The sequence below is a fragment of the Flagellimonas pacifica genome (assembly GCF_900215465.1).
Classification (GTDB): domain Bacteria; phylum Bacteroidota; class Bacteroidia; order Flavobacteriales; family Flavobacteriaceae; genus Flagellimonas; species Flagellimonas pacifica.
This window is the reverse complement of sequence record NZ_OBEH01000002.1, coordinates 712,637-827,979: the sequence shown is the minus strand read 5'-3', so window position 1 is coordinate 827,979 and position 115,343 is coordinate 712,637. Positions and strand designations below refer to the sequence as shown.

105 protein-coding genes (2 of these 105 running past the window's edge) are annotated in these 115,343 nt (G+C 38.3%); 38 read left to right on the top strand and 67 right to left on the bottom strand.

Translation table 11 applies throughout. The features are described 5' to 3' along the window. From CRO15_RS09370 to CRO15_RS09350, 5 genes are all read right to left on the bottom strand, one after another. Window positions 1-656: the 5' portion of a GH92 family glycosyl hydrolase gene (locus CRO15_RS09370; protein ID WP_097045526.1), read on the bottom strand. It extends 1,621 nt beyond the left edge of the window; the window shows 656 of its 2,277 coding nt (coding positions 1-656); its start codon is at window positions 654-656; its stop codon lies off the left edge, out of view. 129 nt (window positions 657-785) lie between these two features. Next, complete coding sequence (locus CRO15_RS09365; protein ID WP_097045525.1) at window positions 786-1,559, bottom strand: OmpA family protein; 774 nt, start codon at window positions 1,557-1,559, stop codon at window positions 786-788. Window positions 1,560-1,596: 37 nt separating this feature from the next. Further along, window positions 1,597-3,171, bottom strand: coding sequence for an FMN-binding glutamate synthase family protein (locus tag CRO15_RS09360; protein WP_097045524.1), 1,575 nt, complete (start codon window positions 3,169-3,171; stop codon window positions 1,597-1,599). Window position 3,172: 1 nt separating this feature from the next. Continuing rightward, window positions 3,173-4,447 (bottom strand): amidohydrolase, encoded by a 1,275-nt coding sequence (locus CRO15_RS09355; RefSeq protein ID WP_097045523.1) that lies wholly within the window; start codon window positions 4,445-4,447, stop codon window positions 3,173-3,175. A gap of 11 nt (window positions 4,448-4,458) precedes the next feature. Next, a complete protein-coding gene (locus CRO15_RS09350; protein WP_097045522.1) occupies window positions 4,459-5,004 on the bottom strand; it encodes a DsrE family protein in 546 nt (181 codons plus the stop codon). Between the two features lie 131 nt (window positions 5,005-5,135). Here CRO15_RS09350 and CRO15_RS09345 point away from each other — a divergent pair, with 131 nt between their 5' ends. Both CRO15_RS09345 and CRO15_RS09340 read left to right on the top strand, forming a co-directional pair. Then, window positions 5,136-7,466 (top strand): ATP-dependent helicase, encoded by a 2,331-nt coding sequence (locus CRO15_RS09345; protein ID WP_097045521.1) that lies wholly within the window; start codon window positions 5,136-5,138, stop codon window positions 7,464-7,466. Between the two features lie 63 nt (window positions 7,467-7,529). Continuing rightward, window positions 7,530-8,150, top strand: a complete 621-nt coding sequence (locus tag CRO15_RS09340; protein ID WP_097045520.1) for an L-threonylcarbamoyladenylate synthase — start codon at window positions 7,530-7,532, stop codon at window positions 8,148-8,150. 51 nt (window positions 8,151-8,201) lie between these two features. Here the strand turns inward: CRO15_RS09340 and CRO15_RS09335 are convergent, their stop codons facing one another. The 3 genes from CRO15_RS09335 to CRO15_RS09325 form a co-directional block, all read right to left on the bottom strand. Then, the gene (locus tag CRO15_RS09335) at window positions 8,202-9,077 is read right to left on the bottom strand and encodes an OmpA/MotB family protein (RefSeq protein WP_097045519.1); all 876 of its coding nucleotides are present in this window, start codon (window positions 9,075-9,077) and stop codon (window positions 8,202-8,204) included. Between the two features lie 97 nt (window positions 9,078-9,174). Continuing rightward, window positions 9,175-10,176, bottom strand: a complete 1,002-nt coding sequence (locus CRO15_RS09330; protein ID WP_097045518.1) for a glycosyltransferase family 2 protein — start codon at window positions 10,174-10,176, stop codon at window positions 9,175-9,177. Between the two features lie 12 nt (window positions 10,177-10,188). Continuing rightward, a complete protein-coding gene (locus CRO15_RS09325) occupies window positions 10,189-10,635 on the bottom strand; it encodes a type I restriction enzyme HsdR N-terminal domain-containing protein (protein WP_097045517.1) in 447 nt (148 codons plus the stop codon). 26 nt (window positions 10,636-10,661) lie between these two features. On the opposite strand from CRO15_RS09325, the gene holA reads away from it, so the two are divergent. Next, window positions 10,662-11,663, top strand: coding sequence for a DNA polymerase III subunit delta (holA, locus tag CRO15_RS09320; RefSeq protein ID WP_097045516.1), 1,002 nt, complete (start codon window positions 10,662-10,664; stop codon window positions 11,661-11,663). Window positions 11,664-11,668: 5 nt separating this feature from the next. Here holA and CRO15_RS09315 read toward each other — a convergent pair whose 3' ends face one another. After that, a complete protein-coding gene (locus CRO15_RS09315) occupies window positions 11,669-12,046 on the bottom strand; it encodes a DoxX family protein (protein WP_097045515.1) in 378 nt (125 codons plus the stop codon). A 227-nt stretch (window positions 12,047-12,273) separates the two neighbouring features. Here CRO15_RS09315 and CRO15_RS09310 point away from each other — a divergent pair, with 227 nt between their 5' ends. Next, window positions 12,274-15,054, top strand: a complete 2,781-nt coding sequence (locus CRO15_RS09310; RefSeq protein ID WP_097045514.1) for a M16 family metallopeptidase — start codon at window positions 12,274-12,276, stop codon at window positions 15,052-15,054. 32 nt (window positions 15,055-15,086) lie between these two features. Here CRO15_RS09310 and CRO15_RS09305 read toward each other — a convergent pair whose 3' ends face one another. The 4 genes from CRO15_RS09305 to uvrA all read right to left on the bottom strand — a co-directional run bounded on the left by CRO15_RS09305 (window position 15,087) and on the right by uvrA (window position 24,068). Then, window positions 15,087-17,498 (bottom strand): alpha-ketoacid dehydrogenase subunit alpha/beta, encoded by a 2,412-nt coding sequence (locus CRO15_RS09305; protein WP_097045513.1) that lies wholly within the window; start codon window positions 17,496-17,498, stop codon window positions 15,087-15,089. A 158-nt stretch (window positions 17,499-17,656) separates the two neighbouring features. Further along, entirely contained in the window at window positions 17,657-20,494 is a 2,838-nt protein-coding gene (locus CRO15_RS09300; protein WP_313788463.1) for a gluzincin family metallopeptidase, read from the bottom strand. An 11-nt stretch (window positions 20,495-20,505) separates the two neighbouring features. After that, entirely contained in the window at window positions 20,506-21,192 is a 687-nt protein-coding gene (locus tag CRO15_RS09295) for an LOG family protein (protein WP_097045512.1), read from the bottom strand. A gap of 14 nt (window positions 21,193-21,206) precedes the next feature. After that, complete coding sequence (gene uvrA / locus CRO15_RS09290; RefSeq protein ID WP_097045511.1) at window positions 21,207-24,068, bottom strand: excinuclease ABC subunit UvrA; 2,862 nt, start codon at window positions 24,066-24,068, stop codon at window positions 21,207-21,209. 146 nt (window positions 24,069-24,214) lie between these two features. Between uvrA and CRO15_RS09285 the strand changes: the two genes are divergently transcribed. Continuing rightward, window positions 24,215-24,739 (top strand): hypothetical protein, encoded by a 525-nt coding sequence (locus CRO15_RS09285; RefSeq protein ID WP_097045510.1) that lies wholly within the window; start codon window positions 24,215-24,217, stop codon window positions 24,737-24,739. Window positions 24,740-24,769: 30 nt separating this feature from the next. Here the strand turns inward: CRO15_RS09285 and CRO15_RS09280 are convergent, their stop codons facing one another. Together CRO15_RS09280 and CRO15_RS09275 are read right to left on the bottom strand one after the other, a co-directional pair. Beyond that, window positions 24,770-25,546, bottom strand: coding sequence for a TIGR03915 family putative DNA repair protein (locus CRO15_RS09280; RefSeq protein ID WP_097045509.1), 777 nt, complete (start codon window positions 25,544-25,546; stop codon window positions 24,770-24,772). Between the two features lie 43 nt (window positions 25,547-25,589). After that, window positions 25,590-26,852, bottom strand: a complete 1,263-nt coding sequence (locus CRO15_RS09275; protein WP_097045508.1) for a putative DNA modification/repair radical SAM protein — start codon at window positions 26,850-26,852, stop codon at window positions 25,590-25,592. 100 nt (window positions 26,853-26,952) lie between these two features. On the opposite strand from CRO15_RS09275, the gene CRO15_RS09270 reads away from it, so the two are divergent. Continuing rightward, the gene (locus CRO15_RS09270; RefSeq protein ID WP_097045507.1) at window positions 26,953-27,720 is read left to right on the top strand and encodes an XRE family transcriptional regulator; all 768 of its coding nucleotides are present in this window, start codon (window positions 26,953-26,955) and stop codon (window positions 27,718-27,720) included. On the opposite strand, the gene CRO15_RS09265 is transcribed toward CRO15_RS09270, so the two are convergent. Beyond that, window positions 27,704-28,627 (bottom strand): DUF1338 domain-containing protein, encoded by a 924-nt coding sequence (locus CRO15_RS09265; RefSeq protein ID WP_097045506.1) that lies wholly within the window; start codon window positions 28,625-28,627, stop codon window positions 27,704-27,706. The genes CRO15_RS09270 and CRO15_RS09265 overlap by 17 nt on opposite strands. A 68-nt stretch (window positions 28,628-28,695) precedes the next feature. Between CRO15_RS09265 and CRO15_RS09260 the strand changes: the two genes are divergently transcribed. Next, entirely contained in the window at window positions 28,696-29,589 is an 894-nt protein-coding gene (locus tag CRO15_RS09260) for a LysR substrate-binding domain-containing protein (RefSeq protein ID WP_097045505.1), read from the top strand. Between the two features lie 33 nt (window positions 29,590-29,622). Here CRO15_RS09260 and CRO15_RS09255 read toward each other — a convergent pair whose 3' ends face one another. Genes CRO15_RS09255 through CRO15_RS09245 form a run of 3 tightly spaced genes read right to left on the bottom strand, consistent with a single transcriptional unit; the run spans window position 29,623 to window position 32,815 of the window. Beyond that, window positions 29,623-30,537, bottom strand: a complete 915-nt coding sequence (locus CRO15_RS09255; RefSeq protein WP_097045504.1) for an ATP-grasp domain-containing protein — start codon at window positions 30,535-30,537, stop codon at window positions 29,623-29,625. Window positions 30,538-30,548: 11 nt separating this feature from the next. Then, complete coding sequence (gene ggt, locus CRO15_RS09250; protein ID WP_097045503.1) at window positions 30,549-32,234, bottom strand: gamma-glutamyltransferase; 1,686 nt, start codon at window positions 32,232-32,234, stop codon at window positions 30,549-30,551. After that, window positions 32,222-32,815, bottom strand: coding sequence for an acyl carrier protein phosphodiesterase (locus tag CRO15_RS09245; RefSeq protein ID WP_097045502.1), 594 nt, complete (start codon window positions 32,813-32,815; stop codon window positions 32,222-32,224). Before CRO15_RS09245 ends, ggt begins: the two co-directional genes overlap by 13 nt. A 91-nt stretch (window positions 32,816-32,906) precedes the next feature. Between CRO15_RS09245 and glmM the strand changes: the two genes are divergently transcribed. Further along, window positions 32,907-34,298 (top strand): phosphoglucosamine mutase, encoded by a 1,392-nt coding sequence (gene glmM, locus CRO15_RS09240; RefSeq protein ID WP_097045501.1) that lies wholly within the window; start codon window positions 32,907-32,909, stop codon window positions 34,296-34,298. Here the strand turns inward: glmM and CRO15_RS09235 are convergent. The 13 genes from CRO15_RS09235 to CRO15_RS09175 all read right to left on the bottom strand — a co-directional run bounded on the left by CRO15_RS09235 (window position 34,295) and on the right by CRO15_RS09175 (window position 47,880). Next, complete coding sequence (locus CRO15_RS09235) at window positions 34,295-34,831, bottom strand: YybH family protein (RefSeq protein ID WP_097045500.1); 537 nt, start codon at window positions 34,829-34,831, stop codon at window positions 34,295-34,297. The genes glmM and CRO15_RS09235 overlap by 4 nt on opposite strands. A 68-nt stretch (window positions 34,832-34,899) precedes the next feature. After that, window positions 34,900-35,892 (bottom strand): sterol desaturase family protein, encoded by a 993-nt coding sequence (locus CRO15_RS09230; protein ID WP_097045499.1) that lies wholly within the window; start codon window positions 35,890-35,892, stop codon window positions 34,900-34,902. 134 nt (window positions 35,893-36,026) lie between these two features. After that, window positions 36,027-37,208: a Gfo/Idh/MocA family protein gene (locus tag CRO15_RS09225; protein WP_097045498.1), complete on the bottom strand. Its 1,182-nt coding sequence runs from the start codon at window positions 37,206-37,208 to the stop codon at window positions 36,027-36,029. 3 nt (window positions 37,209-37,211) lie between these two features. Continuing rightward, entirely contained in the window at window positions 37,212-38,543 is a 1,332-nt protein-coding gene (locus CRO15_RS09220; RefSeq protein WP_097045497.1) for a Gfo/Idh/MocA family protein, read from the bottom strand. A gap of 10 nt (window positions 38,544-38,553) precedes the next feature. Beyond that, window positions 38,554-39,873, bottom strand: a complete 1,320-nt coding sequence (locus tag CRO15_RS09215) for a 3-keto-disaccharide hydrolase (RefSeq protein WP_097045643.1) — start codon at window positions 39,871-39,873, stop codon at window positions 38,554-38,556. A 91-nt stretch (window positions 39,874-39,964) separates the two neighbouring features. Further along, a complete protein-coding gene (locus tag CRO15_RS09210) occupies window positions 39,965-41,269 on the bottom strand; it encodes a TRAP transporter large permease (RefSeq protein ID WP_097045496.1) in 1,305 nt (434 codons plus the stop codon). Further along, the gene (locus CRO15_RS09205) at window positions 41,269-41,733 is read right to left on the bottom strand and encodes a TRAP transporter small permease (RefSeq protein WP_097045495.1); all 465 of its coding nucleotides are present in this window, start codon (window positions 41,731-41,733) and stop codon (window positions 41,269-41,271) included. Before CRO15_RS09205 ends, CRO15_RS09210 begins: the two co-directional genes overlap by 1 nt. A gap of 1 nt (window position 41,734) precedes the next feature. Next, the gene (locus CRO15_RS09200; protein ID WP_313788462.1) at window positions 41,735-42,718 is read right to left on the bottom strand and encodes a TRAP transporter substrate-binding protein; all 984 of its coding nucleotides are present in this window, start codon (window positions 42,716-42,718) and stop codon (window positions 41,735-41,737) included. A gap of 1 nt (window position 42,719) precedes the next feature. Further along, window positions 42,720-43,388 (bottom strand): bifunctional 4-hydroxy-2-oxoglutarate aldolase/2-dehydro-3-deoxy-phosphogluconate aldolase, encoded by a 669-nt coding sequence (locus tag CRO15_RS09195; RefSeq protein ID WP_097045641.1) that lies wholly within the window; start codon window positions 43,386-43,388, stop codon window positions 42,720-42,722. 10 nt (window positions 43,389-43,398) lie between these two features. After that, on the bottom strand, window positions 43,399-44,439 hold the full coding sequence (locus tag CRO15_RS09190; protein WP_097045494.1) for a sugar kinase: 1,041 nt from the start codon (window positions 44,437-44,439) through the stop codon (window positions 43,399-43,401). An 8-nt stretch (window positions 44,440-44,447) separates the two neighbouring features. Then, window positions 44,448-45,860, bottom strand: a complete 1,413-nt coding sequence (gene uxaC, locus CRO15_RS09185) for a glucuronate isomerase (RefSeq protein ID WP_097045493.1) — start codon at window positions 45,858-45,860, stop codon at window positions 44,448-44,450. After that, on the bottom strand, window positions 45,854-47,050 hold the full coding sequence (gene uxuA / locus CRO15_RS09180; RefSeq protein WP_097045640.1) for a mannonate dehydratase: 1,197 nt from the start codon (window positions 47,048-47,050) through the stop codon (window positions 45,854-45,856). Before uxuA ends, uxaC begins: the two co-directional genes overlap by 7 nt. An 11-nt stretch (window positions 47,051-47,061) precedes the next feature. Beyond that, window positions 47,062-47,880 (bottom strand): SDR family oxidoreductase, encoded by an 819-nt coding sequence (locus CRO15_RS09175; protein WP_097045492.1) that lies wholly within the window; start codon window positions 47,878-47,880, stop codon window positions 47,062-47,064. Between the two features lie 127 nt (window positions 47,881-48,007). Between CRO15_RS09175 and CRO15_RS09170 the strand changes: the two genes are divergently transcribed. After that, window positions 48,008-49,075: a LacI family DNA-binding transcriptional regulator gene (locus tag CRO15_RS09170; RefSeq protein WP_097045491.1), complete on the top strand. Its 1,068-nt coding sequence runs from the start codon at window positions 48,008-48,010 to the stop codon at window positions 49,073-49,075. 48 nt (window positions 49,076-49,123) lie between these two features. On the opposite strand, the gene CRO15_RS09165 is transcribed toward CRO15_RS09170, so the two are convergent. After that, complete coding sequence (locus CRO15_RS09165) at window positions 49,124-50,020, bottom strand: lysophospholipid acyltransferase family protein (RefSeq protein ID WP_097045490.1); 897 nt, start codon at window positions 50,018-50,020, stop codon at window positions 49,124-49,126. A 53-nt stretch (window positions 50,021-50,073) separates the two neighbouring features. Between CRO15_RS09165 and CRO15_RS09160 the strand changes: the two genes are divergently transcribed. Next, the gene (locus CRO15_RS09160) at window positions 50,074-50,724 is read left to right on the top strand and encodes a rhomboid family intramembrane serine protease (RefSeq protein WP_097045489.1); all 651 of its coding nucleotides are present in this window, start codon (window positions 50,074-50,076) and stop codon (window positions 50,722-50,724) included. 66 nt (window positions 50,725-50,790) lie between these two features. On the opposite strand, the gene CRO15_RS09155 is transcribed toward CRO15_RS09160, so the two are convergent. Further along, window positions 50,791-51,900 (bottom strand): TlpA disulfide reductase family protein, encoded by a 1,110-nt coding sequence (locus CRO15_RS09155; protein WP_097045488.1) that lies wholly within the window; start codon window positions 51,898-51,900, stop codon window positions 50,791-50,793. A 105-nt stretch (window positions 51,901-52,005) separates the two neighbouring features. Beyond that, window positions 52,006-52,500, bottom strand: a complete 495-nt coding sequence (locus CRO15_RS09150; protein ID WP_097045487.1) for a hypothetical protein — start codon at window positions 52,498-52,500, stop codon at window positions 52,006-52,008. Between the two features lie 86 nt (window positions 52,501-52,586). Between CRO15_RS09150 and CRO15_RS09145 the strand changes: the two genes are divergently transcribed. Beyond that, on the top strand, window positions 52,587-55,499 hold the full coding sequence (locus tag CRO15_RS09145) for an FAD-binding and (Fe-S)-binding domain-containing protein (RefSeq protein ID WP_097045639.1): 2,913 nt from the start codon (window positions 52,587-52,589) through the stop codon (window positions 55,497-55,499). Here the strand turns inward: CRO15_RS09145 and CRO15_RS09140 are convergent. Beyond that, window positions 55,470-56,387 carry a UDP-2,3-diacylglucosamine diphosphatase gene (locus tag CRO15_RS09140; protein WP_097045486.1) on the bottom strand — a complete coding sequence of 306 codons (918 nt, stop codon included), beginning with the start codon at window positions 56,385-56,387 and terminating at the stop codon, window positions 55,470-55,472. The genes CRO15_RS09145 and CRO15_RS09140 overlap by 30 nt on opposite strands. 192 nt (window positions 56,388-56,579) lie before the next feature. Between CRO15_RS09140 and aroC the strand changes: the two genes are divergently transcribed. From aroC to CRO15_RS09115, 5 genes are read left to right on the top strand one after another with little or no spacing between them, the layout of a single operon-like run. Further along, on the top strand, window positions 56,580-57,644 hold the full coding sequence (gene aroC, locus CRO15_RS09135; protein ID WP_097045485.1) for a chorismate synthase: 1,065 nt from the start codon (window positions 56,580-56,582) through the stop codon (window positions 57,642-57,644). A gap of 58 nt (window positions 57,645-57,702) precedes the next feature. After that, window positions 57,703-59,028: a dicarboxylate/amino acid:cation symporter gene (locus CRO15_RS09130; RefSeq protein WP_097045484.1), complete on the top strand. Its 1,326-nt coding sequence runs from the start codon at window positions 57,703-57,705 to the stop codon at window positions 59,026-59,028. A gap of 20 nt (window positions 59,029-59,048) precedes the next feature. Further along, window positions 59,049-60,080, top strand: coding sequence for a glutathione synthase (gshB, locus tag CRO15_RS09125; RefSeq protein ID WP_097045483.1), 1,032 nt, complete (start codon window positions 59,049-59,051; stop codon window positions 60,078-60,080). Further along, window positions 60,073-60,900, top strand: coding sequence for an N-formylglutamate amidohydrolase (locus CRO15_RS09120; RefSeq protein ID WP_097045482.1), 828 nt, complete (start codon window positions 60,073-60,075; stop codon window positions 60,898-60,900). Before gshB ends, CRO15_RS09120 begins: the two co-directional genes overlap by 8 nt. Further along, window positions 60,900-62,069 (top strand): flavohemoglobin expression-modulating QEGLA motif protein, encoded by a 1,170-nt coding sequence (locus CRO15_RS09115; protein WP_417935205.1) that lies wholly within the window; start codon window positions 60,900-60,902, stop codon window positions 62,067-62,069. The genes CRO15_RS09120 and CRO15_RS09115 overlap by 1 nt, the downstream gene beginning before the upstream one ends. Before the next feature lie 81 nt (window positions 62,070-62,150). On the opposite strand, the gene CRO15_RS09110 is transcribed toward CRO15_RS09115, so the two are convergent. From CRO15_RS09110 to CRO15_RS09045, 14 genes are all read right to left on the bottom strand, one after another. After that, window positions 62,151-64,223 carry a DUF4139 domain-containing protein gene (locus tag CRO15_RS09110; protein ID WP_097045480.1) on the bottom strand — a complete coding sequence of 691 codons (2,073 nt, stop codon included), beginning with the start codon at window positions 64,221-64,223 and terminating at the stop codon, window positions 62,151-62,153. Between the two features lie 210 nt (window positions 64,224-64,433). Then, on the bottom strand, window positions 64,434-65,543 hold the full coding sequence (locus CRO15_RS09105) for a DNA alkylation repair protein (RefSeq protein ID WP_097045479.1): 1,110 nt from the start codon (window positions 65,541-65,543) through the stop codon (window positions 64,434-64,436). A gap of 196 nt (window positions 65,544-65,739) precedes the next feature. Then, complete coding sequence (locus tag CRO15_RS09100; protein WP_097045478.1) at window positions 65,740-66,984, bottom strand: mechanosensitive ion channel family protein; 1,245 nt, start codon at window positions 66,982-66,984, stop codon at window positions 65,740-65,742. 5 nt (window positions 66,985-66,989) lie between these two features. Continuing rightward, window positions 66,990-67,400, bottom strand: coding sequence for a thiol-disulfide oxidoreductase DCC family protein (locus CRO15_RS09095; protein ID WP_097045477.1), 411 nt, complete (start codon window positions 67,398-67,400; stop codon window positions 66,990-66,992). A gap of 102 nt (window positions 67,401-67,502) precedes the next feature. Next, complete coding sequence (locus tag CRO15_RS09090) at window positions 67,503-67,799, bottom strand: antibiotic biosynthesis monooxygenase family protein (protein WP_097045476.1); 297 nt, start codon at window positions 67,797-67,799, stop codon at window positions 67,503-67,505. Window positions 67,800-67,876: 77 nt separating this feature from the next. After that, window positions 67,877-69,076: a serine hydrolase domain-containing protein gene (locus tag CRO15_RS09085; protein ID WP_097045475.1), complete on the bottom strand. Its 1,200-nt coding sequence runs from the start codon at window positions 69,074-69,076 to the stop codon at window positions 67,877-67,879. A gap of 94 nt (window positions 69,077-69,170) precedes the next feature. Further along, complete coding sequence (locus tag CRO15_RS09080) at window positions 69,171-69,758, bottom strand: Crp/Fnr family transcriptional regulator (protein ID WP_097045474.1); 588 nt, start codon at window positions 69,756-69,758, stop codon at window positions 69,171-69,173. A gap of 53 nt (window positions 69,759-69,811) precedes the next feature. Continuing rightward, window positions 69,812-70,369, bottom strand: a complete 558-nt coding sequence (locus tag CRO15_RS09075; protein ID WP_097045473.1) for a DUF7010 family protein — start codon at window positions 70,367-70,369, stop codon at window positions 69,812-69,814. 124 nt (window positions 70,370-70,493) lie between these two features. After that, window positions 70,494-71,435 (bottom strand): MBL fold metallo-hydrolase, encoded by a 942-nt coding sequence (locus CRO15_RS09070; protein WP_097045472.1) that lies wholly within the window; start codon window positions 71,433-71,435, stop codon window positions 70,494-70,496. A gap of 119 nt (window positions 71,436-71,554) precedes the next feature. After that, window positions 71,555-72,664: an FAD-dependent oxidoreductase gene (locus CRO15_RS09065; protein WP_097045471.1), complete on the bottom strand. Its 1,110-nt coding sequence runs from the start codon at window positions 72,662-72,664 to the stop codon at window positions 71,555-71,557. Between the two features lie 126 nt (window positions 72,665-72,790). Beyond that, window positions 72,791-74,179: an ankyrin repeat domain-containing protein gene (locus CRO15_RS09060; RefSeq protein ID WP_097045470.1), complete on the bottom strand. Its 1,389-nt coding sequence runs from the start codon at window positions 74,177-74,179 to the stop codon at window positions 72,791-72,793. Window positions 74,180-74,206: 27 nt separating this feature from the next. Next, a complete protein-coding gene (locus tag CRO15_RS09055) occupies window positions 74,207-74,599 on the bottom strand; it encodes a hypothetical protein (protein ID WP_097045469.1) in 393 nt (130 codons plus the stop codon). A gap of 1 nt (window position 74,600) precedes the next feature. Then, the gene (locus tag CRO15_RS09050; RefSeq protein WP_133067240.1) at window positions 74,601-75,044 is read right to left on the bottom strand and encodes a hypothetical protein; all 444 of its coding nucleotides are present in this window, start codon (window positions 75,042-75,044) and stop codon (window positions 74,601-74,603) included. Between the two features lie 111 nt (window positions 75,045-75,155). Next, complete coding sequence (locus CRO15_RS09045; RefSeq protein ID WP_097045467.1) at window positions 75,156-77,078, bottom strand: hypothetical protein; 1,923 nt, start codon at window positions 77,076-77,078, stop codon at window positions 75,156-75,158. A gap of 194 nt (window positions 77,079-77,272) precedes the next feature. On the opposite strand from CRO15_RS09045, the gene CRO15_RS09040 reads away from it, so the two are divergent. Then, window positions 77,273-77,554 (top strand): hypothetical protein, encoded by a 282-nt coding sequence (locus tag CRO15_RS09040; RefSeq protein WP_097045466.1) that lies wholly within the window; start codon window positions 77,273-77,275, stop codon window positions 77,552-77,554. A gap of 331 nt (window positions 77,555-77,885) precedes the next feature. On the opposite strand, the gene CRO15_RS09030 is transcribed toward CRO15_RS09040, so the two are convergent. The 5 genes from CRO15_RS09030 to CRO15_RS09010 all read right to left on the bottom strand — a co-directional run bounded on the left by CRO15_RS09030 (window position 77,886) and on the right by CRO15_RS09010 (window position 83,847). Next, window positions 77,886-79,016 carry an FAD-dependent monooxygenase gene (locus CRO15_RS09030; RefSeq protein WP_097045464.1) on the bottom strand — a complete coding sequence of 377 codons (1,131 nt, stop codon included), beginning with the start codon at window positions 79,014-79,016 and terminating at the stop codon, window positions 77,886-77,888. 84 nt (window positions 79,017-79,100) lie between these two features. Continuing rightward, on the bottom strand, window positions 79,101-79,478 hold the full coding sequence (locus CRO15_RS09025; RefSeq protein ID WP_097045463.1) for a nuclear transport factor 2 family protein: 378 nt from the start codon (window positions 79,476-79,478) through the stop codon (window positions 79,101-79,103). 10 nt (window positions 79,479-79,488) lie between these two features. Next, the gene (locus tag CRO15_RS09020; protein ID WP_097045462.1) at window positions 79,489-80,397 is read right to left on the bottom strand and encodes an endonuclease/exonuclease/phosphatase family protein; all 909 of its coding nucleotides are present in this window, start codon (window positions 80,395-80,397) and stop codon (window positions 79,489-79,491) included. A gap of 23 nt (window positions 80,398-80,420) precedes the next feature. Then, entirely contained in the window at window positions 80,421-81,920 is a 1,500-nt protein-coding gene (locus CRO15_RS09015) for a S10 family peptidase (protein WP_097045461.1), read from the bottom strand. Between the two features lie 61 nt (window positions 81,921-81,981). Beyond that, on the bottom strand, window positions 81,982-83,847 hold the full coding sequence (locus tag CRO15_RS09010) for a tetratricopeptide repeat protein (protein WP_097045460.1): 1,866 nt from the start codon (window positions 83,845-83,847) through the stop codon (window positions 81,982-81,984). A 308-nt stretch (window positions 83,848-84,155) separates the two neighbouring features. On the opposite strand from CRO15_RS09010, the gene CRO15_RS09005 reads away from it, so the two are divergent. Beyond that, the gene (locus CRO15_RS09005) at window positions 84,156-85,769 is read left to right on the top strand and encodes a thiol-activated cytolysin family protein (RefSeq protein WP_097045459.1); all 1,614 of its coding nucleotides are present in this window, start codon (window positions 84,156-84,158) and stop codon (window positions 85,767-85,769) included. 139 nt (window positions 85,770-85,908) lie between these two features. Here the strand turns inward: CRO15_RS09005 and CRO15_RS09000 are convergent, their stop codons facing one another. From CRO15_RS09000 to CRO15_RS08990, 3 genes are all read right to left on the bottom strand, one after another. Further along, window positions 85,909-88,080 (bottom strand): endonuclease MutS2, encoded by a 2,172-nt coding sequence (locus CRO15_RS09000; protein ID WP_097045458.1) that lies wholly within the window; start codon window positions 88,078-88,080, stop codon window positions 85,909-85,911. 59 nt (window positions 88,081-88,139) lie between these two features. After that, the gene (locus CRO15_RS08995; RefSeq protein ID WP_097045457.1) at window positions 88,140-89,333 is read right to left on the bottom strand and encodes a cytochrome-c peroxidase; all 1,194 of its coding nucleotides are present in this window, start codon (window positions 89,331-89,333) and stop codon (window positions 88,140-88,142) included. Between the two features lie 67 nt (window positions 89,334-89,400). Further along, window positions 89,401-90,906 (bottom strand): YfcC family protein, encoded by a 1,506-nt coding sequence (locus tag CRO15_RS08990; protein WP_097045456.1) that lies wholly within the window; start codon window positions 90,904-90,906, stop codon window positions 89,401-89,403. A 73-nt stretch (window positions 90,907-90,979) separates the two neighbouring features. On the opposite strand from CRO15_RS08990, the gene ung reads away from it, so the two are divergent. Both ung and CRO15_RS08980 read left to right on the top strand, forming a co-directional pair. Beyond that, window positions 90,980-91,645, top strand: coding sequence for a uracil-DNA glycosylase (gene ung / locus CRO15_RS08985; RefSeq protein ID WP_097045455.1), 666 nt, complete (start codon window positions 90,980-90,982; stop codon window positions 91,643-91,645). Between the two features lie 86 nt (window positions 91,646-91,731). Further along, window positions 91,732-92,136, top strand: coding sequence for a response regulator (locus CRO15_RS08980; RefSeq protein WP_165769940.1), 405 nt, complete (start codon window positions 91,732-91,734; stop codon window positions 92,134-92,136). Here CRO15_RS08980 and CRO15_RS08975 read toward each other — a convergent pair. From CRO15_RS08975 to CRO15_RS08955, 5 genes are all read right to left on the bottom strand, one after another. Continuing rightward, window positions 92,133-92,987 carry a substrate-binding domain-containing protein gene (locus tag CRO15_RS08975; protein WP_097045453.1) on the bottom strand — a complete coding sequence of 285 codons (855 nt, stop codon included), beginning with the start codon at window positions 92,985-92,987 and terminating at the stop codon, window positions 92,133-92,135. The genes CRO15_RS08980 and CRO15_RS08975 overlap by 4 nt on opposite strands. An 87-nt stretch (window positions 92,988-93,074) precedes the next feature. Further along, complete coding sequence (locus tag CRO15_RS08970; RefSeq protein ID WP_097045452.1) at window positions 93,075-93,950, bottom strand: nucleoside phosphorylase; 876 nt, start codon at window positions 93,948-93,950, stop codon at window positions 93,075-93,077. A 1-nt stretch (window position 93,951) separates the two neighbouring features. Then, a complete protein-coding gene (locus CRO15_RS08965; protein ID WP_097045451.1) occupies window positions 93,952-94,884 on the bottom strand; it encodes a DUF1835 domain-containing protein in 933 nt (310 codons plus the stop codon). A 142-nt stretch (window positions 94,885-95,026) separates the two neighbouring features. Beyond that, window positions 95,027-95,356, bottom strand: a complete 330-nt coding sequence (locus CRO15_RS08960) for a translation initiation factor (RefSeq protein ID WP_097045450.1) — start codon at window positions 95,354-95,356, stop codon at window positions 95,027-95,029. Window positions 95,357-95,359: 3 nt separating this feature from the next. Continuing rightward, window positions 95,360-96,310 carry an isopenicillin N synthase family dioxygenase gene (locus CRO15_RS08955; protein ID WP_097045449.1) on the bottom strand — a complete coding sequence of 317 codons (951 nt, stop codon included), beginning with the start codon at window positions 96,308-96,310 and terminating at the stop codon, window positions 95,360-95,362. 112 nt (window positions 96,311-96,422) lie between these two features. Between CRO15_RS08955 and CRO15_RS08950 the strand changes: the two genes are divergently transcribed. The 11 genes from CRO15_RS08950 (at window position 96,423) to CRO15_RS08900 (ending at window position 106,375) form a co-directional block, all read left to right on the top strand. Further along, complete coding sequence (locus CRO15_RS08950) at window positions 96,423-98,399, top strand: alpha-ketoacid dehydrogenase subunit alpha/beta (RefSeq protein ID WP_097045638.1); 1,977 nt, start codon at window positions 96,423-96,425, stop codon at window positions 98,397-98,399. Between the two features lie 87 nt (window positions 98,400-98,486). After that, complete coding sequence (locus CRO15_RS08945) at window positions 98,487-98,972, top strand: lipocalin family protein (protein WP_097045448.1); 486 nt, start codon at window positions 98,487-98,489, stop codon at window positions 98,970-98,972. Window positions 98,973-98,978: 6 nt separating this feature from the next. After that, on the top strand, window positions 98,979-99,671 hold the full coding sequence (locus CRO15_RS08940) for a YiaD family glycine zipper/OmpA-like lipoprotein (protein ID WP_097045447.1): 693 nt from the start codon (window positions 98,979-98,981) through the stop codon (window positions 99,669-99,671). A gap of 80 nt (window positions 99,672-99,751) precedes the next feature. Further along, window positions 99,752-100,879: an NAD(P)/FAD-dependent oxidoreductase gene (locus tag CRO15_RS08935; RefSeq protein ID WP_097045446.1), complete on the top strand. Its 1,128-nt coding sequence runs from the start codon at window positions 99,752-99,754 to the stop codon at window positions 100,877-100,879. Beyond that, a complete protein-coding gene (locus CRO15_RS08930; RefSeq protein WP_243396937.1) occupies window positions 100,879-101,592 on the top strand; it encodes a methyltransferase domain-containing protein in 714 nt (237 codons plus the stop codon). The genes CRO15_RS08935 and CRO15_RS08930 overlap by 1 nt, the downstream gene beginning before the upstream one ends. Continuing rightward, on the top strand, window positions 101,592-102,647 hold the full coding sequence (locus CRO15_RS08925) for a type III polyketide synthase (RefSeq protein WP_097045637.1): 1,056 nt from the start codon (window positions 101,592-101,594) through the stop codon (window positions 102,645-102,647). The genes CRO15_RS08930 and CRO15_RS08925 overlap by 1 nt, the downstream gene beginning before the upstream one ends. Before the next feature lie 12 nt (window positions 102,648-102,659). Continuing rightward, entirely contained in the window at window positions 102,660-103,439 is a 780-nt protein-coding gene (locus tag CRO15_RS08920; RefSeq protein WP_097045444.1) for an SDR family oxidoreductase, read from the top strand. Window positions 103,440-103,509: 70 nt separating this feature from the next. Then, the gene (locus CRO15_RS08915) at window positions 103,510-104,262 is read left to right on the top strand and encodes a GIY-YIG nuclease family protein (protein WP_313788461.1); all 753 of its coding nucleotides are present in this window, start codon (window positions 103,510-103,512) and stop codon (window positions 104,260-104,262) included. Further along, the gene (locus tag CRO15_RS08910) at window positions 104,252-105,529 is read left to right on the top strand and encodes a beta-ketoacyl-[acyl-carrier-protein] synthase family protein (RefSeq protein ID WP_097045635.1); all 1,278 of its coding nucleotides are present in this window, start codon (window positions 104,252-104,254) and stop codon (window positions 105,527-105,529) included. The genes CRO15_RS08915 and CRO15_RS08910 overlap by 11 nt, the downstream gene beginning before the upstream one ends. Window positions 105,530-105,684: 155 nt before the next feature. Then, complete coding sequence (locus CRO15_RS08905; RefSeq protein WP_097045443.1) at window positions 105,685-105,942, top strand: acyl carrier protein; 258 nt, start codon at window positions 105,685-105,687, stop codon at window positions 105,940-105,942. Between the two features lie 4 nt (window positions 105,943-105,946). Next, the gene (locus CRO15_RS08900) at window positions 105,947-106,375 is read left to right on the top strand and encodes a hypothetical protein (protein ID WP_097045442.1); all 429 of its coding nucleotides are present in this window, start codon (window positions 105,947-105,949) and stop codon (window positions 106,373-106,375) included. 176 nt (window positions 106,376-106,551) lie between these two features. Here the strand turns inward: CRO15_RS08900 and CRO15_RS08895 are convergent, their stop codons facing one another. Together CRO15_RS08895 and CRO15_RS08890 are read right to left on the bottom strand one after the other, a co-directional pair. Continuing rightward, on the bottom strand, window positions 106,552-107,217 hold the full coding sequence (locus tag CRO15_RS08895) for a hypothetical protein (protein WP_097045441.1): 666 nt from the start codon (window positions 107,215-107,217) through the stop codon (window positions 106,552-106,554). A 147-nt stretch (window positions 107,218-107,364) separates the two neighbouring features. Continuing rightward, complete coding sequence (locus CRO15_RS08890; RefSeq protein ID WP_097045440.1) at window positions 107,365-107,880, bottom strand: YceI family protein; 516 nt, start codon at window positions 107,878-107,880, stop codon at window positions 107,365-107,367. 219 nt (window positions 107,881-108,099) lie between these two features. Between CRO15_RS08890 and CRO15_RS08885 the strand changes: the two genes are divergently transcribed. Then, window positions 108,100-108,429: a hypothetical protein gene (locus tag CRO15_RS08885; RefSeq protein ID WP_097045439.1), complete on the top strand. Its 330-nt coding sequence runs from the start codon at window positions 108,100-108,102 to the stop codon at window positions 108,427-108,429. Between the two features lie 63 nt (window positions 108,430-108,492). Here the strand turns inward: CRO15_RS08885 and CRO15_RS19915 are convergent, their stop codons facing one another. Further along, the gene (locus CRO15_RS19915; protein ID WP_243396943.1) at window positions 108,493-108,693 is read right to left on the bottom strand and encodes a hypothetical protein; all 201 of its coding nucleotides are present in this window, start codon (window positions 108,691-108,693) and stop codon (window positions 108,493-108,495) included. Here CRO15_RS19915 and CRO15_RS08880 point away from each other — a divergent pair. From CRO15_RS08880 to CRO15_RS08855, 5 genes are all read left to right on the top strand, one after another. Further along, on the top strand, window positions 108,602-109,462 hold the full coding sequence (locus CRO15_RS08880) for an EamA family transporter (protein WP_243396941.1): 861 nt from the start codon (window positions 108,602-108,604) through the stop codon (window positions 109,460-109,462). The two genes, CRO15_RS19915 and CRO15_RS08880, sit on opposite strands and share 92 nt — an antisense overlap. Window positions 109,463-109,628: 166 nt before the next feature. Continuing rightward, the gene (locus tag CRO15_RS08870; RefSeq protein WP_097045436.1) at window positions 109,629-111,077 is read left to right on the top strand and encodes a hypothetical protein; all 1,449 of its coding nucleotides are present in this window, start codon (window positions 109,629-109,631) and stop codon (window positions 111,075-111,077) included. Between the two features lie 104 nt (window positions 111,078-111,181). Continuing rightward, window positions 111,182-112,180 (top strand): sensor histidine kinase, encoded by a 999-nt coding sequence (locus CRO15_RS08865; protein WP_165769938.1) that lies wholly within the window; start codon window positions 111,182-111,184, stop codon window positions 112,178-112,180. Then, window positions 112,177-113,196 (top strand): histidine kinase, encoded by a 1,020-nt coding sequence (locus CRO15_RS08860; protein WP_097045434.1) that lies wholly within the window; start codon window positions 112,177-112,179, stop codon window positions 113,194-113,196. Before CRO15_RS08865 ends, CRO15_RS08860 begins: the two co-directional genes overlap by 4 nt. After that, a complete protein-coding gene (locus tag CRO15_RS08855) occupies window positions 113,193-113,954 on the top strand; it encodes a LytR/AlgR family response regulator transcription factor (protein WP_097045433.1) in 762 nt (253 codons plus the stop codon). The genes CRO15_RS08860 and CRO15_RS08855 overlap by 4 nt, the downstream gene beginning before the upstream one ends. Here the strand turns inward: CRO15_RS08855 and CRO15_RS08850 are convergent. Continuing rightward, window positions 113,951-114,526, bottom strand: coding sequence for a Crp/Fnr family transcriptional regulator (locus tag CRO15_RS08850; RefSeq protein WP_097045432.1), 576 nt, complete (start codon window positions 114,524-114,526; stop codon window positions 113,951-113,953). The genes CRO15_RS08855 and CRO15_RS08850 overlap by 4 nt on opposite strands. Before the next feature lie 73 nt (window positions 114,527-114,599). Between CRO15_RS08850 and CRO15_RS08845 the strand changes: the two genes are divergently transcribed. Beyond that, window positions 114,600-115,343, top strand: the 5' portion of a protein-coding gene (locus CRO15_RS08845; RefSeq protein WP_097045431.1) for an MFS transporter. The gene runs 459 nt beyond the window's last position; 744 of the gene's 1,203 nt are visible here — the first part of the coding sequence; it begins with the start codon at window positions 114,600-114,602; its stop codon lies beyond the right edge, outside the window.

The following is a 115,343-nucleotide window of genomic DNA, read 5'->3' as shown; positions in this document are numbered from 1 at the left end:
CTGGAAAACTTGGCATAGAAATAGACCTTATGATCATAGGCCCAACCTTGTGACTGTTTTAGACCTCTTATGGTGCTATCATTTACAATTTCAAGCTGGTTTAAGGTATTGCTATGCCCCCAAGTCTGTTGTAATATGTGGCCCAAATCCAACAATAACTTTTTTTTAGTGGACGGATCATAACTGTATTGGTGCATGCCCGCCCGTTTTGTTGCGGTCAATTTAGCTTCGACCTGATAATTATCAAACTTGACAGTATAAAGACCGACCTCAGCATGTTCGTTTGATTTTTTAAAAGTGGCAATTGGTTTGTTCTCTTTTTCTTCAGTGAAGGGTAATACCAGAATATCACCCATATCTCCAATACCCGTTCCGCTTAAATGGGTATGGGAAAAACCATAAATAGTACTATCGCTATAATGGTATCCACTGGAAGCATCCCAGCCATTTAGGCGTGTATCTGGGCCCAATTGTACCATTCCATGCGGTAAAACAGGACCAGGGAAGGTGTGGCCATGAAAACCTGTTCCAATAAAAGGGTCAACATAATTTAAGGGGTCAATTTGCTGTTTGGGACTTTTTTGCTCTTGCGAGCATGACAAAGCACAAATAATAATCGTCCCTGTAAAAAGGGATTTTTTAAATAAAGAGGCCATGAAGTCTTGATTTTCTTTTAGAAGAAATCAAGATAGCGCAATCAATTCCCTTTTTTCATTTAAATCGACCAACAACTTGGATGTAACAACCAACACACTTTCATTGCCTAGTCGTACTAAGGTGATTTTTTATTGCCCTTTGGTCAAACGCTCTTTGGCCCTGTCGTAAAATCCTTTATGGTCTGGTTGTAATCTAATTGCAACCCCTTCCTTAAAGTTTCCGTCTTTTACAGAAATCCCAATGGCATCAGCCGGAACTTGTAAGGCTCCTATCAGTTCTTTGGAAACAGATGCGGTTTGGTCCAGTGTTACGGCAAACTCTCCCGTGATGTTCAACCCCTCAATTTGAGTTTTGAGTGTGGGATTGGCAATAATCACTTTGGCCACATTAGCTAACCAAGTTTTACCTTCATCGGTTAAATCAGTTGAAGTATCGGAACCAAATAAATTGGTGATACTATTCGATATTACAATTGCTCCCTCATTAACATCGGCATTGGCACCTTCTCCCAAGGTTTGTTTAACCTTGGACAACAATACAATTGCAGTGGAATCATTGGATGCTATCATTTCGTTCAAAACACTCAACTGTTTTTCTTTGCGACTTAAGGCGGCCAAGGTTTTGTTTACATTTTCACTATTCTTTTTAGAAAGCTCAGAAAAACTGCTCAGATTCTTTAAAAGCGTAGCGTTGGCATCTCTTAAACTTACATTTTCAATTTCAAGGGTTTCCGCTTTGGCCTTACTAGATGAAACTTTACGTTTAGTTTCCGCCAGTTCCTGCTCTACACTTTTAATATTGGTCTTCAAATCATCGATTTGAGCGAATAGCTCACTTTTCTTCTGTGAAAACCCTACCGTTGTTAGAATCAAGCATAGGATTATTGGTAATTTTCTTTTCATAAGTAAGTAATATTTGGTCTATTATTTCAAATCAAAATTAGGGTGTTTTTTTGGAAGTTGTTTTACTACCCAAATAGACGCAATCGTAAAGTTCTTGCATTGAACTGAATGGGACTTCATTTTTGCAATAACCATATACTGATTCTAGGTCACTGCTAAGGTAGTCATCATCTACATTGACTTGTATATCATTCATGCTAAATTGACAAGGATGTTCGTAACCAGCAGCATGAGTAATTTCCAAAAATTCCTTTCTAAATGTTTTGAAATATTGAGCCAAACGGTCAGATTTTAAAGGAACACTGATACCTTTTTGTAACCACTTACTCTGCGTGGCCACTCCCGCAGGACATCTGTTGGTATGACAAACTTGGGCCTGAATACAACCAATACTCATCATGGCCTCGCGGGCTACATTGATACAGTCAACTCCCATGGCAAAAGCCATTGCAGCCTTTGCGGGAAATCCCAATTTTCCGCTCCCTATAAAAACAATACGCTCGGCAAGTGCCCTTTCTTTAAATATTTTGTATACCGATGAGAAACCGTAGACCCAAGGCAAAGAAACATGATCTGCAAAACTGGGCGGGGCCGCACCTGTACCACCTTCACCACCATCAATTGTAATGAAATCAGGACCCTTTCCAGATTTTTTCATCAAATCTGCGAGCTCTTCCCATTGCGTTAATTTCCCGATTGCTGCTTTAATTCCGACCGGTAGCCCTGTTTGATTGGCGATGTCTTCAATAAGGTGTAAGAGCTCAGGAATGGAATTGAAAGCTTTATGTGTAGCAGGGGAGAGAACATCCTTACCAACTTCAACTCCTCTTATTTTAGCTATTTCAGGAGAAATCTTGGCACCAGGAAGCACACCTCCCTTACCTGGTTTTGCTCCTTGTGAAAGTTTGATTTCAATAGCTTTGATACATGGATTCTCATCAACTAGAATCTTCATTTTCTCCATAGAAAAATTGCCCTCTCTGGATCGCACTCCAAAATATCCTGTTCCAAAATGAAAAATGACATCACCACCTTGTTTGTGATAGGGGGAAAGTCCTCCTTCTCCAGTATTGTGATAAGCATGGCTCTTTTCAACACCTTTATTCATGGATTTGACTGCCGCAGCAGAGAGCGAACCAAAACTCATGGCAGACACGTTGATCACAGAGGCAGGTCGATAAGGTTTTTTACGCTTGTTGTATGCCCCAATTACTTTGGCACAAGGCAAGAAATATGGATTTTGTTTGTTGGGGTGGTTTTCGGGTACCTGATATCCAATCATTGCATTCTTTACAAAGATGTGTTGGTGTGCATAAATATCTCGATCCGTACCAAATCCTTCGTAATTGTTTTCCTTTTTGGCCGAAGCATATATCCAACCTCTCTCAATTCGATTGAATGGAAGCTCTTCGCGATTATTGGCTACAAAATACTGTCGCATTTCCGGACCAATACTCTCCAACCAATACCTAAGGTGTCCAACAATTGGAAAGTTGTGACTAATGGTATGTGATTTTTGAAAGAATATATCACGAATAGCCACTAGAGCCAAAAAAACCAGAACCCAGACCCACCAAGAAATCGATCCTAGAAAATCCAATACTATTTCCATCTTACATATTCAAATAATCCAATGTCAACTCTGTCATTGCTTTCACACCCAAGAGCAGTCCGCTGTCATCAATTTTAAAGTCTGGGGTATGGTGTGGAAACGATTCTGTATTTCCGGGGGTCATTCCGCCTAAAAAGAAATACAGCCCAGGAACTTTTTCTTGAAAATAACTAAAATCTTCTGCGCCGGTAATGGCTTTGTGGACCACAACATTTTCCGTGCCAGCCACCCTTTGAAGGGTGGGAACCATTTTAGGAGTTAGTTCTAAATCATTGAAAGTAATGGAAGTAGAGCTCTTGATATCGATAGTGGCATCACCTCCATAAGCTTGGGCAATGGCAGGCACCATTTCTTCCATACGTTTGTTGATGTGTTTTTGCATATCGTAATCCAGAGTGCGGATGGTTCCTATCAATTCTGCACTTTCTGGAATAATGTTGAACCGTACACCACTGGTAATTTTACCCACAGTGATTACAGCTGCTTCATTAGTCAATTCTGTTTCTCTACTTATGATTGTCTGTAACCCATCAATGATTTTTGCACTGATCAAAATGGGGTCAACACCACCCCAAGGTTGAGAACCGTGCGTTTGTTTTCCTTTTACATTGATAACAAAGCGCTGCGCTGCGGCCATACTTCCCCCTGGTTTGTATTTGATGGTTCCCACTGGGGTCTGCGAATTAATATGAAGACCAAAGATGGCATCAACATCTGGATTGGAAAGGACACCTTCCTTTACCATTAGCAAAGCACCACCTTCTTCACCTGGAGGTGCGCCTTCCTCTGCAGGTTGGAAGATGAATTTTACCGTTCCTTTGATTTTATCCTTGTTTTTGGAAAGCACTTCGGCAACACCCATTAGAATTGCGGTATGCGTGTCATGTCCACAAGCGTGCATTACTCCAACCTCTTTACCCAAAAACGTAGATTTTAGTTCAGATTTAAAAGGAAGGTCGTTGCGCTCGGTTACCGGTAGCGCATCAATATCTGCTCGAAGAGCAACTACCTTACCGGGTTGATTACCTTTTAGCAGTCCTACGACACCTGTATGCGCCACTCCGGTTTGTACGTCAATTCCTAAGGATTTTAGATGTTTGGCAATTTTTTCGGCAGTTTTGAACTCCCGATTACTGAGTTCTGGGTTTTGATGGAAATCCCGTCGCCATTCTATTACCTTGTTTTCAACAGAGGAATAATCTTTTTTCAGGTTGTGGTCTTGAGCCCAAAATGACAGACTGATTAGGAGTAGCGTAAATGTTAGTGTTTTGCGCATGTGTTTTTAGTTTAGAATTTTATAAGTTGATAACCTTCGTTTTGCAATTGAATGAGTGCGGTCATAGCGGAAAGGGAAATTTTGACCCCGGGGATAAGTTCTTCTTTTGGAAAATCTCGTGATTTGGATGATTGACCACATAAAATAACCTCAACCCCGGCATTCATCAATTCTTTGACCATATTGTAATTGGGGTTTGGCACCCCGTACCTGTTTTGGTATACTTTATTTTGAATGATATCTTTTGAAGCTTTATTGTGTACGACCAAGGCAACTTTCAATTGTGATTCCGGAACACCGCTTTGTGCATGCATATTTAAAAAACGTGCTGCCGTTTCAATGGTTTTATTGATTTCTATGTGGGATTCTGGACTGTTCGTAATATCAAAAACCACTTTGAAATCTGAATTGACATTGGTTTTGAAATCTGGATTGTCTATTTTATGAACCTTGCCAAAATCTGCAATGACGGGGCCTGCTTTTGGATTTTGGGAAAATATAATATAGTTGAAACAAAGGGTGAAGAAAAACAGGAATAAATGTAAAGGTTTTGCCATATTTTTTTGATTTCCTAAATATATTCAATTCAGATTAAACTTGTTCTGTGTTTATAAGTATTAACAGGATCATTTTAGCATGATATCATTATTGGCTAATTTCACATCTACTTTTAAAAACACCTAAAGGTTTGAGTAGTTTTTTGGATGAATTGAACGACGCCCAACGGGCTCCTGTGCTGCATAAAGATGGCCCTTTGATGGTAATTGCTGGTGCAGGCTCTGGAAAAACCCGTGTGTTAACATATAGGATAGCCCATTTGATGGGGCAAGGGGTTGACTCTTTTAATATTCTGGCATTGACCTTTACCAATAAGGCTGCGCGCGAAATGAAAAAGCGTATTGCCACTATTGTTGGAAATTCTGAGGCCAAGAATCTGTGGATGGGAACTTTTCATTCAGTTTTTGCCAAGTTATTGCGTTTTGATGGTGATAAATTAGGTTACCCAAGCAATTTTACCATCTACGACACCCAGGATTCGCAACGTTTGATTGCTGCCATTATTAAGGAGATGGGGTTGGACAAGGACATTTATAAGTACAAACAGATTCAAAACAGAATATCATCTTACAAGAACAGTTTGATCACTGTAAAGGCTTATTTCCAGAACCCTGAACTTGTGGAAGCTGATGCCATGGCCAAAAGACCTCGACTTGGCGAGATTTATCAGAACTATGTGGATCGTTGTTTTAAGGCTGGGGCAATGGATTTTGATGATCTTTTGTTGCGTACCAATGAGTTATTGACCCGTTTTCCAGAGGTGTTGGCAAAATATCAGGATAGGTTCCGGTATATTTTGGTGGATGAGTATCAGGATACCAATCATTCACAATATCTGATTGTAAAAGCACTTTCGGACCGGTATCAAAATATTTGCGTAGTGGGAGATGATGCGCAAAGTATTTATTCATTTCGTGGAGCCAATATTAGCAATATCCTCAATTTTCAACGGGATTATGATAATGTAGGTATGTACCGATTGGAACAGAACTATCGCTCCACAAAGAATATAGTAAATGCGGCCAACTCTATCATCGCTAAGAATAAAAATCAGTTGGAAAAAGTGGTTTGGACCTCAAATGATGAGGGAAACAAGATAAAAATCCACCGCAGTATTACTGATGCTGAGGAGGGCAGATATGTTGCTAGTTCCATTTTTGAAAATAAGATGCAACAACAGTTGCAAAATGGCGAGTTTGCGGTGTTGTACAGAACTAACTCGCAATCCAGGGCAATTGAAGATGCATTGCGTAAAAGGGATATTCCGTATCGGATTTATGGCGGACTTTCTTTTTATCAGCGTAAAGAGATCAAAGATGTGTTGGCTTATTTACGGATGGTCATCAACCCAAAAGATGAGGAAGCTCTAAAGCGAATCATCAATTTTCCTGCAAGAGGTATTGGGCAGACCACGATTGACAAGTTGGTGGTTGCGGCCAATCATTATGGTCGTTCCATTTTTGAAGTAATGGAGCACTTGGAGAAACTCCAGTTGAAAATTAACGCAGGTACTACACGAAAACTTCAAGATTTTGTGACCATGGTCAAGAGTTTTCAGATTATGAATGAAGGGTCGGATGCTTTTGCACTCGCCGAACATGTTGCCAAGAAGACAGGGTTGCTTTTAGAGTTCAAAAAAGACGGTACGCCTGAAGGCATTGCCCGCATGGAGAATATTGAAGAACTTTTAAATGGTATCAAGGATTTTGTTGAGGGACAAAAGGAATTGGCTGATGCCACAGGTAGTCTTACAGAGTTTTTGGAAGATGTGGCCCTTGCAACGGATATGGACAAAGATACCGGTGATGATGACCGAGTGGCTTTAATGACTATTCACTTGGCAAAAGGATTGGAGTTTCCTCATGTGTATATAGTGGGTATGGAGGAAGATTTGTTTCCTTCGGCCATGAGTATGAACACCCGAAGTGAATTGGAAGAGGAGCGTAGATTGTTTTATGTGGCACTTACAAGGGCAGAAAAGCAAGCCTACCTCACTTATACCCAAAACAGGTATCGTTGGGGAAAACTTATAGATGCTGAACCAAGTCGCTTTTTGGAAGAGATAGAGGAACAATATGTTGAAAACCTTACCCCTGTAAATGATGGATATCGCTATAAATCTATGATTGATGCGGACATTTTTGGAGAGGTGGACAAAAGTAGACTTAGACAGGCAAAACCTAAGAATGGGACACCACCAAGTGTTCAAAAGCCCAATGAAAATCAGTTGAGAAAGCTTAGGAAGTTGAAACCTGAGATTTCTTCCCCCACCAATAACACAAATAAGGTAGACCCAAGTCTGGTAGAAGGTTCTTTGGTAAACCACACCCGATTTGGAAAAGGGAAAGTACTTAAAATTGAAGGGATAGGCAACGACAGGAAAGCTGAAATCCAGTTTGAAAGAGGAGATATAAAGAAACTACTGCTCCGATTTGCTAAGTTGGAGGTCTTGGAGGTCTAGTAGTTAAAGTTGTCTAAGGATTGGCTATAATCTTCGTTACTTTGTATTAAATGAAAATTGTTTATGGCCGAACTCATAAAACTTTTTGAGGAAAATCCAAACCCTAGGCAGATTGAGAAAATTGTGAATGTGTTAAGAGCGGGAGGGCTCGTCATTTATCCAACAGATACGGTTTATGGTTTGGGTTGTGATATTACCAATTCAAAAGCACTTCAAAGAATTGCACGAATCAAAGGAATAAAATTGGAAAAGTCCAATTGGTCATTTGTCTGTGCGGATTTGAGTAACCTTTCCGATTTTGTTCGTCAAATAGATACTTCTACTTTTAAAATATTAAAAAGGGCCTTACCGGGACCATATACTTTTATTCTTCCTGGAAATAATAACCTTCCAAAAGATTTCAAAAAAAAGAAAACAGTGGGGATACGGGTGCCGGACAATGCTATTGTACAAGCATTGGTCGCCGAATTGGGCAATCCTATTGTTTCTACCTCTATCCGTGATGAAGATGATGTTTTGGAGTATACCACAGACCCTGAGCTTATTTATGAGAAGTGGCAGAATTTAGTAGATGTGGTCATTGATGGAGGATATGGTGGAAACGTAGCTTCAACGGTTGTTGACTTATCTGAAGGATATCCTGAGGTTGTGAGAGAGGGTAAAGGAAGTTTGGATATTTTCTAAAACAAAGAACGGCCCATTTGGGCCGTTCTTGTTTCTTGAGAGCGGTAATTGTTAGTTACCTGACCCACCAATGGCAGGATCTTTCATACCTTCTTCAATCATGCTGTAGAATTGATCGATTTTTGGAAGAACAACAATTCTGGTCCTTCTGTTCCTAGCTCTATCAGCAGCGGTATCATTGGATGCCACAGGAATGTAATAACTTCTTCCAGCTGCTGTCATACGTTTAGGATCTACATTGAAATCGTTCTGTAATGTTCTAACAATAGATGTAGCACGTTTTGCACTTAAATCCCAGTTATCAACAAGAGCCCCACTACCTTTATAAGGAACATTATCAGTATGTCCTTCAACCAAGAATTCAAAATCTGGTTTGTTGTTTACCACTTTGGCAACTTTACCAAGAACGTTTCTGGCTGCGCTTGTAATGTTATAACTTCCACTTCGGAACAATAATTTATCAGAAATAGATACGTATACCACACCTTTTTCTACACTTACTTCAATGTCTTCGTCATCCAAGTTGCCAAGAACTCCTTTAAGACTTTGTACCAGCGCAAGGTTAACAGAATCTCTTCTAGTTACGGCATCTTGTAATTTTCTAATGGTAAGGTCTTTTTCACGTAAACTTTCCAAAGATTTCTCAAGGTTTTCAGCACCTTTGGTGGTTAGTGTAGTCAAATTACCCATGTTGTTGATCAATTCTTGATTGTTGGCTTTCAAGAAAGCGTTTTGATCTTCAAGGGTTTTTAATCTAGATGAAGCCGTAGCTTTTTCTTCCAAGCAGTCATTTAATTTAACCGTTGCTGAATTCAAAAGATCTTGGGTTTCTTGTTGTTTTGCTTCTAAATCAGCATATTTTTTTTGCGATACACAAGAGGACAATAAAATTGCCATTGATAATGTTCCTAGGAAAACTTTTTTCATGGTTTTGATTATATAATTTATAGATTTTCAGATATCTTGATGCACAAATTCTCTGCCAAAATTAGGTAAAAAGCAAAATTGGACTATTTAGGCATCGTTAATCTTTTACTAAAATGTTAAAATTCTTTACTTGATGTACGAAATGTGACCAAACAATGGATGTTGTTGAATAGTACTTTAATAAAAAATTAGCTTTTTCCCGCTTTTTGTACAGCTTTCTAAAGTTAACATAAAAACTCAGATGTGCACGCAGAATAGCTATGCAATGATTGAATTTAAATTGAAAAATAAAACGCATGGCTGCTATACCATCCAAAAGTAGACGTAAAAAGACAATTGTAAATGCTCTTTTGCCAGGTAGATTCTTGGTAATGGAGTAGAGAGAGTTCCTGAAATTAAGAAAGGTCTTTTTTGGGTCCATGTTTTTAAGTGTGGATCCTCCCATGTGGTAAATTTTGCTATTACCTACATAATAAACTTTATGACCGTTATTTTTTGCCCTCCAGCATAGATCAATCTCTTCTTGATGTGCAAAATAGTCCTCATCAAACCCGTTTAACAAGTTAAAAACATCTTTTTTGATGAACATACAGGCACCTGTGGCCCAAAACACTTCTTTGGTGTCATCATACTGCCCTTCATCTTTTTCCAATGCTTGGAATATCCTCCCTCTACAGAATGGATACCCTAGCTTATCAATGAATCCACCAGCCGCACCGGCATATTCAAAATATTCTTTACGATTAAGATCAAGAATTTTTGGTTGGATAATTGCTGCTTCCGAAATGTTGTTAAAAGTGCCCAAAATAGGATTCAACCAATTTGGTGTTACTTCAACATCCGAATTTAAAAGGCAGTAAATATCCGCATCTATGTGTTGTAATCCGTCGTTGTATCCTTTGGCGAAGCCACCGTTTGTTGTATTCTGAATCACACCTATCTGTGGATATTCGTTCTTTAAAAAATTTACCGAATCATCAGAACTTGCGTTGTCAACAACATAGATATTGGCTCCTTGCGAATATGCAATTACCGAAGGAAGGAACCTTTCCAATAAAGCTCTACCGTTCCAGTTCAATATGACTATGGCGACTTTCAAAACGGGAGCAAATTAACGGCTAAAATCAGGAATTTCCTTCAAAAACATATATTTTTCGTGCTCAAAGTCCATTTTACAGTAATAATGTTCCAATCCGTTGGTCACCATAAGATGGTCGGCCTTTAAATTGAGATTGTACTGGGATATTTGGTCAAAAGTTGATTGATTGATTTTTATTTCCGGTGCTTTGCATTCTGCCAAAACATCAATAGTTCCATTGGATTTGAAGACAACAACATCATAACGTTTTTTTAAGTTGTTCACATTCAGTTGTTTTTCTACGTTGATCAAGCTCTTTGGGTACTTTTTGGTAAAGATTAAAAAATGGACCACGTGTTGACGCACCCATTCCTCAGGTTGAAGCAACACAAACTTTTTACGGATTACATCAAAAATATAGAGCCTATTTTCGCTACTTTTGATTCTAAACTGATACTTGGGGAAGTTCAATGGTTGCATTGGACAAATTTGATGATTTTTTCTGAATGGACAGAGTAAAAGAAATAGTGGGCAACATAAAACAAGGGACTCCAAAGCCTATTTATTTTTTAATGGGAGATGAACCCTATTATATTGACAAGATTTCTAAGTATATAGCAGATAATGTGTTGACCGAGGATGAAAAAGGTTTCAATCAAATGGTTTTGTATGGAAAAGAAACTAGTGTTGATGATGTAATTGCTAATGCCAAAAGGTTTCCCATGATGGCAGAGCACCAAGTGGTCATAGTAAAAGAGGCGCAACATCTTTCCCGAAATATTGAGAGTTTCACTTCTTATGCAGAGAATCCTCAGCCATCCACCATATTGGTTATCTGTTATAAATATAAAAAACTGGACAAACGGAAAAAGCTATACAAGTCCATTCAAAAAACTGGGGAACTTTTTGAAAGTAAGAAGTTGTATGAAAATCAGGTATCGGAATGGATAAGAAGAACTTTGAGTGGGAAAAAATATAAGATTTCTCCCAAAGCTTGTATGTTACTGGTGGAATTTCTGGGTACAGATTTGAGTAAAATAAATAATGAGCTGGATAAGTTAAGGTTGATGGTGCCTTCAACTACGGAGATTACCCCGGACCATATAGAACAACATATAGGTATAAGTAAAGATTTCAACAATTTTGAACTGAAAAAGGCAATAGGGGAGCGAAATGTGCGAAAAACTACTCGTATCATCGATTATTTTTCTCAAAACCCAAAGGACAACCCTTTCGTGGTTACCATTACTCTTTTAAATACTTTTTTCACACAGTTACTCCAGTATCATGGACTTAAAGACCATTCGCCGGGCAACGTAGCAAAAGTCTTAGGAGTTAATCCATATTTTGTGAATGAATTTACCATTGCTGCCAAAAACTATCCTATGAAAAGAGTCAGCACCATAATTTCCAACTTACGCCAATTGGATTTGAAAAGTAAAGGTGTTGGAGCGAATAATATGCCTCAAGCAGACTTGCTTAAAGAGTTGCTTACAAAAGTACTCTAAGCACACTATTTTTTATCCACACTGTATTTACCGGGACCCAAAAGAAAGATTACAATAAATATTGTAGCGTAAAGCAAAGGCAACTCTTTTTTGCCAAACGGGTCTGCACCATGGAACAGTAAGGCTGCAACCAGCATTGTTATTGCTGTAGGAATAGCCGCCAAACGTGTTTTAAACCCAATGATTATTAGGATTGGGCAAAGAAATTCGCCAATTACTGCTAAGAAAAGAGATGGAGCTTGCCCTATTCCCAAAGGATTTGGAAATTCGGTATTGCCGCCTATTAACTTCTGAAATTTATGAAGCCCATGAGTTAGCATAAATGCAGACGGGATAATTCTGAGAAGGGCCAGTCCCAAATGGATTAGGGTATTATTTTTCATTAAGGGGAAATTTACTTTTTGTGAAAGTATAAATTATGTTGCTAATAACAGGAAAAATTGCCATTAAAATTAGTCTGGGGATAAACCTTTTTACTTGTAATATATTTCTTTTTAAATCTTTACTGTTCTCATAAACAGATAAATGCAAATGCTTGGGAAAACTAAAACTTATTATTACCTTGTTTCACACTTAATATTATCAATCAAATAATCCAAAAATTACAGTCATGAAAAGATTTTTCATTTTTATTAGTATGGCTCTTTTCTGTGTGCAAACTCAGAGGGCGCAGAATTTTCAATTTAAGGCAAGTGAAATAGAAATACCCTATAAACACTATAATTTGCCCAATGGACTTACATTATTGGTACATGAAGACCATAAAGCACCTATTGCAGCGGTAAATGTATGGTATCACGTGGGCTCAAAAAACGAAAAACCTGGAAAGAGTGGTTTTGCGCATTTGTTTGAACATTTAATGTTCAATGGAAGTGAAAACTACAACAAAGATTATTTTCAAGCCTTGGAGAGCATTGGTGGCACCGATTTGAATGGAACTACTAATTCAGACCGGACCAATTACTTTCAGAATGTGCCTATTTCTGCGCTTGACCAGGTACTCTTTCTGGAATCTGATCGAATGGGACATTTATTGGGAGCCATTGATCATGCCAAATTGGATGAACAACGAGGTGTTGTCCAAAACGAAAAAAGACAAGGAGAAAATCAGCCTTATGGTAACCAATGGAATTATTTAACAAAATCCATGTATCCAAAGGGACATCCATATTCTTGGACTGTAATAGGGGAAATGGAGGATTTAAATGCCGCCTCTTTGGAAGATGTTCATGAATGGTTCAAGTCTTATTATGGAGCTGCAAATGCTGTTGTAGCTGTAGCAGGTGATGTAAACCCAGATGAAGTTTATAAGAAAGTTTTGAAATATTTTGGGGACATTCCAGCGGGCCCTACCATTGAACGACAAGAAGTAAACATTCCTGAGCGCAACTTTGACACTTACCAAGTCTATGAGGATAGAGTACCGGAGACTAGGGTGTTGTTTTGTTGGAACACCCCACAATTTGGAGACAAAGAAGACATCCATTTTGATTTGATATCGGCCATATTGACTAGTGGAAAGAACTCTAGGCTGTATAAGAAATTTGTTTATGAAGATCAAACCGCAAGCGCAGCAGTTTCTTTTCAAGCCTCCAGTGAAATTGCCAGTAGGTTTATTACTTGGTTAAATGTAAAGCCAGGGCAAGACGCCGACAAACTTAGGAATCAATTTGAAGATGAAATCAGAAGGTTTTTGGCTGAGGGGCCAACTGAAGCCGAACTGACAAGGGTAAAGGCCGCCTATTTTTCTAACTTCATAAAAGGTTTGGAAAGAATTGGTGGATTTGGAGGGGTTTCTGATATACTTGCATCAAACCAAACCTATTTTGGAGATGCTTCATATTATAAAACGGTTTTGAAGTATGTTGAAGATGCTACAATTGATGACCTTAAGAAAACAGCTAACAAGTGGTTGTCCAAAGGCAAGCACGTGTTGGTTTGCAATCCTTTCCCCGAATATAGTGTTCAGAAAAGTACCGTTGACCGTTCCAAGCTTCCTGAATTGGGAACCCAAAAGAGCTCCAAGTTTCCAATTTTAGAAAAAGCACAGCTATCCAATGGATTGAATATTGTTTTGGCAAAGCGCACAGGGGTTCCAACTGTAGTTGTGAATCTTGTGGTAAATGCTGGTTATAAAACCGACTATTTAAGTAGTCCAGGAACGGCACAACTTGCCATGAATCTAATGGATGAGGGCACAAAGAATCTAAATTCGCTCCAGATCAGTGAAAAGTCTGAGCTATTAGGGGTTAGTTTAAATACGTTTTCAAACCAAGACCAGTCCAATGTTTTTATGACAACCTTAAAACAGAGCTTTGGTACTAGCTTAGAGTTGTTTTCTGATGTGGTACTTAATCCTATTTTCCCAGAGGCTGAGTTTAATCGCTTAAAGAATGAGCAAATCAACAATATAAAAAATGAAAAATCACAGCCGGTGTCAATGGCATTGCGTGTCATGAACAAGTATTTATACGGTGAAGACCATCCATATAGCAATCCATATACAGGAACAGGATATGAGGCCACAGTGGGGAAATTAACAAGAGACGATGTGGTTGGTTACTATAATACTTGGGTAAAACCTAACAATTCAACCATAATAGTGACAGGTGATATTGAGATGGATGATTTGAAATCCAAATTGCAAAAGACTCTTGGGAAATGGAAAAAAGGGGATGTGCCCACAATTGCGTTCAATGAGCCCAAATCAAATAGCAAAAACACTTTGTATTTGATGAATAGACCAGAGTCTCAGCAATCGGTTATCATTGCTGGTCACTTGACCGAGAAATATGGTGGTGTTTCCGAAGTTGCCTTGGAGCAAATGGTCAGTATACTTGGAGGAGATTTTACTTCTAGAATCAATATGAACTTGAGAGAAGATAAACATTGGTCGTATGGCGCTGGCGGATTTGTTTTGGGATCTAAAGAGGTTAGGCCGTTCATTGTTTATGCTCCAGTACAAACAGATAAAACTTCGGAGTCCGTTAGTGAAATCCGAAAGGAAATATCAGAATTCATATCTACACGACCTGCTACTCAACAGGAGCTGGACAAAGTGAAAACGAATCAAGTTTTGAGTTTACCTGGACAGTGGGAAACCAACAGTTCAGTCAATACTTCCATTAGAAACATGATCAGATACGATTTACCAGATGATTATTACCAAACTTATGATCAAGATGTACGTAACCTTTCCTTGGACGATGTACGCACTGTAAGTAAAAAAGTAGTAAAGCCAGAAGCTGTCAACTGGTTCATGGTTGGAGATAGGGCTAAAATAGCTTCCAAATTGGATGAACTTGGCTTTGATAATATTATTGAGATTGATGCAGATGGAAATCCGATAGTTCCAGCAGTTAAAGAACCAGAGATTGAATTAAAGAATTAAAAAAAAGAAGCCCGCTTTGGCGGGCTTCTTTTTTATTTGAGTGTTGGGTATTCTTCAGGATTGCTCTCGTGCATTATTTCATAGACCTTTTCAAAGATATCCTCGGCATTAGGCTTGGAAAAATAATCTCCATCCGATGCATAAGCCGGACGGTGAGCTTTTGCTGTTAGCGTTTGTGGGGCACTGTCCAAGAATTGATAACCACCTTGTTTTTCAATGATTTCTTGTAAAAGATAGGCTGAGCACCCTCCAGGAACATCTTCATCAATAATGAGAAGCCTATTGGTCTTTTTAAGACTCTTTACTACATCATGTTCAAGATCAAAGGGAAGAAGGGTTTGTGCATCCAATACTTCTGCATCAATTCCCACCTCAATTAACTCATTTGCCACCTTTTCTACTATTCGAAGAGTAGATCCATAAGAAAGTAGTGTAATATCACTTCCTTTTTTCATGACTTCTACTTTTCCAATTGGGGTACAAAACTCGCCTAAATTATCCGGTTTCTTTTCTTTGAGTCTATAGCCATTAAGGCTTTCAATTACCAATGCCGGTTCATCACTTTTCATTAGAGTGTTATAAAAACCCGCAGCTTGTGTCATATTTCGAGGAACAAGAATGTACATACCTCTTAACAAATGAATCAACCCACCCATAGGAGAGCCTGAATGCCAGATGCCTTCTAACCTATGTCCTCTGGTTCTTATAATGAGCGGCGCTTTTTGTTTTCCTACGGAACGATATAACAGTGTTGCCAAGTCATCACTTAAAGTTTGCAGTCCATAAAGGATATAATCCAAGTATTGTATTTCTGCAATAGGTCTTAACCCTCTATGGGCAAGTCCAATTCCCTGCCCAACAATAGTGGCTTCCCGTATTCCGGTATCGGCAATTCTAAGAGCACCATATTTCTTTTGTAATCCTTCCAATCCTTGGTTAACATCACCAATGTTTCCGGTATCTTCTCCAAAAATCATAGCCTGGGGATACTTATTGAAAAGTGCATCAAAATTATCCCGTAAAATAATTCTTCCGTCTACTTGCTCACCATTGTCACTGTATGAAGGCTTTAAAGCTTGAATTCCAGTAGCTTTATCGGAATGCTGACTATAAAGATGTGAACTAAACTTGGGTTGAGTGGTTGATACAAAATCCTTGATCCATTGCAGAAGCAATACTTTTTCATGCGTTGTTTCACCAATCAGATAGCGTAGAGCCTTTCTGGACTTCGAGGCCAAATCTTTTTTTAAGGGCTCTTCTATGGCAATAAGGTCATTTTTTATCTTAGAAATGAATGTGCGGTTTGGGCTTTTGCTGGCAACATTTTCCAGTAACTGCACAAGTTGCTTTTTAGCACTTAAATGAGGTTTTAGGAATTCTGACCAAGCTTCTTTCTTAGAAGCTCGCACATTTTGTTTTATCTCCCGTTCTATGCTCTTTAACTCCTGTTCTGTAACGATTTTGTTTTCAAGAACCCATTCTCGAAAGCGTTTGTTACAATCATTTTCTCTTTCCCACTCCAGACGCTCTTCAGACTTGTAACGCTCATGAGAACCAGAAGTTGAATGCCCCTGGGGCTGCGTTAGCTCTGTTACATGAATAAGTACGGGAACATGGTTTTCTCTAGCTATATCCGAGGCATTCTCAAAAGCATGGATAAGTGCAGTATAATCCCATCCTTTTACTTTTAAGATTTCAAAACCCTCTCCATTTTCATCTCTTTGCAATCCCTTTAAGACCTCTGAAATGTCTCCTTTTGTGGTATGAAATTCAGCAGGGACTGAAATTCCATAGGCATCATCCCAAACGCACATAACCATGGGTACTTGCATTACCCCAGCGGCATTTAATGTTTCAAAAAAATGCCCTTCACTGGTACTTGCATTGCCAATAGTGCCCCAAGCAACCTCGTTTCCATTGTTGGAAAAGTTTGTTTGATTTATATCCGTTAAATTCCTATATATTTTAGAAGCTTGTGCTAATCCAAGTAAGCGTGGCATTTGACCAGCTGTACATGAAATATCCGCACTGCTGTTTTTTTGTTTGGTCAAATCTTTCCATGTGCCATCCTCATTCAAACTATGGGTAACAAAATGCCCGCCCATTTGCCTCCCTGCGCTCATGGGTTCCTTTTTCAAGTCGGTAGTGGCATATAGTCCATGAAAAAACTCCTTGGGACTTAAATATCCAAGGGCCATCATAAAAGTCTGGTCCCTGTAGTAACCACTTCTAAAATCCCCATCTTGAAAAGCTCTGGCCATTGCCAATTGAGGAAGTTCCTTACCGTCTCCAAAAATTCCGAACTTGGCTTTTCCTGACAGTACTTCCCTTCTTCCCAATAAACTACATTCCCTGCTGGTAACCGCAATCTTGTAATCCTGAAGGATTTGAGATTGGAAATCATCAAAAGAAATATCGTTGCTAGTTCTTGAATCTGGCTTCATGGGCTATTGAAGATTTTTGCGAAATTACGAAAATGCATTCAAATTGGCAACAACAAAAATGATTGTAAAAGTGATAATTTGATAATAAAAGAGGTGTTTGAGGGGTTATTTTTTAAAATCGTTGCTTTTAAACACCTTTTTTTTAAGAATATATCAAACTAAAACCATTTTCTGGTAAAGAGCCCAATGAGTGTTCTAGGACTTATGGTCACTATAAAGCGTATGCGTTGTCCATAATCAGGTTGGGCAATTTCCCACCCTCTGTTGGAATATACGGGAAAATAAAGTTCGAAGTAATCGGTAACAAGATTTAATCTAATACCCGAATCATATACAAATCGTGGATCTTGTCTTTTACTTTTAATATAGCCTAAATCGCCATAGGCTTCTATCCATCTCCATATATTGGCACTGGCATTTGTTGTGGCAATCCAATCGTTTGCAAATGGATTTTCTAACCTGGATTTGAAACCTCCTTCAGCTATTATAATCTGTTGGCTATATATTCCTGAGTTTTCAGACCTTCCTAAGTAGTTTAGATCGAACATATAATCTGTAGGTCTGTCCAAGGCAAAACTGAAAAAATCAGATTCGGTTTTGTTCCTTAAAAACTTGCCTGCATAAAAGCGTAGATTTAATTGTCTATTGCTTTCAAAAAGTTTTCTATATTCCAGTTCAAAAGCCAATTTGGTGAAATCACTTGAATGCTGAGCATCCAAAAACCAAGATGTATAATTTAAGATATTGTTATCTATATCCCTAAATCTTACATTTAGAACTCCGTAATCTGGTTCTGTATCTATTTCACCCATAATGTTTTCATCAATATCCCTGAAAACACTTCTATATCTAACTAGTAGCGATTGTCTTCTATTTGAGATTAAATCATCTGGTCTCCAGCCAAAACTTATGGCCGGCGTCAAAGTAGCAAAACGGGAATTAACCTGAAAATGCGAGGTGGATCCAGAAAAAGAATAATTGGAAACGTAAAGACCACTTTTCCCATGGTACTTTCTATACCGGAAACTGGCCCTGCCGACAAGTGTCTTTTCTAGAAAGGAGTAGGTAGGAGAGAAATCGTACTGAAACGGTCTCTCTAGGAATGTTTTATTATAAATCCTAAGTCCAGGGGTAACACCGTCATAGACGTTGAAATTTGCAACAGGAACGTAGAAAATCTGATTGTAATCAGGGTCCTCTGTATCCTTGAAAAATTGAAACTTCAATTTTTTGTTACTTGAAAAGAAACCATTTAAGGTCTTCCAATTATCCCTTTGGTTGAACTCGGGGATTTTTTGATCGTAATTTAATACCAGTCGATCTTCATTGTTTCTAGGAATGGTAAACGTTCTGGAAGTATCTATACCAGTAAACCAGTATTTAGAAACAACAGAATCTTTTTTAAGACCAAACAGGGAAATAGGCACTTTTGTACCTCTTTTGTTTTTTATGACAAAAGTGATCGAATCTTCAGTTTTATCTATCCTCTTAATTTTATAGTCTATCTTTTTCCTGGTTGAAACATATTCATCAAAGAACCAATCAATTTCTTTATCTGCAAATTGTTCTATGGTTTTTCTAAAATCCAGAGCTGTTACATTTGGCTTTAGGCTATGGGTTTTATAAAATGATAAGATGCTGCTATCTATTTTCTTCGTGCCCAGATATTCAGATAAATAGGACATACCCAATCCGGCTTTATACCGATTGGCGATTTTTTCATTGAATTTTATAAGTGAATCGTTGGGTGTAGTCAACGCCTGATCTATATTTTTACGGGCAGAAAGCATGCTTAACAGTGCATATTGTTCATTAAAGTCCATTTTAGCCAAATGAAAACTTTTAAACCCCCAAAGCCTTGATAGCTTACCTGCAAGTTTTTGGTTAGGGTAATATTCTTCCACATACTTTATCATAAGATAATTTTCTATGGCATCTTTTACCCAGCGCTCTCTTCTTGGATCTAAAAACAGGGTTTCCTTTAGGAAACTTTGAAGTGCTGTTTTTAGAAACTTCATTTCAAACTGGAACTGTGCCTCATATGGTCTTATAAAAGAAGGAAGCTGGCTAATACCATATAAGGGGCTTTTATTATAGTCAAGCTCACTGACCATAAGGTTATAGTGTGGATAACCGCCTAGATTCTCACTTAAAAATTGAACAATCTTGCTGATGGAGATGCCTTGGGAAGCTACATCATACTTATTGGATTCCATATCTGTGGTAACCGTGAGGAACCTTGTAACATGTTTGGTGAATCTTTTGGTTTTACTCAATATGATTTCACAATTTTTTCGATTTTCACCATTCAATTGTACATGTTGTCCACCAGGAAAACTAGTGTTTCCAGAGTCGCTAAAATTGGTTGATAAAAAAAGTTTTTCTGGATAAGTGAAGTTAATGGTTGTTTTGGTGACATCAGTGAACAGGTCATCTAAATTCATATTGTCATAGAGCCTCCATTCCCCATCGTATACAGCAGGGGTCAAGTACCAATTTTTTAAATAGTATTCACCAAAGGGATTAAACCCATAGGATGTAAACTTGCTATTGGGAAGTCTGATCTTATAGGTCAAAAAAAGTTGAATGGACTGTCCTGGGTCCAAAATACTTGCTAAATCAATCCTAATGATATCCCTGTTTCCAATTCGATCCCAACTTAAACCAGTATATGCATCATCAACAATACTTATTAAGTTGGTACTGCCTCTTTCTTTGTCTTTTGCCAAATGCAAACTACGCTTGAATTCTTCTGCAAAACGTTTTGCTAAGGCCGTATTTTTATTGGCATATGCATGGTTCCAATCATTAAAATAGAGAACGGAAAGGCCATCATCCGAAGTATTGTTATAAGTAAATTTTTGCGTTATCTGTATTTCCTTGGTCGTATCATCCAAGGTGGCATTGATTTCGTTTCTATGTTGACTTATTGCTAGGTGACATAGAAAGAAACAAAATAGGAATGCAATCCGTTGAATGAAATATTTGATAACCAAAGTTTGTGGGTTTAGAAATTAGGACTAAGGTTACGTCCTTTGTAAAATGCGTCAATGATTTGGACCACCTCTTCTTCGGTATCTACAATTTTAATGAGGTCCAAATCCTTCGGGCTTATGTTACCAGCCTCTAACATTGTATTTTTTATCCAATCAAAAAGTCCGCTCCAAAATTCTGACCCTACAAGAATGATTGGGAATGTGTGAATTTTATTGGTCTGAATTAGAGTGATAGCTTCAAAAAGTTCATCCAAAGTGCCAAATCCGCCAGGCATCACTACAAACCCTTGTGAATATTTAACAAACATTACTTTTCGAACAAAAAAATAATCAAAATCCAAACTCTTGTCATCGTCAATATATGGGTTGTCATGTTGTTCAAAGGGAAGGTCAATATTAAGTCCAACGGATGTACCACCGGCCAAATTAGCACCTTTGTTACCCGCTTCCATAATTCCGGGGCCACCTCCGGTAATAATGCCATAGCCAGCTTCTGCAACTCTTTTGGCCACTTTTACGGAAAGTTCATAATAAGCTTCCCCTGGTTTTGTCCGAGCAGAACCAAAAATTGAAACACAAGGACCAATGGCACTCATTTTTTCAAATCCACTGACAAACTCACCCATAATTTTGAATATGGCCCATGAGTCGTTTGTCTTTATTTCATTCCATCCCTTGTGATGTTGTTCTTTTCGCATATGAATATTTTATATTAAATCGCAGGCGCAATCTTGCGCTTGGAAATGTCCAACTCCTTCTTCAAAAACTTGGCTGTATAACTTTTATTGTCTTTTGCTACTTCTTCTGGGGTTCCCTTGGCAACGATCATTCCACCACCACGGCCACCCTCGTACCCAATATCAATGATATGGTCCATCATTTTAATAACGTCCATATTATGTTCTATGACCAAAATAGTATTTCCTTTGTCTACCAATTGGTTTAAAACTTCCATAAGCACCCTAATGTCTTCAAAATGTAGTCCCGTTGTGGGTTCATCTAGAATGTAAAATGTATTCCCGGTATCCCTTTTGGAAAGTTCCGTAGCCAATTTTACACGCTGTGCTTCCCCTCCAGATAAGGTAGTGGACTGTTGCCCAAGGGAAATATAGCCCAAGCCAACATCTTTGATGGTTTTAAGTTTTCTATGGATTTTGGGAATGTTCTCAAAGAAATCCACGGCTTCATTAATGGTCATTTCCAAAACATCGGCAATGGATTTTCCTTTGTATCGTATTTCCAAGGTCTCCCTATTAAAACGTTTTCCGTTACAGGTTTCACATTCTACATATACATCTGGCAAAAAGTTCATTTCAATGACTTTAAGGCCTCCTCCTTGACATGTTTCACACCTTCCCCCAGCCACATTAAAACTGAACCTTCCTGGTTTATAACCTCTAATGGTCGCTTCGGTGGTTTTAGCAAATAACGCCCTGATTTCGCTAAAAGTACCGGTATAGGTTGCAGGGTTGGAGCGTGGAGTTCGACCTATGGGTGATTGATTGATATCAATCACTTTGTCAATATGTTGTAGTCCTGTTATCTTTTTATAGGGCATAGGTTTTTTGACCCCATTAAAGTAGTGGGCATTCATGATAGGGTAGAGGGTTTCATTAATCAGGGTAGATTTTCCACTGCCAGATACTCCTGTAACCCCAATAAGTTTTCCTAATGGAAATTCTGACGTAACGTTCTTTAAATTATTTCCTGTACATCCAGAAAGCACTATTTTCTTTCCAGTTCCTTTTCTTCGGTTTTGCGGAACGGGGATTTCCCTTTCACCAGTTATGTATTCAGCAGTAAGGGTATGATATTGCTTTAAATCTTCAGGTTTTCCTTCGGAAATTATTTCCCCACCATGCCTTCCTGCTTTGGGGCCAATATCAATTACATAATCCGCATGCTCAATCATGTCCCTATCATGTTCGACTACAATTACAGAGTTTCCAATATCACGAAGTGATACCAAGGAATTAATCAGACGTTCATTGTCACGTTGGTGTAATCCAATGCTGGGCTCATCCAAAATATAAAGCACCCCAACCAGCTGAGACCCAATTTGTGTAGCCAGTCTAATACGTTGCGCTTCCCCTCCGGACAATGATTTTGAGCTTCGGTTCAGGGATAGATAATCCAGTCCCACATCCAATAAAAATTGAATTCGTGTCTTAATTTCCTTGACAATTTCTTCTGCAATTTTCTTTTGATTGCCCTCAAGATTATCCTGAAGTTCATAAAAGAATGTGGCCAGCTCAGCAATATCCAATTGGGCCAATTCTGCTATGTTTTTCTCACCAATTTTAAAATAGAGGGATTCCTTTCCGAGTCTTGCCCCTTCACAATTGGGGCAAGAGACCTTGTCCATATACTCTTTTGCCCATCGTTTTATGGAGGTGGAATTGGCTTCATCAAACTGGGTTTTAATGAAGTTGGAAATCCCCTCGTAATCAATTTTATATTGCCGTTTTACTCCCAAGGTTTTGGAATCGACTTCAAAACTATCTTTGCCACCGTTCAAAATAACTTCCATGGCATCCGAAGGTATTTTTTTTATGGGATCCGTCAGTTCAAACTTATACCGTTGGGCAATAGTTTCTAGCTGTTTAAAGGCCCAGGATTTTTTATACTCTCCTAATGGGGCAATTCCACCAGCTTTGATGGATAAACTTTTATTAGGAAATATCTTTTGTTCATTGACCTCAAATACATGGCCCAGACCATTGCACTTTGGACACATGCCCTTTGGGGAATTGAATGAAAAAGTATTCGGTTCGGGAGTAGGATAGGAAATGCCAGATGAGGGACACATCAAATCTCTACTAAAGTAGCGAGGGGTTTCTTCACCTTCTTCCAAGACCATGAGAACATTATTACCACTGTACATGGCCGTATTGATGGTTTCATTCAACCGTTTATGGAAATCTTCGCTTTCCAATACTTTCAAACGGTCAATGACAATTTCAATATCGTGGGTTTTGTAACGATCCACCTTCATGCCTTTGGTGATATCTAAAATTTCACCATCAACACGCACTTTTACAAAACCTTGCTTTGCAATCTGTTCAAAAAGTTCCCGATAATGTCCTTTTCTGGATTTGACCACAGGGGCCAAGATGTTTATTTTCTTCTCCCGGTAAATGTCGATGATTAGATTTTTGATTTGCTCATCGCTATAACTGACCATTTTTTCTCCAGTATTATAACTATAAGCATCTCCGGCGCGAGCAAAAAGCAAACGTAAAAAATCATAAACCTCGGTAATGGTGCCGACAGTAGAACGAGGGGATTTTGAGGTGGTTTTTTGTTCTATGGCAATTACAGGTGAAAGGCCGTCTATTTTATCAACATCAGGGCGTTCCAAACCGCCCAAAAATTGCCTTGCGTAGGCGGAAAAGGTTTCAATGTAGCGGCGTTGTCCTTCAGCATAAATGGTATCAAAGGCCAAAGATGATTTTCCGCTCCCGGAGAGCCCGGTTATGACGACCAGTTTTTCCCTCGGAATGGTAACATCTATGTTTTTAAGGTTGTGGACCCTTGCTCCCTTGACCTCAATATTTTCTTCGTAGTTAATCATAGCACAAGATGCTAAAGTACACATTTGAAGCTTAAAAAGGAAGTAGGGTTTGTTTTCGTTTTTGTTAATTGATGATGTATTTTTGGGTTCATGATAAACGTGTTGCTTCTTGGCTACGCTTGAGGTGACCTATAAGCTTTTTTACTATGAAATTATTGGGCATTGGCTCTAGAATTAATCACTTGGAATACGGGAAAGGAGTGGTTACCAACGTAACTTCCAAACATTATTGGGTGACTTTTTTAGAAAATGGTCTTGAAACCATTGATTTGGATTCTGAGTTTGAAGTTATTGATAGAGTGGAGGATGAAGTGGACACCGTAAGTTTTTTTGATGTAGAACGTTCATTGGTAAGCATTTTGGAAAAGTGGAGTGATACCCATGAAAAAGTTGCTATTGGAGATAAGTGGCGAGGCGGTAAATTAATTCTGGAACCAGGAGATGATCTGGCCAATAAGGAAATGCCCATTGATACTTTTTTCCATAAAATTGTAATGGTTCGGGATCGTATCAGAGTAATGGAACAAAAAATAAATAGCAGTAAAAACCTTGACGATCAAGAAAAAATTGATTTGCAACAGTATATTACTCGAATCTATGGTAGTTTGACCACATTCAATGTGCTCTTTAAAAGCAAGAGTGATCATTTTGTAGGAGAACGGAGCAAGTAATTCAGATAACCGTTAGCCTTAATTTAAAATCTATGCAATTTCTTTCTTTTCTGAAAGATACTTCCAATACCGTTTGGGTACATGTTGGGTATGCAATTTCCTGTTGATTCTTGATTTAATGTGGGTACTTTTAAAATAATCGTTCCAAAGGGTTTGGTAGTCATATTCCTCACTTAAGAAAGCATCACTTTTATGAATTTTGTTGAAATGTACCTGCTTTAAATTTAGGGATACCAGTTCCACATGTTCCAAGTTGTAGAAAATACCATACTTACGTTTCACATCGTAAATCAACCATTGTTGGTCTGCATATCGATTTCTGAAATGTTTTGAAATCAATGGAAGCACATCAAAATCAGGTTCAATATTGGCAAAATAAATATCATCTTTCGTGAGCTGGAACCGAACAAAGGCTTCCATTCTATGTTTTTCTCGACCAACAGAACGGGCCAATTGGGAAATACGTAACACAATACCATCCGAATAATCCAACTGCTTGCCATTTTTGGAAGCCATCAGTTTTTGGATATAAGTATAAAGGGTAAGCTCAACACCTTCGGCTTCGCTCAAAAAAGCGAAATAGACATTGGTAATGGCATTATGGCTTTTGTTTCGAATACCATTCCATACCCGTTTGGCCTTTTCAACATTGGTGAAAATAGTCTCCGTTTCTGAAAACAGTCCGTTTTGGCCTTGTGAGTTCCGCTGAATGTCGGCCACATTTATTTTTTCTTCGAAGGATACGAAGATTGCAGTAAGGAAGCCATTGAAGCTTCCGTCGTAGATGAGGGTTTTAGATGGGTTCATAATCTATTCGTTTTTGATGTTTCTTATTTTTAATTCCATTATATCAATTGAATAATTGCAATTGTTGACTGTATTGCTTTCTAAATTTACCTTGTGAGTTCTGTAGAATCAGTCCTTTGATTCTATCAGCATCCAAATCCCGACGTTCCCAGTTTCTGGAATCACAAACAATAAAATATTTGGCCCGGTTGAGTGCCACACCTATCTTTTTAAGATGTTCCCATCCTAATTTTCGAAACTGCCTGGCCTTTATAATTTTATCAACCGATAACATACCAATTCCTGGCACCCTGGCCAATAATGGCTTATCCGCTTTGTTGATGTCCACCGGAAAATGATGTAGGTTCCTTAGCGCCCAAGACAGTTTAGGGTCTATATCAACATCCAAATTTGGGTGTTCTTTATTCAGGATTTCATTGACTGCAAAACCGTAAAATCTGAGAAGCCAATCTGTTTGGTACAATCTATTCTCCCGCAACATGGGAACTTGAGATCCAATGGACGGCAAACGACTATCATTGGAAACGGGAACATAGCCAGAGTAGTAGACCCTTTTCATTTGATACATTTTATAATAGTAGGTTGCGGAATACATAATGTCTTTATCAGTTTCACCAGAAGCGCCAACAATCATCTGGGTGCTTTGTCCTGCTGGAGCATATTTAGGAGTGCTTTTAATGACTTTTCGCTCATTTTTATAGCGGTTCAATTCATTTTTAACTTTTAACATGGGCTTGGTAAAGTCTTCATGTTTTTTATCAGGAGCCAAAAGCTTTAAACCGGAAATGGTGGGCACCTCTATGTTAACAGAAAGTCTATCCGCGTACAATCCAGCTTCATACATCAATTCATCACTCACCCCGGGAATGGACTTCAAATGGATATAGCCATTGAAATTTTCCTCTTTTCGAAGTTTTTTGGCAACGGCAACCAAACGCTCCATGGTGTAATCTGGGTTCTTAAAAATTCCTGAACTTAAAAAGAGCCCTTCAATATAATTTCTACGGTAAAAATTGATGGTGAGATCTACAACTTCCTGAATTTTAAAAGCGGCTCTTTGTACATCATTGCTTTTACGGGTCACGCAATAGGCACAATCAAAGATGCAATGGTTGGTCAACAGAATCTTTAAGAGTGATATACATCTACCATCCTCCGTATAACTATGGCAAAGGCCCATCTTGGACGCATTTCCCAACCCATTGTCCTTATTGGCACGATCACTGCCACTGCTGGCACAGGACACATCATATTTTGCAGCGTCTGCTAGAATGTTCAGTTTTTCTTGAATGCGTTTAAAATCCATAACTTGGAAATATTCCAATCAAAATTATGGAAATATTCCAAATAATGGAAATAATCCAGTGAAAATTTTGGAAATAATCCAAAAAGTCTATTTTTGTAGTATGGAGAACGAACTGACCTTAAAACGATTTATTGAGATACGAAGAGAGTTGGGCCATACTCAAACTGATTTTGCGCAACTGCTGGGCGTTAAGAATACCACAGCGGATATTGAACGGGGACGAACGAAATTATCGGGTAAGGTTGTGGCTGAATTGTTGCGACAGTTTAAGATCAATCCATTATGGTTATTTGGTGAAAGTGATCAAAAGCACTTGGATACATCGAAAACCAGCGTGATTCCCAAAGTTGTAACCGTTGATAGCGCCGAGCAAGATAATATGGTATTGGTCAATGCCAAGGCGGCGGCCGGTTATCCACAGAATATTCAAGATACAAGCTGGTATCAACAATTACCTGCTTTTGATATGCCCATTCCAGAGTTTAGAAATGCGACCTATCGTGGATTTCAGGTGGAAGGGGACAGTATGTTACCCAATTTAAGACCTGGAGAATGGGTGTTGTCTAGGGCGATAGAACATATTGACCATGTAAGTCCAAATAAAATGTATGTAGTGGTACTTCAAGATTCTGTAATGGTGAAAAAGATTGAAAGAAAACCAAATTCCAATAACATTACCTTGGTTTCCTTGAACGAGACCTATCCTCCATATGACATTAAACCTTTTCAGATACAGGAAATATGGGAGGTAAGCAGTAAACTAACTTTCAATGTCGATGCCACTACGGAAACTGGATTGCTGAGACAGCTCCAACAATCTATGGAGGAATTGAAAAAGCAGGTAGGGCAGGTTAAGAGTGGTACGTAGCCGTCTTTTTTACCTGTTCATCATAGGTGCTTTCAAAAATCTTATCGGCATTGGCAGATTCAAAACCTTCTCGCAAATGTTCACGCTTTAAAAGACTTTTGTCCATTGCTTGGAACTCAGGTAAGGGTAATCGCTCCGCAAATTCCACATAACTACCAGCAATTTTCATTTGTTCACCATTGGCAAATGTAGCGTTTACCATTTTGGCAACAGAACTACTTTGTTTTAAAAGACCATCTTTACTGGTTTTTGTTTTCCCTCCTGCGGTATTTAGCACAATACCGGTTTCCTCCAAAAAGGCGTTGAACTTTTCAAGCTTATTGTATGGCTCTGGCAAGGCATGCACACTTATGGTATAATGATTTAGATAATATCTATTGTAAATTACCCAGGCGGTGTATTCGCTTTCCTTGCCCAATTCTAAGAAATCATCTACCGTTGGAGCTTCCCATAGTGGTTGGTAAAAGAACTCTCCAACTTCTTTGGGTTTTTCAAAATCAAGAGCATCGACAGGGTCTTTTACTATATCTTGGGTATGTTTTCTAATGATGGATTGTGCATTTTGAGACAAGTCATCTACCCTTAGTTCGCTTATGAAAATTCTTGGATATTTTGGACTTGGTGGTGCATACCAATAAGCATCCAATTTCTTTTCTTCGAAATAAAAAGCATCTTTTCTTTGGTAACCATATGCAAGAAATATTTTTTCCAAGGATTTAATGCCAAGGTTAGGAACACCTAAGGTTCGGAAAGCAATATGGTCATTGATAATATCCTCTTCCCTATTGATCAAGCCTTTACGGATCATTGCAGTACTGATGGTTTCCACATCTGTGACACTTTCTTTATAGGGATCAAAAATGGCCTTTAGAACGATTTCTAACGGAGTGTTGTCATTGAATTGCATAGCACGAATTTATTTGTGTACAAAACTAATTATATATTTAATCACATTTAATTGTTAATTTAAAATGAATGATTAGTTTAAATAATCAATTGGAGATTAGACACCTGCACTACTTTCTTGTTTTGGCGGAGACTTTGCATTATGGACAGGCAGCTGAGCGTTTGTTGATTTCTCAATCGGCATTGAGTCAACAAATCCAAAGGCTTGAGGTAATAGTGAAGCAGCAACTTTTTAATAGGAGCAATAGAAGTGTAGAATTAAGCGCAGCTGGTAAGTTGTTCAAAAAGGAAGCTGAGATCATTATTGGTCAGTTGTCCAGTTCCATGGAGCGTTGGAATGTTGCACTGGAGGGGCATTCTGGGATGTTGAAGATTGGTTTTGTTGGTTCCGCAATGCAGGAATACCTTCCAAAGAAAATTAAAGAATTGAGTGAACGGCATCCTAAAATCAAATTTGTTTTGCAAGAAGGAAGTAATCAAACTCAATTGGAACAGCTTGAAAAAAATCAATTGGATATTGGTTTCATGAGATCTAACGAAGTACCGGAAACTATGGATTTTAAGTCGGTGGCAGTGGAGAATCTCTGTGTAGTATTGCCCAAGGAACATCCCATTACCAGTGTAAACTTTGAGAGTATGGAACAGTTTTCCCAAGAATCTTTTATTCTTTTTCCCAATCTGCAAAGTCAATTGTATTACCAACAAATTATAAGTTTATGCGCCAGCCATGGTTTTATGCCGAAAATTTCGCACCAATCCATTCATGGTCCTACTATTTTTAAACTGGTGGAAAGTGGATTGGGAATTTCCGTGGTCCCAAAATCCCTTACCCTGGCAACTAAATATAAAGTACGGTTCATTGAATTGGAAGATGAGCCTTTTAAAACTGAACTTTTTGCTGTCTGGAAAAAGAAAACAAACAATGAAGCTCTCAATGATTTTCTAAAAATAATAAGTGATTGATATAAAGCGGTTTACCCTAATTTACATGAATTTTTAAAACAATCTACTTTTAATACTATTTGCCAAAACATTTGCAGCATCTGGAAAAAGTCTAAACCAAAGTTCTGGTTCAAAAATTTCTAACTCGGCCAGGGCTAGATTATTGTCGTTATCTCTAAAAATATCTACTCTGGCATAAATAGGCATTTCTGGAGCTGCAGCGACCACATTTTCTGTGAAACTGATTTCTTCTTTTGATGGGTTATATTTTTGGACACTACCTCCAAAATCATCCTGAACCCTAAAGTCACCTAGTTTAGCAATTTTAAGAACTGCATTGGTAAATTTTCCGTTAAAGACCATCATGGATATTTCCCCTTTGGTTACAATGTTATGTTGAAATTCTTGCAACATCATAGCTTCATTGGTAACTAATTCCTGAAAAAGTTCGTCATATTGTACAACTTCTGAGGGAAGGATTTTGTAAGTGTGTCTAGCTCCTCCCGAAATACAAGGTTTGAGCACTAAGGAAGTATTATCGAAACCATAACCCTCTATTGCTTTTTTAATAGCATCGGACAATGTTATTGTTTCTCCCTGTTCAATGAACAAAGTTTTTGGAATGGCAATACCATTGGCTGCCAAATCCTTCATATAGTGTTTGTCTATATTCCAATTGATGAGTTTTTTGGAGTTGATAAGCTTTGTTTTACCTGAAACGTCATTCAACCAGTTTGAAAACTCTGAAAAACGATTGAAACAGTCCCAAGTACTTCTAAAAATTGCATATTGGGTAGTTGTCCAATCAAAATCTGGGTCATCCCAAGATTTTCTTGTGGCACTAAATCCTATCTTTTTAAGAGCATCAAGAACGAGTTGGTCTTCTAGAAGTACGTTTTCAATTCCTGAATTTAGTTCTTTGGGATTTGTATACCTTGGGTCGGTAAGGATTACAATATCGTAGTTCACAATACTATAGTTTAAAAGCCTACGGCAGTATCATCACCTCTTTTATCGGCACCACCTTCCAAACTTCCATCAGGTAGTACCCTTATCGCATCAACTTTGCCAATGATTCGGTTTCTACCTTCATGAATTTTATATCCTTTTTGTTTCAATTCAGCTTTTATTTCATCTGAAAATCCCTCCTCTTCAAAGGAAATTAAATCTGGAAGCCATTGATGGTGGAATCTGGGCGCATTTACCGCTTCTTGCATGCTCAAATTGAATTCATATACATTGAGGATTGTTTGGGCAACTGCCGTAATTATGGTTGAGCCACCTGGGGTTCCTACCACCAAAAAAAGCTTACCGTCTTTTTCTACAATAGTAGGGGTCATACTGCTCAACATGCGCTTTTCGGGAGCAATGCTATTTGCTTCTGCTCCAATAAGCCCAAACATATTTGGGATTCCTGGTTTGGCACTAAAATCATCCATTTCATTGTTCAAAAAGAAGCCAAGCTCATCTGAATATAGTTTTGAACCGTAGCCGCCATTCAAAGTTGTGGTAGCCGAAACTGCATTTCCTTCGCTATCAATAATAGAATAGTGGGTAGTTTCAGAGCTTTCAACAATTTCTACTTCGCCATGGGATACATCTGAGGATAAAGTGGCTTTGTCAAAGGAGAAATTTTTCATACGCTCTTTAAGATAGGAGTCGCTCAACAACTCGCCTAGTGGGATATCCACAAAATCTGGGTCACCCAAAAAATAATTTCGGTCTGCATAAGCACGTCTGGAGGCTTCCGTAAATAATTGAACGGACTTAACTGAGTTATGTCCATATTCAGAAATATTATATGGCTCTACCATTTTGAATATTTGGTTGATCGTTGCTCCGCCACTGCTTGGGGGGCTCATGGAAATGATGCTCAAGTCTTTGTATTTAAAAACAATGGGCTGTCTCCATTTGGCTTCATACTTTGTCAAATCTTCTTCCGTAACAAATCCTCCTTTTTCTTGTATAAACGTTGCTAGTTTTTTGGCCACCTCACCTGTGTAAAACCCGTCTCGACCCTTTTCTAGAATCTTTTCCAACGTCTTTGCCAGGGCAGGATATTTAATGGTATCTCCAGCTTTATAGACATTGGCAAATTTGGTGCTGTCTCCATTCACAGAAACAATGCGTTCCCGATAGCTTTCCAATCTTTTTGCTTGTTTTTCAGTAACGATCAAGCCCTTTTTTGCTAAAGCAATTACGGGTTTCATAATATCAGATAACGGAAGGGAACCGAACTTTTTGTGCACTTCCATAACTCCAGCGACTGTTCCGGGTACACCAACAGCTGTAGCGCCAACGGTACTCATATCTGGAACAACATTGCCCAAAGAATCCAAATACATATCCTTATGGGCGGAAAGCGGAGCTTTTTCTCTATAGTCTATGGCTCCAATGTCTCCTGTGTTCTTTCGGTATACCATAAAACCGCCACCTCCAAGGTTCCCGGCAAAGGGATATGCAACAGCCAATGCCAATTCTGTGGCTACCATAGCGTCAAAAGCATTACCACCTTTTTCCATAATTTCTGAACCAATCCTAGAAGCTTCTTCGCGAGCGGATACTACCATGGCATTTTCAGTAACCAATCCGGTTGGTATAGCAGGTTGTTGTTTACAGTTTATGAATAATAGTAGAAGAGAGGTAACAAGTATTAATCTTTGCATAAAGAGATAAATTTTTGTTTGGAAAAGGTAATCAATTCTTCAAAAAACAGCACAAATTCATTTTCAAACTCTGCATAATGTTCTTCAAGGTCCAAAACGGCAAAGTTCATTTTGGATTTATTTTTTGTCCTGCGGTTCATTCCATCCAGAACCTTTGAAATCCCTTTAAGATTGGAATAGCTCAACAACCAATTGTCCGTAATCATATAAGGCATCATACGCTGGGTTGCCAAAGGCAATATATTGTAATTGTCCTCTAACAAATCATAAAAATCATCAACATACCTTTCTAAAGGAACATTTGAATAGCTGGACCAATTTTTAGCCAAAAAATGATCATAAAAAATATCTACAATGACCCTGCTGTAATGACTGTAATTTTTATGGAGTCTTTTACTACTCTGTTTAGCAATACGATGGGAGTCTGTAAAAGTGTCAATTTCTCGGTGCAATAGAATACCTTTCTGAATTTTATCTGGGAAATGTTTGAATTTATTTCCCCTTATATGATCGGCAAAGAAATTGCCCAAGGTAATTTCCTTGTCGCCAAAGGATAAATAAATATGAGCTAAGAAATTCATGGGTACAATCTTCTTTTCATCGGAAATTTACAAATTAGAAACCTTGAATAGGGGATAGGCTTTTATATTTGCAAAAACTTTTTTAACAATTATGACACTGATTAAATCGATTTCTGGGATACGAGGAACCATTGGAGGAACTACAAACGATAATCTAACCCCAATAGATGCTGTAAAGTTTGCAGCGGCATATGGTACTTGGTTAAAAGAATATTCAGGAAAGGATGATTTGACCGTTGTAATTGGTCGTGATGCTCGGTTGTCTGGTGAAATGATTCAAAACCTAGTGGTATCTACTTTAGTAGGACTTGGAATTGATGTGGTTGATTTAGACCTTTCCACAACTCCTACAGTGGAAATTGCGGTTCCTTTGGAAAAAGCAGATGGCGGAATTATCCTAACAGCTAGTCATAATCCAAAACAATGGAATGCACTTAAATTGTTGAACGAACGTGGGGAGTTTCTGGATGCAAAACAAGGTGCAATAATATTGGAATTAGCTGAAAAAGAAGACTTTAATTTTGCAGAGGTGGACGATTTGGGGAAAATCACCAAAAATGATTCCTATATCGATGTACATATAGACGAAGTATTGAACCTTTCCCTTGTTGACAAAGAGGTAATTAGAAAAGCTGGTTTTAAAGTGGTTGTTGATGGTGTCAACTCCACTGGTGGAATTGCCATTCCAAAACTATTGGAAGAATTGGGAGTAGAAGTGATAAAATTATATTGTGACCCTACCGGTCATTTTCCACATAACCCAGAGCCACTAAAAGAACATTTGGCAGATATCTGTGATTTGGTTGTGAAGGAGCAAGCAGATTTTGGTATTGTGGTAGATCCTGACGTAGACCGATTGGCATTTATTAGCAATGATGGTGAAATGTTTGGGGAAGAGTACACCTTGGTGGCTTGTGCGGATTACGTACTAAGCAAGACCAAAGGAAACACAGTTTCAAATTTATCCTCTACCAGAGCACTTCGTGATATTACGGAAAAGCATGGGGGAACTTATGATGCAGCGGCTGTGGGAGAGGTGAACGTGGTCACTAAAATGAAGAACAACAATGCCATAATAGGAGGAGAGGGCAACGGTGGGATCATTTATCCGGAGAGTCATTATGGAAGGGACGCTTTGGTAGGAACTGCCTTGTTTTTAATGTTGATGTCTGAAAAAGGAGGCACAGTAGCAGAGTTAAGAGCTAGCTATCCCAGCTACTTCATGAGTAAAAAGAAAATACAACTTACTCCCGACCTTGATGTTGATGCATTGTTGAGCGCCATGAATGACAAATATAAAAATGAACAAGTATCAACCATAGATGGGGTGAAAATTGATTTTCCTGAGAATTGGGTGCACCTTCGTAAATCAAATACTGAACCTATAATTAGGGTGTATACCGAAGCAAAATCTCAAACAGAAGCAGATAGTTTGGCCGATAAAATTATTGGTGAAATAAAAGAAGTTGCTGGGTTGAATTAAATCTGTTTGTTTAGGTCATAGATGATGTCCACCTCGTGGAAATCGGAATGGGAAATATCCGTTCTTTTATCGGAATCCATCCATAACTTCCACGTACCGTTTTCCTTTCTTAGGCCTACGTTGAAATAACCGTAGCCACGAGGCACCAAATTTTCATCATCTTTGCGTTTTGAGCTAAATCGATAATAGCCTGTTTGGTAAGCAATATCTTGGCTTTCATCTATAGCTGTGGAAAGAATGGCAAATGCGATACCCAATTGACCCCCACGTTGTTTTACATTGTCTAGAAAGCCCCCAAAATGCTCTAAATAGCTTGTTCCGGTTTTAATTTCGTTCTGATCTATAGTAATTCTGACTATATCTTTGGTATGAATAGATTTTAATTTATCCGAATCCAATTCGGCATAGGCTTCCATAAAGGGAATCCAGATATCAGTTTTGATGGATTCAATGATTTCTTTTGGGGGCTCATTTTGCTGGGCAGATACAAAACCTACTACCAAAAACAGCGTTATTTTAAAGAGATGTTTCATTTTTTGATTTTTGAATTGGAGATAATTTATGAAACAATCATCTTGTTGAAACCAACTTTAAGAAAAGTTTATATGCCCAAACTATTTTTTAAATAGGCACTCCGAACAACTTTTGCTGTTTTGTGATCTCCGGTGTGACTCCAGCCGGGAGGCATTATTAAATAGCGGAATTTATTGATTAAACCAGGAGCGTTAGCAACATCTTTTACTAGTGCTATGACTTCACCAAAGTAGACATCAATGAAATTCCCAGAATCCATTTCACGTGTAATACCATATTCTATTTGAACACTTTTTTCTTCTTCTTGATAAGTCTTGAACACTTTGTCCCATATGTTCAAAAGGTTACAAAAATTGGTATCCATATACAAAGGGTTTCTGGCATGGTGCACCCTATGATGTGATGGGGTTAGCATGATTTTATTCAAAAACCCAAACCTTGCATCTTTAATGAGATTTTCTCCAATGTGTATGAAGGCGCCATAGGTTCCATCAATAAACATTATAGTGAACAAAAGCTCTGGCTGTACTCCAAGGAGAATACATACGGTTGTTCTGATGGTATCAGCATAGGGGGCTTCTAAAAAAAAGTGAGCATGAGTTACTGATAGGTTCATATCTTCTGGAGCATGGTGCGTGGAATGCAGGCACCAAAAAAGACGTACTTTATGCCCCAGATAATGGTATACAAAATGACCCAATTCCCATACAATGTAGGCATAGATAAACCAATACCATGTATTACTTGTTTTGAATAGGGCATACGAGCTAAAGACCCCAATGCAAAACGTTACCATGGCTATAGCTATAAAGCGCCCAACAAACCGATTGAAAATATAAATAAGGAAATTTACTTTGTAGACTTTAATCTGTGGTTTTTTATAAACGAGTCCAACAACTAATTCCAATAAAAGTAACAATGGAATTATGGGATATATGAGTGATGCAATTCCATCATAAGTTTTGAATGCTGCATAGTCCCCACTTTTTAGAATTTCCAAAGCTTGGGTTATCCCTAAAAACCCGGTTATTTCGTTTAATACTATTGATAAGATTTCCATAGATGAAGTATATGGAATTTAAAGCTTAGGCTTTGCAAAATTTAGACAAACAGCATTCTGCGGCTTATCAATAAGTCATTTTTGCCAACTAACATTTTATAGTTAAGCAAGTTAGCATGTCCAAAGTAAGCACCTTATTGAAGCAACCCATTCTTCCAATGGATCACATTCCCATTGTGAACCGCATCCAATCCCATTTGCACACAAATTGCAGCTTTTGCTCCACTCAGGATGTTGGATTTGGGCATGGTGTTGCTCAAAATACTATCCTTAAAATCAAGTAATGCCTGTTTACTAGGGTCTAAATGTTCAACTTCAATGGGAACACCTTTGTCTTGATTCCAGTTAATAGTAGCACCAGAAACGCCGTCAACTTCGCCCATTTCTTTAGATTTTTCCTTCTTCTCTGGATAGAACCATGCCTTTTTATAATCAATGGTAATAGTACCCTCGTCTCCAAGAACTTTGATCTGGTAATCATCCTTTGAATTACTGGTAAGGCAAGTGAATTTGGCTCTTACCCCATTGGGATAGGTATAGATCATATGAACATTATCTAAGGTTTCTCGCCCATCTTTCCAATAATCGATTCCTCCATCTCCTACCACTTTGGTAGGAACTGCATCCAATACCCAATTACAAAAATCCAATTGGTGGGAGCAGAGTTCAGCCAGCAAACCTCCAGAAAACTCCTTGTACATGCGCCAGTTAATAGCTCTTTCAAGTTCAGGGCTTGGAACAGGTCTACGCCAATTTCCATTTCGGTTCCATTGGCATTCAATTGCGGTTATTTTTCCAATTTTTCCATTCTGAATTAAATCAACTACATGGGAGTATAGTCTTGAGCTGTGGTATTGATGCCCTGTTTGGAAAATATGTTTTGATTTTGAAGCCTTGCCGACTAAATTTTTAATGGCATCATATCCCTTTACCATGGTCTTTTCACAATATACATGTTTTCCCGAGTCTAGTGCATCCATTGCAATTTGGGAATGCTCACTGAATGGGGTCGCAATCAAAACGGCTTCAACATTTTTATCGTCCAAAAGCACTTTGTAGTCTGAGTATGCCTTCGCCTTTCCTTCAACCTTGTCCATGGCGCTTTTCAATCTGAAAGGCAGTACATCACAGCATGCAGTTACTTCTAATCCTTCAATTTTATTGATTATTGGAATTAATCCACCTCCACGATCACCCGTGCCAATAACCCCAATATTAATGATATTATTCTTTGATGGATATAACATTCCCGCATTCATTGCAGATACTCCAGCAATGGCCATCCCAGTGCTTGTTACAAAATCTCTTCGCTTCATTTCTTAAAGTTTAGGCTCCCAACCTTTTGCATATTCTCTTTTCCAACTCTTTTTCATTATGGCGTCATCATTGAGTACCTTTCCGGTTTTTGAATCAATTTTCAATGAGTGCCCCGCATCTTGGGCCATATTACCTAAATGACATAGCATTGTAGAAATACTGGCATCGTTAATATCCGCTTTTAAAGATTCATCTTTTCGGATAGCGTTAAAAAAGTTGCCCACATGATCTACATCCAATCCTCCAATTCCTTGGGTATTGGTAGTCGCGCTTTGCGTTTTTTCAAACTCCAATTTAATTGGATTGCCTGCAAGATCATATAATTTATAAAAATTCCTGCTCAACTCAATGCTTCCTTTGCTTCCGTATATGGTTACACCTCTTCCAGGACGTTCCGGTTTCATAATGCCCCTACTATGGCCGGTCCAGGTAATAAACTTGTTTCCAGGGAAGGAATAAGTCACTTGCTGGTTGTCCACAAACTCCCAATCATCATCATAGGTGTACTTTCCTCCAAAGGAAGTTACTGTAGAGGGTAAATCTACTCCTAGCGCCCAACGACAAATATCAATTTCGTGGGTTCCATTATTATGAATCTCACCAGTTCCCCAGGTACGGAACCAATGCCAATTATATGGGTGGACATTATCTCGATAACTTTCTCTTGGCGCAGGTCCTTGCCAAAGCTCCCAATCCAAGGTTTTAGGTATGCCAATTTCATTTCCTTTTCCTATGGAACCTCTATTATTGGAATAATATGCTTCGCCTTTGTAAACCTCTCCAATGACTCCATTTCTTATATCTTCTATGGCTGAAGCTGATGTTCTTGCAGATCGTTGTTGGTTTCCCATCTGCACTTTTTTGCCATACTTGTTTTGGGCAGCAACAAGCATTTCATTTTCATGGGGATTATGACTACATGGTTTTTCAACATAAACGTGTTTTCCAGCTTGCATGGCCATAATGGACATAGGGGCATGCCAGTGCTCTGGTGTAGCTATAAAAACCGCATCCACATCTTTATCTTCCAGTATTTTCCGGAAATCTTTTTCGACTTTCGGTACATATCCAATGTTTTTTCTGCACCATGTATTGTGTTCTTCAATTATGGTATCATCCACATCACAGTTGTATAGAATTTTGGCATTAAGGTCTTGATGGATTGCAATACAATGCGCCTTTGCCCTGCTCCGAACTCCAATAACAGCAACTCCTAGGCGGTCATTCGCACCCAAAATACTGGCAAAACCTGTATTTGGCAGTAATATCCCTCCCAAAGCCAAACCAGTTGTACCTGCAGTTGTTTTTTTGATGAAATTTCTTCTTGTGCCCATGATGTAAGGTTTAAAGTTGTTTGATTTTAATATTTCTGAAGGCTACTCTATCTCCATGATCTTGCAGCAAGATGTTTCCTTTGTCGGCTTCGCCGAACCCAGGCCATTTTACATACTTACTTTCAGATACCAATTTCCTGTATGCATCACTTTTGCGTTCATATTCCAATACCTTTATCCCATTCAACCTATGTTCTACATGATTGTTATTTGAAATGATATGGGCAGTATTCCAGTCCCCGATGGGTTTTACATATTTGGTTGTGTCTGCTTTAATAAGGTCATATAGTGAGGCTAAAGTTCGACTACCCTCATGACTGCCTTGTTTCGCATCGGGATGTCGCTCGTCATCCAAAATCTGAAATTCTAGCCCAATGGAAGATCCGGCACCTTTGTTCAGATCAGTATTTACATAATATTTTATTCCGCTATTGGCTCCTTCCGTGATCTTGAATTCAAGTTTCACCTCAAAATTATCATATTGCTCTTGAGTGACAATATCACCACCGGCTTCAGATTCTCCACCTCCGGAAGCTAAGACTGTTAACTCGCCGTTTTCCACAACCCATCCATTTTCTGGAAAATGAGCTAGTTTTGCACCGCGCCATCCGTTGGTTGTTTCACCATCCCATAGTAATTTCCAGCCATCACTTTCTTCATGTTCGGTAAGATGATTTTTTGTTATTACTGGTTGTAAGGGAGATTCTGTGCTATATTTTTCAAGATTCTCTGTAAGAATACGAACATTTTTCCACCGAATCTCAGTTCCGGCTTTACGTTTTTTATTAATACTATGCACTTGTAAGCCAATAAATCCGGAAGCAGTGGCATCATCAATAAGGTATGCTGCCGGAACCCCATTGATCCAAGTTTTGATGGTATCACCAATAGCTTCGATGCGATAGTGGTTCCAGTCATTTTGTTTGAATGCATTTTGAGCAGCTTCATTTTTGGATAATGGATTCAACCAACCTCTTCTGCCTTCATCGTAGATTCCTGCACTCCATGCACGATCAGATGGATCAATCTCTACTTGGTAACCGTGTACGCGCCCGTTATGATAGCCAGGAATACTATTGCTTCGGATTTGAATGCCCGAATTCATTGTAGAATCTACTAAATATTCCAAATCTAAAATAAAATCACCATACATTTTATTAGAAGTGAGGAAGGTATTTGGGGTATTATGTTTTGTTTTTCCAACTATGGACCCATCACTTACTGAGTATTCAGCATTGCCGCCTTTTACTGTCCATCCATCAAGGCTTTCTCCATCAAAAATGGATATCCAAGGCGTGTCGTCCTTTGGTTTTTGGTTGCAACTGGCCATTATGGCCAAAACCAAAATCACCGGTATCCAATAAGAGGTCTTTTGCGTGTTCTTCACTTTTCTACATTTTAAATTATTCATGTTCTGTTTATTATAAATCAAATAAATTGGGTAACCACATTGTTAGTTGTGGGATATAGGTTATTAAAAACAGTGCTAAAACCATGGCCAAAAAAAGAGGCACCAGTGGTTTTATCACTTTCTGAATAGAAGTTTTTGCAACACCAACACCTACAAATAATACAGACCCAACTGGAGGTGTGCATAGTCCAATACAGAGATTGAGCACCATGATAATACCAAAGTGTACAGGGTCTATACCAAGTTTGGAGACTACGGGCAAGAAAATAGGAGTGAATATGAGAACGGCAGGAGTCATATCCATAAAAATCCCAACAAACAGCAAGATGATATTAATAATCAGTAGAACAATAAATTTATTGTTGCTGATTCCCAATAAAACATCACTCGTGGCCTGTGGTATATTCTCATAGGACATTGCCCATGACATTCCAATGGATGTGGCAATAAGTAACATCACAATGGCTGTGGTAAGAGACGAATCCAATAGAATGTTGGGCAAGTTCTTAAATGAGATTTCCTTATAGATAAAACCTAAAACCAAAGAATACAAAACGGCAATTGCCGAAGCTTCTGTAGCGGTAAAAACACCCGCTACAATTCCGCCAATGACTATAAATAAGAGTAATAAACTTGGGAAAGCACTGATAAAAGTTTTTACTACCTGAGCAAAACGAATACTTCCTTTATTGGTCTTACCGGTGAACCCTTTTCTTTTGGCCCAAATCATGGCTACTATCATCAAAAAGAGACCAGTTAAGATTCCAGGAATATATCCCGCCAAAAATAGGGCTGCGATTGAAACGCCCCCACTTGCCAAAGAATATACAATAAGTATGTTGCTTGGTGGAATCACCAAACCGGTTGTGGCCGATGTAATGTTGACCGCAGCACCGAATTCTTTGGAATACCCTTCTTTTTCCATTTCCGGTCCAAGGATGCTTCCCATGGCCGATGCCGATGCCATGGCTGACCCTGCAATAGCTCCCATTAACATGGCAGCAACAACATTAATCAATGCAAGTCCACCTGGAAGGGCGCCTACCAAGGTTTTTGCAAACGCAATTAATCGATGCGCCATGCCTCCTTTGTTCATTAAATTTCCTGCAAGGATAAAGAAAGGTATGGCCAAAAGGGCAAAACTGTCTAATCCTGCTCCCATTCTTTGCGCCAATGTTGTTGTTGCAGGTAAAAAAGGAATACTCACAAGCATGGTCAGCAAAGCTGAAATGGAAATACTCCATGCAACCGGAGTGCCAATGGCCAAAAGACCAATAAAACTTATGATCAATACTAAGACGGGTATGTATTCCATTAAGTTGTTGGTTTTAAAATGTCCATAATCTTATAGTATATAACCAAAAGCCCACTGATTGGAAGTACCAAATAAACATAGGCCAGAGGTATTTGTAAAGCTGGTGACAATTGTCCCAATACGTAAGTAACATACACCAATCTACTTCCACCTATTACCATGGCCGAAAGGGCGAATAAAATCACCAAAATTTTAACAGTAATGGATAACTTTTTTTGAATAGCCTTGCTAAATCGTTGTGGTAGTACATCAATGGCCACATGCATATCCTTCCCAGCTGTATACGCTGCTCCAAGAATTCCAACCCAAATCATCAGATATCTTGCAAGTTCATCTGTAAATGAGCTAGGTGTACCTATAACAAATCTGGTAAAAACTTGCCATAACACATTCAAAACCATTGCAGACATTATTATGACTAACGCACCTCCCAATACTCTATCTATGTTTTTTCTTGTTTTCATTTTACTTTACAGCTCTTATCTGTTGAATAAGGGAATAAAGGGACTTGTCACTTTGGTACTTCTCATATAATTTATCCGTCCTTTTTGAAAAAGGAACCTTATCGGGTCTAATAATTTTTACCCCTGATTTTTGAATGGCTTCCAATGCCTCGGCCTCGGCCATTGCCCATAGTTCTCTTTGATAGGTTACTGATGCGTTTACTGCTTCTTGAACCCAATTTTGCTCTTCTGTGGTTAGTTGGTCCCAAAATTGGGTTCCTACAATTACTACATCTGGAGAAAAGGTATGTTCATTAAGGGAATAATATTTACAGATTTCATAGTGTTTGGATAGGTAAAAACTAGGAGGATTATTCTCTGCACCATCAACAACTCCTTGCTGTAAGGAAGTATATAGTTCTCCCCATGAAATTGGCGTGGGTGAACCACCAAAGCCTCTTACCATTTCCATTGCTGTCACACTTGGCATTACCCGTATTTTTTGTCCTTTCAAATCATCTGGGTGTTCCACCACTTTTTCTTTGGTGTAAAAGCTTCTGCTACCAGCATCATAGAAACCAAGTCCTTTCAGCCAATATTTTTTACCATCATTTAACAATTCTTGACCTATAGGACCATCAAATACTTTAAAAGAATGTTCTCTGTTCCTAAAGAGGTAAGGGAGGCCAAGAACTTTGGTTTTTGGCGCGAAATTCTCTAAGGTTGCTGCAGAAACCTTGGTCATGTCAACACTACCAATTTGTAACAATTCCATAATCTGCCTTTCGGTACCCAATTGTTGGTTTGGATATATCTCAACAGTTAATTTTCCTTTGGAAAGTTGGGCCAAATCTTCACCCATTTTAACCAAGGCTTTATGCACAGAATGATTTACATCCAAACCATGCGCCAGTTTAATGATCTTTGAGGTTCCAATATTATTACATCCCCATAAAAGGAAAGCAAAAACTGTTAGAAAGAGATATTTGGCCTTCTTACCCATCATTTTATTCTCTCAATTTCTTTATTAGGTTTATGGTTTCCGAGACTTTCTTTTGAAGGCCTTTATAATCTTGGTTTGCTATGATTTCTTTTGAGATGAGTTTGGAGCCCATTCCCACACAGTAAACTCCTGCATTGAACCATGCGGACAAATTTTCCTCGGTTGGAGAAACCCCACCAGTGGGCATAACATTGGTCCATGGACAGGGGCCTTTAATGGCCTTTACAAAGTCCGGACCATAAATACCTCCTGGAAACAGTTTCACTACCTCACAGCCATGTTCCTCGGCTTGGGCAATCTCGGTTAGCGAACCACAGCCGGGAGACCACAGCACTTTTCTTCGGTTACAGACCTTGGCAATATCTTCCCTAAAAATTGGTGTGACCACAAAATTGGCTCCCAATTGCATGAACAAGGAAGCCGCGCCTGCATCAGTAATCGAGCCCACACCCAAGATCATTCCCGGTAAGTCGCTTTGTGCATACTTTGCCAATTGTCCAAATATCTCAAAGGCAAAATCGCCGCGCGCAGTAAATTCCATCAATCTAGCTCCTCCGTCATAACATGCTTTGAGCACTTTTTTTGCAACGGAGACATTAGAATGATAAAATAAGGGAACCATTCCCGTTTCCTTCATTACTGTTGCAACTTCCAATCTTGAATATTGTGCCATTTTTATCTTTTTATCTGGAGACCCTGCCAGAGGCATCTCCTCCCATTAATTTTTCTACCTCTTCGACCGTGACCAAATTTGCATCGCCTTTTATAGTATGTTTTAGACATGATGCAGCAACCGCAAAATCCAGCGCATTTTGGTCATCGCCCGGATAGGTCAACAATCCATAGATTAATCCGCCCATAAAGGAGTCCCCACCACCTACACGATCTACAATATGGGTAATCTGGTATTGACGGGTATCGTACATTTTCTTGCCATCATATAGTACTCCTGCCCAAGTGTTGTGCGATGCCGAAATGGAGCCTCTCAACGTGGTGATCACTTTTTTTGCATTTGGAAATTTTTCCATCATCTGTTTGCACACGGACAAAAATGCCTCTGCCTTTACCTCATGCCCCTGGGTGGTGATGTCCAATCCCTTTGGTTTTATGCCAAAATGCATTTCAGCATCTTCCTCATTACCCAGAATGATATCACAATAGGATGTAAGTTCTGTCATTATTTCCTCCCTATCCCCACCATACTTCCAGAGCTTTTTGCGATAGTTTAGGTCAGTGGATATTGTAATGCCCATTTTTTTTGCAGTTTTGACAGCTTCCAGGCATGCATCGGCGGCACCTTGGGAAATGGCGGGTGTAATCCCTGTCCAATGGAACCATTGCGCTCCGTCGAATACTTTTTCCCAATTGATCATTCCTGGTGCTATTTCTGCAATTGCTGAATGTGCCCTGTCATATACCACTTTGCTTCCACGGCTTACCGCTCCGGTCTCCAGAAAATAGATGCCCAATCTATCCCCACCATAAATGATATTTTCCGTATTGACTCCACGTTTGCGCACTTCCATCTTTGCACAATCTCCTAGGTCGTTTTTTGGCAAACGGGTTACAAAATCAACAGGAATCCCATAATTTGCCAAGGAAACGGCCACATTGGACTCCCCACCGCCATATACAACATCGAACTGGTTGGTCTGCGAGAATCGTAAGAATCCCGGAGGGGACAACCGCAACATAATTTCACCAAAGGTGACTACTTTTTTCATCGTTTTCATCAGTTTTTAAAATCGAAATATTCCTTTGCGTTAAAGTAACAAATATCTCGTATCATCTTCCCAATCAATTCTGTATCATTTGGCAACTCTCCTTTTTGAATTTCTTCCCCGAACAGATTACATAGTACACGTCTAAAATATTCGTGTCTTGGAAATGATAGAAAGCTACGGGAATCAGTCAACATTCCAACAAAACAGCTAATGAGCCCTATGTTAGATAAGGCGTTCAATTGCATGGTAATACCATCTTTTTGATCCAAAAACCACCATCCGGAACCATACTGTACCTTCCCTTTGATTGAGCCATCGTTAAAATTCCCCACCATTGCCGCAAAGACTTCATTGTCTGCCGGATTGGAATTGTATAAAATTGTTTTTGTCAGCTTGTTCTTGGAATCCAGCGCATCCAAAAAACGGGACAAATTACGAGCCTGTGAGAAATCACCAATGGAATCCCAGCCAGTATCCGGACCTAAAGCTTTCAGCATTCTCGAGTTATTATTCCTCAAAGGGCCTAAATGGAATTGTTGTACCCATCCATATTGATTATAGGTTTCGGAAAGAAATAAGAGTATGGCCGTTGCAAATTGTTTTACTTCTTTATCTTCAAGTTGTTTCCCGCTTCTTTTTTTGATGAAAATGTTCGAAACTTGAATATGGCTAGCCATCTCAAAAGGGATATTTTCCAATCCATGATCTGATAAAGTACAACCATTGGCATTAAAATATGCTATTCGCTTAGCCAATGCATCACATAAATCATTATAGCAGTTTATCTCCAGGTTTGCCACTTCAGCAAGCGCATTCACGTAGCTATTAAAACTTTCTGACCCAATATGAATGGCTTTGTCCGGTCTAAAAGAAGTTCCCATAAATAAATCTGACTCTTCATTTGTCATTTTTTTATGGTATTCCAAAGAATCCAATGGGTCATCTGTGGTACAAACTACTTCCACTTTCATTTTAGAAAGCAGCGATCTACAAGAAAAATCATCTGACCTTAACGATTCACTAGTCGAATTATAAATTGCTTGGGCATTGTTCTCATTTAATAAATCAAAAAGCTCAAAATACCTTGCTAATTCCAAATGTGTCCAATGGTACAATGGATTTCTGATGGTTTGGGGAACTGTTTTGGCCCAAGCTGAGAACTTCTCTTTGTCGGAAGCATCTCCCGTAATATAATCCTCGGGAGTCCCTACAGTTCGCATAGCTCTCCATTTATAATGATCTCCATGAATCCAAGCTTCGGTAATGTTGTTGAAAACACGATTGGTTGCAATATCTTTTGGAGAAAGATGACAGTGGTAATCTATTATAGGCAAATTTTTGGCATATTCATGATATAGTTTTTCAGCAAAACTGTTTTGCAGTAGAAAGTTATCGTTGATAAATGAAAGTTTCTTTAGCATATTCTATTTTCTGACTGCAATTGATTGTATATGCCTAGTTCAAGCCCCCTAAGTTCTGCCAACCCTCTTAATCTTCCAATACAGGAATATCCCGGGTTTGTTTTTTTGTTTAGATCATCTATCATTTGGTGTCCATGATCAGGCCGCATTGGTATTTGAATATCTTTTCGCCCTTCTTTAAATCGTTTTTGTTGTTCTAAAAGCACCAGTCTTACCATTTCATACATATTGGAATCGCCTTCCAAATGATTGGCTTCATAAAAATCTCCATCTTTGGTACGTGTTGTATTTCTAAAATGAAGAAAATGAACACGGTGTGCAAATTGCTGAAAGATTTCTGACAGGTCATTATCTTCTCTAACACCCAAAGATCCTGTACAAAAAGTAATACCATTATGTATGGACGGAATCTTGTTGAAGATATATTTGTAGTCATTGGCTGTGCTCAAAATTCTTGGTAAGCCAAGAATAGGGTAGGGTGGGTCGTCTGGATGCGCGCAAAGTAACACGCCAACTTCTTCGGCTACGGGTACCACTTCTGAAAGAAAATAAACTAGGTGTTCTTGTAATTTTGATTTTGAGATTTCTTTATAGGTATCAAGAACAGTTTGAAAGCTTTCCAACGAATATCCTTCCTCTGCACCGGGCAAGCCAGAAATGATGTTTTTGGTAAGTTTGATAATATCCTTGTGACCCATCAACTCAAAAACAGATTTTGCTTTGGATTTTTCTTCAAGCGAATAATCTCTTTCGGCCCCTGGTCTTTCTAGAATATAGAGATCAAAAGCGGCAAAAACATTCTTTTCAAAGACCAGAGCTTTAGATCCATCAGGCATTTCATAATCCAACGAGGTTCGTGTCCAGTCCAAAATGGGCATAAAATTGTAACAGACCACATGGATACCGCAACTTGCCAAATTCTGAATGGTTTGTTTATAATTTTCTATGTACTGACCAAAGTTTTCATTTTGTGTTTTAATGTTTTCGTGAACCGGAACGGATTCAACAACCGTCCATTCCAATCCCTTGGACTCTATAGCGTTTCTTCTTTTGATAATTTCTTGGACTGGCCAAACCTCTCCATTTTTTAAATGATGTAGTGCTGAAACTATTCCGGTTGCCCCAGTTTGTTTAATGTCAGCTAGGGAAACTGGATCATCAGGTCCATACCACCTCCAAGTTTGTTTCATTTTTGGTTCCATCATACTCCACTAAAAATATTGAACCCGCCATCAATAGGAATTACAGCTCCCGTCACAAATTTAGAGGCATCACTACAAAGAAAATGCAAGGCGCCATTGAGCTCATCCGGTTCCCCAAACCTTTTCATAGGAGTGTTTTTTATAATTGTAGCTCCCCTTTCGGTGTAAGTACCATCTGCATTAAGGAGTAATTTTCTGTTTTGGTTTCCAATAAAAAACCCTGGTGCAATGGCATTAACCCTTATTCTATTGCTGAATTTTGTGGCCATTTCAACAGCCATCCATCTGGTAAAATTCTCCATGGCCGCTTTGGAAGCAGAATAACCTGCCACTCTTGTCAGTACTCTGGGAACTGCCATGGAGGAATAGTTTATGATGGAGCCCCATCCTTGATCAGCCATCACTTTGCCAAACACCAAAGAGGGGATAACGGTGCCATTTAAATTTAACTCAGTTACTTTAGAAAAATCATCCATATTCAAATCAAAAATAGTTTGGTCAGGACCTATTGTAGCTCCTGGCATGTTGCCTCCGGCTGTATTCAAAAGAATATCAACACGACCAAATTTTCTCAATACAATCTCTTTTACTTCTTCCATTGATATTTGAGATTGTACATTTCCTTCTAGTACAATTACTTCTCCTCCATTAGAACTTATTGTGCTTTCAAGTTTAGTTCCATTGCTTTTTTTTGTGGTGAGTAGTGCCAATTTTACCCCAGCAGTGGATAAACTTAAGGCTGCTGCACTTCCAAGAACACCAGTTCCACCTGTAATTATAGCTACCTTGTTTGTAAGGTCGAAGATTTGTTTTGTCATCCAGTTATTACTGATAATAATTAATTTCGTGTGCGTACACGGTAAAAATATAAATTCGTTCTTGACAAAACAAATTGTTAAGCCGAAAAATCTATTAAGGTTGTATATTGATGCCAGTATTTAATCTATGATTACAATAAAAGAAATAGCAAAATTGGCCAAGGTGTCACCGGGCACTGTAGATAGAGTGATACACAATAGGGAAGGTGTTTCTGAAAAAACGGCAGAACGTATAAGAGTCATTTTAAAAGAACATAATTTTAAGGTAAACAGAATAGCCCAATCATTGGCAATGAAAAAAAAGTATACAATTGCTGTTCTTATGCCTGGCTATGATGAAGAGAATCCGTTTTGGAGGTCGCCTTTAGAAGGAATTCAAAAAGCCAAGGAAGAGGTTAGGAGTTTTGGTGTGGCAGTAGAAACTTTTTATTTTGACCAGAAGAACCCAAAAACCTATATTGATTCTTTTGGAGAGCTGCTCAAAGCAAATCCACAAGGAGTTGTCTTGGTACCAACCTTTAAGAAGGAAACTAAGGAGCTTACCAATATTCTGGTACAGGAGAATATACCATATGTTTTTTTGAATATAGCTCTGGAGGGATACAATAATCTTTCTTTCATAGGGCAAGATTCCTATAAAAGTGGTTATCTAGCCGGAAAACTAATGCAATTGTGCTTGAAGGAAAATGATCACATCCTAACTGTTCATTCCAGACCAGATTTGTCCAATTTCAATAATATTGAACAGCGAATTAAAGGTTTTGATACCTACTTTAAGGAAAAACATCTTAAAAACACCAATCACTCCATTGAGATAGTGGATTTTTGGGATACTGAGAAGGTAAAAGCCATCATCTTTAATTTATTAAAGGAAGAGCCTAAAATAAAAGGGATTTTTGTACCTAACAGTAGATCTTATACAATTGCAGACCATGTTAGTGGGTTCAGGGCAAAAATACCGTTCTTGATTGGTTTTGACACCACTGAGCCTAACCTGCATGCACTCATGGATGAGAAAATTACTTTTTTGATTTCTCAAAAGCCGTTTCAACAAGGATATAGAGCTATAAGTAGCCTTTCCAAGTTATTGTTGTATAACGAAATACCTCAAACGGAGATTTTGTCTTCAATTGAAATTGTTACGAAAGAAAACATACCTGTATATCAAGAAAAACAGCATACAATTTTCTTGTAATCACATTGAAACTGCCAGAGATGCTATTCCCCAAGTTATATGTGGTTCTTAGTTGTTTTGAAATTCCTTTGGGACCTTATCTTTGTGCTTCCACCTTTTGTGCGTCCAAAAATAGTACTCAGGAGCTTCATAAATAGACTTTTCAACTTCCTGCAAAAAAGCTTCCGAAATTTTATACCCGTCCACTTCTCCCGGATTTTCCGTTAGTACTTTGAACGTAGCTTGATAATGTCCTCGTTTTAATTTTTGAACCTTAAGATAAACAGGAACAATGTCATGTTGTTTACAAAGCTCTTCACCGCCAACATGAATAGGAACCATAATGTTCATGAATTTTGTCCAATGTCGGGCCCTATGTAGCATGGGCGATTGATCGCTGATAATGCCAACGGTAATTAATTCGCCACTTTCTTTGGCATCTTTAATTATTTGTCGACTTTCATTTGTTCTGATCAGTGTTGTGCCATATTTACTTCGTATGTCCCTCACCAATTTGTCAAAATATTTATTTTGAATTGGTTGATAGATGGCATATGCTTTTGCTTTGACATATGAATTTAAATTGAAAACCCATTCCCAACTTGCATAGTGCGGCATCATTATCATTACATTTTTGCCTTTGTTCTCGAGGGTTTGAATTTCCTCAACATTAGTGAAAACATATCTTTTCTTCATTTGTTTGTCACTGATTCCAAGAGTTTTGGCCATCTCCAGAAACATATCGGAAAGATGTTTGTAGAATTTTTTTTCAATTTGTTGTCGCTCCGCATCGGATTTTTTAGGAAATGCCAATGCAAGGTTATTTCTGACCACTTTTTTGCGGTAACCAATTATATGGTACAACAATACATATATACCATCTGAAAGTAAATAAAGTAACTTAAATGGGAGTTTGGAAATTAACCAGAGGATTGGATAAGCAAAAATAAAAGCGGCTAACTGCATACGTAATTCTTGTGGGCAAATATAGCTATATTTGATTCCAAATCTTAAAGTGTATGTTCAATTTGCATGCTGCTACCATTGCCATTATTGCAGCCAATGTTTTAGTCTCATTAAGAGGATTTAATGATTCAGCTTTTTTTGAAAGATATAAGTTCAGTATTGGTGGAATAAAGGCCGGACAAAGGGAAAGAACTGTTACTTCTGGCTTTTTGCATGTGGATATTTCCCACCTGTTCTTTAATATGTTTACGCTCTATTTCTTTGCCAATGTTGTTATCAGTTGGTTTGGAGCTCCAAAATTTCTCATTATTTATTTTATAAGTCTTGTTGGTGGTAGTCTTTTGGCCCTTTTCTTTCATAAAAATGAACCCTATTATAGTGCCGTAGGGGCAAGTGGTGCCGTTACCGGAATTTTGTACGCGGCTATTCTGCTACACCCTGATATGCAGCTTGGTATTATGTTCATTCCTATACCATTGCCCGCATATGTATTGGGGATAGCTTATTTGTTGTATTCTATTTACGGTATGAAGAGTAGGTTGGGGAATATTGGCCACACTGCTCATTTTGGGGGTGCAATTGGGGGATACGTTACCACTTTACTGTTTAAGCCAGACCTTTTTGTTACAGATACCATGATTGTTATCTTATTGGCCATTCCAATTGTTCTGCTTCTTATTCTAGAGAAAATGGGAAAGATATAATATGAAAAACTAGCACAAAAAAACCCGAGTTTTGTTCTCGGGCTTTCTAAATAAAAGGGATGTTTTTTAGTTGAGCAATTCGGCTACTTTTTGCTCCAAGGCAGGACCACGTAAATTTTTAGCTACAATAACCCCATTCTCATCTATAAGGAATGCAGCAGGAATTGCATTTATGCTATACATTTGTGCAATAGGGTCTTGAAAACGCTTCAAATTGGAAATATGGTTCCATGTCAAACCGTCCGCTTCAATAGCATTTGTCCAATCTTCTGCTCTAGAATCTAAAGAAACCCCAATAACATTGAATCCTTTGTCGTGATATTTGTTGTAAACGGATACAATATTTGGGTTTTCTGCCCTACATGGTCTGCACCAAGCAGCCCAAAAATCAATGAGGGTCAACTTTCCTTTTACATCGCTCAAAGCAAGAAGGTCCCCATTTGGTGTTGGGGCGGAAAATTCAGGAGCCACTCCTCCGATTTCTACATTTTTTAACTGATCAAGAAATTTCTTAATACGTTTACCGGGAGTAGACTGTTTCATCTCGGGCGATAATGCCTCAAAAAGTTCTTTTACTTCATCTTCTGAGACTACTCTGTTTTGAAGAAGGTCGCCAAGAATGAGTACAGAAATTAAAGCGTTTGGATTTTCTTTTACAAAATCAACATTGTAACTTTTTGCTTCTTCTTGAAACTCCATAAACTCTTCTCGTAGAGCTGTTGCCGTAGCCGTGTCACGTTGTTGCGCAGCACTGCGCATATCACGTGTCATTGAACTGTGTCTTTCCTGTAGTTTTCTGGACTCGTCAAGAAAGTTCATGAATAGGTCGTTTTGAAGCGTACCTTTCAATTTGGCATGGTTTAAACTATCTTTTTGAAATTTTAGGCTGATCTCTCCATTTTCTAAGAAAAAGGGAATAAGTTGTTGTCCAGATTCAATAGCGATATAATGGAGTTTAGGTTCTACCTGTGTTCCAGTGAAGGTAAAGTTGCCATTTTCAACCTTTGTAGTGTCAATCTCTATATATCTGTTTAGGGAGTCAATGGTTTTTAGAAAAACCTGTGTGCCATTCTCCAAATCACCTCTAACGGTTCCATTTATGGTAAACCCTTCAGATTTGGAATTACACGATGCTAAAAACAACACCCCTAAAACGACTACAAATATTTTTTTCATTGTTAATTATTTAAGTCGCTAAGATATTCATTACTTATGGCATATAAAAACCCTTTGCATTCAATGATTGAATACAAAGGGTTTTCAAAGAGGTTGAGTTTTGTTTTAGAACTGGTAACGTATACCTAGGGCAATGTCAAAGTCAAACCCATTATCGAATCCATCATAACCCAATAAACCAATTTCTGGTCTAAAATCCAGAGAAAGCAACAAAGGAATATCAAAATCATATTCAACCCCTATGTCCCCAGCGGCAAAAACAAACAGTCCGTCGTCATTGTCTCCATTTGGAGTGGTTGCAAAATCTACACTTCCCAGTCCGCCACCAACGCCATAATACCAATTAAAATTTCCATCCAATTGGTGAACCCATTGGTAGACCCCTGCAAGTTTAAAAGCATCAAAATTCCGGCTATCCCGCCATCCAAGGTTAAATTCTGCACGGTTATATCGGCCAATGGATTTTTGATAAGAAATTTCGGCTCCAAAACCGTCACTATCACCCAATCTAAGCCCTAGTGCATGTTCTGAAATATCCTGTCCGGTCATTGCAATTGTTGTGAACAAAAAAACAACACTAAATAATGTGGTAATCCTCATAAGTTTCTCGTTTAGTTAAAAATTAAAGATAGCTTTGCAAAGCTTCTTGATCATAAACTATTTTGACGACCAAAAATTGTTCCATTGTGGATAAATCTCTTTTAAAAAACCTTTCCAAAGAACTACAAGGTGAAGTATTGGCAGATGATTTAAGTAAGGCACTTTATGCCACAGATGCATCTGTATACCGTAAGACACCAACCGCTGTTACTTACCCTAAAAATAAGGAGGATATCAAGATTTTGGTAGCTTTTGCCAATAAAAATGGAGTAGGATTGATTCCCAGAACTGCTGGAACTTCTTTGGCCGGGCAATGTGTTGGTGATGGCATTGTAGTAGATGTCTCCAAACATTTTACAGAGATTTTGGAGTTGGATGAAAAGAGGAAGCAAGTTAAGGTACAACCCGGTGTGGTCAGGGATGAGCTCAATCAGCATTTAAAACCTTTTGGTCTTTTCTTTGGGCCAAATACATCTACTTCCAACCGGTGTATGATTGGGGGAATGGTAGGTAATAATTCTTCAGGAACCACTTCTATTCAATATGGAGTTACGAGGGACAAGGTTGTTGCAATGAATTGTATTCTTTCTGATGGTAGTGAAGCTTATTTTTGTGATTTGGACAAAGAAGCATTTCAATCCAAAAAATCGCAAAACTCATTGGAGGGGAAAATCTATTCCACTTTGGAAAAAGAGCTTTCCAATGAAGAAAACATTAAAAATATTGAAGAAGAATTTCCAAAGGCAAGCATTCATAGAAGAAATACTGGATATGCTGTTGACGAACTTTTGAAAAACAAAGTTATTGGTGATTCTGATAATGATTTCAACCTGTGTGAACTTCTTTCGGGAAGTGAAGGCACCTTGGCATTTACCACGGAAATTACTTTACAATTAGATGACCTTCCACCTCCGTTGTCTGCAATGGTGGCCACACATTATAAAACCTTGGAAGATTGTTTAAGTGATGTAGCTCCCGTTATGAAGCATAGCTTACATACATGTGAGATGATGGACAAGGTGATTTTAGACTGTACAAAAAATAATAGGGCACAATTGGCCAATAGGTTTTTTGTTGACGGGGATCCTGCCGGAATTTTGATGCTGGAAGTAAAAGCCCATACGGAAGAAGAACTTGAAAAACAATTGACCGAATTACTCAATACCATTAAAACATCTGGTTTAAGCTATGCAAACCCCGTTTTAAAAGGAAATGATATCAATAAGGCCATTGAACTACGAAAAGCAGGACTGGGGCTGTTGGGAAATATGGTAGGGGACCGAAAAGCAGTGGCCTGTATTGAGGATACAGCTGTTGCTTTAGAAGATTTGAAGGATTTTATCCTTGAATTCTCCCAAATCATGAAAGGATATGATCAAGAAGCCGTGTATTATGCCCATGCCGGGGCAGGGGAGTTGCACCTGAGACCTATCCTTAACTTGAAAAAATCTTCAGACGTTGCTCTATTCCGCGCAATCACAACTGATGTAGCTAAACTGACCAAAAAATACAAAGGAAGTTTTAGTGGAGAACATGGAGATGGTATTGTAAGGGCAGAATTTATCCCATTAATGATTGGTGAAGCTAATTATGAGCTGCTAAAGCGGGTAAAAACTTTATTTGACCCCAACAATATTTTTAATCCAGGAAAAATTGTGGATGCATTTCCAATGGATGAATCCTTACGTTATGAAGTGGATAGGGAAGAACCAGAAGTAAAAACCTTGATGGATTTTTCGGATAGCGAAGGAATCCTAAAAGCAGCTGAAAAATGTAATGGTAGTGGAGATTGTAGAAAAAGCCATAACATGTCTGGTGGCATGTGCCCAAGCTACCATGCTACCAAAAATGAAAAGGATACTACACGAGGAAGGGCCAATGCTCTTCGGGAATTTTTGACTAATTCAGAAAAACCCAACCGTTTTGACCAAAAAGAATTAAAAGAGGTCTTTGATCTTTGCTTAAGCTGTAAAGCCTGTGCAAGTGAGTGCCCCAGTAATGTAGATGTAGCTGCGTTAAAAGCAGAGTTCTTATATCAATTCCAAGAATCGAACGGGTATTCCTTGCGAAGTAAACTATTTGCTTATAATACAAAGTTCAATAAGCTGGGGAGCCAGGTTTCCGGACTCACCAATGCTGTCTACAAATCCAAAGTTCTTGGTGGGTGGCTTAAATCAGCATCTGGTATTGCTAAAGAGCGTAGCTTTCCTAAAGTTCACAAGTTTGATTTTGGAAAACATCTTAAGGCAATACAGCCGAAATCCAAAGCTTCAGCTGGACGGGTTGTTTTATATATTGATGAGTTCACCCAGTACTTAGATATTGAAGTGGGCAAAGATGCCATTGAATTGCTCAATATATTAGGGTATGATGTACAACTGTTTTATGCCGAAAGTGGACGAACTTTTATCTCCAAAGGTTATTTGAAACAGGCAAAGAAGCTTGTTGCAGAGAATATTTTCAAATTGGAAGGAATCTTGGAGCAGGATATTCCTATAGTGGGGCTTGAGCCTTCCGCGATTCTATCTTTTAGGGATGAGTACAAAAGACTTTCTTCCAATACAGAAAAAGTGGACCAGTTGGCTTCTAAATCATTATTGATTGAAGAATTTTTGGCCTCTGAAATTGAAAAAGGGCATATCGGTTCAGAAAGCTTTACGCAAGAGGAAAAAGAGGTGAAAATCCATAACCATTGTCATCAAAAAGCATTGTCCAATCAAAAAGTAACTTTTGACATATTGAATCTTCCCAAAAACTACAAAGTTACCATAATCCCTTCGGGATGTTGCGGTATGGCTGGTTCCTTCGGATATGAAAAAGAACATTACAGCACTAGTATGCAGGTTGGGGAACTCAAATTGTTCCCAACGGTACGGAAAAGTTCTACAGATACGATAATTTCAGCAAACGGAACAAGTTGCCGACATCAAATTAAGGATGGTACGGATAGGAATGCGCAGCATCCTGTTTCAATTTTGCGCCAGGCCTTGATTGTCTAAATCTTTTTCCTCAACTTCAATAAGTTTTGTGTGCTCTTCAATAATATCTTCCGTTTCAGGTTCAAGGTTGACATCAGTTATTGAGGCAATCAAATCGTTCATATCCATTTCCTTTAAATCTTCATCAACAAAGAAAGGAGATAGCCGGTCATGGTTATAATGGTATATTTTCCAACGTTTGAAAGAATATTCAAGAGCAGTTAAATTTTCCACCCAATCCCCGGAATTCAAATAGACGCAATTTCCATTTTTGTTTTCGTAGCGTTCTTTTTTAGGTTGATGGATATGTCCACAGATTACATAATCATACCCGTTTTCAATAGCAAGGTCCGCTGCCGTCTTTTCAAAATCATTAATGTATTTTAAAGCACTTTTAACGCCGTTCTTTATGCGTTTTGAAAGTGAATAGCGTTCACGCCCCATTTTGGACAGGCACCAATTAAAAAAACTGTTCATTAAAATTAGGAGGTCATAACCATAACCTCCAAGTTTGGCCAACCATTTTGCGTTTTGTATAGAAACATCGAACACATCTCCATGAAAAATCCATGCTTTTTTACCGTCAAGATTTAATACAAGCTTATCAACAATTTTGAGATTTCCCATTGAAGTATCACTAAACTTACGAAGCATTTCGTCTTGATTTCCAGTAACATATAAAACTTCGGTTCCTTTTGATGCCATGCCAATTATCTTTTTGAGCACCTTTAGGTGGGAAGAAGGGAAATACCGTTTGCTAAATTGCCAAATATCTATAATGTCGCCGTTTAGTATCAATTTCTTAGGCTGAATACTGTTGAGGTAGGCAATAAGTTCGTCGGCATGGCAACCATAGGTTCCAAGATGTACATCAGAGATTACTGCCAGTTCAATCTTCCTTTTTTTCAATGTGTTAGGTTTGAAAACAAATTAACTCTGTAAGAATAAACTTAACATGAAATTCAAATCATTAATTTTTGAGCATATCGTTAAAAAAACATCAATTGGTTTTGCCATATGTTATATAAACCTTAACTGGCCTGCTGGTTTTTGAAAACGATTAATAACTTCTACCTTTGGGGCTTATTGAATTTTTACTACATGGCAGGAAATACTTTTGGACAACTTTTTAAGCTTTTATCTTTTGGAGAATCACATGGTAGGGCATTGGGAGGAGTAATAGATGGCTGCCCGGCCGGATTGGAACTGGACCTAGATCAGATTCAAACGGAACTAAACCGCAGAAAACCTGGGCAATCTGCTATTGTTACCCAACGCAAAGAACCAGATACCGTTGAGTTTTATTCCGGTATTTTTGAAGGAAAAACAACAGGCACTCCAATTGGATTTGCAATTCATAACACCAATCAAAAGTCAAAAGATTATTCCCATATTAAGGATTCATATAGGCCATCACATGCCGATTATGTGTATGATAAAAAATACGGTTTTAGAGATTATAGGGGAGGTGGTAGAAGTTCTGCTCGGGAAACCGCAAGTAGAGTAGTTGCAGGTGCCATTGCAAAACAATTTTTGGGCAAAATAAAAATCAATGCCTTTGTGTCACAGGTTGGTGATATGAAATTGGAAAAGAAGTATCAAGACCTTGATTTTACAAAAATAGAATCCAATCCAGTGCGCTGCCCAGATATGGAAACGGCCGGTAAAATGGAAGCCTATATCAAATCCATCAAGAAAGAAGGGGATACCATAGGTGGTGTGATTACTTGCGTTATCCAAAATGTACCTATTGGTCTTGGAGAACCTGTTTTTGATAAACTGCATGCCGATTTGGGCAAAGCTATGCTGTCTATCAATGCTGTTAAAGGTTTTGAATATGGAAGTGGTTTTGAAGGAGTTAAAATGAAAGGAAGTGAGCACAATGATGCTTACAACAATGATGGGACCACCACAACCAATCGCAGTGGAGGGATTCAAGGAGGAATCAGTAATGGGATGGATATCTATTTCAATGTAGCTTTTAAACCCGTAGCAACTGTGTTGCAAGCTTACGAGACCATTAATAAAGAAGGAGAAAAAGTTGCCGCGCAAGGCAAGGGAAGACATGACCCCTGCGTGGTTCCCAGAGCCGTTCCCATAGTTGAGGCGATGGCAGCATTGGTACTTGCCGACCATACCATTTTGGCACGTTCCAATAAAATCTAAGGGTTGAATAGGGTATTTTCCTATCAAAATAGTATCTTACTTTCCTAAATAACTGCACATGCGTAAACTTGAATTGCATTGGAAGATTCTGATAGGAATGCTTCTTGGACTAATCTTTGGATTTGTAATGACTGGGATCGATGGAGGTGCTTCTTTTGTTTCTAACTGGATAAAACCATTGGGCACCATTTTTGTCAAATTACTCAAACTGATTGCTATTCCCCTTATTCTGGCCTCTTTAATTAAAGGTATTTCAGACTTAAAGGACATTTCCAAATTTCGAAATATTGGTTTACGTACAATAGGTATATATATGTGTACTACGGTAGTGGCTATCGTTATTGGCTTACTTTTGGTCAATGCAATACAGCCAGGGGATGGGATTTCGGAAGAAACTATAAACAAACTAACAGAAACTTACGCTACGGATAGCGAAGTAACCTCAAAACTGGAAACAGCTGCTCAACAGAAATCGGCAGGCCCGCTTCAATTTTTGGAAGATATGGTACCTGATAATGCCGTAGCGGCAATGAGCAACAATAAATTGATGTTACAAGTGATATTCTTCACCATTTTTTTGGGAATATCATTATTATTGGTTGGCGAAGAAAGGGCTAAGCCTCTTAAGGACTTTTTTGATTCCTTAAACGATGTTGTACTAAAGATGGTAGACCTTATTATGTTGGTTGCTCCCTATGCTGTTTTCGCGCTTTTGGCAAGTGTGGTAGTTTCATCGGGAGATCCAGAATTACTGATTGCCTTATTAAAATATTCTGGGGTAGTAGTTTTAGGGCTGCTGCTAATGGTAGTGTTCTATTGTATTTTGGTAACTGTTTTTACCAAAAAGAATCCTTTATGGTTTCTTAAAGAAATGAGTCCAGCACAATTGTTAGCCTTTTCTACAAGCTCCAGTGCAGCAACACTACCAGTAACCATGGAGAGGGTAGAGGAACATATAGGAGTGGACAAAGAAGTATCAAGTTTTGTATTGCCAGTTGGTGCCACCATTAATATGGATGGTACAAGTTTATATCAAGGCGTGGCAGCTGTTTTTATAGCACAGGCATTAGCATTTGATTTGCCTCTTTCTGCGCAGTTGACCATTGTTCTGACTGCTCTTTTGGCATCAATAGGTACTGCAGCTGTTCCTGGTGCCGGTATGGTTATGTTGGTTATTGTATTGGAGTCTGTAGGTTTTCCTCCTGAGAAATTTGCTATAGGATTGGCATTGATTTTTGCTGTGGATCGACCTTTGGATATGTTCCGTACTGTAGTAAATATCACAGGTGATGCAACAGTATCAATGCTAGTGGCAAAATCTGCTGGTAAACTAGGGAAACCTAATGTAAAAGAATGGGACGACCATTTGGACGAAGTTAGATAAGCAACTAAAAAGTATACGTTATGAACATCTGTTTTTTAATGTACCCTTGGGAAGAAATCCAACCCGAAAATGACACCAGTCTAGCATTGATTCACGAGTGCGTTAAACGAAATCACGGTGTTGCGTTGTGCACCCCTGCAAATTTGACTATCAGGAACAGTGTTACAAGTGCCTTTTGTACAGTGATCAATAGGATGGACAAGGTTTCCAGTAGCCTTAAAACTTTCTACAAACAAGCTTCCTTACGCGAAGAAATGCTGCCATTGGCCGGCTTTGATGTGATTTTTATGCGGGCCAATCCACCATTAGACCCTATAATGCTCAATTTTTTGGATTCGGTTAAGGACGATGTATTTATAGTGAATTCCCTTCAAGGGCTTCGCGAAGCTAATAACAAATTGTACACTGCTGCCTTTGGGGATAGCCATAGCAATATTATTCCAGTTACTCATGTTTCTAAGAACAAAAGGTACTTGGTACAACAGATCAAAGAATCACAGGCAGACAAAATGATTTTAAAGCCACTTAATGGTTTTGGGGGCTCTGGGGTTATTCTTATTGAAAAATCAGCTATGTCCAATATTAAATCGTTGTTGGATTTTTATGTGACCAATGCAGATGGTTCTTCCAATTATGTCATTCTTCAGGAATACATTGAAGGTGCCGATCAGGGCGATGTCAGGATTTTGTTACTGAATGGGGAACCTATTGGTGCCATGCGAAGGATTCCTGGATCAGATGATCATCGTTCTAATGTATCAGCGGGTGGATCTGTGGCAAAGCATTCATTGACCAAGGAAGAAAAAGCCCTTTGCAAGCAAATTGGACCAAAATTGGTAAAAGACGGACTGTATTTTGTTGGTATTGACGTGATCGGGGGTAAGTTGGTTGAGGTCAATGTAATGTCACCGGGAGGGATTACCTATATCAATAAAGTATATAAGACAAAAGCCCAATGTAAGGTAATAGACTTTATTGAAAGTAAGGTGATGGACAAGTTGAAGGCCTTTGATAGAAGGTCCAGATTACGAAGTGAAGTGGAAAATGCGTAAATGTAGCATTGATGACATAATTGGGTTGATAGAAAAGGAAGCCTGTTTTGAAGTCGTTTCTGAGGATTATTCCTTTACGCTGAAGATTGAAGATTATGTTCCATTTGTTTGTGGGGCTGTGCATGATGGACATCAGTTCAGAAAATCACTTTGGGACAATTGCCTGCATACAGAATATGAAAGATGGTATGAAGAAGATCCTTGTACCAGACAAATGGTTCAAAGTTTACCCATAGTAATTGCTGGATGCGATAGTCGGTTTGAGTATGACTTGAATCGACCACCGGAAACTGCGATTTTTGATACCGCTTGGGGAAAGCAGCTTTGGAAAAATCCATTACCTGAAACTGAAAAGCAGCACAGTCTCAAAAAGCATTCGAATTTTTTTCGTGTAGTGCAGGCATTGATTTCCAAATTGGAATCCAAGTTTCAAAACGTAATTGTATTTGATATGCATAGTTACAATTGGAAACGATGGGATAGGGAAGTGCCTGTTTGGAATCTTGGGACCACCAATATTGATAACAATAAATATGGTAGTTTGGTGGAAAACTGGAGAAGTAAATTAGGGACTATACAATTACCTCACAGTATTACATCCACGGCAAAAATCAATGATACTTTTTATGGAAAAGGCTATTTTTTGAAGTTTATCACCCAAAATTTTAAGAACACTTTGGTTTTGGCAACAGAAATCTCTAAAATATACTGTGATGAACTATCAGGAATCATATTTCCGGAAGTAATTCGTTCTGTAGAAAACCAATTGAAGGTCTTGATTCCCGAAATGGTAAAAGAATTTGAAGAAGCTATGGCATGATGGGCACAAAGGAAATACAGGATTTGGAAAAGGAGCATGGCAATGTTTTTGAAATAGATGCCAACCTTGACCGATTGGTGGGGCGGATAGAATTGCTTAAATATGTGAATCCCTTAAATATAGAAAAGGAGAAACAGCGTTTTTTTGCTTCGAAATTTACCATTGAACCAGAATTTAAATACCCTAAGCTAAAGTTTGACCCTTATAAACTGCATAGACTGTTCTTTTCGCAAAGGTTGGAACGAATAACTGATGACCGGATTCGACGGTTATATCAAGAAGTGATCTATCACTATTCCAATATGATTCAGTGCATAGAGACCATTGGAAAGGGTAAAAAATTTTACTACAATTCCTTACGTGTTTATGGAACACCTACGGAACGGGATGTGCAAAATGCAAGATTTATTCTGCATTTTGATGACGAACCGGTTTCTTCGGATATGGAAAAAGTACTCCCTCCGGATGAGGCGGGCAATTATTTTGCAAACTTCTCCGAACAGTATAGTTTTCCATTGAATATCCGGTTTTCAAAGAATATGGCTGCCGAGGCTATGGTGAGCAATAGCGAACGGGCTTTATTGATCAAAAAAAACATCAAATTCAGTAAAAATCAGTTATTGACCTTGGCCAACCATGAGATCGGAGTCCATTTGGTCACTACGTATAATGGATTGCTACAACCACTCAAGATTTTCTCTAACGGATTACCCAAAAATGTGGAGACCCAAGAAGGTTTGGCCGTTTTTAGTGAATATATGGGAGGTGCCCTTACTCTGAAAAGATTAAAAGAATTGGCCTATCGTGTTCTGGCATCTGACAGTTTGATCAAAGGCTATTCGTTTGCAGATACGTTTGACCTGATTCACGGGCAATACAAATTAGATAAACACGAAGCCTTTGGAATCACGTTACGTGCACACCGAGGGGGTGGATTCACCAAGGACCGACTATATTTGAGTGGACTACGTAAAATTTACAAACGTTATCAAAGAGAAGAAGACTTGGATATCTTATTGAGCGGTAAAGTTGCCTTAGATGATGAAGATGTCATCCGATATCTAAAAACCTTAGGGCTTGCCCAGCCAATTACGCATAAAGGACTTTCATTTGAACAAAAATTGAATACCAATCAGACGTTGGATTTTATTTTGAACAATCTAAAGTAAGAACCAATTAAAATAAATCAAGTGAAGACCTCAATACCAAGGTTGAGATTCATCACTTGATTCATGATTGTGTTGAAAATATTATAGTGAAATGTATTTTCCCCTTGGATATTTCACCTGAAAAGAGAAGCTTTCTTTTTTGCTTTTCTGGCTAGCTAACTCCAACTCCCAACTTAAAAAACCGGTTTTTTTATCGTAACTGGCTGTTTTTGTATCAATATCATCCACTTTAATTTCTTTGTTTTGAGAAATTGGGATTCTATCCATCAGTTTCAAGCTGATTGCTAAACTTTTATTGTTTTTCACTTCCAGATCATAGATTCTATCTAAAATTCGATTGCTTCCTGTGAAGGATTTGCTTTTGAAATTTCGCTGTTGCTTGCGACTAACGGTGATATTGGGATCAATACCCAATGAAAGGGTCATTTCCTTTTTTACCGTAAAAGGATCAATATTGGTTTTTCCGGCATACCCGCCCTCATAATAAACATTTGCCTCACCGGGGAGCAGTTGTAATTTTTCCCAATCTTTCAATTTGGCAGTTAGAAACACATTTTCATTGACAATGGGAGCAGCAAAATATTCATACTCCGCAGGCAATTGAAAAGTATTGATCTGGATGGCGGTGATATCTCCATCAGAAACTATGGAATAAGGCTTTTTAATAACAAACTTGGTATTGGTCAGGTCGTCTTGCATGGTACTTTTTTTGGTGGTGATGACCACAATTCCGCTGGCACCACGATTTCCATAAATGACAGTAGCTTCTTGTCCTTTCAATACTTCCACACTTTGAATTTCACTTTCATCAAGATCACCTTCGGTAAATCCATCCATAGGAATACCGTCTATAATATAGAGTGGTTGACTCCTTGGGTTGCTATTATATCCTCTAATAGAAACCCCAGCTGCTTTCCCTTGCAAAGCTTGTTCCATGGAAACCGAACCAACAGAACCAGTTAATGACCTTTTTGTTTGTGAACCATATCCTACCACTACCACTTCATCTAGGGCTTGCACATCTTCCTCCATTTGCACATTGATAATGGAAGAATAAATCGGAACTTCTTGACTCACCATTCCTAAATAGGAAATGGACAGTTCTTCTCCAGAAGTAACATCTAAAACAAAATTTCCATCAAAATCGGTCTGAGCACCTTGTGTTGTGCCCTTTACAACAACATTCACTCCAGGCAGTGGAGTGCCAGACTCATCAACAACGTTTCCGCTTATCTGCCTAACCATGGGGTTATAGGTATATCCTTTCTTCTTGGGAGTGTTTCTATTTCGTTTGGCATATCTGCTTACAAAGTTCAGGTATTTGGTGCCCAAATTTGGTTTGCTCACATTTATGTTTGGATTTCCAGTAGATAGGGTCACTTTTACATTATCCCAATCTTTTCCTGTTTTTTGGTACACATGGGCTTTATAAGCTAGATCTATGGGAGCATTGAGTTTTTTGGACTTGATGTCATAATTAGGAATCCATCCAGCATCTCTGACCAAGTACGAAATGGATAGATTGAGGTTTGCTGCAATGGGAGCATCAAATGTAATTGTGAGTTCGCCCTGTTCTTCTTCAGGAGCATTGTTAACTTCTGCCAGTTGTTTCTGTAGCTTACTAATTTCCAGTTTAAACTTGTTTATTTCCAAATTGGTTTTAAAAATCTCATTTTTTATCGCCGTTATGCGCTCACGATAGTAAGTGCTTATCTGTTTTACCCGTTCTAGGTCCAACATTTGGTTATCCGCACTTACCAATCTATTTGTGGTTATCACTTTTTCCTCTTCCTCCAGACCAACTATCGTATTTTTTAACATGGTCGTTTTATGCTGAATTTTAAGGATTTGATCTTCCCATTCCTTTACCTGTGGACTACTTTCTGCTTTTTCCAGGTAATTCAAATCATAGGACATGGATAAAATGGAAACTGATTGCAGTCCAGAAATCTGGATACTACTTTCTTCAATTTTTGGGGAGAGTCCCGTGAAAATAAGTTCATTTTTACCTTCTTTGAGTTGACATTGAGCTTTTCGATAGATTTGTGCGCCACTTAAATAGACAGTAACATCTTTAATCTTGGAAGGAATCTTTTTATCATTTGCCAGTACTAAAAGTGGGCAAAGAACAAATAGGAATAATAGCTTTTTCATGACTGTTGGATTTAAAGTTTGGGGTGAACTTAAATACAACCATCAACCTACGGAATCATAAATGTGCAAGCACAGCCAATTGTTGGGTATAACCATATTCTGAATGAGTGGGAGGGAAGTAGTATCACTTTCAGAATGTTTGCCAGTAGAAACACAAAATGAAAGATATAAATATCAACCTGAGCAAAAGCTAAGGACTTTACGTGTCACCTATTTTTCAATGAGCTGAAAATCCTTTTTCTCCAACTCAATACCGTTGATGATTAGCGATACTTGATGATGTCCCACATGAAACTTTCGTGTAGTAATAATTTTAAAGGGTTGTTTACGTAAGATTTCTGTTGATGAGCCACCTGCATATTCCTTCTCACTGATCTTGAACACTTTTTTGGATAATGTACCATTTGCTTTTTGATAATAAAGGCCATATTCCAGTCGGATTTTGGTACTATTGCCATTAGCATTCTTAAGAACAAAGGAAAATTTCAAATCCCCGCCAATAGAGACAGTTGGAGTTTGGATTTCGAATTTTTTAATGTTGATGTTACCCACCTTTCCAAAACCAAACAAACGCATCACCTGTGGTATACCTTGTTTTAGTAAGGTACGGCAGGCATGCTTAACCACCCAATCCAATTCTTTGCTTTTCCCTTTCCATTTTTTGGCCAACCGAATGACAATGTCTGGATTGTCCTTGGAAATATCGTTTAGGTTGTTGGCGACACTGCGTCTTACAGATTCGGATGTATCCGATTTCAATCTCTCGAGAATGGGCAGTATGGGAGCGGGGTCTTTTTTTAAATGGGGTAGAGCCATGGCCCAAGGCAACCGTGGTCTGCATCCTTCGGATGCAAGCCGCCTAACCATCGGGTGTTCATGATGTGACCAATCTATCATTTGTTGTATCATCTTTTTTGGATAATCAATAATAAAAGGTCTTACCGCAAACTCACAACTAACAAACTTGGTAATCTCCTCAAATGCATTGATGGAAATATTGTAATCATCAGTTCCATAAACTTCCACAAAGTCGGGTAGGAAAATGAACTCCAGATTATCCGACCTAAAATCATTTTGCTTTAAAATGGGAATGAGCTTAAGCAGCATCTCAACATTGCACTCAAAATCGTTTGTTAAATGATCGTTGAGAATATGGGTAATATGCCGCATCCGTTGCTTTAACTCCTTATTATCCCATTCGTCATTATAGATTTCCTTTAAAAATGAATTAGTATCAAACTTGGGAAATACTTCTTCCATGCATACGGTAAACCGACTAAAAAAGGTTGGGTTATAGATGTTTTTGAATAGTTCTGCCATTGATCTTGATGATTTTGGGGCAAAATTAACGGTGAGTAGTGACAACCCTATGTCAGTGGGGTAAAGAAATTTTTAAGCAAGCAACGGGTCGGACGCGATCTAGACCTATTAAAATTAACTTCTATTACCAATCAACTGCACTTCGACTCGGATCAGTACAAGCAGCTCGAAGTGACATGGTGTTTTACAAAAACTACTATGACTTAAAATTTGTACTGCTGGGCAGCTCAAAGCCTTCGAGGTCAAAATATGAAATAGCTGCCAATAGATGATCAAAAACATCAGCCATAATATATTCATAGTTGGCCCAACGCTTATCATTGCTAAAAGCATAAACCTCCATAGGAATACCTTGAGGAGTTGGATCTAGATGGCGAACCATAATGGTCATTTCTTTGTTCACTCCGGAATGGTTGTTAAGGTATGCGTCTATATACTTTCTGAAAATGCCAAGATTGGTCAGGTTTCTGCCGTTGATGAGCATTGATTTGTCAATATTGTGCTCAGTATTATACTTGTCAATATCAGTACTTCGGGTTTTTAGGTATTCGGTTATCAATTGGATTTTTTGAAGAGATTCCACATCACTTTTATCTAGAAAACGAACACTTTCCTGTTTAATCAATAATGCCCTTTTAATTCGCCTGCCATCAGAATTGGTCATGCCACGCCAGTTTTTAAAGGAATCCGAAATAAGGGCATACGTTGGAATGGTAGTAATGGTCTTATCAAAATTCTGGACTTTTACCGTAGCCAGATTTATTTCTATGACGTCACCATCTGCTCCGTATTTTTCAAAAGTGATCCAATCCCCAATGCGGACCATGTCGTTAATAGAGACTTGAATACTGGCCACAAAACCCATAATAGTATCTCTGAACACCAAAATGATTACGGCCGATGCAGTACCTAAGGCAGTAAAAAATTTCCATAATTCCACACCTGTGATTACCGAAATTGCAAAGAATAACCCAAGGGCCCATGCAAAAATCATGAATACTTGGATGTAGCTATCAATTGGTTTATCCTTTAAAATTGGAAGGGTTTTGAGAAAGTCCTTAATAGTATGGAGAAGGCTTCTAACAATCCATAAAAAAAGAAAAATACCAATGACTTCAATTGTTTTCAACAAAAAGGGGCCTGCTACTGGAAAATCACGAAAAACAAATGGAATGGCCTTATAAAACAGGACCAAGGGAACAACGTGCGCAATGTTGCGTGGTGCCCTGTTTTTAACAAGAAGGTCATCAAAATGAGTTTTGGAATTTATGGACAGTCGTGTAAACAACCCAACCAATATTTTTCTTAGAATAAAATCAATCAAAAACAGTACAACAACAAGTCCAATCAATAGAATGGTAAGATTGATATATGAGGCCCACTCTGCAGATAGCCCTGAATCTATTAAATAATCATAAATTTTGTGTGATAGTTTTTCCATACGTTTTATGAATCTAAAAACTTGGCCTGTAGCTCAGGCGTTGGGATCATACAAGCATCTTTTCTGCCAAACCATTTGTATCTGTTGCGGGCTATTAAGTCATAAATAGTATCTCTAAACGATTTTGGTATCCAAGAAAAAATAGCCAACACATTCCAGAACCCTCCAAACCCTTTTCCTATCTGCAAAGCAGCATCCGATTTGGTAAAATAGGCAACCCCAGGTTCTATAAAAATAATGGAATCCACTTTGGATGTGTCAATGGCCCGTTCTGTAATCAATTGCTTTCCAATTTCACTTTGCAGGGCCGCATAGCGAAACATATCTTGCTTATCTCGTTTAATAACAAATTGAACAGCTCCGTTGCATAGGTTACAGACCCCATCAAAAAGGATTATTTTTTTGTCGATTTCCACATTGCAAAGATACGGAGCTCCTAGATGAAAGCCTAGTTAGTGGGAGGGGAGGTTTATAGTTGGCTATGAAATTTTTAATGGGCAATTGGATTAAAAGACGCTTTACTTTGTAAAATCATCTACTTCCCTAAATATTTCTACAGAGATTCGCTCCCCTATATCATGCATGGATTGCATTTGGCTGGGTTTATTATCTTGCCAAAATTTTTCCCAGTCAGCAAGGGAATCCCATTTGGCGATGGTCTTTATGTCTGAAGCATCTGTTTCACTTTGCAACATAAAACTACCTCTGGCACCTTTAACCGTTTCATGGATACTATTGGTGGTTTTTTTCCAGGTCTGAATAAAAAGCTCTCGTTTTTCTGGAGCCACCTTCCAACTATATATTATCCGTATCATTTATTGTTTTTTATGCACCACAAGATAGAACCTTACCATAGTAAGGGCAATTATTTTTTAAAGCGTTGACGGTTGATTTACAATTTGGTTTCATATTCTTCCAATTTTAGCCATATATCTATAAACTCGTTTATGCCTTCATTGTTGAGTTCGGTATTGACTATCAAAAGTTTTCCGATATTAGTTTCTGTATTAAAAAACATGTGTGTTGCAACTCCGGGGTCTCCACCCGTATGGCCTATTTGTCCTTTAGAGGACATTCCCATAAATATCCCCATATTATATTCGTCGTTATAAACACTTTCATTTCTCTGAGAATAATTTGCAGCTGTTAATTGTGCTTTAAACAATTCCCTGTAACCTTGCCTGCTCAATAATTTGCCATTTCCACTATAACCAGCAATTAATTCGGTTAAATATTTACCTAAATCTGATGATGAAGTGATCAAACCTCCATCTGGATAGTTGATCAATCTATAAAACGCCAATTCAGTTTCTTTGTTTAGATATAGTTTGGAGTGCTGGGAAAAATCCACTTCTGTAAAGGACCAACCTGAATGAGACATTTCTAGCGGCTTAAAAATGTATTTTTTTGTAAATTCAGGAAAAGTATAACCAGTTGCATTTTGTATAATGAAAGCGGCCAATCCGGAAGCAATATTGGAATACTTAAACATAGCCCCTGGTCTTGTTTTTAAAAACGTGCTTTTCTTATACCAATCACCATCTTTGCTCAGCAGGGTTTCTAAGAAAGCACCATGTTCCATTATCTCATCAGGAGAGCGAAAATTACGATTCACTTTCGCTCCTCCATTATTCTTTTCTTTTAGCACATATCCATTCTTCTCATACCTTGAAGGGTCTTCAATACTGGAAGTATGTGTTGCCAGATGCCTTATGGTTATGGTTTGATCTGGAAAATGGGGGTTTTCTATAACATAAGGTAAATATTTATTTATAGGGTCCTCAAGATTTAGTTTGCCAAGTTCTTGCGCTTTTAACAAAGCAATACCAATAAAAGTTTTAGAAATTGACGCTATGTTCTGAATGGTATTCTGCGTATAGGGTTTTTGCACTTTTGCATTAGAAAAACCAAAACCATTGGTGTATAAAATACTGTCTTGATTTACTATGGACACAGAGAACCCGGTTATATGTCCTTGTGAATATATTTGGTTTAACTCTTGGGTAAGGGTTTCTGCTGTGGTTTTGTTTATTTGACCATAGGTTATTGAACAATAGGCCAATAAACCGATTAATATTAAGATTGTTTTCATTTTATTGATTTGATGATTACAACTAGGGTTAAAGATTCTAGATATACAAATCTATCATGCACATTTCGGGTAAATCTTATTTGAAATCAAGAAATCAACTTTTTCTAAAATATTCCTTTTTCACCCTGCTCAAGGTTTCAGGTGTTAGATTAAGGTATTCAGCAATGATACGCTGTGGTACTTCCTCTAAATATCTTTTTGCATTTTCATTGGTGCTCATGAAAAGCTCAAATCGTTTGATGGCATTTTTATTTTGGAGCATGTACGATCTTTTTTCTCTCTCTAAATGTGTCTTTTCCCAAGATTTGGAATAGATATAACAAAAGGCATGATTTTCATGCCTAAGCCTTTCTGCAGCTTCTTTTTCAATAAATAGTATGTCCACATCGGTCAAAGCGGTTTGTACTTCTATTGAAGGGCTTTCTTCCAGATAGCTTTTAAGATTGTTGAAGTACATACCGGATAGGGAAATATCCACTGTAAAAATTTCACCACCAATTATCACGGTTTGGTGAACCATGCCACTCAGCACCATACTCGTTCTGTTTTCTATTTGTCCAAAACTCAATATTTCATCACCTTTCCTATAACTCTCCCTTTTAAAACTCTGCATAAACGTTTTAAAATCTTCTATACTTAAAGGATAAACCTGAGAAAACGAGTTAAAAAGTAAGTCTTCCATTTTTTTTGGTTTTAGAAGGAAAAGGTAAACGATGAGAGACATAGATGCTATTGTTATAGCAACTTTATACCTTTCCTATTTCTGAGGATAAATAAAGTAACTATATATATCAAAACAATTGAAAAGGGTATGGTTACAAACCTATATTCTGGCAAAAGATACCACAATGTTAAAACAGTAACTGTGCGTAAGGCGGCATGAAAAACTCCAACCCAATGCTTTATAATCCATGAAAAAGGGAACCACATTAAACCGGTCAAAATGCCAACGGTCATTGGTAAAGAAGTGTAATCCACTAAAAAGAAAGGAATGGCAATGGCATAGACCAAAACTGCCTGCCCCACGGTAAAAAGAAAAAGTGAGTCAAATTCATTCTTGGGTTTTCTTTTGTCCAGAAAGTTTTCACCTGTAAATTTGGAAAGGAACAACCCTAGGTAGACAATGCTCCCAGTTCCTATAAAAATTGTCCATACGGTTATTCTGTCTGAAAAAAATACTCCAGTAATGCCAATAATGGTCCAAACAATCAACCCGGCTAGGGGAGTGGCCAGGAATTTTTGATTGGAAAACTCAGCACGCTGTTCTTCCAGTGTTCTTTTTGTTAGGTCCAAGGTTATATAATTTATGGTTTAGTCAATGCATAACAATTCCGCAGACACGTAGCCTATTTGCAATTTAAATATAGGATTATTTTTCCCTTGGGATGAGTTCATTTTCCCAATTTCAAAATCATTTTTATGTTTGCTGCAATTTATACATCAGCTTAACATGGCGCTCAATTTCCGGGACAAAATCTTTATATAAGGGACCATATTTTGGTTCCAGCTTGGCTTTGACGGTTAACAGGATTTCCTCAGGTGTGCGACCATTTCCATAATCAGATTGTACCTGCTTCCAAACACTTGATAATAAATCAGCATCCCTTTTTATCGACTCTGGCGTAGTTGCGCTACCATGCCCAGTTAAAACAATAGTGGGTTCTAACTTTGCTATGGCGTAAAGGGTGCTTATTAAGTTTGGAACATTTCCGTGGCCAGTGATCACCGGCATCCAATCGGAACTTAGCACATCTCCGCCAAGCATGATTTTTTCTTTGGGCAGCCACATTAAAACATCACCAGGTGAATGCCCATCATTGGCAAAAATGATTTCAACATCTACTCCTCCAAAATTACGTTTTTGGCCTTGGGTCAATAACAAAGTAGGGTACACAAGCCGGGTTGGACCAATTGTACCATTGGTTACTTTGGAATAAAACTTTACATCTTCCTCTCCGTACTTTTTCATTTCACTTAGCGCTTGTTCACTTGAAATAATTTCAGTTACTGTATCTGCAAACGCCGCATTGCCCAACCAATGATCGGCATGGCTGTGCGAATTCACCACCCAACGTACTGGTAGGTCCGTGACCGTTTTAATGGCGCTTTTAATTCTGTTGCCTATTGCTTCAGAGGAACCGGTATCAAAAAGTAGCACCCCTTTTTTGGTAATAATGAAGTGACTGTTGGAGTTCCAACCTTTATTTTCTGGAGTAGGCAAACCAAAGGAGGGTGAAACAATGCTATAGACATTTTCAGCAATGCGTGTCACCTCAAAATCAGTGTTGGTATTTGCCAAAGTGCTGTTTGTAATCAGCCCAATCAGAAATAGGGTACGTATTATCTTTTTACTATTCATTTATTTTGAATGTTTATTTAGTGCTTGGTAGTGGCAAAGGTAAGGGGCCTTGGGGTAAAAGTCTATTTGGTGAAACAGCAATTTACAAGATACAATCCTTTGGAAGCGAAGAACAATTTTTATTTATCGTTTATTGCTTCAATCGCGCTTTTTGCTGATTGCGCAGCGGTATGCACAGAGACCCAATCCTCTCCATCGGTATAGGCTCCACCGGCAAAGTATAGTTTGTTGCCAATGGGCTTTCCAAGTTCCTGTACCGTTCTCCAATCTGCATGGTCTGTCATGTACCCACCTTTAATAAAGGGTTCGTTGTTCCAGTTTTGGCTAATATGGTTGATGTAACTGGATGTTGCCTTACCCTCATAAATACTATCCAGTTCATTTAAAATGAAGTTTTTCAAATCCTCTCCAGTACGGGAAATATAATCCTGTGCAGGTTTGCCTACCACAAACAACCCTAGGATATTCTTTGTCGTATTTTGCCCTAAAGTGGCATTGTAATAAATTTTCTGGCCATCCGTCTCGGGTTCAATCTGAAATTGGTGTTCATCATCGCCATAAAAATTGGTGGAAAACTCGAAAAAAGCTTTAAACCCTTCCCAAACCACAGTGTTATTGATGGCATTTAATTTACTTTGGGGAAGGTTGGGCGTAAAACGAACATCTCCGTCTTTAAGAATTTGGAGCGGTACTGAAATCACCACTTTGTCTGCTGTGCGTTGTCCGCCCTGGGTGTTGACCAAAACTTGGTCGCCAGAATAATCAATGGATTGTACAACCGTGTTATAAGAGATTTTTTCAGAGACCGAAGGAACAATATAATCTTCAAAAAAATTGAACCAAGAATAATTTACAAATTTCCGGTCAGGGGCATCGGAAACGGTTTCTACGTTTACCTGCACCGAAGGATCGTTAACTATTTCTTTGAAAATGCGGGGGTTGGTTTCCAACCACTCAGCGCCCAGCGGAATGGGAAAATCGGCAAAATCGGTGTTGATACGCATTCTGCCCCCATAAACCGCCGAAGCCTCAAGAATCTCAAAATCAATGCCCTGTTGGTTTAAAAAATAGCCAGCCGATAATCCACCGGCCCCAGCACCAATAATCAAAACTTTTCCTTTAAAGGGTTGGGTTGTATTGTCATCAGTTGTGCATGCCATCAATCCATGTTGTAAGGGTAATCCAATACCAAAAAGGCCACAAATTTTTATAAATTCTTCTCTTTTCATTCTATATGTTCTAAAAATAAGCTGAACCACAAGGTATAACCAGTGGTAGCCATGTATAAATTTTAACGAAAGAGACGGTTTTTATTTTTTTGTTACAGTAAGGTATGATCTTATATAAGCAGGAGACTACTTGCCTTTTTTCCTAATCGCGTTTAGTATTGCTGTACTTGCCCAATAAATATCTTGGTTACTTGTGTAAAAAAGGTATTTCCCATCTTTGGTTACAACAGGGCAGTATTCATAATGTTCCGTGTTTATTTCGTTTCCCATATTGACAGCTTTTGTCCAATTTCCATCAAGGTTCTTAAAGCTGATATACAAATCTCCTCTTCCAAAACCACCGTCCCTTGTGGAACAGAATATTAAATAAGATTCATCTGGAGCCACAAAAACATCCCCTTCATAACCTGTTGTATTTACCGCTGAATCAAGTAACACGGGTTCCTGGAATTCATTATCCACCATCTTGGAGGAGTAGATGTCATGGTCTGTTCGGGTACTGTCTTTTCTGATATGGCCGTTGGAAGCAAAATACATTGTTCCCTCATTGGTGAAAGAAATGTAATATTCATCCCCATCTGTATTAATATTAGAACCTGCGTTAATGGGTTCAGACCATCCACCCTCAATACGCTGCACGTGCCATATGTCAACATCCTTAATGTCTCCTATGCCATCTAAAGCCCTTGTGGATATGAAATATAACCTATCCTCGTCATTGGAAAGAAATGGGTCGTTATAACTGTATTGTTCATGGGAAAGTATGGTTATGGGCTTCGTCCATTGCCCTTCTTTTATTTGAGTATATCGTATTTCGTTTCTACCACCCACATCTACACCAAAATAAAACTCGTTGCCCTTTTTATTGAATACCGAACCAAATTCCTGCTCCTCGGTGGAAATGAAGTTAGGTGCGAACATTTTACCACTTGCCTCTGGTTTCTCCTGTCCCATATATTTCCCTTTCAATTTGAATTTACGGACAAGGTTTTGGTTAGCTCCATGGGAAATCAGCAATTTGGAAATATCATTTGCGACAATCCGTTGTGAAATTTCCAAGGGGGTGCTCCCTCTTTTGTTCTTGAGGTTTACGTCAACTCCGCTAGTGATCAATTTTTCTGTAAGCTCTTTATTTGCGTTCAACACTGCAAATTGCAAAAGTGACGCCCCATGGCGAGATTGCCAACCATTGTTAGGTTGTAGTTTGAGCAGACGGTCAACGTATACTTCACTGTTGAATTGAACGGCTACATGCAAGGGTGTTTTCTGTTGATTATCAACTCCATCGATTTGTATTCCTTTTTTAATGAGATAGTCAAACAGTTCTTGTTGTTTACAGGCAACCGCCCAGTGCAATAACGATCGGCCACGGTTATCCTTTACATTAATGGGAGTAGTGGTGAGCATACTGTCCAACCGTTCCAAATTGCCCTTGCAAACCGTTCTATGTATATTTTGTGCCCAAAGACCTGAGCAAAAGACAATACCCATTAGGGTTAGGATCAGTTTTTTCATTTTATCCAAATTTTGAGAACGGGAAGGTTAAAAAAATACAACAACTAAGTAAAGTAAGAGTCCCCAAAACAATATTCCAAGTAATAATGCGAGAATTCCTTGTCTGTTTTTTGTTTTGAATCCTTCACCTGGCCAAAATATTTCTAGATCAGAGAAAAATAGACAAAACGGAATACCTAAGGTTACAAGCAATACCATTTCCAAAGTAGAATAGCGAGAGGAAGCTTTTATTTTACTTACGCGAGATTCGAATTTCCGTTTACTTCGACTCCGATTATTTTGCTTTCCAATAGAAACCCCTCTTTCGATTAGTTCAGATTGTGCTTGATTAAGGGCTTCAGGTTCCCAATCATCCCTATTCTCAATTATTTCGAATAGCTCTTTATCACTTCTTTCTTTTATAGGAGGGTCAAATTCCATTTTAATTTTTTAATAGATAGCAATCACCCTTCAACTGGATATTCTTGCCATCATAAAAGTCAATTTCATTTTTCAATTCTCCAATATGTTGTAATTTTTGGACTGGACATATTTTTATGAAGCGGCCTTTTGAAATTAAATTCCCATTATTACCATCGTATATTGAAATTCTGGTCATATTCCGATGGTTGTTTATCCATTCAATGTCAAACCAAGTTTTGATTCCGTCTTTTTCAACCAAAAATGCAGTTTTTGGAATTCGGTCTGTTCCCTCCAATTCCATTTTGTTTTTCAGTCCACTACAGCTTAATAAAATAAGAAGAATTAATAGTTTTAAAGATAGGCTTACGGTTTTTCTCAAATTGTATGCGATGATTTCGGTTATACTTTTGCGGACTACAAGATACGATTTTGCGAGAGCGAGGGTTAGGACCAGTTTTTTCATTTTATCCATATAGAAAACAACTTGTTTACAAAAACAAAGTATTTTCTTGTATTTGATATACGTATACCACAAGATATAATCTTGCGGCAGCGGGTGGGCAGCAGGGGAATATTATTCATTATTAAAATAAACATTCTTCCCCCTATTGTTTTTAATACTAATATGTCCATTTTTTGCCAGCACACGTGTGCCCCAGCTTGAAACTTTCTGAATTGTGCATCCGACCGAATCGGCTATTTCTCTGGCTGTCATTGCTTCAGATTGTGGTAGCTGAGAAATTAATCCAAGAATTTTAATCTCAACTTCGGCATAGTTGCCCTCGGTAATTGGCATCGCTTGATGTATAATCTCCACTAACTTTTCATCATCTTCAAAACATCGTTTTACCTTAACTTTAACCACATCCTCTTCTGGATATATTCTATCACATTTTGGACATTTATAACTTTTTGACTTAGATTCTAAAAAATAGGGGTCAAACTCGGAGATAACAGAATCAAATACAAATCTGATAGGAGTGTATTCATCTTTTTTGTTAGCATAACGAATACTATGTTCATTGCAAATATCATAGTCAATAGAATATAAATTATAATTACCACCATGTTTTGAAGAAATATTCTCAGATAGAAAGTGAATTAAAAAGTTTTCGCAGAGAACATTCAAATAATCTTTCCTCAAGGGATCTATCATAAAATGGCTTGCGGCCCTGTCGGAATATTTTGCTTTCTCAGCTAGAGCTTTTTTAAGTATTGCATTCCACATATCCATATAAAAACCATACACAAGTTTTTTCTTAATACTGCCAATAAATTGTTTTTGGTATGTTTTTCGCGCACTACTTATTCCATAGTTAATCTCGTTTAACCCAATTTTATTATCTGTTTGGGTAGACTGCGCTTGGATGTAAGCATTTTGTAAAATCATGCCGATTGTTCTGGACACCCCAATAGTTTCTCTTGTTATTCTATAATATGCTTGTGGCAAATCACCTTTAAATACATCCGAAATACTAAGTTCTGGGCAGAATATTTCAATTCTTTTTTCAATAAGGATTTGAACAAAGTCTTGCATCCTTGTCATTGCTGCAATAGCACCACCATATCTTTCTACATATTCATTAAAATCTAATGGTATTGGAAAAATATCTCTGCCTACTATTATTTTCTCTCCAAAATCATATCTATCTGTAATAACACCAACCTTAAAAAACATTCCTATTCTTGAACCAAGGAAGAATTTAAGTAATGAACTGAATTTTATTTGCGATGATTTATTTAAATCAGAATACTCATCAATAAATACAAAAATTGAATCAATTTTAGCTTTACGTTTAATGTCATTTATTTTGTTTAAAAAATCTTGAACATTTAGTCCTCGAAGTTGAGAATAATCTCTTTGCTCATCTATTTCTGATGATTCTGATAGTTTGGTTTCCAAAGAGATATCTTTGATTGATGCTTTTGCTGAAAGTGAGTCGGAAGCAGTTTTTTTTCTACTTTCTTTTATATTAATGTTTCTTTGATTAAACAACTTAACACCTTCTATCAAAACTTTTTCTATATAGTCCAAGTCATCAAGAGCAGGGTTTTCTTTCTTAAATATTAGTAAAAATGATTCATCAAACATAAGAGCAAGTTGTCTTTTTAAGGAATCAATTATCTGTCTTATAAAATGTACCTCGATTAAGCCTAGATCATTTTGAGAATCAAAAAGATCATTGCACGTACTTAAGTCGACAAATATTGGTAAAATCTTAGTATCACCTAAAACACATTCTTTTTCTTTCAGCTTAGGTGCTATGGTTTTTAGGCACTCATAGTAAGATCTTAATAGGTTTGTAGTTTTACCAGTTCCACGTCTACCAGAAATGAAGTTATCCTGTTTTTGAAGTACTCCTTGAAGAATTCCGAAATAGTCAATGTAGTATTCAGAAAGATTGTCTAATTCCTCTATTTTATCAAGTGTTATGTAATCCGCTCGTAGTATAGAATCAAACGCATCTCGCAACTTCTGTTTTTGTTTTCTATCCATAATTAATTTTGTGGCACATAGTTTTAATAGGATTTTACGCTCTTTAGATGACGAAGTTCACTGAAATTTCTTTCATTGTCAAGTTGTGGAACCTTTAGGTTGTAAGAAGTTATTAACAGCTATTCCTTTGGGTTTAGGCATTATGTATATTTACACCGTCAGCACATTTTAGGCTTAACTTATACCATTAACTTATGTTAAATGAAAAAAGCGATAAGCCATGTCTACATTATAGTGTTGACATAGCTTCGGAAGATACACGTGACGTATCAAGAATTTCCCAATTGCTTACCCCAGCACAAGTAGAACTTTTAAATTTTTGCAATCCTGTAGATGCCCCCGATTTGGTAAAGGCCCTAAAATTGGTTCATAATATGGCGCTGTACCATTCAGATGGCCTTATTGATGACCCAGAAAAGGTGGCCCTGTATTGGGTAAAAGGGCTTTGGGAATGTTTGGAGGAAATTAGAGGGTAATAAACCCAAAGCGCGTCAATTCGAGTGAATTTTGCTCATGGAGATGAGCGGAATTTGTATCGAGAATCAAGTTGTGGTCATCATAAAGGTTCTCGATAGTTCTGCTGAGCTTGCCGAAGTACAATTTTTTTTGATTTCGACTGCTCCTTCGACACTTTGGCAATGCTCAGTGCGGGAAAGCTCAGGATGACAGCTCAATCTGACAGAAAATCACTCGAACTGATGTTGGTTTATATCGTTCTCGATACGCTTCGCACTCGAACTGACGTTTGTGTTGCCTTTAGGAAGGTGTTGTGGCACGAAAGAAAATCCAGTAAGTGGGAGGGGAGCCTTATATCCTTGCCAATGTAAAAAGTTGTTCCGTTTGTTTTCGGTTTACGGCTTTTGGGGCCATTTTCATAGCAAAATTCCGAAACGCTATTAAAAACGGGTTGGACAAATGTGCCAATTTTCCCAACCTCCAACTTGTTTTTACCACTTGGTGTGCCTTGTTCATTCTGACCTTTTGAAATTTTTGAAAAGCTTGATTGGGCAGACCATTGGCCAAACATTCGGACAATACGTAGGCATCCTCAATGGCCTGGCAAGCGCCTTGTCCCATGTTTGGGGTTGCGGCATGGGCGGCATCACCCAGTAAGCACACATTGTCCTTATGCCAAATGGCTGTGGGCTTTAGGTCAATGATATCCGAGGTATGTATTTGGTCTTGCTGAGTTGCAGCAATAATATCTTTTACAAGAGGAGTGTAGTTGCTGAAGTAGGTGCCAATTTTAGCGTTGTCGAACTCGTTCATGGATGCTTTTTTGGTTTTTAAGGCGTACCAATACACTTTTTTGGGTGCAATTTGAACAAATCCAAATCGGTCTGCTTTTCCCCAAGCTTCGTTCAGTTCATTTGTATAGGTTTTGGGTAAATCAAAATTTGCGATTCCCCTCCAACACAATTGGTTTGCATTGCGGGTGCTATTGCCAGCGAATAGTTTTTGCCGTACTACCGAGTTCAGTCCATCGGCTCCGATAACCACTTGGGACGATACTTCCTTGCCATCAAAAAAGAGTTGGTATTGCCCATTGTTCTGTATTATGTCGGTCAACTTATGGTTCAAATATATTTTGGTAGACCGGAGTTGGTCTGCCAAAACCTGCTGCAGTTTTCCCCTGTGGATAGCAATGTTCTGGACTTTGTGTTTTTGTTCAAAATAGGCAAGGTCAACTTTGGAAATTGGTTTTAGGTTAGCATTGGTAATATTGATGGAAGAAATGGCATTTCCGCTTTGCTCGATTACTTCCTTAAGCTCAAGCTTACTGTACACCTGCATGGCATTGTTTGCCAGTATAATTCCTGCGCCAATAGGTTTCAATTCGGGGGATTGCTCAAATACCCTAACCTTGAGCCCCTTTTTTTCCAAGGCAATGGCCGTGGTCAATCCTCCTATTCCGGCCCCAATAATATCTATGGTCATGTTAGTTTTGTAGTTGTTTTGCACAACTACAAAGATACGGAGGCTAGGAGGGGAAAAGTAAGTTTTTTCTATGCGATTATCTTTTCAATACATGGTATTTCCATTGGCAGAGCTTTCTGGTATTTGTTGCATGGCATCCCAATGTTCCACAATTTTACCGTTGGCATCAAACCTAAAGAAGTCCATGGTAACATATTCCTCGTTTCCGGGCCATGTTTGATGCGTGTGTAGGGCCACTAAATCCTTTTCCGCCACCGCACGCAAAAACTTTATGGATTTGTTCGGGTATTCATTGAACATTCTTTCAAAATATGCAATAAATGGTTCTTTTCCATCACCAACCAGAGGATTGTGCTGAATGTAGTCGCCCCCAACATATTTTTCCACTGCTTCCCTAGGGTTACCATCGTATGCCATTTGATAAAAACCAACGGCATTCTTTTTGTTTTGTTCTAAATTCATAAAACGATGTTTACAATTTAAATTCAGCCATTAATGGGTAATGGTCCGATAGTTCGTGGGTCTTCTTTTGATTGAGTATTTCAAGTTTTTCACATGTATTCGACAAATTTGGGCTCGCAAAAATATAATCGATGCGCACCCGGTTTGCCACAATGGATTTATCTGTATTGTTGTATTTGCCCGTTAAAGCGGGAGTGGGGAAGGTATGGCCCGCATTGACCAAATCCACTTTGTTCAAAGCCAAATCTACAGCTGGGCATGCCAAAAATTGACCGATTACGGAGTAATCAAAATTTCCGTTCAATAGGTTAGAGTATTTGTTATCACCTTTAGGTCTATACTTTTCGTGTAAGCTGTTGTTCTTTTCCAATGCATAGGCATCAAAAGGAGAGCTGGCATTAAAATCACCTAGGATAATATAGTTGTCCGATTTACTTTCTTGAATGTCCTGTGCAATCATTTTGGCCTCTTTTAGCCTGAATTTGGCATCAGCAGGGGATAGGTGTACCACATAAAAATCAATTCCATAGGTTTCGCAATGTAGTACGCCATGCCAAAAGGAATCTATTTTTCGTTCTTTTAGTTTAATGGGTCTATTAGAGGTAAGGGCTGTTGGATAGCCTTCTGTTTTTAGCAATTGAACGTATTCATGTCCCCATTTTAGGGCATCTTCTTTCAACATTTCCTCAGTATAACCACATAATTCTTGCAGTGCCACCACATCGGGCTTTTTGCTTTTGATCCATTCAATGCATTTTGCTTTTCTTTCTGTGTCCTTTCCCCATTCAAAGCCATTCCAAATATTATAGCTCATTACTTTGAGGGTTTCACTTTTGTCTTCTTCAGTTTGGGCAAGACCACTTAATACCGCTATAAATATGAATAAAATTGAAAGAGTAAGTTTTTTAGTATGAATCATTTTTGGCTAATGGTATATAATTTTTAGTTGGAAGTTTGATCAATGAACTCATCCACATCCTTTTTAAATTTCTGCATGGAGGGGATATGCGTATACATCATGTGTCCAGCTTCATAATATTTCATGATGATGTTCTTTTTTAAATTAGCATCCAATCCCATATGATTAATGGAGTGTTCCACACCATAGAACACTGTGGCCAGATCATAATATCCATTAAGAATCAGAATCTTTAAATCTGGATTTCGTTTCATGGCAGAGGTCATATCAGGTAATGTGGTTACGGCCACTTGCATGTTCCATGCAATATTGCCATTGTGTTTCCAATCCCACTTAAAACCTTTCCTTGTGCTTGCGGTAGTGGTATAGGTTAAATCTTTTCTGACCTTTAGGTCATTGTACAAATAGTCTTTGAAGGCTGAGATGTAAGGAGGGGAAATGGCATCACTTTGTGGGTCCGTAAGGGAGGATTGCGCCAATAAATCTTCATTGACACCGGTAAACCTTGAGTCTAAACGACCCACTGTAAGTCCTTTGTCCTTAAGCAGTTCTTGAAAATATTCCCCATTAGTTACCCTTAAGTCAGCTTTCATGTAAAAATCTTGGCTCAAACCAGAATAGTCTGCCAATTTTTGAGCGATGGATGCCCTTTCTGTGTGGCTCAATTGATCTCCTTTGAGCAGGGCAGGTGCATATTCATTTTCTGTAAATTTTCTGACATCAGCTAAGAACGCTTTAAGGCTTTCTCCTTTGTTTTTCACTTTGTTATGGTACCAGGCCGTTGCTGCATACGTTGGGAAATGAATCAAATATGCTGTGTCGTCTCCAGGGCCGAACAGCAAATGCTGTAGATCAAAAACTGCAGATACCATAATAACACCGTTCATAGCAATTCCCTTGTCCTGTAGATGTTTCACTAATCCTGCGTTTCTGAAAGTGCCATAACTTTCCCCAAGCAAATACTTGGGGGCGTTCATTTTACCTGTTTTTATGATAAACTGTTCTATGAACAGGCCAATACTTCTGATATCTTGGTCAACTCCCCAAAAATCCTCCCATTTGGCATCACCAATGGGCTTGCTAAAACCAACCCCAACAGGGTCTATCATCACCAAATCAGCCTTATCCAAAATGGAATATTGGTTGTTCACCACCTTATAAGGAGCTGGTTTGGTGTAGGCAGGATCATTGATTTCGATGCGCTTGGGCCCCAACACCCCAAAATGCAACCAGAAAGAAGCGGACAAGGGCCCTCCGTTAAAGGCAAAAACAATGGGCCTGTTGGTAGCGTTAGTTTTTCTGTAGTGGGTAAACCCAAATAGGGCGATGGGTTTGTCGTTTTCGTCCCGTAGTTGTACCGTTCCAGTTTCTGTGGCCAAAGAGATGGTCTTTCCATTGATGGTCACGGATTGGGTAGAGCTAAAAATTTCCCCATCGGGGATTTCCTTTTTGGCTGTTTTTTCTTGTGCTAAGCATGGAAATGTAACGAAAGCTAAGACTAGAGCAAAAGCCAATTTTTTCATGAGGTTGGGTTGTTTTGATTTGACCTCAAAATAAGATTAAAAATTGACTTTTAGCGATTTCCTAGAGGCTATTTAGAAAACTGGTCAAATCCATATCCTTGTCCAGCTCCAATTTCTTTTTGAGACGGTATTTGGATTTCAGAATACTGTCCGGGAGCACATTTAGCGTGGCCGCAATCTCCTTGGTGGTCAAGTTCATCCGTAAAAAGGCCGCCAAGCGGATTTCCTTTTCGGAAATATCAGGATAAAGCGTTTTGAGTTTTTGGTCAAAGTCATTATGTACCTCGGAGAAATAGGATTTAAACACTTCCCAATCTTTATCGGAAGCATTCTGTTTTTTAAGCAGCATCACAATACGTCGAAACTCCACTTTGAACTTCTCCGGGGAGTTTTTGAGGTTTTCCAGATTTTCTTTGAGCTCTTGGATAAAGGTGTTTTTCTGCACTAGGTGTAACGTCTGACTGGTTAACTCTTTTTTCTTGTGTTCTATTTCCTGTTTGTAGATTTCTTCTTGTTTTTCGCGAGCAATGCGGTTCTTTTTAATGCGCTGACGATACCCGAAAACGGATAAGCCGAATAAGGCTAGGGCAGAGGCCATACCTCCGGCATAAAGCCCTTTGGTTAGCTTATCCACTTTGGCTTTTTCATTTAAAGTTTTGATTTCTTCTTCCTTCTTTTCAGTTTCGTAGATAGTCTCCAATTCCTCAATTGCCTTGGTTTTCTCAATAGAGAACAGACTGTCCTTGATTTTTTGCGAAGCGACATAATCTTCAAAGGCCGATTTGTAATTGCCTGCATTAACATGTGCTTTGGACCTGTAATCCAATGCATGTTTAAGTTCATTGGAAATCTTAAGGGAGTCGGCCAAACGCACAGATTTGTCCAGATATTCTATAGCTCTTTTATTATTACCTAAAAGTGAATACGTTAGGCCTACATGATATAGTTCCAGTACATAGTTTAAAGAAGACTGGTCATAAGTGTTGATCTCGCCTGCTTTAGTGAAATAGTTCAGCGCTTCTTGGTAGTTCCCATTTTCCCTTTGAGCATATCCAATGTTGAAAAGGGCATTTGCCGCAGCTTCAGGAAAATTAAATTCTTGACTGATTTCAAAACTTTCATTAAAGTATTCAATAGCCTTATAGTAATCCTTAAAGTAAATATAAACATTGCCTATATCATTGAGAACATGGGCACTATATTGGTTATCTGAAACTTCCCTGTAAATTTCATAGGCATTTGTAAAATTTTCTATCGCCTGATTAAAATCTTTTTGCTGATAGTTGAGCTTTCCAATATTTCTATAGACGTCACCCCTTCGGTAAACTTCCCTATCTATAGTATCTAATACTTCAAGGGCCTTCTTAAACGAGTTCATCGCATTTAAATATTGTCCGAGCTCATAATAATTGTTACCATTGGTATTTAATGAAACACCATACCTAAGGAAGTCTTTATTGTCCAACGAAATTTGTGTTACAGAGTCCATTAATCGTATGGCATTCCTATAGTTACCTTTATCACCTTCAATTATCGATAGATTGGACAATGCTCCAGCCACGTTATCTTTTAAGTCATGTTGGGAAGCTAAATCAAGGGTTTTTTGAAAGTGAAGCGTTGCAGAATCCATTTTTCTTATGGTGAAGTAGTATCCACCTAGGCTAAAATTTCCAATGATCATGCCCAATGGATATGAATCACCTTCTGAAAGGGAGATAATTTCCAAAGCATACTGTTTTCCTTTTTCTGAATCCAGATAACTTGCGGTTTCATATAATTTTTCTAAAGTGGAAACTTTGGAAGCAATTTCTTTTTGACTTTTTAAAACGGTATGTAAACTGTCGATACGCTTTTGACCCTGCAGCTGAGAGAATGTAAAAATTGGCCAAAACATGATAATCGTAAAAAGAGTTATCTGTTTTTTCATGGAATGATGATTGTTTTACCAAGATACCAATTATATTATTTACCAAATTGCTCGATTCCAGAGGGTGAAAAGTGCTTGTGCATAAGAAGTCCATGAAATTATCCAATTCACAAAAATCAATAAAGCTCATTAAGTGCTGATTTTATTGATAATCACAGGTATTTTTAGCTTTTGGTAAAAACCTGCTGTCCATGGTGGTTTTCAATGAAATCCATGCTGCTTGTCCATACTTTGTCCATGTCCAAAATTAGGGATGGGCGTTTTTCTCTTCTAGGTTTGGGGTGTTGAACCTTAAAAACCAAAAAGTTATGAAAACAAAACACCAAACCTTAAGAGTATTTATGATAATGCTTGTAAGTGTATCATTATTAGGTGTAGTTTCCTGCGGTAGCGAAATTGAGCCCGTAGAACCACCTGTTGAAACCGGTGGAGGAGAAAATCCTGTAACTGAAACTCCAGAAGAGGAGACTCCCGAAACTGAAAACAATCCAGATCTTGATGCAATCAACGAGGCGATAGCCAACTTAAACTATGATCCTGAACAAATTTTAAATGTTCAAAGCACCACCGGTACAGTGCCCACCAATGACCGAACTAATAAAAATACGGATTTGGGATGGGTTACAGAATGTAGAACCATTGATTATAATATCCGCTCCAATTTTGAGGACGTAGTGGTCTTTGATCCAACCATAGGTGTAATTTACCCCGGAGCTTTGGTTATTGGGAATGGAGATTTATTGAATGGGGCTCCGTTGCCCTTGCAAGTTTCCAAAGCCCCAACAAAACTTCGTGTAGATTTGCCCGGAATAGGTGAGGGGGGTAATATTACTGTTGACAATCCTACCTTTCAGAATACGCAGGCCAGTATTGATGGAGCTCTGGAATATTGGAATGCACAAATCCAACCTCAGGGATATGAGATAGATGCTGACACCTATTTTGAGAAAACCACGGCATATAGTCGGGAACAAATGAGCCTTGACCTTGGTGTAAGCACCGAATGGTCCAAAGGGTCATCTTTTGAATCACAATTTGATTATACCAAGACCACAGAGAAAAGAGTAGCAACGCTATTGTATAGACAGGTTTTTTATGACGTGGTCATGGAAACCCCGGAAAGTCCAGCTGCCGTTTTTGGTAATGATGTAGATTTGGCGACGGCACAGTCCATTCTTTCCAATGAAAGTCCGCCAGCCTATGTTAGCTCGGTGCAGTATGGAAGAATCATCATGATGCGAATGGAAACCACGGATACGGAAACTGATGTTAATCTGGAAGCTGTTTTGGAATACAAAACCGCCAAAAAAGGAGCTACTGTTGAAGTTAACGCCGAATATGAAAAAATCATCAAAGAATCGACTATTAATGTGGTGACTATTGGTGGAAATGCACAAGTAGCCACCGAAGTAATCACAGGGAGTGAAATAGAAGAAGGTAAAGGAGGTCTTAACTATGTTATTTCTGAAGGAGCACTCTACAGTCGTGATAATCCTGGAGCACCAATTGGTTATACCGTAAAGTATTTAAAGGACAACAGAATTGCGAAAATGGGGTACAATACCGACTATCGTGTTGAAAAATGTACCACATTTGAGTATGTCCATAAGAATGCAAAGCTTAGAAAAGAGATTCTGGTGGATGTACGATTCCGATTCTCTTACAAAGTGAAGGGCACACAGACGGTAAAAGAGACCGAATGGAGAAAAGTGGATAAACAGAACATATTCTTTAGCATGGCTCCTCCCAAAGGCGCCCATGATGTAACCATTCAATTCCAGTTCTGGGACCTGGCTTGGAGAACCCTTGGGGAAAAAACGCTTGGGTATTTGGATAAGGAATACTGTTATGAGGCCTATTGTTCCAAACGCGTTTTAGGTGTTTGTACCCAGTACACATTCCAAAGCGTGAGCTGTAATTAAGACTAGATAATCTAAGCAGCTGGCCGCTCAGGTTGGGTTCAACAACTTGATGCCGGCTGTTATTTTATTTTGATTGTCATTCCCGCGAAGGCGGGAATCTTTCTTTTTAGGTCTCGACTGCGCTCGACCTGACATAGAGTTATTTTTTAGTCTCCACCAATTCCAATTGGTCTACACTTACATTTGTGGTAAATATGCCGTAGTTGACTACGGCTTTGTTTTTTTCCAAGGTGTCTATGCTACCCACGGCTTTTCCATCTTGTAAACGCACTCTGTCGCCGACTTTGAATACAGGTCTTGGCTTGTTCTTTTCTTTTTGGATAGCCTTTTTCTTTTCGATTTTTTTCTCCTGTCGAACTTTTACTATTTTCTTTTCCAGTTCTTGGGCTACCTGTTTTTTCTGTGTTTGTTTGGCCTTGGCCTGCTTTGCCGTGGTTTTTCTACGCTTACTGTTTTCGGTTTCCACAATGCGAAGGAGTTCTGAAATCAATGGGCGTTTTTTGTTGTCAATAAAGTATTTTTCCGCAGCGGTATTGATTTTATCCCCTAATTGGATCATACGTTGGTTGTGGTCGTACAACTCTTGATAGTTCTCCAGTTTGGATTTAATTTTGGCATTCAGCTTTTCCAAACGCTCTGCTTCTTCACGGGCTTTGGTTTCTTCATCTTGCAATCGAGAGCCCGTCTGGACCATTTTGGAACGCTCTTTTTGTAATTTGGCAATGGTGGCATCAAAACGCACCTTACCACGTTCAATCTTTTTCTTGGCTTTATTTATAAGCGAATAGGGGATTCCATTTTTTTGAGCTACTTCAAACGTAAAAGAGCTACCCGCTTCTCCCAAAATCAATTGAAATGTAGGTTCCAAGGTTTTAGAGTTAAAGAGCATATTGGCATTGGTAGCATGCGGGAGCTCATCCGCAAGTGCTTTAAGGTTGGCATAATGCGTAGTGATGACACCATAGGCCTCCCGCTCATAAAAAATCTCTAAAAAGGCTTCGGCAAGAGCACCACCAAGTTCTGGATCACTTCCCGTGCCAAATTCATCAATTAAGAACAAGGTTTTGTTGTTGCATTTCTTTAAGAAATGGTTCATGTTCTTCAACCTATAACTATAGGTGCTTAAATGGTTCTCTATGGATTGGTTGTCTCCAATATCCGTTAATATTTTATCAAATAAACAAACAGAACTCCTTTCATGTACGGGAATTAAAAGTCCTGATTGAAGCATTACTTGAAGTAATCCAATAGTCTTCAATGTAATACTTTTTCCTCCTGCATTAGGCCCAGATATTACAATAATCCGGTTTTCTGGATGCAGTTGAATCGTTTGTGGCCAGGTCTTTTCTTTTTTGAATTTATTGGTCAAATAGAGGAGGGGGTGATAGGCATCTCGAAGAAACAATTCTTTTTCCTCATTGATTTCGGGAAGCAATGCATTCATGTCCAAAGCATACTTGGCCTTACCTGCAGTGATGTCAATATGTGTTAAAAACCCTTGATACTGTTTCAGCAGGTAGTCAAAAGGACGTATATCGTTGGTTAACCGGTTTAAGATACGTTGAATTTCCTCTTTTTCCTCAAATTCCAGATTGCTGAGTTCCCGAGTATAAGATAGTGTTGCCTCAGGAATAATATAAACTATACTTCCCGTTTTGGAATTGCCCATGACGGTTCCTTTGACCTTTTTTCTGTGCATGGCTTTTACGGCCAGCACCCTTCTGTTTTCTACGACAGACTCTCGAATATCATCCAAGAAATCTGAAGATTGACAGCGAGCCAGCGCTACCCCAAAGCTTTGATTGATTTTTCCCCGCATTTCGTTGATGCGCAATCGTATGTTTCGAAGATCATCTGAGGCGGAATCTTTAATCTCGCCAAACTTGTCGATCACATAATCTATGGAGTTTGGAATCTCGACATTTATATCAAGTTGTTCTGCTGTTGAAAAGAGTAAAGGGTAATATTCCTTGAATTTTTTGAAGAACTTGTGATGTAGTGCAACGGTTTTACAGATATTTCCAATTCTTCTAAAACCAGAAATCTCCAAAGTAGTGTTTTCAATCTTTAATAGCTTCAATTCAGCATTGATAGTATCAAAGCCATGGTTTGGAATACGATTGTCATTTGAGAATGATGCAAGATACTCAGAAGTTTGCCCTAGAACATCAAGCAACAATGTTTTATCGGCCAACGGTTTTATTTCCAAGGCTTCTTCTTTGCCCAATTCCGTATTGCACCGTGCGGATACCTGCTCCAGAACAGTTGGGAACTCTAAATCTTGAAGTGTCTTGGGATGAATGTTCTGCATTTTCTTAACTAGCGGGGCAAAGATAGGTATTCAATCCACGAAACAAGGAATGTCAGCAATCAATTTATAAGTCCTCCAACAGGTAAACCACTTGGTACACTTTCCGGAATGGATTTATCAAAATCATCATCGTTCAAGGTGTTGAGGAATGCAATAATCAGAGCCATTTCCTTCACGGTCAATTCTAATTCCCGTACAAAAGGGTCAAACTGAGATGGCTCTATATTAGGGTTTCGCTGAATATTATTGGAGATATCCTCGTAAAATTCCAACACCCTTCTCAAGGTCATAAAGCTACCGTTGTGCATGTACGGGGCTGTAAACCTAAGGTTTCTTAAGGAGGGAGTTCTAAAGGCAAAACTATCTTTAAGGTTAACATCGGCAACCCCAATATCCATTGTTGTTAATTTGGAGTTTTCCGGTGCTCCTAAAACGTGCATCTTATAATCAGAAAACATGGGGCCATTATGGCAATTGATACATCCCACTTTTTTGAACAATTCAAAACCATCTTTTTCCCGAATGGAAATAGCACTGCCATCCCCCCTCATATATTGGTCAAATCGGGAATTGTTGGTAACCAAAGTTCTTTCAAAAGCGGCAATGGCCTTTCCCAAATTTTCAACAGTGATGGATTCTTGCTCTTTAAAAGCATCCCTAAAAAGATTTTGATATTTCTCTATACTTCGTAATCGTTTTGTAACAACATTAAGGATTTCATCTTCTGTAAAACTTCGTCCACGCATTTCCTCCAAAGCTTTGATAGGCTCCAGTGCTTGGTCTTCCAGACTTTCAACTCTATCATCCCAGAACATCGGAGCGTCTTCAGGAGAGTATTTTCTGTGGCTTTGCAATCCATTGAATGCTGTGTTCAATATTGTTTGTGCGTTGCGCTTAACAAATGGGATATTGTTTGGACTATTGAATTTACGTTTACTTCCAAGACCTTTGGCGTTGGTTCCGATGGAAATGTCCAAAAATTCTGCATATCCCATTTCAGGATGATGGCAGGTGGCACAAGAAATGTCTTTATTGCCTGATAAAATGGGGTCATAGAACAACAGTTTGCCAAGTTCTTCCTTTGCAACGGATGCAGGATTGTTTTTTGGAGCAATCACATCTTTAGGCAAGGCGGTAACAGTAGGTAAGACTTTCGACTTTTTCTCAACCTTGATTTCTTCGGATTTTGGGCCCCTGCATCCCAAGGAAAGAATGAAAACAAATAGCAGCAGTTTGAGGTGCTTTTTTTTCAAGGGTGAAAAGTAAATTTATTGATGCATAAAGATAAGGCAATGGTGTTTTAGGTGGCCATTTATTTTATTAAAAATAAACCCCAGTGGTTAACATTATCATAGCCAAAACGGCCAGTATTACGACCAATGGCATGATGAATTTCAACCATTTGTTGTACCCTACGTTTACTAAGGCCAAGGATGCCAAAAGAATCCCGGTAGGACTGATAAACTTAAAAAGACCAACTCCAAACTGATAAGCATTGACCATAATTTCGCGTCCAATGCCTACATTATCGGCCAATGGAGACATTATGGGCATGGTTAATACGGCCATTCCAGATGAAGATGGAATAAAGAAGGCCAACCCATTATATAAAAGGAAGGTTACATTGATGAAAAAACCTTTGTGCATGCCAGATGTCAACTCTGAAGCGTAGAATAGCAAACTGTCACTGATTTGACCGTCTTCCATCAACACCGTAATCCCCCGAGCAATACCAATGATGAATGCCACGCTGAGCAGGTCTTTTGCTCCCGACATGAATTCAGTTACAAATTCTTTCTCGTTTATTCGTGATATTAGTGCAATTATGAGGGCCCCTGCGAGAAAAACAGAGGTCATTTCCATAAACCACCAACCAAGTTGAGAGACTCCGTACACCATGACAAGGAAACAACTAGCAAAAACCAGAAGGACCAATTTTAGTTTTCCATTGAGTTTCGTTGTTGTTGATTTAATAGGCCCCATGAACATCTTTTCTATTTCCTCTTTTTGATCATAGATAAGGGAACGCTCTGGGTTCTTTTTTATCCGTTGCGCGTATCTCGTGATGTAGGTGACACACAATATAAGCCCAAGCCCAAGCATTACCAATCTGCTAGTAAGCCCTTCTGTCCAATTAATGCCGGCAGCATCAGATGCAATAATGGTGCTGAATGGATTTACCGTTGATGCCAATGTGCCAATGGATGAGCCAATATAAATTGATGCAACACAGGTTATTGCATCATATCTAGTCGCCAAGAAAATGGGAATCAGTATGGGGTAAAAGGCAATGGTTTCTTCTTCAAGACCAAATGTAGTTCCCCCCAGTGCAATTAAAGTGGTGACCATGATAATAAGAATAAACTCCCTGCCTTTTAATTTTTCTGCCAACCAGGCGATTCCAGCTTCAAATGCCTTTGTGGCATTTACAATACTGATAAGCCCACCAATAATTAGTACAAGCAGGATAATATCTGCCGACTGCATAATTCCTTTGAGTGGGGCTTGAACGAATTCAACAACTCCTTGTGGTTGGCCATCTGTTTGTTGATAGGTATTGGGAATGCTTATGGGTTTGGAAATGGCTCCTTCTTTGAATTTTTCAACAGGAATTTGAATAGTAAGTTCATCCAATGTTTTCTGTGTTGCCTTCAGGGACTGGTTTTCTCCTCCAGATTGTATCACAAAAGTATCTGAATCACCGTTGTAGGATAAACGATCATATTGCCCAGCTGGAATTATCCATGTTAAAAGACATACAACAGCTGAAATAATGAATAGGATGGTGTGAGCCGTTGGAAACTTGATTTTTTTGAAAATTGACATGATCGGTTACAATCTTTAGTGGACAGGAAAGATATTATTTTTAGATTTATCCAAAGAAATCACCAAGATATAAATGGATGTAGCCATAGACCTTAGCTGGAAACCGCATTTACAAAAGGAATTTGATGAACCTTACTTTCTTCAACTAACAGAATTTGTTAAGCAAGAGTATGGTCAACATACTTGCTACCCAAAGGGTAGTAATATTTTTGCGGCTTTTGACCATTGCCCTTTTCATGAAACTAAAGTGGTTATCATTGGTCAAGACCCTTATCATGGCCCCAATCAAGCCAATGGTCTTTGTTTTTCTGTTAAAGATGGAATTCCACATCCACCTTCGTTGGTAAATATCTTTAAAGAAATCAAAGTAGATGTAGAGCAGCCATATCCCAAAAGTGGTAATCTTGAGCGATGGGCAGCACAAGGGGTATTGCTTTTAAACGCAACTTTGACTGTTAGGGCCCATCAGGCTGGTAGTCATCAAAAGAAAGGATGGGAACGATTCACAGACTCGGTTATACAGATCATATCATCAGAGCTTGAAGGTGTTGTTTTTCTGCTCTGGGGTGGTTTTGCCAAGAAGAAATCAATATTGATCGATCAAACCAAACATCATGTTCTTACCTCTGGGCATCCATCTCCATTAAGTGCCAATAGAGGTCTTTGGTTTGGGAACCAACATTTTAGCAAAGCCAATTCACTTTTATCAGATATGGGAAAACAGTTGATAAGTTGGTGAATTACTTATTGAAAGTTATTTCTGAAAATATTATAAGAATTCGTACGTTTAATGAAATAACCCCCGTATAGGAAAATTCTTATATTTTGCGCAGACTGAAATCAGTATTATTGGTCGATGATGACGATACCACCAACTTTTTGAACAGGTTTTTTGTAAAGCAATTGGACAGCAACTTGGCTGTCAACACAGCTTGTAACGGAAAGGAGGCAATTGAGTTTTTAACTTCTTCACCCAAAGAAGAAAATATGCCCTGTTTGTTAATATTGGACACTAACATGCCGGTCATGAATGGGTGGGAATTTTTAGATGCTTTTGATCAGCAATTTGATGAAGATTTTAAAAAGAATGTAGTGGTTGTAATGCTTACCGCTTTAGACACTGAAGAAACCACAGCTTTGGCAATGTCAAACCCCAACGTTACAGACACTGCCCAAAAACCCTTATCAGATTTAAAATTTAGGGTATTGATCAATAAATATTTTTCTTAAAAACCAAAATGTAGAAATTCTTGAGGGCTTTTGGCCTCTGTGATTAGATCAAGACTTAAGAGCCTTTTTTGTATTTCAATCAGGGTTTCTTGTGAGAGCTGAGCCTGTCCCCAAATTGTTTTGGAAAGCCATTCTTGAATGTCCTCCAATTTTTGACCGTACCTATTGGCTAAAGTTCTATCTATACTGGGAATATTTTTAAATTCCATAGTATAAATGTTAATGATTTCAAGAATATGTTTTAAAAGATTGGAGTCGGAATTTAGGAAAGCATCTGTTGCAGCAATTACAAAGCATGGCCATGGAGTAGGGCAATCGCCCAATCTCTTAAAAATACCTTGGTCAACCAAAGGTTTGGTAGTAAAATGCTCCCACATAAAATAAGCTCCAGAACCTGAACTAAGATTTGAGACTGCACCTTCCAAATTATTGATAATCTCAAATTGTAAAGATTCAGTGTCCCATCCTTCGTTTTGAGCTTGTATGTAAGCCATTAGATGACTACCGCTGCCCATCCTGCTTATAGCTACTTTATCATTTTTTAATTCTTGAATTAATGAACGAGGGCTATCTGCTGCAACATGAATACCCCAAAGTAGGGGGGAAGAGACATATTCCTGTACAATTTTGGTTGGGTTTCCTTGTGAGATGCTTTTAACCAATCCTTCAGTAAGAATAACTGCTAGGTCGGTTTCTCCTTTTTGTAGCATCTGACTCATTTTTCCAGTCCCTTCAGGAATATCTGTCCATTCCAATTTTATGCCACGGTCTTCGAAAGCGCCATCTTCCATAGCTAAATGCCATGGGAGGTTAAAGTGTTCGGGAACACCTATTATCTTAACGGTTTTCATTTAATTATACTGTGAATTGATTGATTAAAAAAATCTATTTTGAAAATGCGGGGTAAACTTGTTTAGAGTAATTGGTAATACCATGTTTTATCTGGAAACAATCTTTTCTAAGGTATATTTAATAAGATCATCTACTGCCTTATTACCATTATTAGAAAACTCGCCATTAGCACGATTTGCTAAAATTACATTTAGGGAAACTGCCCTGTGTCCATGTAACTTAGCCAGTCCGTACATGCCAGCTGTTTCCATTTCATGGTTGGTAATGTTCAAATCTTGATAGGAGAAGGAGGCAAGTTTTGTGTTAAAGTCGGTGATTTTAGGAGATAATCGCAAACTTCTTCCTTGTGGGCCATAAAACCCTGAATTAGTTGATGTTATGCCAAATCGTATATGATTTGAGTTGAATATGTCACTTAAATCCTTGTCTGAATCCACGGCATACGCAATAATATCATGCTCTTTCCATCCCAGAAACTGATTGATTTGTTGTTCCAAGTCCTTATTTCTTGCTTGTCCAGCCTTATAAAAATGCATAAGTCCATCAAAACCAATGGCTTTTCTACTGAGTAAAAAAGAATCCACAGGTATCTCTGCCTGTATTGAACCGGATGTACCAATCCGTATAAAATCTAACCGGGTTTTGTTATTTTTTTCCTTTCTCGTAGCAAAATCAATGTTAACCAATGCATCCAGTTCATTGAAAACAATGTCGATATTGTCGGTGCCAATACCAGTTGAGATTACGGTAATCTTTTTTCCTTTAAGGAACCCCGTATGCGTTAAGAACTCGCGCTTCCCTTTTTCAACATCAATTGAATCAAAATACTTGCTTACCATTGCCACTCTATTGGGGTCGCCAACAGTAATTATGGTAGGGGCTATATCCTTTGGTAAAAGGTTAAGATGGTAGATGCTGCCATCAGGGTTCAGAATTAATTCTGAGTTTCCTAATGCAGACATACTACAGTTTTAGAATCCTGTTCGTTTCTGTATTGTATAAAAAGTTATACTTTAAAGAACCTCCCAAATATAGTTGATTGTCACGTATTTGTGAATAATAATTTGCCTTGTTCTCCAGAATTCCCTTTCCTTTTCTGGTAAGTTTAACCGGATTGAATGAACTGAATAGGGGTTTTAGTGAGCTGATCATACGGTCGTATTGTGTATCACCAAATCCGTAATATCCTTGATTTGTTAAAACTTCACCTAGGAGTTCTCTCCTTGTAGTAGGTTTTTTGGATATGACAGTCTCCAGAACACGGTTTTCCAGTTCATTTAGTCCATTTTTAATGGTTGGAAAACGTCTTAAATGTGCTTTTAAGGCTTCAGATAGGTATTCAAACTGAAAACCATTGTGTGCTATTAGGTTTTCTAATCTTATAGGATTGTCGCTGCAATACAATTGCCAGACATAATCTGCAAACTCAATATCATCCTGGGTAAGAATAGTTCTTTTATCATAAAGTGCTAAAAGTTTTTCATCACTAAGCTCGCTTAACCCGTACAATTTATCGCTATCATCTTCATTTCCGCTGCATACCAACGATATTTCGGCATGTCTTCTATGTGTTTTTAGCCAACTTAGCACGGCGAGCATGTTGATTTGGCAAAAAAGGTCGTATTCAAACCAAAGCACAATCTGATCTTGTTGCTTATGGTTGCACAGGGATCTATATTCCTTTAGGGTCTTTTCAACAAACCAAGATTTAGTAACCTTGTAGTTCTTGTTCAAAAATTCAAAGCGCGTTTTCCAGAAAGATTCACTACCTACAGTACATAGAGTTTTGCCTTCACAAAGCATTTCTCTCCATGTAATAATATCTCCCTTAAGATTTAGCGATTGTAGTTTTGACGTGAAACTGTCCCCGTTGGTAATATGCAACAGTGATTTCATTTTCAGCTAAGTTTTCGTCGGTTAGAAGGATTAAATGTAAGATTTAAACTAAGAACATAAAAATTTTTTCGTAAAACATTGATTGTCAATGCATAATTTTAACAATATGCTAAAAAGAGCTAATATTTTCCGTAACAATCAGCTATCCACCAACCCTTTTTACTGAAAAACCTTTATCCTTGAGAAAAGACATGATTTTATCACGATAATCACCTTGGATTATAATAGCATCATTCTTGTAACTTCCTCCAACGCTGAGCATGGATTTAATTTCTTTTGCAAGTTTTTTAAAATCACTGTCAGCACCGGTATAACCTTCAAGAATAGTTACGGGCTTTCCTTTTCTTTTTTCGTATTTACAGATTATTGGAGCCTCCTGCATCCAATAGTCAGGTTTCTCTTCCTTGGGACTGTTGCTTTCCTCTGATTTGTGATCTGGAAAAAGATTCTTTAATTGATCTTGTAAATCCACTAGTTATTTTTTTACCAATCCTAATTCAATCAACCTTTCATGAAGGTATTCGCCAGCAGTTGTATCATCAAAACCTTTAGGGTTTGATTCATCTACACAATTTTCTAGGCAATTTAAGGGCATTTCGCTAACGGGATGCATAAAAAATGGAATAGAGTATCGTGAGGTTCCCCAAAGTTCCTTGGGAGGGTTCACAACTTGGTGTATTGTAGATTTAAGTTTGTTGTTGGTTAATCGTGATAGCATATCACCTACATTTATCATCAATTGATCTGGTTTGGCAATGGCATCTACCCATTCTTTTTGATGGTTTTGAACTTGTAATCCCTTACCGTGTGCACCCATGAGCAAAGTAATCAGGTTAATGTCTCCGTGCGCAGCAGCTCTTACTGCATTTTTTGGTTCTTCTGTAATCGGCGGATAATGTATAGGTCTTAGAATAGAGTTTCCATTCTTGATCCATTGGTCAAAATATGTTTCCTCTAAACCTAGGTGTAGTGCTAATGCCCTAAGAACGTACTTGGCTGTTTTTTCCAGCATTTTATAGGTTTCTTTGCCTACTTCGTTGAAATTTGGGAGTTCACTAACTTCTACATTATTGGGGTACTCATCTTCAAGCTTGGAATTGTTTTCCACATATTGCCCAAAATGCCAAAATTCTTTTAGGTCCCCTTCTTTTTTTCCTTTAGCATGTTCTTTTCCAAATGATGTGTATCCACGTTGGCCACCAATACCTTCAATCTCGTAACTATCTTTGGTTTCTTGGGGTAATTGAAAGAACTTTTTGATTTCAGCATATAGTTGTCCTACCAATTGATCTGATAAAAAATGACCACTTAACGCCACAAAACCTATATTTTCAAAAGCCCCGCCTATTTCTTTGATAAACTTTTCTTTTCTAGCTGGGTCGTCAGACACAAAATCCGTTAAGTCCACGCTTGGAATTGCACTCATAACTTCAAATTTAGTTTACAATCAAAAGTAATGAATAATAGGAAACCTTTTTAAAAATTGAAGGCTATGGATGGCATTTTCATTACATTTAACCCAGTTGAATTTTTACTTTATGAGGTATCATATTGGAGGTCTGGATAAACAAAAACTTCTGGAACTGTATTTGGGTATGTTGAAACCCAGAATGATTGAAGAAAAAATGTTGATTCTGCTAAGGCAGGGCAAAATTTCCAAATGGTTTAGCGGAATAGGACAAGAGGCAATTGCCGTAGGAGTGACCCAAGCTTTAAATGATGAGGAATATATTTTGCCAATGCACCGTAACCTTGGGGTGTTTACGTCAAGAAACATTCCTTTACATCGACTTTTTGGTCAATGGCAGGGTAAAAAAAGCGGTTTTACCCAAGGAAGAGACAGGAGTTTTCACTTTGGTACGCAAGAACATAAAATCATTGGGATGATTTCCCATTTGGGCCCTCAATTGGGTGTTGCTGATGGAATTGCCTTGGCAGATATGTTACGTCGAAAGAAAAGGGTCACAGCGGTCTTTACGGGAGAAGGAGGAACCAGCGAAGGTGATTTTCATGAAGCCCTGAATATCGCATCGGTTTGGAATCTGCCCGTGCTTTTTTGTATAGAAAACAATGGTTATGGACTTTCTACTCCTACAAGTGAACAATACAATTGCAAGCATTTAGCAGATAGGGCCAAGGGATACGGAATAGAATCCCGGATTATTGATGGAAATAATATTCTGGAGGTGTTTTCCAAAGTAAACGAGCTTTGCAAAGCAGTTAGAAAACGGCCACGACCAATTTTGTTGGAATTTAAAACTTTTAGGATGCGAGGTCACGAAGAGGCCAGTGGTACTAAATATGTCCCTGAGAAGTTAATGAAGAGATGGGCGAAAAAAGACCCGCTGGTTAATTACGAAACCTTTTTATTGGATGAAAAGATAATTTCCAGAGAGGAAATTGAGCAATTCAAAGCTGATATTTCTGAGGAAATCAATTTAAATTTAAAAACTGCTTTTGATGAGCCTTTAATAGAAGTATCTGAAACTAAAGAGTTAAAAGAGGTTTATCAAGAATTTGATTACCTGCATATTGAATCCAAAAATAACTTAGATAATATTCGCTTTGTCGATGCAGTTTCCCAAGGTTTAGAACAATCTATGGAGCGCTACAATGAGTTGATAATATTGGGACAGGACGTTGCCGATTATGGCGGTGTTTTTAAAATTACCGAAGGTTTTACATCCAAATTCGGAAAAAGTCGTGTCAGAAATACACCTATTTGTGAATCGGCGGTAGTCTCTACGGCAATGGGCTTGGCCATAAATGGGATGAAGGCTGTGGTAGAAATGCAATTTGCCGATTTTGTCAGCACTGGATTCAATCCCATTGTTAATTATCTGGCAAAAGTACACTACAGATGGGGGCAAAATGCAGATGTTGTAGTTCGTATGCCGTGCGGTGGTGGAGTGGGAGCCGGCCCATTTCATTCACAGACCAATGAAGCTTGGTTTACAAAAACCCCTGGACTTAAAGTGGTATACCCTGCATTCCCGTATGATGCCAAAGGCCTGTTAAATACGGCGATAAATGACCCTAACCCAGTATTGTTCTTTGAGCACAAAGGACTCTATAGAAGTGTTTATGGGGATGTGCCAACGGATTATTATACCCTGCCATTTGGTAAGGCCAGTCTTCTTAAAGAAGGGGATTCGTTATCAGTGGTCACTTATGGAGCCGGAGTTCATTGGGCTATGGAAATTTTAGAAAAATACCCGGATATTCACGCAGATGTCATAGATTTGCGTACACTTCAACCTCTTGACATAGAAACAATTTTTGTTTCGGTACAAAAAACAGGAAAACTAATCGTATTGCAAGAAGATACGTTATTTGGTGGCATTGCCAGTGATATTTCTGCTATGGTCATGGAAAATTGCTTTGAGTATTTGGATGCTCCCATTAAAAGGGTGGGGAGTTTGGAAACACCAATCCCATTTGAAAAAGGTTTAGAGCAAAATTATCTACCCAAAGAACGATTTGAAATAGCGCTGACAGAGCTTTTTAAATATTAATAAAACCATTTTAACATTTTTTTAACAACACTGGTCGATAAATCCGGTGTCTCAATCGTATATACTAAAATTTAAATTCCAATTCTTATGGTAAAACAATCATTCTTTTTTATGGCATTAACGGCAATGCTGTTGGTGTCATGCTCTGTTTCTAAAAGCGCCAGGAGTCAACGAAACCTTTTTAGCGGTTCTTGGACTTTGAACAACATTTCCTATGAAAATAACACCGGTAATTTTAAATCCGTGATCTTCAATGATGCTGAAGATATTTGTTTTGAAGGAAGTGACTGGTTCTTTAGGGATAACAACAGTACGGGTAGGTATACCATTTCATCCAGTAGCTTGTGCCAAGGTGGAGATCGTTTCTTCAGATGGTCTGTAGTTGAGCCAACACAAAACTATAGTAGTCAATTGCAATTCAAGTTTATTGATGAAAAGCGAAAAGATATTTCCGGAGGTGTTGGATATCGTTTGAATATCACAGACCTTACAGAACAATCTATGACACTTAAATCCAATGTTTCGGTTGATGGTCAACCCGTTACCATAGTTTATGAATTCTCAAAAAGATAAAACCAAATGAAAAAAGTAATAGTAAGAAGCGTGACCGTTGTTATGGCCTTAAGCCTTATAGTGAGCTGTAATGCGGTCAAAAATGCAAACAACACCCAAAAAGGAGCAACTATAGGAGCTGCCGGAGGAGCGGTTATTGGTGGAGTGATAGGGAACAATGTAGGGAAAGGAAACACTGCACTTGGAGCAATCATTGGTGCTGTGGTTGGTGGAGCTGCCGGAGGATATATTGGCAATAGAATGGACCGACAAGCAGAACGTATTGAAGAGGAGATTCCTGGTGCAGAAGTAAAAAGAGTAGGTGAAGGAATCAATGTTACCTTTAACGAAGATGCTGGTGTATATTTTGATACCAGCAGATCTGATGTAAAAGGAACATCTGCGGCAACCTTGGATAAATTGGCTGGAATATTTAAAGAGTATCCAGATTCTTATATTTTGGTTGAAGGACATACAGATAGCGCAGGAAGTGAGGAGTACAACTGGAAATTGTCTCAGCAAAGAGCAGAATCGGTAACCAAATATTTGGTGGCAAAAGGAATTTCAAGCGGTAGGTTTACCACAAAATGGTATGGGGAAACTCAGCCGCGTGAAAGCAATGAAACATCTGAAGGCAAAGCCAAGAACAGACGAGTGGAATTGGCGATTGTTGCCAGTGATGAGCTCAAGCAAGAAGCTCAACAAAAAACAAAGGGCTAAAATATTAGCATAAAATGTTTTTTTGAGTCCCGATACGTTTGTATCGGGATTTTTATTTGTAAAAAAGCTATCTTCATGAAGTGAATAGTCCCGAAGTGCTTATTATTGGAGGAGGATTGGCAGGGTTGACCGCAGCCCTTGATTTATCGAAAAAAGGGAAAAAGGTTCTGGTGGTAGAAAAAAATAAATACCCTAACCATAAAGTATGTGGCGAATATGTTTCCAATGAAGTTAAGCCTTACCTAACGCAACTTGGTGTAATACTAGATGGCTTAGAACTACCTAAAATAGATACACTTCACCTCTCTACACAAAAAGGCAAACAAATATCAGTAAAATTACCCCTGGGGGGCTTTGGTATAAGTAGATACGCTTTTGACCATCAATTGTATTTACTGGCAATGGAGAATGGTGTTGGTTTTATTTTCGCGACAGTAGAAAATGTACAATATAAGGACGACAGGTTTTTGGTAAAACTTTCTTCCAAAGAAGAAGTTATAAGCAGCGTAGTCATTGGAGCATATGGCAAGCGGTCCAATATAGATATGAAGTTAAAGCGCGACTTCATTCAGCAAAAATCCCCATGGTTGGGCATCAAATGTCATTATGTAAACAATAGTCACCCTTCAAATGTGGTTGGACTACATAGTTTTCCTGGTGGATATGGTGGGTTGTCCTTAACTGAAAAAGGAGATGTCAACTTTTGTTGCTTGGTGAAGTATGAAAATTTTAAAAAGGAAAAGGACATAGCTTCTTTCAATAAAAATGTCGTTTATCAAAACCCAGTTCTCAAGGATTTTCTTTCCAGGGCTACGCCAAAATTCGAGAAACACTTGAGCATTGCACAAATTTCATTTGAAAAGAAGCAAGCGGTGTATAATCATATCGTAATGTGCGGAGATACGGCTGGGTTGATTCATCCGCTTTGCGGTAATGGAATGGCTATGGCCATACACAGTGCAAAATTGGCAGCAGAACAGGTGTTCAGGTTTTTGGAAGAACCCGATTTTTCCAGAATGGATATGGAAAAGAGCTATCAAAAACTATGGACAAAGAATTTTAACAAAAGAATTTGGATAGGTAGACAATTACAGCAGCTAATGTTACATACCAAGTGGTTTAATTTTGGAATGAACACTGCGGCCAATTCAAAAGTATTACTTCGCAGTTTGATTCGAAACACTCACGGAACACCAATTTTAAATTGATGGATTTTTCTATGAGAAGCAGAGCCTTGGAGCTCATGGATGATCCTAATATGGAGTTTGCCCTTTTAAAAGAAGCATACAAGGACATTAATAAATGTAATAGATTGTTGGGTGGGGAGTCTATCACTATCAATGCAGTATGGAATTTGATTAAAGAAAACCCACAAAAATCGTATACGATTTTGGATATGGGCTGCGGCGATGGTACAATGCTCAGGAAATTATCAGTGTTTTTAGGTGATAAGGGAATTTTGCATACCATGATGGGGATTGACCTAAGAGATGATGTTTTGCGAATAGCAAGGGGGGAATCGCAGGCCTTTGAGAACATAGAATTTCAAAAAACAGACATTCTAAAAGCAGATTCAAGTCTGTCTTGTGACATCCTTATCAATACTTTGACCATGCATCATTTTGGGGAAGAACGCATTGATGCCTTTCTGCATAAGTTTATAAACCTGTCCAAAATAGGTGTGGTGATCAATGACCTTCACCGTAGCAAATTGGCCTATTATCTTTTTCAATTATTTGGCTTCTTCTTCATTAAGACCCATGTTGCAAAATATGATGGGCTAGTATCCATAAGCAAAGGTTTTAAAAGAAGGGACTTGATATGTTTATCAAAAAAAATACCAAACGTTACACATAGAATTCAATGGAAATGGGCATTTAGATATGTATGGGTAATGAAATTCAACCGACAAAAGAGCTAATGAGTACAGTACGCATCGTTGGAGTCTCAAAACAGCTACCCAAGTATAGTAGGCAAACTTCTGATATACTTCCGTTTGTTGATGTATGGCTTTCCGGCCAAGAAGACCGTTTTAGAAGAAAGGTGATAAAGATATTTGAAGGAGCTGGGGTGGATTGTCGATATGGAATTATGGATATTAAAGAGGTGTTCAACGCCACTTCGTTTGAGGAAAAGAACAATATCTATGTTAGAGAGGTAAAGTCTCTTGGTGAACAGGTGTTGCGAAAATCGTTGACAAAAGTAAATTGGCAACCAGACTCCTTGGATTACATCATTACAGTAAGCTGCACAGGCATAATGATTCCTTCTTTGGATGCTTATTTGGTGAATGCACTGGACCTTCGGCAAGATGTTGTAAGGCTTCCCGTAACCGAAATGGGATGTGCAGCTGGAGTTTCCGGACTGATCTATGCTACAAATTTTCTTAGGTCAAATCCAGGGAAACGTGCTGCAATAGTTGCGGTGGAAAGTCCTACGGCCACTTTTCAATTGGATGATTTTTCCATGGCCAATATGGTAAGCGCTGCAATTTTTGGAGATGGCGCCGCTTGCGTTTTACTGTCTTCTGCTGAAGAAGACCAAGGGCCTGAGATTGTAGGAGAGGAAATGTACCATTTTAAAGATGCTACCCATTTAATGGGCTTTGATTTAACCAACACAGGTTTAAAAATGATACTGGACCCCGCCGTTCCAGAAGTCATTGCCAATCATTTCCCTCATATTGTTCATCCCTTTTTAAAGCAATTTAAATCAAGTATTGAAGAAGTGAATCATTTGATTTTTCATCCCGGAGGAAAAAAAATTGTGCAGACGGTTGAGGAATTGTTTGGTAAATTGGGGAAGGATATTGATGATACAAGGCAAGTGTTGAAAGATTATGGGAATATGAGCAGTGTTACTGTACTTTATGTACTGGAGCGGTTCCTAGAAAAAGAAATGGCAGACGGAGAACAGGGACTGATACTGAGCTTTGGCCCTGGGTTTTCAGCACAACGTGTCTTGCTGAAGTGGTAATTTAGTTAACAAATGGAACGAACATCAAAATGGGCATTGATTTTAGGGGGGAGTAGCGGTCTGGGCCTAGCAACCGCTAAAAAACTTGCTAAGCATAATTTCGGAATCATTGTGTTGCACAGAGATAGAAAGGCCGATATGGCGCTGATTAACCAAGAGTTTGATGAAATTGCGAGTAAAGTTGAATTGCACAACTTCAACATAGATGCTGTTAACCCCGAAAAGAAAACGGAAGTACTCCATAAGATTGGAGAACGCATTAAAGGCGAGAAAATAAATGTCCTCGTTCATAGTATTGCCAAAGGCAATCTAAAACCTATTCACGGAGAAGAAAACAATACTCTTGGCAATCAGGATTTTCACCTTACAATCGATGCCATGGCCATTAATTTGTACGATTGGGTGAAAACTTTGGTTACTGAGAAACTCTTTGCACATGATGCTAGGGTCATATCCTTTACAAGTGAAGGTAGTTATAAGGCATGGGAGAACTATGCAGCGATTTCTGCAGCCAAGGCCACACTTGAATCATTGACCAGAAGTATTGCGCTTGAATTTGCTTCTGTGGGAATAAAGGCCAATTGTATTCAGGCCGGGATGACAGAAACAAAATCTTTTAAACTAATTCCCAATAGTGATTTGTTAAGGGAAGAAGCGCTAAAAAGAAACCCCAACCATAGGTTGACAACACCGGAAGATATTGCCAATGTGGTGTATCTGCTAACGCGGGATGAGGCCAAATGGATTACGGGAGCGGTGATTAAAGTGGATGGAGGGGAGAGTTTACGATGAAAATTGAAATAAAACGAAGTGATGTCATCCTGAGCCTGTCGAAGGATTATAGAGGTATCGTCATTGGGTAATGAAAAAGTATTTTGTATATATTTTAAGCTGTTCTGACGATTCCTACTATATAGGAATCACAAATGATGTTTTTGAAAGAGAGCTGCAGCATAATCAGGGAATGGATACAAAAGCATATACGTTTACCCGACGTCCAGTACAATTGGTGTGGTATCAAGATTTTTTGAATCCAGAGGAAGCAATAGCCCGAGAGAAACAATTAAAAGGATGGAGCAGAAAAAAGAAACACGCCCTGATAAACGGAGATTACGATATGCTTCCCAAATTATCGAAAAATAGTCTTCGACAAGCTCAGACTGACAATAAGTGGATAATCACCAAACTCCCATATTCCCATCCCTTTCTCTTTGTGGATGCGCTAAACCATATTGACGAAAACTCCGTGGAAGGCACATATAACTTCAATAAAAATCTGGACTTCTATAATGGTCACTTTAAAGGGTTTCCGGTCACACCGGGCGTGATATTAACGGAATGTTGCGCTCAAATTGGAGTGGTTAGTCTGGGTATTTATCTTTTAGGAGACAAAAATTCGTTTGATGGAAAGAGATTGAATATTGCAATGAGCAGTTCTGAAATGGAGTTTTATTTACCTGTTTTTCCAGGAGAAACGGTAAAAGTCACTTCCAAGAAAGTGTATTTCCGTTTCAATAAACTAAAATGCCAAGTTAAAATGTTCAATACTGCTAATAAATTGGTTTGCAAAGGTATTTTGGCGGGCATGCTTAAAACGGATGAAGATGGAAAATAGGGTGGTGGTTACTGGAATGGGAGTATGTGCGCCAAATGGAATTGGTTTGTCTGAGTTTGTGCAAAGTTTAAAAAATCAAACAAGCGGAATAAATTTTCATCCAGAATTAAAAAACCTAAATTTTGGATGTCAAATTGCTGGTAAACCGGATATTGATAATATTGATCTAAATAAATACTTTACCAATGTTCAATTAAAAGGGCTCAATGCCAGTGGCATTGTTTATGGGGTAATGGCTGGCAAAGATGCATGGGAAGATGCTGGATTGACCGTTACTCCCGAAGAAAACCCTGATTGGGACTCTGGGGTAATTTTTGGAACTGGTATTCTTGGAGTGGACAAATTCAGGGAATCTATCTATAAAGTTGATGAGGGCAATGTCAGACGTTTGGGGAGTACTTCTGTGGTTCAGACCATGGCTAGTGGAATAAGCGCATATTTAGGTGGAATGTTGGGCTGTGGAAACCTGGTCACCACCAACTCATCTGCCTGCACCACAGGAACGGAAGCGATTTTAATGGGTTATGAGCGTATAAAATTAAAAAAAGCAACAAAGATGCTTGTTGGTAGTTGCAGCGACAGCGGACCTTATGTTTGGGGCGGATTTGATGCCATGCGCATATTACCAAGAAAACATAATGAGAATCCAGAAGCTGCAAGTAGGCCCATGAGTGCCACCGCTACTGGATTTGTGCCCGGTAGTGGGGCAGGAGCTTTGGTATTGGAATCCTTGGACAGCGCCTTGGAGCGTAGAGCTACTATTTATGGGGAAATTATTGGAGGAGCTATAAATAGTGGGGGGCAAAGAGCAGGAGGTACCATGACAGCACCCAACAATGAAGCTGTGGTACGTTGCTTAAAATCTGCACTTGAAGATTCAAAAATAAAAGCAGAACAGGTAGATACAATTAATGGACACTTGACCGCAACGGCAAAGGATCCAGCAGAAATCAAAAACTGGAGCAAAGCATTGGGAAGAAAAGGAATAGGTTTTCCGTATGTAAACTCTTTTAAAGGTATGTTTGGGCATTGCTTGGCGGCGGCTGGGAGTATTGAATGCGTGGGAACCCTACTTCAGTTCAGTGAAAATCAAATTTTTGGAAACGTGAACTGTGAGGACATTCATCCAGAGATAAATAAAATTGTGGATGAATCTCGAATTCCCCGATCTACATTGAACATTGCCCCAAAAATCATTGCAAAGGCCAGTTTTGGTTTTGGAGATGTAAATGCCTGTGTTATTTTTAAAACATATGATTTTGAATAGTATAATTTGATCTCGACTGCGCTCGACCTTACATTTATGGCAATTCACACATCCAGAGTAATGTCACCCTGAGCCTGTCGAAGGGCTGCTGAATTATAGATAAAAGGAGTAATTGTGTATTTTACGCTGACAAAGTTTTAATCCAAAAAGTATAAATGGAAAAAGAACGTTATCAAAAATTAAAGGAAATAGTGCAAACGTACCTACCAGATGATGTTTCGGAGGATACCATTCAGTTGGAGAGCAATTTTACCCAAGAGTTGAATATAAATTCGGCTAACCTGGTAGATATTGTGCTGGATGTTGAAGATACATTTGATATCATGCTTGAAAATGAAGATATGGATGGCATGCAAACAGTAGCAGATGCTCTAAAAATCATAGATACTAAAATAGCCAGCAAACAATCATAACATTATGAAGAAATTTTGGAACTACGCCAAGCAAAAACTAAATGTGGATAAACGACTGATTGCAATCTACTGCGTTATTTATTTTTTATGGGGAATGGGAATGGACTGGTTTGGCATGCAGGCGGGAATCGCAAAATTCACCTTTTGGTGGCAGGTGATTACTTGCTACATTTTGTATATGGTGCCTGTTTCTTTGTTGCTGCGAGGACTTCCATTTCATATGCAATATGCCTATGGACTTATTGCAATGGGTTTGTTGGAGTTTGCCGGCTATGCCCTGCAAACCTCCTATGCATACCCAGATAATATATTGGACCAATTTTTCAACATTCGGAATTTTAGCTTGGGTATGGCGCTGTTCTTTGCCCTTTACTTTCCTACTGGGAATTGGTTGGTTGGAAAGATATATGCTTTGCTTTTTGAAAAGAGTTAATTACTTCGATTATTTGTCATTCTGAATAATGTAGTGAATGAAGAATCCCACGTACCACGAAGATGCTTACTATGTCTCTTTCATTTTGGTGTTAAGTCCAGCCCATCTTTCCTTACCCAAAAAAAAAGCCCTTAAGGGCTCTTCTGCAATAAAAAACATGATATGAAAAAACCAAACTACTCTTCTATGCCAAAATATTTTGCAACTGCATGGTAATCATTAGTATCTATTCCATCTGCTTTAAGTTGGGATATAAGATTTTCATTGCCATTTTTGCTGGTTAATGGAGTTTTAATGGCCACTATTCTAAAAATAGTGAATTTTCCTATTGTCACATTGTAAGGAGTATTGGTTGAAGTTTGATAAAATTTCAAGGTAAATTCGGCTGTATCTTCATTGTACTCAATCCTTGAATAGTACAAATCTGCTTCAAGTGATCCTGGAACGGGAATCAATATACCATTTGATTGTTTAAGGTAAAAAAAGATGGTGTAATCAGGTAAGTCTTGTGGAGCAATAGCAAGAGTGTTAGTGTAGGTTGGGCCTGCAAAATCTGACATATCAATATCAAAACGTTTTACATTGGCGTTGCCATCCTGGCCATCATTCCCATCATTTCCTTTTTCACCATTAAGTGATTCCAGCCATTCGTTTTGTGTACCTTCAAAACCTTCGGCAACCGCTATTTCATATGCAGAATCTCCATTCTGTCCTGGCTCTCCTTTAACAGATTCTCCCGGATCTCCCTTAAGCCCCTGTTCTCCGGTATCTCCTTTGGAGCAGGAAATAAAGGTGACTGAAATTACCACACAGCCCAAAACCAATAGTCTTTCTAATTTCATAAAATTACTTTTGATTACTAAGATAGAGCCGCATGAGGCCTTAATATTCTATGAATTGATAGATGTGCTTTATGAGTTGATGGAAGAGTTGGTTGGGTTTAAATGCTTAAGTATAGGAGGTAGAAGGCGAAGATGGAGAGTGAAAGGTTATTCTATGTCAAACATCATTTTTATTTTCACTAGGTTATCTTCCCTTTTCTTCTTGATTTTGATTCCATAATCAATGGAATACAGCTCAGTTGTGCCAATAAGTTGATTTTGTTTTCTGATAAAAGTGATGGTAATAGGTTTTGTTGTTTCCTTAATCACCAAATTGCCTTTCACAATCCATTTTTCATCCTTTACGATTATCTGTTTACTCTTAAATGTGATTCTTGGATAATCATCAACATCAAAATATTTCCCGCTGCGTAAAGACCAATTACGGAGTCCATTGTTAGTGTCAAGGGTTTTGGAGAGCACAGACCCTTGCAAAAGGGAATTTTCAGGATGCTCCCAATCAATGCTGGATGTAGATTCAAAACCAGTGATGGTTCCGTTGACTTTTTTTGAAACAAATTCAAAAGAAATTTCAGCCTTAGCGATTCTTGCCTCTTGTGCCAATACATTTTGGTGAGACAGGCCAATGGACAAAACAAGGAAAAAGGAAAAAACTTTTATCATAAAAAATGATTCAAACTACTTAATAGGTCTATTGGGAAAGATACTACTTACAGTTTTGATAATCAAAAGATGTTTTTGGAGTAGAGAAGAGAGACGCTTGTTATGCCTTTAAATAAATATTAAATCTTTTAAAAAATGAAGTTAATATCTTATAAAATTGTAAGATAATTAGTATCTTCAGTGGAGGTTTTGATGCATTGCAAGTTTAAGTTGAATGGTATGGATAATGTAACCAAAAATAGCACTGAACAGTTACAAGGATTATTGATAAGAATGGAACGAAACAATAATATTGTTCGCCAGCTTTCCAAAAAAATCAATGCATACACTAGTGAGCCTACCAACCCGTCCAGATTTGAAAAATTACATGAACTAAGACGTGGGTTTATGTTTTTTAATGCACAACAAAAGCACATTATGGGACTCATTGAGCAAAGACGAGTCTCTTCCATAAAATTGAAAGAGGATATTAAACTGCACTTGAACCAATTTAAAAAGCTAGAGAAAGACATAGCTGCTTATCTCTTGGATGTCAACCAATATTCTTGAACTGGACAAGACCTATTTGTGAAATATATTCAAGCCTAAGCAACTTCAATAGAAATATATTTTTTACTCTTTTAAACATCCGTAATATTGTAAGGCAATAACCAGGTTTTTGAGCATGGGAAAATCTTCTAATTCCACACTTGTTATCCTTGCCTTTTTTGCCATATACGTAATATGGGGATCCACATATTTACTGAATAAGATTGCAGTACTGGAACTGCCTCCTTTTATGCTTGCCTCATTTAGATTTACTACAGCTGGCATATTGATTTTTGTGATGGCAAAACTTATGGGAATTCAAATTTCTATTACCAAAAAACAATTACTGAATACAATTATCGCAGGATTTCTTTTCCTGAGTTTTGGAAATGGAGTAGTGGTTTGGGCTTTAAAATATGTGGATACAGGTTTTGCTGCCCTGGAAATTTCCGCTCAACCATTGATTATTCTTCTTCTAATGCGCATCCTTCAGGGAAAAAGAATTAAACCCATGTCTGTAATCGGGGTTATTTTGGGAATTGTTGGCATTTATCTTCTAGTGAGCCAAAAACAGATTATTACCAAAGAAGGTTCAGTTATGGGTATGGTTATGATTTTTGCCTGTATGCTAAGCTGGGGCTATGGAAGTCTTTTTGTAGGAAAAGCAAACTTGCCCACCAATTATTTTGTGAATACTGGCTATCAAATGTTCACAGGTGGTATTATTTTGGCATTGATGAGCTTATGTTTTGGAGAAAACTGGACTTCTCCCTTTGTATGGACTACTAAGGTGCAACTTGTTATGATCTTATTGGTGATTTTTGGTAGTATTTTAGCATTTACCTCTTTCAATTACCTCTTAAAAACAGTGTCGCCAGAAAAGGTGGCTACTTCTACTTATGTGAATCCAATAGTTGCGTTGATCTTGGGTTGGTATTTTCTTAATGAACAGATTACGTTTCAATCCGTTATAGCTGCAGTAGTCTTGCTCACAGGTGTTTATTTTATCAACACCAAAAAGACTTTAGCCATTTTTGAGCGATTTAAGCAGTAGCTCACAAAGTATTTCTAGCAGTTTTGAGGTTCCTGTACAGTTCAATACATGAATTGTCCAACTCACTACATTTTGTTTTTGCGTAAAGGAAATGTGGTACATCTTTGCTGCATCAATCAAATCAATCAAGACAGTTTTAAAATCATCAATCAAAAAACGAACAATCATGAATCAATTATCAAAATTCTTCGCAACACTATTGTTAAAGGTTATTCTTTTTCTTCTAATCTTTGGCGGTAGTTCTGTTAATGCGCAGAGTCGAAGCACTTCTATCAGTATTAGTGATAATGGGAAAACATCCATTTCCGTAAAGAATGGGTTTGGAAACAATTTTCACGTTGAATTCAGAGGGGATATCACCCTTTCTGATGATGACATGGATGTTGTGGCAATTTCTAGAGGGGGATTTATGGAGATTAAGAAATCTGCGTTTGGAAATCGTAGGCGTATCCTTATTGAATCTAACAATTCGGGCCAACTCATTAAAAAATACTATGTAGGGAGTTCTGAAAGGAATTTTGACTCAGAGGGCAGAAAATGGATGGCGGAAATTCTCCTAGAGGTGGTCCGCACATCTACCTTAGGTTCTGAACAACGTGTTGACCGTATATATAGAAAAGGAGGAGCGTACGGGGTGCTTAAAGAAGTTGGCTTTATTGGTGGTAATCATGTAAAGTCTAGATACATCAAACTTCTATTGGAAAAAGACCTTAAGAATGCTGATTTAATATCCGTTCTTAAAGTTGTTGGAGATGATATTGACTCTGATCATCACCGAGCTGATATCTTAAAGGCTAATATCACTAAATTTTTATCTACTGAAGCTAGTATTACGGCCTTTATTGAAGCAGCTTCGGAAATTGATTCCGACCACCATAAAGCGGAAGTTCTAAAAAGATTGGTGAAAAATGGTGCTATAAAAGAAAACCAATTGAATGCGCTTTTCGTCATTGCCAGGGACATAGATTCCGATTACCACAAGTCCAGTGTACTTACAACCGTTCTTAGGAGCTCTTCGCTGAACAACTCTAATCTAAAGTTGCTTTTAAGCACCGCCAAGGAAATCGATTCTGATCATCATAAATCGCAAGTGTTCCAAACTGCCTTAAATACTGAGGGAGTCACAGATGACACCTTCCATACATTGTTGAATGTATTGGAGAGTATGGATTCTGATAGTCATCTGGACAATGTGCTTTCTAAAGTGTTGCGAAAAAAATTAAGCCCATCATCACTGTCCCATGCACTAAAACAAGTAGGTAATATGGATTCGGACAGCCATAAAGCCAATGTGTTAAAGATAGCTGTAAGAAAAGAGCTGAATAGCGAAAATATTGACGCTTTGATCAATGTTCTTGATCACATGGGGTCTGATCACCATAGAGCTGATGTTTTTAAACAAATGGCAAGGAACACTTATTCCGACGAACAACTTTCTAAGATTTTTACGTCTATTAAGAACATCAATTCTGATTATCATAAAGCTGAATCACTTATTGCTTTTTCAAGGACTGCCTCCAAATATGGTCAGCAGACTAAAGAAGCATATAGGTCTGCATGTAAAAGTATTTCTTCAGATTCACATTACAGAAGGGCTTCTAACGCAATTGAATAACCAGCTAATGTCTTAATCACTAGAATACTCCAATGCTTTAGCATTATATTGAGTATTTTGGTGCTATGGACAAGGCTTTTGGATTTTTCTTAAACCAACCAAAGATGGGAAGAAATCTATTCCTCATTGTTTTGGGCTTTACAGTAGGAGCCCTGTTCTATAGTTTTCACAACTTTAGCGGCAAACCTAGTTTTTGGGAACTTATCCTTAACGGTGTGTTGGGTGTGTTGGTTAGTTACGCATTTCATTTCTGCAATCTTTTTTTGAACAAAACAGTACGATGGAAACAACAAACCGGATTTCGACTTTTACTGGGCATAGTCTGCCATATGCTAATAGGATTTGGTATCGTGTTTTTAGGGTTAAGAGGATATGAATTGTTGTATCCCGAACATACTTTCTTCTCTATTTCAGGAAACAATACTTCATTGAAAATTGGAATTCTATTAGTATGTACAATTCTTATTTATAACATTATTTATTTTGTCTTTTATTCTTATAGGCAATATACTGTTGGGCAAATTAAGGAAGTTCAATACAAACGTAAACAAACTGAACTTCAATTAAACGCGTTAAAATCACAGCTTAGTCCACATTTTCTTTTCAATAGTTTAAATACCCTTTCGTCTTTGTTCCGTAAAGATGTAAAGAAGGCAGAAGAGTTCATTCGTTCACTGGCTAAATCCTATCAATATACACTCAAGACCTATAGTGAAGTGTTGGTTACATTAGAAGACGAACTGGATTTTGTGCATTCCTACTGTTTTATGGTACAAACGCGTTTTGGCAATCATTTCTCATTGGATTTGCAGTTATCCGATGAAGAACTGAAGAACAAAATACCCCCATTGACGCTTCAGATGCTGGTGGAAAACGCGGTTAAGCACAATGTTCTAGATGCAAAGAACCCGTTAAAAGTCTACATTAAAACCTACAACGGTTTTTTGGAAGTAAGCAATAATAAAACGAAGAGCCCATCAGGAGTAAAATCTTTAAAGATTGGACTTAAAAATATTGTTTCAAGATATGAGCTGTTGGCCAATAAACAGGTTAAAATAATCAACGGTGAAGATTTCACGGTGCAATTGCCCATAATCAAATGAAAAAGTTATTTGTACATAAACCTTTGTTTAGGCTATTAAGTCCTTTGTTTAGTGGTACTTTGGTGTATCTGTTTATTCTGTTGATCAATAATAACATTGATGAATTGGGCATCAATTTTTTTGGGCAAGAACTATATGTGTGCATTGGTCTAGCCTATTTAATTCAGGAATATTCCAGAATATCTATCATTGTTTTTAGTCGACTAAAAAAGCCTTCTTCTTTTTTGGTAAAAACAGTTTTACAGATTGTAAGTACTATAGCCGTTAATATTGCATTGGTGTCATTTGCCATGTATGTTTACTTTTCCAAAGTGCTTTTTTATACACCCAACAGTAGGGAGTTGTTAGTTTTTAACAGTATTTTCTCTGTAATTGCCCTAATCTATGTTATGCTTTATGTGAGTCACCAATTTTTGTATATGGTGAACACTGACAAATTAGAAAAAGAGGAATGGGCCAGAAAGGAAGTTGAGGATGACTTTTCAGATTTTAAAAGAGGAGTAAACCCTGAACTTTTTTTTGAAAGTCTTGAAACCATTTTGGTTACAATGAAGTCGAACCCGGATAAAGCAGAAGAGGTTACGGATCGTTTTGCAATGGTTTATAGATATCTGTTATCCCAAAAGAAAAATGAGTTGGTCCCAATAGAGACGGAACTGAAAATTCTAGAGGAATTATTGCCGCTGTTTTCTGAACTGCCATATCGAAACATTCAAATGGGAAAAGTAATGGTTAAAGAAACACTTATAGTTCCTGGAAGCGTTCTTAGAATTATTGAAAATATTATGCGTACAACCATTCCCTCTGAAACTAAGGAACTAGTGATTGATATTTTGGAGATGGACAATAATATAAACATTCAATATATACATGAAGAAAAGATTCACAAATCATTAAATATTAATGAGTTAAAGTCAATTTGTAAGGATTATAGATTTTATACTTCACAAATGATTCAAGTAATCCATGAGGAGGTTTACAAGAACATTTATTTGCCAAAACTTAAAATAGCATGAAAATAGTTATTGTTGAGGATGAGCCTTTGGCGGCTGAAAAACTCGAACGTTATCTTTTAAAGTATAGCGAAACCACAGAGATTGTCAAAACCTTACCCTCGTTGGAACAGGCCGTTCCATGGATTGCTGAAAATCAATCTATGGTAGATTTATTTTTTATGGACATACAACTTACGGATGGACTAAGTTTTGAAATTTTTTCGAAAGTCACGGTTCAAAAACCTGTTATCTTCACAACAGCTTTTGATGAATTTGCCATAGACGCCTTTAAAGTGAACAGTATAGACTACTTATTAAAACCAATTATGTTCACAGATCTTTCTAGGGCTCTTCAAAAACTGAAATCTTTAAAAAAACAATTCGGAAACCCTGAGATATTGACCCCAGTAATTCAACAAATACAAAAAAGGACCTACAAAGATCGGTTTTTGGTCAGTATGGGAAACCATATACATTCAGTGCCAAGTGATACTGTCAATGCATTTTATGCAGAGGGCAGAGATGCCTATTTAATTACAGATCAGGGCAAAAAATATATTATTGAATACAAATTGGAGGCCTTGGAGGAGTTGTTGGACCCCAAACACTTTTTTAGGGTAAACAGAAGCTTTATTGTCAATCTCATTGCCATTACAGATGTTACTGTCTATGCCAACCGTAGATTAAAACTCACTCTAAAATCTAAATTGGATAAAGAAGTGGTCATTAGCCGTGAGAAGGTGGCCGATTTTAAAAAATGGTTTGAAGGGTTGGATTAGAATTGATCGGATTTTTCTTTTAGCTCTTTTAATGCACGATTCAAACTTCTGGGAGTAACTCCAATATAATTTGCAATGTCTTTTTTGGATATGATTTCGGTAAACTCAGGGAACAATTCTTTCAGTCTGATAAGGTTGTCTTCGATGGGGTAGGAGTGTTGGTAGGAATGTCTTGGAGCCTTATACCGTATTTTATCGGCAAGCGCTTTCATGATCAACTGGTTAAACTGCCTATCAGAATCCAATAATTGGTTAAAACTGGCATAGCTGAACACAAAGACTTTTAAAGCTGTTATGGATTCTACAGAGCAGATGGTATACCCTTTGTTAAAGAATTCCAGTTCACCAAATTCCATTCCTTCCCCTAAAAATTCTTGGATAAACTCTTTACCATTTTCATCAGAAATATAACACTTGGCAATTCCACTTTTAATGAGGTATATCTTGTTGTATCTATGATCTTGCTCAATAATCTTTTGTTTGGGACCAAACTCTTCCTTCCAAATATCATATTCTCCAGAATTGAACAAGTTTTCGGTATATGCGACTAATTTCAAGTTGGTTCTGATCATTCTTTGTGGGACAAATGTCCTTTTTAGTGATGCTAAGAAGCGATTCCTTTACCTGTAAAATTACAGAATAGGAATGGCGATCACAAAAGGCAAAATTCAATCAACTCGGGCAAGTAACAGAATGTACACTCCTAAGTTTATCCTTATTTGCTTGAGCTCTCTTTTCTTTTCAGCAAGTTATAATATGCTTATTCCTGAACTCCCTGCATATTTGAGTAGTCTGGGAGGTGCACAATATATTGGCCTAATAATAGCGTTGTTCACTCTAACTGCTGGAATTTCCAGACCGTTCAGTGGTAAGTTAACAGATACTATAGGAAGAAAGCCAGTTATGGTTATTGGTGCTATGGTTTGTTTAGTGTGTGGTTGTTTTTACCCCATTCTAACCACAGTTTATGGTTTCTTATTGCTAAGGTTGCTCCATGGGTTTTCCACCGGATTTACACCTACGGCGACCTCCACTTTTGTTTCAGATGTGGTGCCGCAAAAAAGATTGGGTGAAGCCATGGGTATACAAGGCATGGCCTTTAGTATCGGTTTGGCTTTGGGACCAGCCTTGGGAAGCTTGATCAAACTCCATTTTTCATACTCCACATTGTTCTATAGCTCATCAGTGATGGCATTTTTAGCTTTGCTTTTGATTGTGAACTTAAAGGAAACTTTACCAAAGAAACAGTCCTTTAAATGGAATTTATTAAGGATATCGAGAAAGGAAATCATCGCAATTGAAGCACTTCCAGCGGCTGTTGTCACTTTTCTGTTCTATTTATCCCTTGGTGTTATTCTAACATTGATACCGGATTGGACTGAGGCAGTT

Excerpts from the sequence above, each read along its gene's own strand:
- CRO15_RS09015 (WP_097045461.1), bottom strand. The coding sequence starts at position 81,920 with ATGAAAAAATTGGCTTTTGCTCTAGTCTTAGCTTTCGTTACATTTCCA.
- holA (WP_097045516.1), top strand. The coding sequence starts at position 10,662 with ATGGACAGAGTAAAAGAAATAGTGGGCAACATAAAACAAGGGACTCCA.
- CRO15_RS09005 (WP_097045459.1), top strand. The coding sequence starts at position 84,156 with ATGAAAACAAAACACCAAACCTTAAGAGTATTTATGATAATGCTTGTA.
- CRO15_RS09260 (WP_097045505.1), top strand. The coding sequence starts at position 28,696 with ATGATTAGTTTAAATAATCAATTGGAGATTAGACACCTGCACTACTTT.
- CRO15_RS09175 (WP_097045492.1), bottom strand. The coding sequence starts at position 47,880 with ATGACAAAACAAATCTTCGACCTTACAAACAAGGTAGCTATAATTACA.
- CRO15_RS08955 (WP_097045449.1), bottom strand. The coding sequence starts at position 96,310 with ATGAGTGCAATTCCAAGCGTGGACTTAACGGATTTTGTGTCTGACGAC.
- CRO15_RS09210 (WP_097045496.1), bottom strand. The coding sequence starts at position 41,269 with ATGGAATACATACCCGTCTTAGTATTGATCATAAGTTTTATTGGTCTT.
- glmM (WP_097045501.1), top strand. The coding sequence starts at position 32,907 with ATGACACTGATTAAATCGATTTCTGGGATACGAGGAACCATTGGAGGA.
- CRO15_RS08900 (WP_097045442.1), top strand. The coding sequence starts at position 105,947 with ATGAAGAAATTTTGGAACTACGCCAAGCAAAAACTAAATGTGGATAAA.
- CRO15_RS09040 (WP_097045466.1), top strand. The coding sequence starts at position 77,273 with ATGTTAAATGAAAAAAGCGATAAGCCATGTCTACATTATAGTGTTGAC.
- CRO15_RS08850 (WP_097045432.1), bottom strand. The coding sequence starts at position 114,526 with ATGATCAGAACCAACTTGAAATTAGTCGCATATACCGAAAACTTGTTC.
- CRO15_RS09335 (WP_097045519.1), bottom strand. The coding sequence starts at position 9,077 with ATGAAAAAAGTTTTCCTAGGAACATTATCAATGGCAATTTTATTGTCC.
- CRO15_RS09150 (WP_097045487.1), bottom strand. The coding sequence starts at position 52,500 with ATGAGGATTACCACATTATTTAGTGTTGTTTTTTTGTTCACAACAATT.
- CRO15_RS09155 (WP_097045488.1), bottom strand. The coding sequence starts at position 51,900 with ATGAAAAAAATATTTGTAGTCGTTTTAGGGGTGTTGTTTTTAGCATCG.
- CRO15_RS09100 (WP_097045478.1), bottom strand. The coding sequence starts at position 66,984 with ATGGAAAAACTATCACACAAAATTTATGATTATTTAATAGATTCAGGG.
- CRO15_RS08905 (WP_097045443.1), top strand. The coding sequence starts at position 105,685 with ATGGAAAAAGAACGTTATCAAAAATTAAAGGAAATAGTGCAAACGTAC.
- CRO15_RS09200 (WP_313788462.1), bottom strand. The coding sequence starts at position 42,718 with ATGATGGGTAAGAAGGCCAAATATCTCTTTCTAACAGTTTTTGCTTTC.
- CRO15_RS09220 (WP_097045497.1), bottom strand. The coding sequence starts at position 38,543 with ATGGGCACAAGAAGAAATTTCATCAAAAAAACAACTGCAGGTACAACT.
- CRO15_RS09295 (WP_097045512.1), bottom strand. The coding sequence starts at position 21,192 with ATGCGAAAAGAACAACATCACAAGGGATGGAATGAAATAAAGACAAAC.
- CRO15_RS08965 (WP_097045451.1), bottom strand. The coding sequence starts at position 94,884 with ATGAAATCACTGTTGCATATTACCAACGGGGACAGTTTCACGTCAAAA.
- CRO15_RS09230 (WP_097045499.1), bottom strand. The coding sequence starts at position 35,892 with ATGGAAATCTTATCAATAGTATTAAACGAAATAACCGGGTTTTTAGGG.
- CRO15_RS09205 (WP_097045495.1), bottom strand. The coding sequence starts at position 41,733 with ATGAAAACAAGAAAAAACATAGATAGAGTATTGGGAGGTGCGTTAGTC.
- CRO15_RS09360 (WP_097045524.1), bottom strand. The coding sequence starts at position 3,171 with ATGGAAATAGTATTGGATTTTCTAGGATCGATTTCTTGGTGGGTCTGG.
- CRO15_RS09365 (WP_097045525.1), bottom strand. The coding sequence starts at position 1,559 with ATGAAAAGAAAATTACCAATAATCCTATGCTTGATTCTAACAACGGTA.
- CRO15_RS08920 (WP_097045444.1), top strand. The coding sequence starts at position 102,660 with ATGGAACGAACATCAAAATGGGCATTGATTTTAGGGGGGAGTAGCGGT.
- CRO15_RS09085 (WP_097045475.1), bottom strand. The coding sequence starts at position 69,076 with ATGAAAACAATCTTAATATTAATCGGTTTATTGGCCTATTGTTCAATA.
- CRO15_RS09265 (WP_097045506.1), bottom strand. The coding sequence starts at position 28,627 with ATGCAATTCAATGACAACACTCCGTTAGAAATCGTTCTAAAGGCCATT.
- CRO15_RS09310 (WP_097045514.1), top strand. The coding sequence starts at position 12,274 with ATGAAAAGATTTTTCATTTTTATTAGTATGGCTCTTTTCTGTGTGCAA.
- CRO15_RS09270 (WP_097045507.1), top strand. The coding sequence starts at position 26,953 with ATGGAGAACGAACTGACCTTAAAACGATTTATTGAGATACGAAGAGAG.
- CRO15_RS09275 (WP_097045508.1), bottom strand. The coding sequence starts at position 26,852 with ATGGATTTTAAACGCATTCAAGAAAAACTGAACATTCTAGCAGACGCT.
- CRO15_RS09050 (WP_133067240.1), bottom strand. The coding sequence starts at position 75,044 with ATGAAAAAACTGGTCCTAACCCTCGCTCTCGCAAAATCGTATCTTGTA.
- CRO15_RS09325 (WP_097045517.1), bottom strand. The coding sequence starts at position 10,635 with ATGCAACCATTGAACTTCCCCAAGTATCAGTTTAGAATCAAAAGTAGC.
- CRO15_RS09350 (WP_097045522.1), bottom strand. The coding sequence starts at position 5,004 with ATGGCAAAACCTTTACATTTATTCCTGTTTTTCTTCACCCTTTGTTTC.
- CRO15_RS08970 (WP_097045452.1), bottom strand. The coding sequence starts at position 93,950 with ATGTCTGCATTAGGAAACTCAGAATTAATTCTGAACCCTGATGGCAGC.
- CRO15_RS09010 (WP_097045460.1), bottom strand. The coding sequence starts at position 83,847 with ATGAAAAAACAGATAACTCTTTTTACGATTATCATGTTTTGGCCAATT.
- CRO15_RS09130 (WP_097045484.1), top strand. The coding sequence starts at position 57,703 with ATGCGTAAACTTGAATTGCATTGGAAGATTCTGATAGGAATGCTTCTT.
- uxuA (WP_097045640.1), bottom strand. The coding sequence starts at position 47,050 with ATGAAACAAACTTGGAGGTGGTATGGACCTGATGATCCAGTTTCCCTA.
- CRO15_RS09055 (WP_097045469.1), bottom strand. The coding sequence starts at position 74,599 with ATGGAATTTGACCCTCCTATAAAAGAAAGAAGTGATAAAGAGCTATTC.
- CRO15_RS08925 (WP_097045637.1), top strand. The coding sequence starts at position 101,592 with ATGAGTACAGTACGCATCGTTGGAGTCTCAAAACAGCTACCCAAGTAT.
- CRO15_RS09160 (WP_097045489.1), top strand. The coding sequence starts at position 50,074 with ATGTTCAATTTGCATGCTGCTACCATTGCCATTATTGCAGCCAATGTT.
- CRO15_RS09090 (WP_097045476.1), bottom strand. The coding sequence starts at position 67,799 with ATGATACGGATAATATATAGTTGGAAGGTGGCTCCAGAAAAACGAGAG.
- CRO15_RS09355 (WP_097045523.1), bottom strand. The coding sequence starts at position 4,447 with ATGCGCAAAACACTAACATTTACGCTACTCCTAATCAGTCTGTCATTT.
- CRO15_RS09225 (WP_097045498.1), bottom strand. The coding sequence starts at position 37,208 with ATGAAGCGAAGAGATTTTGTAACAAGCACTGGGATGGCCATTGCTGGA.
- CRO15_RS08945 (WP_097045448.1), top strand. The coding sequence starts at position 98,487 with ATGGTAAAACAATCATTCTTTTTTATGGCATTAACGGCAATGCTGTTG.
- CRO15_RS19915 (WP_243396943.1), bottom strand. The coding sequence starts at position 108,693 with ATGCCAGCTGTAGTAAATCTAAATGAGGCAAGCATAAAAGGAGGCAGT.
- CRO15_RS09190 (WP_097045494.1), bottom strand. The coding sequence starts at position 44,439 with ATGAAAAAAGTAGTCACCTTTGGTGAAATTATGTTGCGGTTGTCCCCT.
- CRO15_RS08895 (WP_097045441.1), bottom strand. The coding sequence starts at position 107,217 with ATGAAATTAGAAAGACTATTGGTTTTGGGCTGTGTGGTAATTTCAGTC.
- CRO15_RS09165 (WP_097045490.1), bottom strand. The coding sequence starts at position 50,020 with ATGCAGTTAGCCGCTTTTATTTTTGCTTATCCAATCCTCTGGTTAATT.
- CRO15_RS09215 (WP_097045643.1), bottom strand. The coding sequence starts at position 39,873 with ATGGCCAGTTGCAACCAAAAACCAAAGGACGACACGCCTTGGATATCC.
- aroC (WP_097045485.1), top strand. The coding sequence starts at position 56,580 with ATGGCAGGAAATACTTTTGGACAACTTTTTAAGCTTTTATCTTTTGGA.
- CRO15_RS09045 (WP_097045467.1), bottom strand. The coding sequence starts at position 77,078 with ATGGATAGAAAACAAAAACAGAAGTTGCGAGATGCGTTTGATTCTATA.
- CRO15_RS09070 (WP_097045472.1), bottom strand. The coding sequence starts at position 71,435 with ATGAATAGTAAAAAGATAATACGTACCCTATTTCTGATTGGGCTGATT.
- CRO15_RS09315 (WP_097045515.1), bottom strand. The coding sequence starts at position 12,046 with ATGAAAAATAATACCCTAATCCATTTGGGACTGGCCCTTCTCAGAATT.
- CRO15_RS09285 (WP_097045510.1), top strand. The coding sequence starts at position 24,215 with ATGAAATTATTGGGCATTGGCTCTAGAATTAATCACTTGGAATACGGG.
- CRO15_RS09305 (WP_097045513.1), bottom strand. The coding sequence starts at position 17,498 with ATGAAGCCAGATTCAAGAACTAGCAACGATATTTCTTTTGATGATTTC.
- ung (WP_097045455.1), top strand. The coding sequence starts at position 90,980 with ATGGATGTAGCCATAGACCTTAGCTGGAAACCGCATTTACAAAAGGAA.
- CRO15_RS09110 (WP_097045480.1), bottom strand. The coding sequence starts at position 64,223 with ATGAAAAAGCTATTATTCCTATTTGTTCTTTGCCCACTTTTAGTACTG.
- uxaC (WP_097045493.1), bottom strand. The coding sequence starts at position 45,860 with ATGCTAAAGAAACTTTCATTTATCAACGATAACTTTCTACTGCAAAAC.
- CRO15_RS09065 (WP_097045471.1), bottom strand. The coding sequence starts at position 72,664 with ATGAAAAGAGAAGAATTTATAAAAATTTGTGGCCTTTTTGGTATTGGA.
- ggt (WP_097045503.1), bottom strand. The coding sequence starts at position 32,234 with ATGCAAAGATTAATACTTGTTACCTCTCTTCTACTATTATTCATAAAC.
- CRO15_RS09115 (WP_417935205.1), top strand. The coding sequence starts at position 60,900 with ATGGGCACAAAGGAAATACAGGATTTGGAAAAGGAGCATGGCAATGTT.
- CRO15_RS08990 (WP_097045456.1), bottom strand. The coding sequence starts at position 90,906 with ATGTCAATTTTCAAAAAAATCAAGTTTCCAACGGCTCACACCATCCTA.
- CRO15_RS09170 (WP_097045491.1), top strand. The coding sequence starts at position 48,008 with ATGATTACAATAAAAGAAATAGCAAAATTGGCCAAGGTGTCACCGGGC.
- CRO15_RS08885 (WP_097045439.1), top strand. The coding sequence starts at position 108,100 with ATGGATAATGTAACCAAAAATAGCACTGAACAGTTACAAGGATTATTG.
- CRO15_RS08940 (WP_097045447.1), top strand. The coding sequence starts at position 98,979 with ATGAAAAAAGTAATAGTAAGAAGCGTGACCGTTGTTATGGCCTTAAGC.
- CRO15_RS09025 (WP_097045463.1), bottom strand. The coding sequence starts at position 79,478 with ATGAATTTAGAACAAAACAAAAAGAATGCCGTTGGTTTTTATCAAATG.
- CRO15_RS08860 (WP_097045434.1), top strand. The coding sequence starts at position 112,177 with ATGAAAAAGTTATTTGTACATAAACCTTTGTTTAGGCTATTAAGTCCT.
- CRO15_RS09000 (WP_097045458.1), bottom strand. The coding sequence starts at position 88,080 with ATGCAGAACATTCATCCCAAGACACTTCAAGATTTAGAGTTCCCAACT.
- gshB (WP_097045483.1), top strand. The coding sequence starts at position 59,049 with ATGAACATCTGTTTTTTAATGTACCCTTGGGAAGAAATCCAACCCGAA.
- CRO15_RS08910 (WP_097045635.1), top strand. The coding sequence starts at position 104,252 with ATGGAAAATAGGGTGGTGGTTACTGGAATGGGAGTATGTGCGCCAAAT.
- CRO15_RS09120 (WP_097045482.1), top strand. The coding sequence starts at position 60,073 with ATGCGTAAATGTAGCATTGATGACATAATTGGGTTGATAGAAAAGGAA.
- CRO15_RS08915 (WP_313788461.1), top strand. The coding sequence starts at position 103,510 with ATGAAAAAGTATTTTGTATATATTTTAAGCTGTTCTGACGATTCCTAC.
- CRO15_RS08975 (WP_097045453.1), bottom strand. The coding sequence starts at position 92,987 with ATGAAAACCGTTAAGATAATAGGTGTTCCCGAACACTTTAACCTCCCA.
- CRO15_RS09060 (WP_097045470.1), bottom strand. The coding sequence starts at position 74,179 with ATGAAAAAACTGATCCTAACCCTAATGGGTATTGTCTTTTGCTCAGGT.
- CRO15_RS09080 (WP_097045474.1), bottom strand. The coding sequence starts at position 69,758 with ATGGAAGACTTACTTTTTAACTCGTTTTCTCAGGTTTATCCTTTAAGT.
- CRO15_RS08855 (WP_097045433.1), top strand. The coding sequence starts at position 113,193 with ATGAAAATAGTTATTGTTGAGGATGAGCCTTTGGCGGCTGAAAAACTC.
- CRO15_RS09195 (WP_097045641.1), bottom strand. The coding sequence starts at position 43,388 with ATGGCACAATATTCAAGATTGGAAGTTGCAACAGTAATGAAGGAAACG.
- CRO15_RS08865 (WP_165769938.1), top strand. The coding sequence starts at position 111,182 with ATGGGAAGAAATCTATTCCTCATTGTTTTGGGCTTTACAGTAGGAGCC.
- CRO15_RS09105 (WP_097045479.1), bottom strand. The coding sequence starts at position 65,543 with ATGGCAGAACTATTCAAAAACATCTATAACCCAACCTTTTTTAGTCGG.
- CRO15_RS08930 (WP_243396937.1), top strand. The coding sequence starts at position 100,879 with ATGGATTTTTCTATGAGAAGCAGAGCCTTGGAGCTCATGGATGATCCT.
- CRO15_RS09280 (WP_097045509.1), bottom strand. The coding sequence starts at position 25,546 with ATGAACCCATCTAAAACCCTCATCTACGACGGAAGCTTCAATGGCTTC.
- CRO15_RS09245 (WP_097045502.1), bottom strand. The coding sequence starts at position 32,815 with ATGAATTTCTTAGCTCATATTTATTTATCCTTTGGCGACAAGGAAATT.
- CRO15_RS09235 (WP_097045500.1), bottom strand. The coding sequence starts at position 34,831 with ATGAAACATCTCTTTAAAATAACGCTGTTTTTGGTAGTAGGTTTTGTA.
- uvrA (WP_097045511.1), bottom strand. The coding sequence starts at position 24,068 with ATGATTAACTACGAAGAAAATATTGAGGTCAAGGGAGCAAGGGTCCAC.
- CRO15_RS09030 (WP_097045464.1), bottom strand. The coding sequence starts at position 79,016 with ATGACCATAGATATTATTGGGGCCGGAATAGGAGGATTGACCACGGCC.
- CRO15_RS08950 (WP_097045638.1), top strand. The coding sequence starts at position 96,423 with ATGAGGTATCATATTGGAGGTCTGGATAAACAAAAACTTCTGGAACTG.
- CRO15_RS09020 (WP_097045462.1), bottom strand. The coding sequence starts at position 80,397 with ATGATTCATACTAAAAAACTTACTCTTTCAATTTTATTCATATTTATA.
- CRO15_RS09340 (WP_097045520.1), top strand. The coding sequence starts at position 7,530 with ATGGCCGAACTCATAAAACTTTTTGAGGAAAATCCAAACCCTAGGCAG.
- CRO15_RS08870 (WP_097045436.1), top strand. The coding sequence starts at position 109,629 with ATGAATCAATTATCAAAATTCTTCGCAACACTATTGTTAAAGGTTATT.
- CRO15_RS08890 (WP_097045440.1), bottom strand. The coding sequence starts at position 107,880 with ATGATAAAAGTTTTTTCCTTTTTCCTTGTTTTGTCCATTGGCCTGTCT.